Genomic DNA, 114,371 nt, shown 5'->3' with positions numbered 1-114,371 from the left:
CCAGGGCGATGGCCTGCGATACCCGCTGGGTGCCCGCCTCGAACCGCATGGGCGCGGGCAGGAAGGCGGACTCGGTGAGCCCGACCGTGGTGATCATCGAGCCGCCGGTGAGGAACGGGGGCAGCGCGTTCAGCAGCTCGGAGCGGCCGTAGAGCACGCCGACGCCGGTGGGCCCGAGCATCTTGTGGCCGGAGAACACGGCGAAGTCGACGTCCAGCTCGTGCAGGTTCAGCGGCATGTGCGGGGCCGACTGGCAGGCGTCGAGCACTACCAGGGCACCGTGCGCGTGTGCGAGCGCCACGAGTTCGGCCACCGGGTTCACGGCCCCGAGAACGTTGGAGACGTGCGCGAAGGCGACGACCTTCGTGCGCGGCCCGATCAGCTGAGCGGCCTCGTCGAGGCGGATGCGCCCGTCGTCGTCGAGGCCGATCACCTTCAGCGTGGCGCCCGTGCGCAGCGCGAGCTCCTGCCACGGCACGAGGTTCGCGTGGTGCTCGAGTTCGGTGACGACGATCTCGTCGCCCTCGCCCAGGCGGAACCGCTCGGCGGCCGCCCCACCTCGCCCCGCGGTGGCGTTCGACATCCCGTACGCGATCAGGTTGATGCCCTCGGTGGCGTTGGAGGTCCAGACGATCTCGTCGTCCTCCGCTCCCACGAAGCGGGCCACGGTGGCGCGGGCGTTCTCGAACAGCTCGGTGGCCTCGCCGGCCAGCGTGTGCGCGCCACGGTGCACGGCCGCGTTGCTCTCTTCGTAGTAGGCCCGCTCGACGTCGATCACGCTCTGCGGTTTCTGCGAGGTGGCGCCCGAGTCGAGATAGACCAGCGGATGCCCGTTCACCGACCGCGACAGGATCGGGAAGTCGGCGCGGATGCGTTCGACCTCCGCCTCCTCCAGTGTCGCCGAGCTCATCGGGTGGTTCAGGTCAATCGTCACAGCAGCCTCATACGTCGTTTTCGGTGTCCCTCCATTAGATCACCGTCGTCCGACCCCGATGTCGCCGCAGACGGGCGATCGAGCAGTTACGGAGAAGACCTGGGCGCGGGGCGATCGCTACATTGGAGCCAGAGCCGCACTCGCGGGTCGCGAAAGGACTGCTCACCATGTCGTACGCCGTGGACTTCGTCACCGTCTCCCCCATCGGGCTGGAGTCGTCGCCCGTCGTCGACGCCCTGGCCGGCCTCCGCGCGAACGAGGCGCGCTACTTCAAGAACAAGTACGACCACGTGTTCACGACCGAGCCCGCGAGTGAGGCCACAGCGATCGTCGACTGGGTGGCGGGCATCCTCAAAGACGAGCGCGACCTGGTGATCGCTTCACCGCCCCTGGAGGCGACCGAGTTCGAGGTCGAGGGCACCCGCTGGGCCTACGTCTTCTACGAGAGCGGCCTCTCGATCAACGTGCTGTACAGCCTCGAAGACGGCGGCAAGCGCGCGGTCGGCTTTAAGCTCTCCGACGGCATGGATGTTCCGGAGGAGCTGGCCGACAGGTTCAAGTTCGCGCGCCAGAAGTCCAAGCTGGCCGGCACCATCCGCGGCTCCTACTTCGTGATCAAGAGGGAGCACTGACCTCTCGGCCCACCAGGGCGGCCTTGAGGAACGGGGCCGTCCGGCTCGCCGAGTGGTCGGCGACCTCCTCCGGCGTGCCCGCCGCGATCACCTGTCCGCCTGCATCTCCGGCCCCGGGCCCCAGATCGATCACCCAGTCGGCTTCGGCGACGACGCGCATGTCGTGCTCGACCACGATGACGGTGTTGCCGCCATCGACGAGGCGTTGCAGGTGCCCGATCAGCCGATCGGAATCGGCGGGGTGCAGGCCGGAGGTCGGCTCGTCGAGCAGGTAGAGGGTGTCGCCGCGCTGGGCACGCCGCAGCTCGGAGGCCAGCTTGACGCGTTGCGCCTCACCGCCGGACAGCTCGGTGGCCGACTGGCCGAGCGAGATGTAGCCGAGACCGACGTCCAGGAGCGCGTCGAGGTGCTGCAGCACGTCGGCGTCGCCGTCGAAGAACTCTCGCGCGTCGCCCACACTCATCGCGAGCACGTCGGCGACGGTCTTGCCGCGCAGGCGGATCTCCAGCGTCTCGGCGTTGTAGCGCGTTCCCGCGCAGGCGGTGCACGGGGCGTGCACGGTGGGCAGGAACAGCAGCTCGACCTCGATCATGCCCTCGCCCTTGCAGACCGGGCACCGGCCGCTGGGGAGGTTGAACGAGAACCGGCCGGCGCCGTAGTGCCGCCGGCGCGCTTCGGGGGTCGCCGCGAAGCGGCTGCGGATCTGGTCGAAGACACCCGTGTAGGTGGCCACGTTCGACCTGGGCGTGCGCCCGATCGGCTTCTGCGTCACCTGCACGATGCGCCGAAGGCGATCCGCCGGACCTGTCGCGTGGCCGGATGTGGCGGCCGGCGACCCGGAGACCAGCGGATCCTCCGCGGCCGGCTCCGATTCGGCCTCGACCTCGTCGGCGACGCTGGAGAGGTCGGCGCGGAGCAGGTCGGGGATGCCGTGGTTGATCAGCGTCGATTTGCCGGATCCGGAGACACCCGTGACGGCGGTGAAGGCGCCCAAGGGGAAGCTCACCGAGACATCCGCCAGATTGTTCCGCGAGACTCCGCGGAGCACGAGGTGCGCGTCACCGCTGCGGCGCCGGGCCGCTCGATCCGGTGCCGGCGCCGCCTCCGGGCTGCCGAAGAGGTAGCGGCGGGTGACGGATGCCTCCACCTCGCGGAGCCCGTCGATCCGGCCGGAGTACACGACGGTGCCTCCGGCCGTGCCCGCCCCGGGACCGATGTCGACGATCCAGTCCGCCTCGCGGATGACGTCGAGGGAGTGTTCGACGTAGAAGACGGTGTTGCCCGAGTCCCGGAGGCTTCGCAGAATGCGCAGCAGCGCTTCGGTGTCGGCGGGGTGGAGCCCGGCGGACGGTTCGTCGAGCACGAACACGACGCCGAACAGCCGCGAGAGAACCTGGGTCGCCAGCCGCATGCGCTGGAGCTCCCCCGACGACAGCGTGGTCGTCGTACGGTCGAGGGTGAGATAGCCGAGCCCGAGGTCGATGATCGGCGACAGCCGGCCGAGCAGCTCGGAGGCCAGGCGCTGGGCGGCCAGACGCTTCTCCGGCGGGAGCTCTCCGTGCTCCGCCGATCCATGCGTCTGCGAGGGCGATCTCCAGTCCGGCTGCAGCACGGCCTCCATCAGCCGGGCGACCTCGTTCAACGGCATCGAGGAGATCTCGGTGATGTCGGCGCCCTCGAACGTGACGGCGAGGGCTTCCGGCTTGAGCCGCTTGCCGTGGCAGTCGGGGCACCGCACGCTGACCATGAACTCGGCGGCCTTCTGGCGCATCCGCGCACTCTTGGAGTTCGCGAAGGTGTCGAGCACGTAGCGCCTGACCCCGAGGAAGGTGCTCATGTACCTCGGGTCCTCCCCCGCCGCCACCGCCTTGCGCACCTCGCTGGGCGAGCGGTCGGTGAACACGGGCACCTGCGGTGATTCCTGGGTGAAGAGAACCCAGTCCCGCTTCTCGCGGGGGATCTCGGCCCAGGGCACGTCGATGTCGTAGCCGAGCGAGATCAGGCTGTCCTGCAGCTGCTTGCCGTGCCACGCGGTCGGCCAGGCCGCGAGGGCCCGATCGCGGATCGACAGCGAGTCGTCGGGAACCATCAGCTCCTCCGGCACGTCGTAGACCCGGCCGAGACCGTGGCAGGTGGGGCAGGCGCCCTGGACCGTGTTGGTCGAGAAGTCCTCGGCCAGCAGCATCGGCGCGCCGGCGGGGTACGTCCCCACACGCGAGAACAGCATCCGGACGACGTTCGCGACCGTGGTCGCACTCCCGACCGTCGAACGTGCGCTGCCGCCCGATCGGCGCTGCGGAAGAGCGACCGCCGGCGGCAGGCCCTCGATCGAATCCACGTCCGGCGCGCCCACCTGGTCGATGAGGCGCCTCGCATAGGGGGCCACGGATTCGAAGAAGCGCCGCTGCGCCTCGGCGTAGACGGTGCCGAAGGCGAGCGAGCTCTTCCCCGATCCCGACACGCCGGTGAAGGCCACGAGAGCGTCCCGCGGGATGTCGACGTCGATCTCACGGAGGTTGTGCTCGCGCGCGCCGCGCACGCTCACGCCGTCGAATCGTGTTGCGGTCGGGTGGCCGTGGTCGGTGTTCATTGACCCATGCTCTCATCGCGAGATGTGACGTCTGTTTGCCGGCTGTTCACCCACTCCGGCTATCGTGTGCGCCATGAGTGGTCTGCCCGAAACGCCTCGTCCGGTCGTGCTGTTCGTCTGCGTGCACAACGCCGGGCGCTCTCAGATGGCCGCCGGATTCCTCCAGCACCTCGCCGGAGACCGGATCGACGTGCGCTCGGCCGGCAGCGAACCAGCCGACACCATCAACGCGGTCGCCGTGGAGGCCATGCGCGAGGCCGGGATCGACATCGCCTCGCGCACCCCCGAGATCCTGCGCACGGATGACGTGCGCGCCGCCGACGTGGTCATCACGATGGGCTGCGGCGACGCCTGCCCGATCTTCCCGGGCAAGCGCTACGAGGACTGGGAGCTCGTCGACCCGGCGGGCAAGCCGCTCGAGCAGGTGCGCCCGATCCGCGACGACATCGAGGCCCGCGTGCGCGCGCTCGTCGACGAGCTCGCACCGACGCGGTGACCGAACCGACCGGCGGGGCGGGTGAGCCTCCGCGCGGATCGGTGCCGGAGGTGCTCGGCGCCTTCGCCAAGCTGGGGGTGACCTCGTTCGGGGGCCCGATCGCGCACCTCGGGTACTTCCGCGACGAACTCGTGCAGCGCCGGTCGTGGCTGCGCGACGACGAGTACGGCGATCTCGTCGCCCTGAGCCAGTTCCTGCCCGGGCCGGCCTCGAGCCAGGTCGGCTTCGGCCTCGGACTGCAGCGGGCGGGAGCGCTCGGTGCGATCACCGCCTTCCTCGCCTTCACCCTGCCCTCCGCAGCCCTGCTGGTGGCCTTCGCCTACGGCGCCCCGCTCTTCGACGGTGTGATCGGGTCGGGCGTGCTGGCCGGTCTAGGGATCGTGGCCGTGGCCATCGTGGCGCAGGCCGTCTGGGGCATGGCCCGCACCCTCGCACCCGATCGCACACGCGCCTCCATCGCCGTCGTCGCGGCGCTCAGCGCGCTGCTGCTCGCCGGATCGATCGGCCAGGTCGCGGCGATCGCCCTCGGCGCGGTACTCGGCCTGCTGCTGTGCCGGGCACCCGTGGCCGGCACAGCCCATCTGATCCGATTCCCGGTGTCGCGCACAGCCGGTGTGATCTGCCTGGGTTTGTTCGCGGTGCTTCTGGCCGGGCTCCCCGTCCTCGCCGCCGCAACCGGATCGGGCGCCATCCAGCTCTTCGATGCGTTCTACCGCGCCGGCGCCCTGGTCTTCGGGGGCGGCCACGTCGTGCTCCCCCTGCTGCAGGCGGGAGTCGTCGATCCCGGCTGGGTGACGCCGGAGCAGTTCGTGGCCGGCTACGGCGCCGCGCAAGCCGTTCCGGGCCCGCTGTTCACCTTCGCGGCCTACCTGGGCACGCTCTCGACGGTCGGTCCCGGCGGGATCGCCGGAGCCGCGATCGCGCTCGCCGGAGTGTTCCTCCCCGGCTTCCTGCTGCTGGTGGGGGTGCTGCCGTTCTGGAACACCTTCCGCTCGCGCGCCTGGGCTCAGGCGCTCATGCGCGGTGCCAATGCGGCCGTGGTGGGCATCCTGGCGGCGGCCCTGTACGACCCGGTCTTCATCACCGCGATCACGGGGCCCGGCCCGTTCGTGCTGGCACTGCTGTGCTTCGTGCTGCTGATCGCCTGGCGGCTGCCGGCCTGGGCGGTCGTGATCGTGGGCGCTCTGGGCGGGATCCTGCTGGGGATCGTGACCTGAGTCGGGTTCGCGTGCCGGACCCTAGTCGGCGGGTTTGGGATCGACCGAGCGCAGGGTCACGTACGAGTGACCGGAGGGAGCATCGCTCGTCTCCACATGGCGTTTGAATGCGGTGAGGGCCGCTGCCAGCGCGCGGTCGTCCGCCCCCAACGCCGCTCCCGCGCGTTCGGCCGCGGTGGAAGGGGTCCACGTGACCGTCACCGTGACGGATGTCTGCTGATCCGTCGTCGCCTCGAACACGGCCGAACCCTCGAACGCGATGTCCCCCGTGATCGCACGCCAGCGCACGCGCTCTTCGGGGAGCTGCTCGATGACCTCGGCGTCGAAGGAGCGCGTGATCCTTCCGATCGAGAGGGTCCAGTGACTGTAGAAGTCGGACGTGACCGTCACGTCGTGCACCGCGGGCATGTAGCTCGCGAACGATCCGACGTCGAGCCACTGCTGGTAGACGGCGGCGATCGGTGCGTCGATCGCCTCGCTGTGCTTCGCTTCGGTCATCGCCCGAACTCCTTCATCGGCTGAACCCTCTCATCGGGTGGTCTGTCTCGGTCGCGCGGGCGTCAGACGCGGCGGTTGCCGGTGAGCATGCGCACCAGGAACACGATGACGGCGAGCACCAGCAGGATGACGCCGACCCAGAGCAGGAAGTTCAGCGACGAGACGAAGCCGCCGGTGAACAACAGGACGATCGCGATGACGGCGATGACGATGAGCAGGATGTTCACGGTATTTCTCCTTTTGTCGGTGATGACGGCCTTCGGCCGCTGTCGCCGCCCGAGGGGCGGACGCTTATTCGTTCTTGCCTTTGTCTTTGTCTTTGTCTTTGTTGCCGTTGTTGCCGTTGCCGCTATTGCCGTCGCCGTTCCCGCTGTCCTCCGTGCCCGTCTCCGCGGGAACAGCGGTGTCGGCCGGAACGGTCTCGACCGGCGCCACGGTCTCGGCGGGTGCGGTCGTCTCCGCCGGCGCGGGAGCCGGCTGCAGGTCTGCTCGCACGAGGTCGAGGGACTCCTGGATGCGGGCCGCGCGCGCCGCCGACACCTCGCCCGATCCGATGGCCGTGTCCAGCTGCGTCTGGAGGGAGTCGAGGGTCGAGAGCGCTCCGGCGCTGTCTCCCGCGGCGGCGCGATCGGCGGCGGCCACGATCGTGGACTGCATGAGTTCGCTGGTGCCGACGGTGATGTCGGGGGCCGCTGCGGAGCATCCGCCCGCACCGAGGGCCGTGGCCAGCACGATCGCGCTCAGGATCAGGGGTGTGCGGCGCCTCATCGGGTCACCGAGTCCAGCAGCTGCTGCAGGTGGGTGCCCAGCGGCTCGGTCACCTGAGGGAGCTGCGGTGCGGGCGCGGGGCTCGAGGCTCTGAGGGCCCAGATGAGGATCCCGACGATGGTCGCGAGCACGATCAGCGCCACGACGATCGCTATCAGCTGCACCCGGCGTCGCCGAAGCGGTTCTCCGGCGGCAGCAGCGGACCGGCCGGTCCGTCTCGACGGCTCCCCCGTCGTCGCCGTCCCGCCCACGGTCTCGGCGGGGAGCACGGCGGTCTCGGCCCCGTATTCGGTGGTGTCGGCGGGCAGCACGGCGGTCTCGGCCCCGGTCGCGCCCGGCTGCGTCATGATCAGGGTGGCGGTCACGGCAGACAGCGCGTCTTCCGCCGCCATCTCGCCCACGGCCGTGATCGCGCCGGTGTCGGGTGCCGGATCGGCCCGGTCGAGAGCGCGCGCGGCCACGAGCACGTCGAGTGCGGATGGGCGTTCCCCGGGATCCCGGGCCGTCATCGCGGCGAGCAACGACCGCCACGGATACCCGAACTCCCCCGGGACGACCGGATCGCGGGAGAGCCGCGCGAGGGCGGCCTCGTGCGTGCCCGTCTGCGGAAAAGCGCGTTCGCCGGTGAGTGCCTCGAGCAGCACCAACCCTAGGGCGTAGATGTCGCTGGCCGGAGCCGGTTCGACGCCGCGCACCTGCTCCGGGCTGAGATAGGCGGCGGTGCCGACGAGCGTTCCCGGCGTGGTGAGGCGTGTCGAGTCGATGAGGTAGGCGATGCCGAAGTCGGCCAGTTTCGCCCGGAACTCCTCACCGGGCACGTGCGAGGGGCGCAGCAGCACGTTCGAGGGCTTGATGTCCCGGTGCACGATGCCGGCCTGGTGCACGATGTGCAGCGCGTCGGCCAGATCGCGGGCCATCGCAGCCACATCGTCCGGCCGCAGAGGCGCCTCGGCCAGGCGCTGTCGCAGCGTCGGCCCGTCGACGTATTCCATCACCAGGTAGTTCGGCCGGTCCGAGGCGGTCTGCGCGTCGAAGAGCGTCACCAGCGACGGGTGGTTGAGAGAGGCGAGCAGCCGGGTCTCCGAGGTGCTCCGGGCCGCGTCCGCGGCGGATTCCCGGAAGATCTTGACGGCCACCGTGCGGCCGAGCGACTCGTCCCGTGCACGGTAGACGATGCCCATGCCGCCGACGCCGACCTTCTCGTCGAGAAGGTAGCGGCCGTCGAGCAGCTCACCCGTCTCGGGCGAACTGGCGGGCTTGAGGTCGGACATCGTCACCGTGTTCAGACCAGCGGGTCGTTGCTGTCGCGCGTGCTGCGGGTGACCTGCTCGCCGCTGGCCGGATCCACCGCGGTGCGGGTCGTGGCGACCGTCTGGCGGCGGCGCAGGACGAAGATCAGACTGATCAGGAACACCACGACTCCGGCGCCCATCAGGATGTAGCCGATCAACGCGAGGTTCACCACACCGCCGAGGTCGATGTTGACAGCGAACGCCAGGATGGCTCCGATGACGAACAGCGCGATTCCTGTGCCGATACCCATGATCTCCTCCGATCCTCGCAGCGACATCTTCGCCACGACACGGCGCCCCGGGGATGATGATCTGGACTGAAAGTCACCTGATGATCGATCGGTCCGGGTCGCCGTCTGCAAACATGCCTACCATGATTGAGTCAATAGCGATTGAGTCACTATCGATGGGCAGACAGTCATGACCGATCTGAAACGCCGGGTCGGAGTCTTCGCTGCCCTGGCCGATCCGACTCGACTGCGCATCGTCGATCTGCTCACCCTCGGCGACCTCTCCTCCTCCGAGATCGAGCTGCTGCTCGAGCTCCGGTCGAACCTCGTGGCGCACCACCTGCGGGTTCTCGAGAGGGCCGGGATCGTCTCCCGCACCCGCTCCGAGTCCGACAAGCGCCGCAGCTACATCAGCCTGCGGCCCGAGGTCTTCGACACCCTCACTCCGGGCAGCGTCGAGGTGCCCGAGCGGGTGGTGTTCGTCTGCACCGCCAACTCCGCTCGATCGCAGCTCGCCGAGGCCATCTGGCGGGAGTCGAGCCCGATCCCCGCCGCCTCCGCCGGCGTGCAGCCCGGCTCGCGGGTGAACCCGGGAGCCGTGGAGGTGGCTGCCCGGCACGGTCTGCACATCGACGGCCGCCGGAGTCCCCAGCACATCGACACGGTGCTCGCCGACCACGATCTCGTGATCACCGTCTGCGACAGCGCCCACGAGCAGCTGCCCGGTCTCGACGACCTGCACTGGTCGATCCCCGACCCGGCCCCGATCGGCACCGCCGAGGCCTTCGACAACGCATTCGCGCTCATCACCCGGCGCATCCGGGCCCTCTCGCTGCGCCTGATGAACGGCGCGAGCTCCTAGCCGGAGGCGCCGAGCAGCTGTCGCGCCGTGCACAGGTTGCGGCCGAGACCGGGGTCTCGATTCGAACGATCCGGTATTACGAGGAGCCGGCCTCCTGACGCCGTCCCGCGATACCGGGGGCCGGCGGCTCTACGATGCGGATGCGATCAGTCAGCTCTATCGAGTGCGCTGCCTCCGAGCGCTCGGCACGCCGCTCGCCGAGGTGCGTGTCGAGCACGCCGATCTGCAGACGCTCACGAGGTCCCACCTCATCGACGTCGGTCGGCAGGTGGCCGACCTGCTCCGGCACCGTGAACGGGTGCGCGCGGTCGACGATCGACTCGTGGCGGGTGTCCCGCCGACAGATGCCGGGATCTGGTCTCGGCTCAGCGGTTCCTCGTCGGGACGTTCGGGCTGCGTGCCGGGCCCGTGACGGTCGATCCCGCGGGCAGGGTCGTTAACGCTGAGGTCTACGCAGGAGACGGGGTGATCTGGCTGCATCCGGAGTCCGACGATCTCGGCCTCGCGTCACCGCAGGCCCTCGGCGGCGCCGCGCATTGCATGGCCATCGATGTTCCCGATGTCGACGCGCACTTCGACTACGCGCGAGCGGCAGGCGCGGAGATCGTCTACGAACCGGAGCTGATGCCGTACGGGGTGCGCGAATACGGCGCCCGCGACAGCGAGGGCGGACTCTGGTCGTTCATGCAGGCCGTGGTCGCTGAGGAGTGACCCAGATCGACGAGGGCCCTGACTCGATCGGCTCAGCCACTCCGCGGGGCTCTTCCTCCGCAAACTAATCGAGCTTTCATCAGGTGTTTCTGATAGAATCTCAGTATGCAGACGGTAGCTCGACTCCAAGGGATCGCCGACGATGGTCGCGGTGTCGTGGGCGAGATCAGCACGCAGTGGGCGGGGCTTCGCGGTGACGAAGTGCTGGAGGTGATGGCTGCATTTGAGGCGGTGGGGCGGGTGGTTTCGGCGGGGCAGGTTCGGGTCGCCGGGGAGGTCGGTGTTCTGTCCCGCAGCGAGCTCGGTGACGAAGGGTTGAGCAGGTCGCAGAACTTCACCAGCCCGGTCAAGCTCGTCTCGACCGTCACGGGCACCTCGGTGCGGGAGAGCAAGTCGCGCCTCAGTCTCGGGCGCAAACTGCGCGGGGCCGTGCTGTTGGGTGGCAGTGAAGGGCCTGCCCCGTTCCCGATCGTCGACCGGGCTATGGATGAGGGTGTCCTCGCCGTCGAGACGGCGTCGATCATCGTGACCCGGTGCGCCGAGCTCACGGAACGCGGATGCTCCCCCGATGTGGTGGCTAGCGCCGAGCAGACCCTCGTCGACGAGACCCTCACGAAGCACCTGACTGCGGATCAGGCCTCCCGGCTCGCCATTCATCTTCGTGAGGTCATCGACCCGGATGGTGCTGAGCCTCGGGATGAGCGGCTCCAGCAGCAGCGCTCGCTTACCATCGGCCAGGCCAGTGACGGGATGATCCGCGGCCGGTTCGCGCTCACCCCCGAGCAAGGCGCGGTGTGGCTGGCCAGCATCCAAGCGATGCAGAGCCCCCGCGTCGCAGGTTCACCGGGCGGAGGGCCGCGGTTCCTCAGCGAAGAGGAGTTCATGGCGCACACCGCCACCGCTGATATCCGTTCGCAGGTGCAGAAGAACGCCGATACGATCACCGAACTCATCGCTCGCGCGGCCGGCGCCCCTGATATGCCCCGCCTCAACGGGGCTACCACCACCCTCAACGTGCACATCACCCTCGACAACATCGAGGCCGGCCATGGGGTCGGGTGGATTGACGGCATCGACGAGCCCGTTCCCGCTTCCACGATCGCGCAGCTGCGGTGCAGCTCCCCCACCGCCGTAACCCTGTTCAACGACCGGGGTGCGGTGCTCTACCACGGCAAGACGGAGCGCCTCTTCACTCCGGCCCAGAACCGGGCACTCGCAGCGCGAGACGGCGGATGTGTGTGGCCCGACTGCGACCGGCCACCGTCGTTTTGCGAAACACATCATGCAGATGAATGGGTTTCGGCCGATCATCCACCGGGTCGTACCGATATCGACAACGGCGTGTTGCTCTGTCACTTCCATCACTCGCATCTGCATAAGTCGTCGTGGAAGTTGATCATGCAGGAGGGTGTGCCCCACCTCATCCCACCGCGGTGGATCGACATCGCTCAGACGCCGATCCCGACCACCCGCCGACGCACCACCCACCGCCCAGCCGCCTGACCAAGCGCGCCCGCCTCCGCGAACCGGGCATAGTCATCGAGGGCAAGCGCGAAGCGCGCGGCAGACCCGTCGCCGAGCCAAGCATCCAGGCACCGAACCTCACCGGGCTGCCGCGCGCTCCGCGCTTGCCAACGATGACCATGGCCGGGACGACAAAAGCCTGCTCGTATCTGGGTCAGTTGAGATTCGCCAAAGTTCGATGAGGTCGGCTATTCGCGCAACGTCGTCGAACGGAACTTTGCCGTCGCGACGCCCTACGGCACACTCGACCACACCTACCGACGAGACGCCATCCTGGGAACCATCAGCAACTGGTCCCGCGCATTCGGAGACACGCCCTCGATGTAGTGGCCTAGACCGCGCCCGAGGCTCCGAGCAGGGTGCCGATGCCGTACGTCGCGGCGAGGGCCAGCGCACCGCCGATCACCACCCGGAGAGTCGCCCGCAGCCGGGAGCTGCCCCCGATCGTCGCCGACAGCATGCCCGTGATCGCCAGCGCGATCAGCACGGCGATGAACGTGACCGGGATCCGCCAGTCGGGCGGGGGCAACAGGATGGCGAGCATCGGCAGGATGGCACCGATCGTGAACGCCGCCGCCGAGGCCGCCGCCGCGTGCCAGGGGCTCACCACGTCGTCCTGGTCGATGTTCAGCTCGGCCGCGAGGTGCGCCGACAGGGCGTCGTGCTCGGTGAGCTCGACGGCCACCTGCCGGGCGGTGCTCTCGCTCAGACCCTTGGCCCGGTAAAGGGCGGTGAGCTCGTCGAGCTCCTCCTCGGGCATGTCGCGCAATTCGGCACGCTCCTTGGCGATCAGCGCTCGCTCGCTGTCGCTCTGGCTGCTCACCGACACGTACTCCCCCAGCGCCATCGAGATCGCGCCGCCGACCAGGCCCGCCACCCCGGCAGTGAGGATCGGGCCGGTCGCGCTGCTGGCTCCGGCGACGCCCACGACGATCGCGGCGACCGAGACGATGCCGTCGTTCGCGCCCAGCACGCCGGCGCGCAGCCAGTTCAGGCGCTGGGCGATGCCGCCCCGATGGGGCTCGTTAGCGTGCGGCTGGGGATCGGTGGTGGTGCCCTCGGTCGACATGCGCTCACTCAAGCACCGATCCCTCGGCGGTTCAACGTTGGTGAGCCTCAGCATGCCCGGTGTCAGGCGGCAGAACGGGCGGCGGCCGAGGGCGGGGGCTAAGAAAGCTGGAAGAATTCCGGACGATCGTAGGGAGCATAGACACCCGGCCACCCGAATCGAGCAGACGTTGACCCTCCGAACCGCTCCCTCGCCCGGCTCGCGCACCCGCCGCGCGCCCGGCCCCGTCGACCGCGCCCGGCGCATCCGCACCCGTCGGAGGCTGCGTGCCGCCGACCTGATGGTCGCGCTGGTGTGGGCCTCGGTGGCCGCCGCCGTCGCGCTCTGGCTCGCCTCCGGCGGGCTGAACGCGGTCACGGATGCGGCCTCGGCCCTGACCGCCGCCGGTATCGTGACCGGGCTGATCGGCACCGACTTGATCCTGGTGATGCTCGTGCTCGCCGCGCGGATCCCCGCGATCGACCGGGTGGTCGGCCAAGACCGTGCCATCGCCTTCCACCGGCAGCTGGGCAAACCGGCGCTTTACCTGATCCTCGCCCACGGCGCGCTCCTCACCGTGGGCTACGCGATGGCCGACGGGTCGAACGTCGTCACCGAGACGATCAGCCTGTTCCAGGGCCCGGACATGGCGCTCGCCTATCTCGGGCTCGGACTGCTGGTCGCCGTCGTGATCACCTCGGTCGTCGCCGTGCGCCGCCGCTTCTCCTACGAGGCCTGGCACCTCGTGCACCTCCTGAGCTACGCCGCGGTGCTCGTCGCACTGCCGCACCAGCTGAGCGCCGGTGGGGTGCTGGCCGACGGCACCCTGCAGCGGGTGTACTGGATCGGGCTGTACGTGCTCGCGTTCGGCGCCATCGCCGTCTTCCGCTTCGCGGTGCCGGCGCTCCGCAGCGCCCGTCACGGCATCCGCGTGGCCGGCGTCGAGCAGATCGCCCCCGGAGTGGTCTCGATCCATCTCGAGGGGCGGGAACTCAACAGGCTGGGCACCGCGGGCGGGCAGTACGCGATCTGGCGCTTCTGGACGGGCGTGACCTGGTGGCACGCGCATCCGATCTCCTTCTCGGCCGTTCCCACGGCCACCTCGGCCCGTATCACGGTGCGCGACCTCGGAACCGGCAGCGCGGCGATCGGCCGCGTGCGGCCCGGAACGCGGGTGTCGATCGAAGGACCGTACGGCGTCTTCACCGAGGCGCACCGCGTGGCCCCGAAGCTCGCCGTCGTCGCAGCCGGGATCGGCATCACCCCGATCCGCTCGCTGCTCGAGCACTCCGGGTTGCGGCCCGGCGAGGCCACGGTCATCCTGCGCGGCACCGACCCCACGCAGAGCTACCTCTGGAACGAGATCGGCGATCTGCCCGGCATGCGGGGCAACGCGGTCTACACGATGATGGGGGCACGGCCGCACGGTCTCGCCACCTGGATGTCGGCGGAGGCCTTGAGCCGGGGAGTCACCATCTCCACGGCGTTCCCCGACCTGCTGAACTCCGACCTGTACGTCTGCGGCCCGCAGAGCTGGACCGACCTGGTGATCCGCGACGCCCGGGCGGCCGGGCTGCCCGAGGCGCAGATCCACGTCGAGAGGTTCGACTGGTGAGAGCGCGCGCACTGGTTCTCGGCATCCTGTCGTCGACGGCCGTTCTCGCCGTCGGCTGGCAGCTCGGCACCCAGGGCGAGACGCAGCCGGCTCCGGATGCGGTCGCCGCGAGCACCGCCGGCACCTCGACGCCCGGCACCCCGACGGTGACGCCGGATGCGACATCGACACCCGCACCGAGCGCGAGCGCGAGCGCGGCAGCCACCGCAGCTCCCGCTGCCACCCCCACTCCTACGGTGGCCGGCGGCGTCTCGGGCACGTTCACCGGAACCTCGGTGCAGACCCGGTTCGGTCCGGTGCAGGTGCAGATCACCGTCGCGGACGGCACGATCACGGATGTCACGGCACTGCAGCTGACCGACAAGGATCAGCGCTCGGTGTCGATCAGCAACCGGGCCGCGCCGGTGCTGCGGCAGGAGGTTCTCACGGCGCAGTCGGCGAACGTGCAGGGCGTCTCGGGCGCCACCTACACGAGCGATGGCTACCTCTCCTCGCTGCAGTCCGCACTCGACCAGGCGGGGCTGTGACCGTGGGCGTGCACGTGTTCGACACGATGGGCACCACCGTCAGCCTGCGCTTCGCCGACGAGGTCGCCGCGGCATCCGTTCTCGACGGGATCGAGGCCGTGTTCCGCGAGTTCGACCACCGCTTCAGCCTGTACCGGGCCGACTCCGAACTCAGCCGGGTGGCGCGCGGCGACCTGTCGCTCACGAGGGCCGGCGCAGCCGTACGCAGCGCCTATGCCGACGCGCTGGACTGGGCCCGCAGCACCGGCGGCGCCTTCACGCCGCACCGCCCCGACGGCGTCGTCGACCTCTCGGGCATCGTGAAGGCGCAGGCGATGGATGCGGCCGCCCGGGTGCTCGAGAACGCCGGCGAGGCGCACTGGATGCTGGGCGTCGGCGGCGACATCCTCACCCGGGGCACCTTCCACGGCCAGCCCTGGGCGGCCGGTGTCGTCGACCCCGACGACCGCGGAGCACTCATCTGCACGATCGGCTTCACGGGCACCCGAAGGGCGCTGGCGACCTCGGGAACCGCCGAACGCGGTGAGCACATCTGGCGCACCGGCGGCCTGGCGCAGCCGCACTACCGCCAGGTGAGCGTCTGGGCCGGCGACATCGTCACGGCCGACGTGCTGGCAACCGCGCTCCTGGCCGGCGGGCCCGGCCGCTGCCAGGAGATGCTCGATCGCTTCGACATCGATGTCGTCGCGATCGACGATGACGGCAGCATCACCGCCACCCCCGGTCTGCAACGCGCACGGGGGCTGATGCCCGCATGAGCCCGGACACCGCGCCTGCTCCCTATACTTCGACCATGCCGGACCGCGCACGGATTCTGCTCGTCGAAGACGACGCGCGATTGGCGAGCATGCTCGAACAGCTGCTCGCCGACGAGGGGTACGTCACGGTTCTCGCGCGCGACGGGCAGCGCGCGCTGCACGAAGGGCTGACCCAGCCGTTCGACGCCCTGGTGCTGGACCGCGGTCTCCCGCTGCTCGAGGGGCTCGACGTGCTCGACCGCCTCCGGAGCCGCGGCATCCTGACGCCGGCTCTCATCCTCTCGGCCCTCGGCAACCCCGCCGACCGCGTCGAAGGCCTGGACCGGGGTGCGGAGGACTACCTCGCGAAGCCGTTCGACATCGACGAGCTGCTCGCCCGCATCCGCGCGCTGCTGCGCCGCCATCGCAGCGACGTGCCCGTGCTGGCTCTGCCCGGCGGGTCCCTCGACACGGCGAGCCGAACGGTCACGACCTCGGAGGGAGCGGCCGTGACCCTCTCCGAGCGCGAATCCCAGCTGCTCGAACGCCTCGCCCGCCGGCCGAGTCAGGTCTTCGAACGCGACGACCTCCTCTCCGTCGTGTTCCCGGATGCCGACGACCCCGGTGTCGTCGACACCTACGTGCACTACCTGCGCAAGAAGCTGGGGCGCGACACCGTGAAGACCGTGCGCGGCATCGGCTACCGGCTCGGGCCGCTTCGATGACGGCCCGGCGGGAGCGGGAGCGCGGGCCGCGGCTGCGCGGGGCACCGGCCGGCGGCGACCTGCGGCGCGCGGCGCTCCGCCTCACCGCGCAATTCACCGCGCTCGTGCTCGTCATCCTCGCGGTGGTGGGCGCCGTGGTCTACGGCCTCGTCAGCGCGAGCGTCGCCGAATCCGACCAGCGCGCGCTCGTCGCCGCCACCCAGCTGGATTCCCCTCAGGATGCGCCGAGCGGTACCTACCTCTCCCTGGTCGACGGGCGGTCGGGCGGCCAGCTCATCTCCTCCGACGGCCTGCCCGCGGGTCTGCTCGACACGGAGGCCATCGAGTCGGTCGCGGCCGGCGGAGCCGACGTGCAGGAGCGACGAACGATCGACGGGCACGACTACCTCCTGCTCACCACCTCGTCGACCGGTGACCGCAATCGCGATCGGGTCGTGCAGGTGGCACTCGACCTGCACGAGAGCGGCGAGGAGCTCGCGCGGCTCGCGACGGCGCTCGTGCTCGGCGGCGCGATCGCCGCGGTGCTCGCCTTCGCCGCGGCGTATCTGATGGCCCGTCGCGCCATCCGTCCCTTGGCCGACGCCCTGGCCCTGCAGCGCCGCTTCGTGGCGGACGCGAGCCACGAGCTCCGCACGCCGCTGACGCTGCTGAGCACCCGGGCCCAGATGCTCAAGCGCCGCAGCGGGCCTGGACTGCCCCCGGACGTCACGGCATCCGTCGACGACATCGTCACCGACACCCGCGCGCTCACCGACATCCTGGATGACCTGCTGATCGCCGCCGACCCGCGCAGCGTGCCGGATCCGGTGCCGGTCGACCTCGCAGCCGTCGCCGACGAGGCGGTCGGGCTGCTGCGGGACGCCGCCGTCGAGCGCGGCATCGACCTCACCCGGGCGGGCACCACGGGGCCGGCCGGCATCGTGGGCTCGAGGGCGGCGCTGCTGCGGCTGGTGATCGCCCTGGCGACCAATGCGATCGACCACGCCCGTTCCGCGGTGACGGTCACCGTCTCCGTGGCGAACGGCCGGGCGGTCGTGCGCGTCACCGACGACGGGCCGGGGTTCACTCCGGAGGTCGCCGCCACCGCGTTCGACCGATTCGCCGGCGGGCGGAGCGCCACGGGCACGGAGGGCAGCCGTCACTACGGCCTCGGACTCGCCCTGGTCGCCGAGATCGTGCACCGCCACCACGGCACCGTGCGGGTGGACCAGCCGCCCGCCGGAGCGGCCGTCGTCTGCACGTTCCCGCTCCCCGGCTGATAGCGTGGGAGGCATGGAGATCGAGGTCGACACAATCTAGCCACCGTCCACGGTGGCTCCGCCGGGCCAGGCGCGCATTCCGACGCGCCCATCCGCCCCGGCGAGGTCGACACTCCTCTTCCATCGCCCGATCTCGGGCAGAATCCGAGAACCTCCATGTCCGCTCCCTCAGCGATCACCCTGCACGACGTCTCCTTCGAGTGGCCGGACGGGACACCCGCCCTCCACCGTCTCAGCGGCACCTTCGGCACCGGCCGCACCGGCCTCGTCGGCCCGAACGGCGCCGGGAAGTCCACCCTGCTGAAACTCGTGGCCGGTATCCTGACCCCGACCACCGGCCGGATCGACACCGCCGGCGACGTCGGTCACCTGCCGCAGACCCTCACCCTCGGCCACGACACGACGGTGGCCGACCTGCTCGGCATCGGCGGCATCCTGGCCGCCTTGCATGCCATCGAGAACGGCGACGTCGACCAACGCCACTTCGACGCCGTCGGCGACGACTGGGACATCGAGTCGCGCGCCGACGAAGCCCTGCACGAGATCGGGTTCTCGGCGGCCGACCTCGGCCGTCGGGTCGGCGAGGTCTCCGGCGGCGAGGCGATGCTCATCGCGATCACGGGCCTGCGCATCCGCCGCCCGGCCATCACCCTGCTCGACGAGCCCACGAACAACCTCGATCGGCCCACCCGCGCGAGACTCGCCTCCTTCATCGACCGCTGGCCGGGCACCCTCGTGGTCGTCAGCCACGACCTCGAGCTGCTCGAGCACATGGAGGCCACGGCCGAGCTGCACGCGGGGCGGCTCGAGGTGTTCGGCGGGCCGTACAGCCTGTTCACCGAACACCTCCAGCAGGAGCAGGCCGCAGCCACGCAGGCGGCCCGCAGCGCGCAGCAGGCGCTCACTGCCGAGAAGAAGACGCGCGTCGAGGCCGAGACCAAGCTCGCCCGCCGCGAACGCACGGGCAAGAAGGCGCAGGCGAGCGGCGGCATCCCGAAGATCCTGGCCGGCAAGCGCGCGAACAACGCCCAGGTGTCGGCCGGAGTGATGCGCTCCACCCTCGACGACAGAGTGCAGTCGGCGCAGGCCGCCGTCGATGCCGCCGATGCCCGCGTGCGCGAGGAGGAGCATATCCATCTCGACCTGCCCGATCCGGATGTCGCACGCGGCCGGCGGCTCGCCGAACTGACCGCCGGAGGCCGCACCGTGGTCATCCAGGGCCCCGAGCGGGTCGCCCTGGTCGGCCCGAACGGCTCCGGCAAGTCGACCCTTCTCGACCAGCTCGTCGGCCGGGCGCCGGCTAAGCCGGGCACACCGTCCGGCACACTGCTGACCGAGCGCGTCGGTTACCTCCCGCAGCGACTCGACACGCTCGACGACGCCCGCTCGGCGGTGCAGAACGTTCGGGATGCGGCACCGGACTCGGCGCCGGGAGACATCCGCAACCAGCTCGCACGGCTCCTGATCCGGGGTACGGCGGCGGATCGCCCGGTCGGCACGCTCTCCGGCGGCGAACGGTTCCGGGTGAGCCTCGCCACGCTCCTGCTGGCCGACCCGCCCGTGCAACTGCTCGTGCTCGACGAGCCGACGAACAACCTCGACATCGCCAGTGTCGAACAGCTCGCGGAAGCCCTCGACTCCTATCGGGGCGCCCTGCTGATCGTGAGCCACGACCACGCGTTCCTCGCGCGCCTGGGCATCCAGACCCAACTCGAACTCGGCACGGCCGGCCGGCTCGACCCCGGGAGTCTCTGACGACCCGATTCCGAGAACGAGAAAGGGGCCCGGTCGATGACCGGGCCCCTTCACTTCGTGCTGTTCTTTCGTTGCGGGGACAGGATTTGAACCTGCGACCTCTGGGTTATGAGCCCAGCGAGCTACCGAACTGCTCCACCCCGCGATGCATCCCCAAGCCTACCCCATCCTGGGGGGAGGTCCGTCCCAGTCCGCTCCGCTAGCGTGAGAACACGAGCGGATGCGCGGGAGAAGGCGGGGGCCGATGGCAGCGAGAGTGGCGATCGTCGACGATCATCAGCTGGTGGCCCTGGCGGTGCAGAGCGTGGTCGACGGCGCCGAGGGATTGAGCTTCGCCCGGCATGCGGCGACGGTGGACGAATTGGTGCGGCGGATGCGTGACGCCGACCTGGTGCTGCTGGATCTGAGCCTGCGCGACGGCTCCGAGCCCGGCGAGAACGTGCGCCGCCTGCGCGCCTGGGGAGCCGACGTGCTCGTGCTCACCTCGGGCGAAGATCCGTTCCTGGTGCGCTCGGCGTCCCGCGCCGAGGTGCTCGGCATCGTGCGCAAGTCGGTGCCGCAGCAGGTGCTCGTGGCCGCCATCCAGGCCGCCGCCCGCGGCGAGCTCGTGCCGACCACCGAGTGGGCGTCCGCTCTGGATACCGACCCGCTGCTGAACGGCGCACCGCTCAGCGCCCGCGAGCGCGAGGTGCTCGGCCTGTACGCCTCCGGCCTCGTCGCCCGCGAGGTGGCGACCCGGCTGTTCATCTCCGAGAACACCGTGAACGACCACCTGCGCCGCATCCGCTCGCTCTACCACCGGCTCGGCCGCCCCGCGGCGACCAAGGTGGAGCTCTACCAGCGCGGCATCGAAGACGGCTACGTGCCCGCGCCCCGGCGTGGCTGAGCCCGCTCAGGACCGACCGCGGATCGGTGCCGGCGAACGGTCGGCGCGACAGATCCTCGCGGCCGCGGCGGCCCTCCTGATCGTCGTCGTGCTCGCCGTGCACATCGCGATGGTCACGCGACCCGACCAGCCCTCGTTCCCCCTCTGGGCGCTGGCGCTCGGCTGGCTCGCGGCCGTCTTCACCATCGCCACGGGAGTCGCGGCACGATGGCTGCCGGATGCCGCCCTCCGCACGGCGGCCCTGATCGCGGTGGCCGCCTACGGGCTCACCCTCATCACGTTCCCCTTCGCCGTGCCCGACCAGGGCATCGACCGCATCCCGTGGACCCTCACCGCGTCGGGCGCCGCCGCGGCCGCGGCACTGGTGGGCGGCGGCCGCCGGCTCGCCTGGCTGACCGTGCTGGCCGGCACGACGGCCGGCTTCGGGTTCCGGGCGGTCTACGGCGGCCTCGACCTCACCGGGGTGGTGAACGACCTGCAGGCGCTCCTGACCGGAGCCGTGATCTGCGTCATCGGCGGCCACATCATCTCGGTCGGGCGCGGGCTGGATGCCGCGGCCGCCTCGATCTCGGCCGCCGCGGCCCGCGAATCCGCCGAACGCGGCCGCCTCGCCGCACGAACCCGGGCGGCGGCACTGGTGCACGACGAGGTGCTGGCCACCCTGAATCTCGCGGCCTCCGACCTGCCGATCCCGCGCGACCGGCTCGCCGAGCAGGCCGGCCGGGCGGCATCCGCCCTCTCCCGGATGGTCGACGAACAGGCCGAGGAGCCGGTGCTGCTGCGCCGTGCCCTGGCCGAGGAGGCCCGACGGCACGGCGCCGCCTTCGCGGTGCTCGGCGGACCGGTGACGGTGCTGCCCGCCGCCACCCAGGAGGCCCTGCTCGGCGCCACCCGGCAGGCCCTGCTCAACAGCCGCCAGCACGCACCGGGTGCGAACGTCGAGGTGACCCTCGAAATCCGTCACCAGGAGGCCACCGGATCGGCGATCCTCGTGCGGATCGCCGACGACGGGCCGGGCTTCGACCTCGACGGGATCGCCGACGACCGCCTGGGCATCCGGCAGAGCATCGTGGGCCGGATGTCCCGCGTGAACGGCGGCGCCGCCGAGGTCTGCTCCCAGCCGGGCGGGGGTACCGAGGTGATGCTCCGCTGCGCCGCCGAGCTCGTGCGCGTGCTCGACTCCTCGGGCGACCGGCGTGCTCTGCGCTCCGGTCTCGGCGCGGTCGCAGTCGTGTACGTGCTCACCCAGACCGCGTGCGCCGTGCTCGCCTCTCTCGCCGTGGCCGGAACCTGGCCGCTGAATCTCGCGGTGCTCGCCACCGCGCTGCTGGCGGCCGAGATCCTGCGCCGCACCCCGTCGCGCCGGCCCGGTCCCGGCCGAACCGCGCCGGTGGTCGCGCTCGTACTCGGCGGGCTGGTCGCGGGGGCCCTGACCCTGCCCTTCGGCTACGGCACGACCTGGTTCTCGGTGGCCTTCGCCTTCGTGTTCGTGGCCTTCGCACTGCGCGGCCGGATCGGCGTGGCCGTGACGGGCGGCGCGATGATCGTGGCCGTGCTGGTGGTCACGGGCCTGGCTGCGGGGGTGAGCGCCGGCGAGCTGGTGCAGGTCACGGTACGGCCCGTGGTGCTGATCACCCTGGCCGCGGCCCTGCTGATGGTGGCCGAGCGGCTACACCGGCGGATCGCCGCGCTGCACCACGAGGCGGTCGACCAGGCCGAGCGGCGCAGCTGGACGCTCGCGGCCCGCTCCGAGCTCGCGATCCGCGTGGCCGAACTCGGGCGAACCGTCGTGCCGTTGCTCGAGCGGATCGCCGCCGGCGGTGACCCGACGCCCGCCGAGCGGCGCGAGTACGCCAGCTGGGAGGGCGAGCTGCGCGACAGTCTGCGGGCGGGATCGCTCGCGCGCGATCCGCTGGTCGGGGTGGTGGCCGCGGCCCGCGACCGCGGAGTCGACGTGGTGCTGCTCGACGACAGCGGCGGCAGCCTCGCCGACGCGCAGGTCGAGCCCGTGCTGCGTTGGATGGCCGACGCGATCGCCGGCGCCCGCGAACGGGCCGTCGGCCGCCTGCTGCCGGCGGGCCGCGAGGCCGTCGCCGGCGTGACGGTCGACGGGCAGCACACCGAGTTTCAGGGCGCGGCGAACATCGTGCAGGGCGAGTAGTCGCGGTCGAGCACCACCGAACGCGACCGCGAGCGCACCGTGTTCGGTGGTTCTGCGTTCGTCCGCGCCGCTGCGGAAGGGCCGCTCCGGCCGCTCCGCTATCGGCTCAGAGAGAACACCGGCGGCGCCCCGGCCCCCTCCGTCAGACCGGCGAGCAGCTCCCCCACCACGGGCGTGAACTTGAAGCCGTGGCCCGAGAAGCCGGCGCCCACGGCGACCGGGCCGACGCGGTCGATCACGAAGGCGCTGTCCACCGTCGTCGTGTACGTGCAGCTGATCTCGGTGAAGTCGTCGGGATCCGCCCCGGGCAGCCACTCCCGCACGTAGCGGCGCAGCGCCTCGAGCTGCCCGGCCTCGCTGACGAAGCTGCGGGCATCCGGATCGGTCACCGGCCCCACACCGTGCCAGCCGGCCTTGATGCCCTGACCGGGCGTCTGCATGCCGTAGACGGGCGACCGCCAGTAGCCGTAGCGGGAGTGCGCCGCATCCGGAGCATGGTTGAACCCCGGCCAGGGGCTCGCCGCCTCCGGCTCCCGCTCGGCGAAGTGCGCCGGCTGCTCCTGGGTGACGGTGAGCTGCGGCAGGGCGATCCGGCCGCCGAGCAGCTTCGCGGTCCAGGCACCGAGGGTCACCACCAGCCGGCGGCACTCGATCACCTCGCGATCGCCGCGCGGCTCCCCCGCCGCATCGGTGCGCTGCAGCTCGATGCGGGCCCGGTCGTCATCCAGGATCCGGATGTCGACGACCCGTGCGTGGTGGTTCACCGAGGCGCCGAGCGCCGCCGCCGCACTCTGGAAGGCGGCCACGGCGGCGTCGGCGTCGAGCCGGCCCGCCTGCGGAGTGTGCAGCACCTGCCCGTCGAACCGGATGCCCGGCCAGCGCCGGCCCGCTTCCTCGGCGGGCAGCAGCTCGGCCTCGAAACCGAACTCCGGCAGCAGGCCCGCGATCCGATCGAGATCGGGGATGCGACCGTGGTTCACGATGCCCACCTGGTCGAGCAGCCGGCGGCCGGTGACCGCCTCGAGCTCACGCCAGGCGGGAAGAGCCCGCTCGAGCATCCGCAGGTGCACCGCATCGCCGTAGGAGAGGTTGAAGTTGCGCGAGGCGCCGTGCGAGGCGCCCTGCACGTGGCCCGGGCCGAAGCGCTCGAACAGGGCCACCTCGGTGCCACGCCGGGCGAGGGCGTAGGCGGCGGCCGAACCCATCGCCCCGCCGCCGACCACGACGGTGTCGATGAAACCGGTCATGCCCGACGATCCCACCGGTACGGCTCGGCCGCGAACTCGAACCACAGCCGGTCGGAGAAACGGCCCGGTTCGGGCAGCCACTGCTCGCTCGCACGGCGCGACTCGTCGAGCTCGGCGAGGTGGGTGAGCAGGGCGCGCGCCACCCGGTCGTTCTCGCGGAACGAGACCGCGTTCGTGCGCGGCCGCGAGAAGGCGCCGACGAACGGCGAGTTCGTGTACGGCCCGACGGCGTAGCTGCGTCCGGATGCCTCGCCCGAGCCGTGCACCACGCGCCGGTCGTGCTGCCGCACGGTGAGCCGGCCGGTCGGCCCGCTGTACTGTTCGTCGCGCGCCACCTCTTCCAGGGCCGAGCCCGAGGCCAGCAGCACCCGCAGCAGCTCGTTGTCGCTGCGGGCGATGCTCGTGTCGGGCAGCCAGGCGTCGACGAGCGCCGTGGCGGTGACCTGCTCGTCGTGGTTCGCGCTGCCGGCGCGGAAGACGCCCTGCTGCTCGTCGGCCTCCAGCCACATCTCGCCGCCGAGAAAGCGCACGACGCCGGCCTCGGAGAGTGCGAGCAGCTCCTCGAGCCGGTGCGCGGGCGGCCCGCTGGCGATGAAGCTGAAGTAGCCCAGCCACCAGCCGTTGATGTCCTCCACCCGTGAGCGCGCGGTCCACTTGGGCGAGGCCACCAGGTCGGCGAAGGCGAACAGCGCGGTCAGCAGCGCGAAGAACAGGCCGAGCGTGGCACTGTGCTCGGGGAGCGTGCGCAGCCACAGGTCGCGCTGGATGTAGTCGCGCACGGCCGCCTGCAGGTCGTCGATCCCGGCGAAGCGGGCGCCCGCCAGTGGGCGGTCGAGGGCGGGCAGGAAGAGCCGATCGATCTCCTCGGGCACCGCGGATTCGATCAGCGCGGTGAGCAGACGGGCGTCGGCTTCGATCCGCTCCCGGTCGGCGGCGCTCCACTCCGGCAGCGCGTGACCCCGGGTGCGCGGGCCCTCGGGTGCGGACAGTGCTGCCGCGGCATCCGGTGTCGAATCGGCCACGATGCAGGCCCGCGGGTCGAGCGCGGCGAAACGCTCGGCGAACTCCTCCCAAGGCAGCGAGACGCGCTCCGGATGCCCCGTGAACAGTTCCCGGTAATAGCCCCAGAGCATCTCCTGCGCGATCAGCGGCCAGATGTCGGTGGCGAAGTCGAGGCTCTCCTTCTCTGCCTCCAATTGCGCCGCGATCGCGGCGGTGAAGAACCGTGGCGCGGGCGGCTCGCCCGCCAGCGTCGAGCCGATCTTGGAGTGGTAGGGCACCCCGCGGCGGGATCCGATCACGATCGTCGGCTCCTTGCCCGAAGCCTCGTAGCGCAACCGGCCGTCGACCCGGTCGAAGCGGCCGCCGCGCCCCTCGGTGAGCAGCACAACGAGGTCGACCGCCGCGAGACCGAAGCCGCGCACCAGCACCCGCTGCCCGGGCACGATGGCCCGGGTGTCGGCATCCGCGGTGAAAGCGGGCGGCAGGTAGTACAGCTCGCGGCGCTTCGCGAAGTCGATCAGGGCCGCGTGCCGCGGGTCGGGATCGGTGCCGGTGTGGCCGAGCGAATAGAGCACGAGGTCGACCTCGATCCGCTGGCCGGTGTCTAGTTCGACCCGTTGGCTGCCGTCGGGCAGGTCCGTCACGTTCTGGGCGCGCGCCGCGTGCTCGACCACCTGCACCCGGTCGCCGAGCAGGGCGAGCGCCTCCTCGTGGAACCAGCGCAGGTACAGGCTCTGCAGCCGCCGGGTCGGAAAACTCGCCGGGCCGAGCTGGCGCAGTTCGGCGCGGAGCGCGGCATCCAGCTTCGACTCGTCGATCCGGATGCGGCCCTCGTTCACCTGCCCCACCCAGTCGATCAGCGAGGGGCCGGGTCGCACGGGTCCGTCGATCGTCGAGCTCTCGTCGGTGAACATGGTCACGTCGGCCGCCATCGAGTTGAGCTTCAGCAGCGGCGACTGCTCGTGGCGCCAGATCCGGCCGGGCCCGGCGGGATGCGGGTCGATCAGGTGCACCACCAGCGGGGTGCGCTCAGGCCACAGCTCGTCGAGGTTGGCGGCGAGGCGCTCCAGCACACCGACGCCGCGCGGCCCGGCACCGATCACGGCGAGGGAGGGAACAGCAAGGGCGGCAGACATCCCCCCAGCGTCACCATCCCGACGGCAGCGCGCCCCTTTGTGACAGAGCGTGACGCGGATGACGAATTGTGAACCTCCCGCGTTGCCCGGCGCGGAACGTGCTGGTTACCGTCGCCCCATCGACCTCCCTCGGCCGCCGGCCTCATCCCGGTGGTCGCCGAACTCCCGGAAGGACTCATCCGTGCCCATCGAATTCCTCGGCATCGCCGCCACGAACGACGGCAGCGAGACCCGTGCACGCTCCGGGGCGAGCTTCGACAAGGACTACACGCTTCGGCTGGCCCGCGCTCACGAAGACAACGGCTGGGACCGCGTGCTCTTCGCCTACCATTCCGGCTCCCCCGATCCGGCGACCGTGGCGGCCTTCGTGGCCTCCAAGCTCGACCGGCTCAAGCTGCTGCTGGCACACCGCCCCAACGTCTCGGCGCCCACCTACGCCGCCAAGGTCGTGGCCACCCTCGACCAGATCAGCGACGGCCGCGTCAACGTGCACATCATCACGGGCGGCTCCACGGCCGATCAGGCGGCCGAGGGCGACCACCTCGGCAAAGACGAGCGCTACGCCCGCACGGGCGAGTACATCCGCATCCTGAAGCAGGCCTGGACCTCACGCGAGCGCTTCGACTTCGCCGGCGAGCACTACCGCTTCGAGGACTTCGTCAGCGACGTATGGCCCGTGCAGCAGCCCCGCCCGCAGGTGTCGTTCGGCGGATCGTCGGCGGCCGCCTACGCCATCGGCGCGGCGGAGAGCGACATCTACGCGCTCTGGGGTGAGCCTCTCGCGAACACGGCCGAGCAGATCGCCACGATCACGGATGCCGCCACCGCCGCCGGCCGCAGCGAGCGGCCGCGCATCCAGGTGGCCTTCCGGCCGATCCTCGGCGCCACCGAGGAGCTGGCCTGGCAGAAGGCGGAGCAGATCCTCGGCCGGGTGCGCGAGCGCACGGGCGCTCTGCCGGCCGCGGCGATCGACGACCTGAAGAATCCCGAGAACGCCGGATCGCAGCGACTGCTGTCGATCGCCGAGCAGGGCGACCGCTTCGACCGGGCGCTCTGGACCTCGGTGAGCGCCGCCTCGGGCGGGCGCGGCAACTCCAACGCCCTGGTGGGCACCCCGGAGACCGTGGCGGCCGCCCTGCTCGACTACGTCGACCTCGGCGTCGACATCATCTCAGCCCGTGGCTACGACTTCGTCGACGACACCATCGACTTCGGGCGGTACGTCATCCCGCTCGTGCGCGACGAGGTCGCCAAGCGGGATGCGGCCGCCGCGGCCCAGACGACCCTGAAAGGAGCAGCCCGTGTCGCTGCGTGAGAACTCCACCGCCGAGCGCCCGGGAAGCACAGGACGCCAGGGAAGCACCGGACACCAGGGAAGCACAGACGAGTTCGTGTACGTCTCTGCCGACGATCCGCGGGCGGCTCCGCTGCTCGACGACCTCACCCGCGAATACGACTCGCGCTACGGCGAGGCGTTCGGCGAGCCCGCCGCCGCCGAACTCAGCCGGTACCCGGTGGCCGACTTCGCGGCACCCCGCGGCGCCTTCGTGCTGCTGCTGCGAGATGGTGTGCCCATCGCCGGCGGGGCCTTCAAACCCTTCGGTGACGACGCCGTCGAGCTGAAGCGGATCTGGACCTCGTCGGAGCACCGCCGGCAGGGCCTGGCCGGCCGGGTCGTGGCCGAGCTCGAAGCCGAGGCACGCCGGCGCGGTATCGCCGTGGCATATCTCACCACCGGGCCGCGGCAGCCCGAAGCCCTGCGGCTCTACTTCTCCGCCGGCTACACCCCGCTGTTCGACCCGACCCTCGCCCCTGAGCAGGTGATCATCCACGGCTTCGCCAAGTCGCTGACCAGCGAGCCGCTGAACACGGCCGAGGTGCAGCGCCGGCACGACGAGTCGCTGGTCGACTTCTACCGATCCCACCCGGGTGCCGACGAAGGGCTCCGAGGATGACCGCCGTGACCCACCGTCCCGACCAGGCCCCGCCCGCCGACGGCACCGCCGTGACCGGGCTGCCCCCGGGCATCGACCTCAAGCAGCTCGCCGAGCGCAAGGTGCTGCCTCTGCGGCATCCGGTGCGCTGGGTCATCACGGCCCTCGTGCTCGTGCTGCTGGCGAACTTCGCGCAGACCCTCTTCACGAATCCCTCCTGGGAATGGGCGAAGGTCAGCCAGTGGTTCTTCAGCCCCGCCATCCTGAAGGGCCTGCAACTGACCCTGCTGGCCACGGCGATCAGCGCGGTCGTGAGCTTTCTCGGCGGCATCGTGGTGGCCCTCGCCCGGCTCTCCGGCAACCCGGTGCTCAGCACCCTGAGCTGGCTCTACATCTGGCTGTTCCGCTCGGTGCCGCTCATCCTGGTACTGATCTTCCTGTTCAACCTCGGCAACCTCTACCCCTCGGTCGGCATCGGGGTGCCGTTCGGCCCGCAGCTCGCGGTGCCCACCTTCACCCTGCTCTCGCCGCTGGTGCTGGGTGTGATCGGGCTCAGCCTGAGCGAGATCGCCTACTGCGCCGAGATCGTGCGGGCCGGCGTGCTCGCCGTCGACCAGGGCCAGCACGAGGCCGCCAAGGCGCTCGGCATCCCGCAGCGCCGCCAGTTCTTCCGGATCGTGCTGCCGCAGGCGCTGCGCTCCATCGTGCCGGCCTTCGTGAACCAGATCATCGGGCTGATCAAGGCCAGCTCGCTGCTGTTCTACGTGTCGCTGCTCGACCTGTTCGGCGTGGCGCAGAACCTCGGCAGCACCTACCCCACCGACATCATCCCGCTGCTGGTGGTGGCCACGCTCTGGTACCTCATCCTCACCAGCGCGATCTCGATCGTGCAGTTCTACATCGAGCGCTTCTACGCCCGCGGCTCGGTGCGGGAGCTGCCGCTCACGCCGCTGCAACGGATCCGCCGCACCGTGGCCGGCATCCGCAGCACCCCGCAGGGAAACACGATCGCATGAGCATCGCTATCGACATCCACAACGCCACCAAGAGCTACGGCGACAAGACCGTGCTGAAGGGCGTCGACCTCACCGTCGAGGCCGGCACCGTGACCGTCGTCCTCGGCCCCTCCGGCTCGGGCAAGTCGACCCTGCTGCGCGCGATCAACCACCTCGAGAAGCTCGACGAGGGCTACGTGGCCCTGAACGGCGAGCTGATCGGCGTGCGCGTACACGGCGAGCGGCTCAAGGAGCGGCGGGAGAAGGACATCCTGAAGCAGCGCTCGAAGATCGGCTTCGTGTTCCAGAACTTCAATCTCTTCCCACACCTCACGATCCTCGAGAACGTCACCGAGGCGCCGATCTCGCAGGGCGTCAAGCCGAAGGATGCCCGCGAGCACGCCCGCACGCTGCTCGCCCGGGTGGGCCTGGCCGACAAGGAGGGCGCCTACCCGCGCCAGCTCTCCGGCGGTCAGCAGCAGCGCGTGGCCATCGCCCGCGCGCTCGCGCTGGAGCCCGAGGTGATCCTGTTCGACGAGCCCACCTCGGCGCTCGACCCGGAGCTCGTCGGCGAGGTGCTGAGCGTCATCCGCACCCTCGCCGGCAGCGGCAAGACCCTCATCGTCGTCACCCACGAGATCGGCTTCGCCCGCGAGGTGGCCGACCGCGTGGTGTTCATCGACGAGGGTCTGATCGTCGAGGAGGGCACGCCCGCCGAGGTGCTGTCGAACCCGAAGAACCGTCGCACGCAGGACTTCTTGAGCAAGGTGCTCGCCTGAGCACCGCGCTCCTCCCCCACCCGCTCCACCCTTCCACCCATCACATCCACTCACACAGCTAGGAACCACCATGACCACTCCCACCGCCAAGCGGCTGCGCACGATCGGAGCCCTCGCCACCGCGGCGATCCTGACCGCGGGCCTCGCCGCCTGCACCACGAGTGCCGACGCCACCGACACCGCGGCCGCCTCCGGCACCGTCACGGTGGGCGCCTTCTCCAACGGCGCCGGCACCGAGACCCAGATCGAGGTCTCGACCGTCGACGAGATCCGCACCACGCTGCCCCAGGAGGTGCTGGACAGCGGTGAGCTCACCATCGGCATCGGCGCCCTGCCGGCCGGTTTCCCGCCGCTCGCCTTCACCGGTGACGACAACGAGACCCTCACCGGCTCCGAGCCCGACCTCGGCCGCCTCGTCGCCGCCGTCTTCGGCCTGAAGCCGGTCGTCAGCAACGCCACCTGGGACAACCTGTTCGTCGGCATCGACACCGGGGCCACGGATGTCGGCTTCTCGAACATCACCGACACCGAGAAGCGCAAGGAGAAGTACGACTTCGCCTCCTACCGCGGCGACAACCTGGCCTTCCAGGTGCTCGCCTCGAACGACTGGGAGTTCGACGACGACTACGAGAACCTCGCCGGCCTGACGGTGGCGACGAGCTCGGGAACCAACCAGGAGAAGATCCTGCTGGAGTGGAAGAGCAAGCTCGAGGCCGAGGGCAAGACGCTCGACGTGGTGTACTTCCCCGATGCGAACTCCATCACGCTGGCGCTGAACTCCGGCCAGATCGACGCGCAGTTCAATCCGAACCCCGGAATCGCCTACCAGAACAAGCAGTCCGAGGACGGCGCAAACCCCACCCGCACCGCGGGCATCTTCTCCGGCGCCGGCGAGACCCTCGACGGCCTGATCGCCGCGACGGTCAAGAAGGATTCCGGCCTGGCCGAGCCGGTCGCCGCCGCCATCAACTACCTGATCGAGAACGGTCAGTACGAGCAGTGGCTGGATGCCTGGGGCCTGCAGGACGAGGCCGTCGAGACTTCGCTGGTGAACCCGCCCGGACTGCCGCTGGACAACAGCTGAGGCCCTGAACGAGCTCAGTTCGTGAACAGACCCACCACCCCGTCGAAGGCACTGGCCACCGGCGGGGTGCGGTCGTTCAGGGAGGGGCGCGGTGCGACGCTCCGGTCGCGCGCCGGGTGCTGCTGCCGCTCCGGCCGGGACAGGCCGAGGTGCCCGCGCAGGGTCGTCGCCGTGTACTCCGCCCGGAACAGCCCGCGCTCCACCAGGATCGGCACGACCGTGCGGGTGAAGGCCTCGAACTGCTCGTGCAGGAAGGCGCTCTGCACCAGGAAGCCGTCAGCGGCACCGCGGGCGAACCAGGTCGCGAGATGATCGGCCACGTCGGCGGGCGACCCGACGATCACCGGCATCGTGAACAGGCGGGCGATCAGCAGGTGCCGGTAGGTGACCGGCCGGTGCCCGCCGGGAACCCGTCCCGAGCGCTGCCGCACGATCTCCAGGAGTCGCACTCCAGCAGCGGTGAACCGCCCGGCATCGCTCTCGCTGACGACGTCGTCGAGCCCTCGTACCAGCATGGGAACCCCGACGACGCGCCGGATCGCGGTGTCGGTGCGATCATCCGGAACCCCCGCCGGGGCGCCCGGACCGGACACGGGCACCAGCTCGACCAACCGGTCGTAGAGCGCCCAGGCCTCCTCGCGGGTCGGAGCGATGATCGGCAGCACGGGTACCAGCACTGCGAGGTCGGCGGGATCGCGCCCTCGGTCGCGCGCGGCGGCGCGCACCTCGGAGACGATCCGGATGCCGTCCTCCACCCCGGCCGGCGACACGAGGTGCACGTCGGCGTGCGTCGCCGAGAACCGCCGCGCCCTGGCCGAGACATCGGCGTGCACGATCGGGATCTGGCCCTGCACCGGGCGCGGAGTCAGCGCGGGGCCGGCCACCCGGAAGGCGCCCTCCGTCTGGTCGAGTGTGCGGATCAGCGTGTGATCCAGCAGCACGCCGCCGGCCGCGTCGGCGACGACGGCCTCGTCGTCCCAGCTGTCCCAGAGCCCTCGCAGCACCTCGAGGTACTCCTCGGCGACCTCGTGGCGGCCCAGCCCCGCTCCGTTGATGCGCTGATTGGCCTCGGCCCCCGGTTCGGAGCCCGCCACCAGGTTCAGGCCGAGACGTCCGGCGCTGAGCTGATCGATCGATGAGGCCGAGCGGGCGACGGCGAACGGATCGCTGTGGCTCGTGCTGACTGTGGCGATCAGCCCGATCCGCTCGGTGAGAGCCGCCAGGTAGGCGACGGCGGAGAGCGGATCGACGCGCGCCAGCAGGTACGGATCGGTGAACTCGAGCTCGGGCCCGGTGGCGAGCCAGTCGCCGAAGAACAGCAGGTGCAGGTGCGCCCGCTCGGCCTCCGCGGCCAGGCGGCGCAGGGCTGCCGGCTCGGCGAGCGGGTCGTGATGGGCTCCGTCGATGCGCCAGCCCGAAGGAAAGGCTCCGAGGGGCCGGACGGCCGCTCCGAGGAGCAGGCCGCGCGCGCGGGGAACGGAGTCGGTCATCGTGTGTCGAGCATGCGCGCGGCGAGGCGTCCGATGCCGGAATGTTTCACTCTGTGGCGTTGTGTTCCGTCTCGTTACGGCGCGGCTGTCCCGCCCGCGCCGCGGCGTGTTCGGCTGGTCGCATGACACGGAATCTGCATCTGGCGGTCGCTCTGGAAGGGACGGGCTGGCATCCGGCGTCCTGGCGCGAGCCCGCGGCCCGGCCGACCGAGATCTTCACTCCCGGTTATTGGCTCGACCTGGTGCGCGCCGCCGAAGCCGGCGGCGTCGACTTCGTCACGATCGAGGACTCCTTCGGGCTGCAGTCCTCGCGTTTCGGTGCCGCCGACGACCGCGTCGATCAGCTGCGCGGCCGGCTCGACGCGCTGCTGATCGCCTCCTACGTGGCCCCGCGAATTTCCCGGATCGGGCTCGTGCCCACGGTCACCACTACGCACACCGAACCCTTCCACGTGGCGACGGCGCTGCAGACCCTCGATCACGTGAGCGAGGGCCGTGCCGGCTGGCAGCCGCGCATCTCGGCCTCGCCCGACGACGCCGCATCGGTGGGCCGTCGCACCGTTCCGGCCCTCGACCTCGAGGCCTACCGCCGTGGCGAGGGCCAGGCGATCGTGCACGAGCTCTTCGACGAGGCCGGCGAGGTGGTGGATGCCGTCCGCCGGGTCTGGGACAGCTGGGAGGACGACGCCATCGTCCGCGACGTCGACTCCGGCCGGTTCCTGGACGGCGAGAAGGTGCACTACACGGAATTCGAGGGCCGGTACGTGCGGATCAAGGGCGCCTCCATCACGCCGCGCTCCCCGCAGGGCCAGCCGCCGGTGATCGCGCTGGCGCACGCCACCGTGCCGTTCGAGTTCGCGGCCGCGCATGCCGACGCCGTGTGCATCACCCCGCACACCCCCGAGCAGCTGCGCGAGATCCTGGCCGAAGTGCACGACGCCGAGGCCCGCCTGCGGCCGACCTCGCTGCCTCCGCTGCTCGTCTACGCCGACCTCGTGGTGCTGCTCGAGGACAACGCCGAGGATGCGGCGGCCGCCCTGGAGCGCCTCGACGATCAGGCCGGCGACACACTCGCATCCGATGCTCTCGTCGTGGCATCCACGCCGGCCGCGCTGGTCGAGCGCCTCCGCGAGGGTCAGCGCCTCGGCCTCGACGGCTTCCGGCTGCGCCCGGCTCGCCTGCCCGCCGATCTCGACACGATCACCCGTTCGGTCGTGCCCGCACTCGAGCAGGCCGGTCTGCGCGCGCCCGCCCCCGACGGTGTCGCCCCCGGAACCGCTCCCCGCACGCTCCGCGACACGCTCGGCCTGGAGCGCCCGGCGAACCTCTTCACCCACCAGCCGGCACTCCGCGATTCGGAGGTCTCCGCATGACCACTCCGTCCTCCCTCGACGCCCGACGCCAGGTGCACCTGGCCGCGCACTTCCCCGGGGTGAACAACACGACCCTCTGGAGCGATCCGCGTTCCGAGAGCCAGATCGCCTTCTCGTCGTTCCGGCACTTCGCGCAGAACGCCGAGCGCGGCTTCTTCGACTACCTCTTCCTGGCCGAGGGCCTCCGGGTGCGCGAGCACAAAGGCCGCATCTACGAGGCGGATGTGGCGGGCCGGCCGAACACGCTGGCCATCCTCGCCGCCGTGGCCGCCGTCACAGAGCACATCGGTCTCGTCGGCACCCTCAGCGCCACGTTCAACGAGCCCTACGAGCTCGCGCGCCAACTCGCCACCGCCGACCACCTGAGTGGCGGCCGGATCGGCTGGAACATCGTCACCACCTCCGACGCCTTCCACGGTGCGAACTTCCGCCGGGGTGCCTTCCTCGACCGCGATCAGCGCTATGTGCGCGCGGCCGAGTTCCTCGAGGTGGCTGACCGGTTCTGGAGCAGCTGGGCTCCGGATGCCGTGGTCGCCGACAAGGCGAGCGGCCGCTTCCTCGCCGACGGCGGTGTCGGTGAGGTCGAGCACCACGGACTGCACTTCGACGTGACCGGCCGCGCCACCCTGCCGGGAGGTCCGCAGGGGCGCCCGCTGATCGTGCAGGCCGGAGACTCGGCCGCGGGCCGGGACTTCGCCGCCGAGCACGCCGACGTGATCTTCTCGCTGCACAGCGAGTTCGCCGATGCCCAGAGGTTCTACGCCGATGTGAAGGGGCGACTCCCCGGGCACGGGCGCGACGAGGACTCACTCAAGGTGCTGCCGGCCATCGGCTTCGCGCTCGGCGACAGCCGGGCCGAGGCCGAGGAGAAGGCTCGCGAGATCGCTCTGGCGCAGACCTCGGGGGCCACCGCGATCGCCTTCCTGGAGCGGGTCTGGGGCCGAGACCTCACCGAGTACGATCCGGATGGGCCGCTCCCCCCGATCGACCCCGATCCGGCAGGGGCCGGCATCACGCAGGGCCGAGCGAACAACGCGGCCGATCCGAAGGCCACCGCCGACGCCTGGCGCGAGCGGGCCGAGGCCGAGAGGCTGAGCATCCGGGAGCTCGTCATCGCACTCACGGCCCGTCACGGTCTGGTCGGCACTCCCGCCCAGGTGGCGGCGGAGATCGACCGTTTCGTGCAAGAGCGCGCCTCCGACGGCTTCGTGATCGTGGGCCACACGAATCCCTACGGGCTCGACGAGTTCGTCGACACGGTCGTGCCCGAGTTGCAGGAGCGCGGGGTGTACCGGCGCTCCTATGACGAGGGCGCCACCCTCCGCGACCTCATCGGAGCGCAGGGACGGTCATCCGTCGGGTCATCGGCGGCGGTCAGGTAGTCGGCGGCGGCCTGATAGTCGGCGGCGGTCTGATCGGCACCCACCTGTCGATCAGCCGATCGCTCAGAGGCCGAGGTTCTGCCGGAGTGTCGTCGTCGGCCCGTCGTACTCCGTGCGGAACCGGCCGAGCTGCTGCAGGCGCGGAATGACCGTCTCGGCGAAGATCGGCACGTCGTGCCGGTAGTCGCCGAAGCTCAGCACGAACCCGTCGGCACCTCGTGCGTCGACCCAATCCAGCAATTGGTCGGCGATCTGCTCGCCGGCGCCCACGAGCACCCGGTGCGCGCCCAAGCCGTTGTGGGTGAGGATCTGACACACGGTCCAGCGGTTGCGGCGGGCCTCGTCCACGATCTGCTCCGGAAGGTCGGCGACGTGCGAGTCACCGACGACGGTCGCGAGCAGCTCGTACGGCAGTTCCGCGTCCAGCCGCAATGACTCCGGCGGCAGTCCGAGGCGGGCCGCGAGCAGGGGCAGGCCGAGATCGACGTTCACCCGTTCGTCGAGTTCGGCCTTGCGGGCGACGGCTTCGGCCTCGGTGGCCCCGGGGTAGATGAACACCCCCGGCAGCACCAGCGGCGGCCGGCGTGAGGCTGCTGCGCTTTTGGCGTGCACGTCGGCGTAGAACGTCTGCGAGCCCGCCAGGTCGCGGCGCGCGGTGAACAGGGCGTCCGCCTGGGTGACGCCGAAGTCGATGCTCGCCTCCGAGCTGCCGGCCTGGAAGACGAGTGGCTTGCCGTGCACGCTCACCGGAACCGGGAGCACGCCACTGGAGCGGAAGTGCTCCCCCTCGAAGTTCACCGGTCGCGTACGGGCGGCGTCGAGGTAGACCCCGCGTGACTCGTCGGCCACGATCGCCTCGCGCGGCAGCGAGTCCCAGTAGGCGTCGACCAGCGTCGCGAACTCCCCCGCCCGGCGGTAGCGCACCTCGTCGGAGAAGTGCTCGTCCACGCCGAAAACCGTCCGGGTGGTCTCGCCCTGACTGGTCACGATGTTCCAGGCGGCGCGGCCCCGCGACGCGTGGTCGAGGGTCGCGACTTTGCGGGCGACCTCCACCGGGTTGCCGAACAGTCCCGAGACGGTGGAGACCAGGCCGATGTTGCTCGTGCGGCTCGCGATGGCGGCGAGCAGCACGGTCGGATCCTGGCCACCCCAGAGGGCGCGGTGCGATCGCAGCTGCAGCCCGCCGATGGTGTCGGCCAAGAAGAGGGCGTCGAGCTTCGCGGCTTCGGCCGCCAGGGCCAGCCACACGAAGTAGTCGATGTCGGTCAGCAACGAGGCGGGATCGCCGGCACCGTGCCAGATGCCCTCGTGCCAGCCCGCAGGAAAGTAGTTCAGGGCCAGTCGGATGGCGGGTCGGTCCGCTCGAGCGCTCACGAGCCGCGAGCCAAACAGCGCGCGCCCACGGACCGGAGGCTCGCGTAAAGGACGGCAACATCAGCGTGTTGAGGTGCGGAAACCGAGCCGGGCACGCCGATCAGAGCAGCACCACGTCGAATCAGGACAGCACCACGTCGAATCAGAACAGCACCGGTTCGGATCAGAACAGCACTTCTTCGAATGGGCAGTGCGTCTCACTCACGGGCTGAAAGCTAGGGCGCTTCGGTCGTGATTCGAGGTCAGCTGGTGAGCGTTCCGGCCGGGTTGGTGGTGGTTCGCCTTCAGATTCTGGGCCGCATTCGGGCCAGGGTGGGTGTGCCGGGTTGGCGGGTTCGGTGATGTGAACCCTGCCGATCGGGGACGTCCACCGCAACTCCCGCCCGGGCAACGCCTTCACTGTCCAATCGGATTCGTGCTTCAAGTGGTGATGCTTCGAGCACAGGCTCGCGAGGTTCGCGTGGGAGGTTTCGCCACCGTCCGCCCAGGCGTGGACGTGGTCGAGTTCGCAGCGTTGTGCCCGGCGTCGGCAGCCGGGGAACCGGCACGTCTCATCCTCAATCGTGAGCGCCAACCGCAGGTCAGCGGGGATGCGGTAACTCTCCCGCCCCACGGACAGGGTGTGCCCGGTGACCGGGTCGGTCAACCAACGGGTCACGCTCGGTGCGTCTGCGGTCAGGCGGCGGGCCGTCACCGGGTCGATCGGACCATACCCGTGCAACTCGGCCGGCTCCTCCGTGTGGCCCAGGAGCGACAGGGCGGGAACAGTGAGGATCACCTGCGGGCGGATCCGCTGCGCAGCAGTAGCAAGGTCACCCTCGGGGTCGAGGAGCAGCGCGATAGCGGCATCGCAGCGGCGTTGGGCGTGGGTGCGGGGCTCGTCGGGGCCGCGCTGGGAGCGGGCGATCTGGTCGAGTTTCTCATCGATCGCGATCGCCTCCGCGGCCGGCAGCAGCACGCTCAGCTGCGCCATCCCATCCGCCGCGGGATCCACCCACACACCGCGATGAGCAAGAGCTTCCACATGTCGCTTGCGAGGCGTCTCCGGGTGGACTCGTTCCCGGTAGATGCGGGCGCGTTGGGTGAACTGCGCCACCGTCAACCGGGACGCCACCGGAAGCAACGCCGCCTCGAATTCCCCGTGCGCTTCCACCGGGACCGTTGAGCACTGCGCCACCATCACATGCGCGTGCCGACCCGTGATCTCCCCCGCTTGCAGGGCGGCCAACGTCAACGGGAGCGAGGTGACGAGGGTTTCCGCGTCCGTCACCATGCTGCCCACCGTGCACTCCGGCACCCGCAGTGTCGTGCCGATCTCGGCGACCAGCAGCCGCTTCTCTTCCTCCGTGTGGGCGAACCCACACACCGCGGATTCCTCCGCATCCAGCCCCAGGGTGCGCCCCCGAGCACGGCGGGACAACCGGGCGACCGCCACCATCTTGTCCGCCTCGAGCGACGCCTGCCGACGGGTGATGTCGTGGACGTAATCGAGATCAGCATCGAAGGCGGCGCGCGCGTCGAATTGACGCCGGGGCCCGGCATCCGTCGCATCCGTCATCTCTATCATGAGATTAATTCAATCAGCGACCACCGACATTGAGGCCTTGGAAGCCGTCGGGGCTGCCGCGCGCTCCGCGCTTGCCCTCGATGGACCGGCCAAGCCACGCGCATCCGTCACCATTCAAGGACGATGACGACAAGGCAACCGACCCCGACAACCCAGCCACACCCATCGAAGGCAAGCGCGAAGCGCGCGGCAGCCCCAGCGACAGCCCGAAGACTCCCCCGAGAACGCAAAAAGAAGGCCCGGTCGATGACCGGGCCTTCTCGTTTTCGTTGCGGGGACAGGATTTGAACCTGCGACCTCTGGGTTATGAGCCCAGCGAGCTACCGAACTGCTCCACCCCGCGGCACGAGAATCTACTCTAGCACGCCTATGAGCAGCCCACGCTCACAGCGACGGGAACTCCGAGCGGATGCGCTCCGCATCCTCCCCGGACAGCCCCGCCTGAGCGGCGAACTCGCCCCACCCGCTGAGAGCATCCTCCACCGCCGAGATCACCTCGAACCGTCCCGGTACCTGGAACCGGTCCGCCACCGCGAGCAGATCCGCCCGCGTGATGCCCGCGAACTCCCCGTTCACCGACATCAGGTGCTGGTACGTCCACTGCCCCTGCGGGTTGTAGGCGTACGTGATGTCGTACCCCGGCGCCAGCCGCCACCCACCGCCCTCCGGATCGAGCAGGAACGAGAAGTTCTTCGTGTGGTCGTCGCAGTTGCGCGCCAGCACGTTGAACACCATCCGGCGAAACGCCTCGGTGAGCGCCGCATCGCCGAGACCGAGCGCACCGATCACCTGGAAGTACTGGGCGTAGTCATGCGTGCCGCGCTGCTTGTAGTCGAGCTCGGCCACCGCGCAGAGCGTCTGCAGATGGATCTTTCGCCCGTCGGGCGCGCGGTCGAAGCGCTTGGTCATGAAGTGCGCCCGGCCGTTCTCCTCAAGGAGGCGCGACGGCGACATCTCGATGCCCGCGGCCGTGGCCATCAGGTAGTAGGCGTATTCGATCCGGCCGTAGCCGGCGCTGCTGCCGAGCTCGGCATCCCGCCCCACGCCGTCGAGCTTGATCATCCACTGCTCGAAACCCGCCTCGGAGGGCAGCTGACCCGACCGGATCTCGTCGGTCGACGGGTTCCACGCGATGATCGCCTTCGCCCGCGCCCCGCCGGCCGAGGTGCCGACCTGGATGAGGTTGGCCAGAGCGGCGGCCGACTCCCGGTCGCCCTCGATGCGGCCGGAGAGGGCGCTGCGGGCGCCGGTCACCAGTTCGGAGAGTTCGAGCGCCGTGGGCCGGCGGCGCTGCGGCCCGCGGGTCGGCCGGAACTCCAGCGCCCCCATCCCTCGGCTACCGAGGTAGCCGAGCCTGTCCAGCGCCGTGATGGCCGAGCGCTCCACACCCTGTGAGGCGAGGTACGCCGTCACCAGCGCGTTGCCGAAGTCGTCGGGCAGGGCATCCGCCACGAACGGCGGCAAGCGATGGTAGGTGGCCTCGGGCAACCCCGGATACACCCGCACCCGCTCCCCCAAAGGGGTGCTGAGCGGCGAGAGCTCGATGCCGGACGCGATCCATCCGGGGTCGTATTCGAAGGCGTACGACCCGGATGCCGGATCGGCGACGAGCGCGCCGACCGTGCGGTCCCAGGCCCTCACCTCGATCACCGCGACCGGCGTGTAGACCATCAGCTCCCCGTTCCACGGGGCTTGGAGGCGCGGCGCGGAACCGCTTCGCGGCGATCCTGCGCCAGCATCCGCAGCGGACTCACGGCCACAGGAGGATCGAGTTGCTCGAACCAGTCCAGGCGCCCGAGCGCCCTCACCACGGCCGCGAGCGTGGAGACACTCGATCCTCGTCCGTGTTCGAGGTTCTTCACGGTACGAAGGCTCACACCGGCGCGAGAGGCCACGGTGGCCTGATCGAGGTTCTTCGACAGGCGGAGGGAGCGGAGGCGATCACCCAAGCGCTGCTCGAGCTCCTCGGTGGTGATCGCCTCCGTTCCAGCCTCGTCGTCGTGCCGGATAATGAAGTCCATACGTGCATTATCCTGCACCTTAGACGGGGAATGCAATGCTAAGGGCAACAATCTACCCTTTATGCGGTACTCCTAGTTGGATGCGGCGATCGCCCGATCCACGGCGTCCTTCAGACGCTGGTCAGCCTCGCCGTACGCCGTCCAGTCACCGGCCTTGAGCGCGGCCTCCTTGTCGGCCAGCGCCTGCTGGGCGTCAGCCAGGGCCTGCGTCAGCGTCGGGTCACCGGTGGGCGCGGTCGTCGGGGCCGGCGTACTGCCCGAGCCATCCGTCGTCCCGGAACCATCCGTGGTGCCGGTGCCCGAGCCGTCGACCGGGTCGGTGGTGCTCGTGCCCCCGGTGCCGTCGGTGGGCAGGTCGCCGTCTCCGGCCACCGCTCCCGAGTCGCCGCCGAACAGCGAGTCGAGCGCTCCGTCGAGCGTGCTCTCGAAGGCGATCTTGTTGCCGAACGACACCAGCACCTTCTGCAGCAGCGGGAAGCTGGTCTCACCACGGGACTGCACGTAGACCGGCTGCACGTACAGCAGGCCGCCGCCCACCGGCAGTGTCAGCAGGTTTCCGCTGATCACCTGGCTCTCACCCTGCCGCAGCAGGTTCAGCGCCGACGAGACGGCTGGATCGGACGAGAAGCTGTTCTGCACCTGACCGGGGCCGGGCACGGTGTCGTCCTTCGGCAGCGTGAGCAGCCTCAGCTTGCCGTAGTCGGCGGACTTCTCCCCCGCGCCCGATCCTGCGTTCGCGTCCACGGCGAGGTATCCGGTGAGCACGCTCCGCGACGACTCCCCCTGCTGCGAGAGCGGGATGAACGTCGAGTACAGCGAGTACGACGGATCGTCTTGCGTGGGCATCTGCAGCGTCAGGTAGTACGGCGGCTGCAGGGTGGGGCTGGTCGACGAGGAGGTAGGGTCGTTCGGCGTCGTCCAGGCGTCTTCCTGCGAGTAGAAGGAACCCGCATCCGTCACGTGGTACTGACCCAGGATCGAGCGCTGCACCTTGAACATGTCGGCCGGGTAGCGCACGTGGCTCATCAGCTCGCCGCTCATCTCGCTGATCGGCTTGACCGTAGCCGGGTAGATCTTCTCCCAGGTCTGCAGCAGCGGGTCTTCGGCATCCCAGGCGTAGAGCGTGACCTTGCCGTCGTACGCGTTGACGGTGGCCTTCACCGAGTTGCGGATGTAGTTGATGTCGTCGACCGGATACGCCGGCGTGGGCGTGTAGGTGTCGGCGATCGACGAACTCAGGGACTGCACCTTCGAGTACGGGTAGTTCGCCGACGTGGTGTAGCCGTCGACGATCCAGACGACCTGGCCGTCGACCACCGAGGGATACGGATCCGAGTCGATCGTGAGGTAGGGCGCGACCTTCGACACGCGCTCGGCCGGATCGCGGTCGTAGAGGATCTGCGAGTCGTCGTTCACCGCATCCGACAGGAAGATCTGCTCGGACTGGAACTTCAGCGCGTAGACGAGCCGCTTGAAGATGTTGTCGAGCTTGGGCCCGCCGTCGCCCTCGAAGGTCGTGTAGGTCTGCGAGGCGCCGTCTTCGCCCGAGGGGTAGTCGAGCTCGATCTTCGAGCTGCCCTCGGGGCCGCCGACGATCGAGTAGGCCGGTGAGTTCTCACCGAAGTAGATGCGCGGCTCGAAGTCGCCGAGCGAGCCCACCGAAGGGATGCCCGACTCGATGAACACAGGCTGTCCGTCGGCCGAGCGCTGGTTGCCGTAAGCCGCCACCACGCCGTACCCGTGGGTGTAGACGACGGTCTGGTTGTACCAGGTGGCCGAGGAACCGAGCTGGTCGATGTTGATGTCGCGCACGGTGACCACGGCATCCTGAACCTGGCCGTCGATCGTGTACCGGTCGACGTCGAGGTGGTCGGGGAACTGGTAGTACTGGCGGAACTGCTGCAGCTGCTGGAACGACTTCGTCACCAGAGCGGGGTCGAGGATGCGGATGTTGGCCGTGGTGGCCGCATCGTTGCGCAGCGCTCCCTGCTCGGCCGTTGTGGTGGCGTCGTAGGGCGTCTCCTCCACGTCGGAGACCCCGTAGGCGTCGCGCGTCATGTCGATGTTGCGCTGGATGTACTCCTGTTCGAGCGTTCGCTCGCTCGGGTCGACCTGGAAACGCTGCACCACCCAGGGGGCGAGCGAGCCGAGGATGAGGGCGCTGACCACCAGCAGGGCCGTACCGATGATGGGCAGGCGCCAGCGGCCGATGACGGCGGCGACGAGGAACAGGATGGCGACGATGGCCGCGATGCCGGCCAGGATCTGCAGACCGGGGATCGTGGCGTTCACGTCGGCGTAGGAGGCACCCGTGATGATGCCCGAACTGTCGGCGAGGGTGGCGAACTGGTCGAGCCAGATGCTGACCGCCTGCAGCAGCAGGTAGACGGCGGCCGTGATGGCCATCTGGATGCGCGCGGTCTTGGAGATCCGCACCTCGCGCTGGCTGAAACGGATGGCGCCGTACAGGTAGCTCGTGGCGATGGCGGCGAGGCCCGAGACGATGACCACGGCCGAGGCGAAGCCCACGACTCCGCGCCAGAACGGCAGGTCGTAGATGTAGAACGAGATGTCCATGCCGAACTGTGGGTCGGTCTGGCCGAACGCGGTGCGGTTGAGGTACTGCAGGGTGAGCTGCCAGCGCGAAGCGGTGGCGACACCGGCGAAGAGGCCGAGCACGGCGGGAACGCCGAAGGTGGCGAGACGGCGCAGCGGTTCGATGACCTGCTGGTAGCGGTCGAGCTGCGAGTTGAGCTTGGCGTAGACGGGGCGCCAGCGGAACGCGACCTCGATCGAGGCCCACACGGGGATGCCCATGGCCAGGAACCCGACGACGAACATCACGCCGCCCGCCAGCCACTGCGTGGTGAGCACATTGAGGAAGCCGAGCTGGTCGTACCAGAGGATCTCGGTGTAGAGGGTCGAGAACACGAAGAACAGGATCGCCAGCACCACCACGATCGCTATGGCGATCGCGAGAGTCACTCTCGAACGTCGTGCGGGCTTCTCTGCTGTTTGGGAAGTCACTTATGCCTCTGCGCTAATGGGTGCTGTGCTAGCTGCCGATGTCCGTCAATCTTAGACAACAGAATCTTAGGCAAGGCCGTCTGGGAGCCTTCAGGGAGTCACGTCACGGTGCGGTCACAGCACCGCGCCGGCGGTCACGGCGCAGCGGTCACCGTGTCGCAGCTCGGCAGCGCAGAGGTGTCGCCGCCGTCGGCGATCGTCTCCAGCGCGGTCATCGACTCGGAGAGGGTCGACACCGCGAACACCTGGATGCCGTCGGGCACATGACCCACGACCTCGTCGCAGTTGCTGGCCGGGGCCAGGAAGTAGGTGGCGCCCGCGTTCACGGCGCCGACCATCTTCTGGCGGATGCCGCCGATCGGTCCCACGGTGCCGGCCGGGTCGATCGTGCCTGTGCCGGCCACGTTCTGGCCGCCGTTCAGTTCGCCCGGGGTGAGCATGTCGATGATGCCGAGGGCGAACATCATGCCGGCGCTCGGGCCTCCGACGTCGTTCAGCTGGATCTCCACGTCGAAGGGGAAGGTGTAGCTGTAGCCGGCGCTGATGCCGAGGGCCGGCGCATCCGTCTGCGCCGAGATCACCGGCGTGATGGCGATCGTCTCCTGGGTACCGTCGGCGTGCTGCACCAGAACCTGGGCGGGGGTGTCGGTGCCGTTGGCCGCGAGCGCCGCCCGCAGCTGCTCGACCGTGGCCGATTCGGTGCCGTTCACGGAGAGCACGAGATCGCCGGTCACGAGGCTGTCGGCGGCGGGCCCGTCGGGGTCGACGGCCGCCACCGACACCACGGTGTCGAAGGCGATGCCCTGTTCGGTGAGGGCGGCGGCGATGGCCTCCTGCTGGCTGTCGACCATCAGGGCGGCGTTCTGCTCGTTGCGCTGATCGGTGGTGACGGATGGCGGGTACACGGCGTCGATGGGCAGCACGGCCTTGCTGGAGTCCAGCCACGCACCGATGATCTCAGCCCACGAGGGCCGCTGCTCGGGGGTGCCGCGCACCGAGACGGTGAGCATGTCGAGGGTTCCGGCGGTGGGGTAGGTCTGGGCCCCGGAGATGGCGATCAGCGGCACGTCTTCGCCGTCCTGCTCCTGGGAGCCCAGCGTGTTGTAGACGGGGCCGGGCTGTTCGATCACGTAGGGAGCGGGGAGGAAGCTCATCACGAGGGCGAGCACCAGCGCGATCAGCAGCACCGTCCAGCCGGCGCGCACGCGTCTCGGGACGGGGCCGCGAGCATCCTCGGGTTCGAACAGGCTCACGGGATCCTCTCGCCGCACACCGGTGCGGGCTGTGGTGGTCGTGCCGGTCAGTAGGAAACGTTGCGGGCCATCGCGGCGCTGATGTTCGCCACGGGCGCACGGCACGGTGCTCAAGCTTATGGGAAAACCCAGCCTGGGCGGCGGGGCAGCAGTTAGCGTAGAAGCACAATCTGACAGCCCGCATGGAGATTCTGGAGAGCTTCCGGCGGCTGTCTGCTGAGAGAGAAGGACGCACCGTGAGCGACGAGCCCCGCGACGAACCCGAGGACGAGTTCCGTGACATGCTGCGCCAGTTCCTCGCCGGCAACTCCGACATCGACCCCTCGAAGCTGGCGAGTGCGGCCGGTCTGCCGTCTGATCCGGCCGCCGTGCAGCAGCTGATGGCGCAGTTGCAGAACGCCATGCAGTCCAGCACCGAGGGCGTGAACTGGGATGCGGCGCGCACGCAGGCGCAGGAGATCGCCGGCAAGGCGAACCTCTCCATCACCGATCAGAGCCGCGCCTCGCTCGAGCAGGCTCTGCACGTGGCCACCCTGTGGCTGGACGAGGTGACCGCGCTGTCGGATTCGGCGGTCGCCCCGCGCCTGATCACCCGCACCGAGTGGGCCACGGCCACCGTGCCGGTGTGGACGCAGCTCGCCGAGCCGGTCGCCGTGAGCATCTCGGATGCCCTCACCGAGGTGCTGCGCGATCAGGCGCCGGAGGAGATGGCCGGCATGATCGCCGGCGCCTCGCAGCTGATGCGCAACCTCGGCGGCACGCTGTTCGCGATGCAGCTCGGCCAGATCGTGGGCCAGCTCTCGCAAGAGGTGGTGTCCGGCGGCGACGTCGGCATCCCGTTGCTCGAAGAGGGGCAGGCGGCCCTCGTGCCGCAGAACATCGCCGACTTCGGCGAGGGGCTCGACATCCCGCTCGACGAGGTGCAGCTGTACCTGGCCATCCGCGAGCTCGCCCATGCCCGGCTGTTCCGGCACGCCCGGTGGCTGCGGCTGCACGTCATCTCGTCGATCACCGAGTTCGCCCGCGGCATCTCGATCGACACCAGCCGGCTCGAGGAGCTGGCCTCGAGCTTCGACCCGTCCAACCCCGAAGAGCTTCGCAACGCGATGGCCAGCGGTGCGCTGATTCCGCCGAAGACCGAGCAGCAGCTGCATGCGCTCGCCCGTCTGGAGACCACGCTCGCGCTGATCGAGGGCTGGGTCGACGTGGTCACCGCGCAGGCCTCGTCGCGCCTGCCGCGCTGGAACGCGATCGCCGAGACGGTGCGCCGTCGCCGCGCGACCGGCGGCCCGGCGGAGTCGGCGTTCGGCGCCCTGATCGGCCTGGAGCTTCGGCCCCGGCGCCTCCGTGACGCCGCCGCCCTGTGGCAGGCGGTGACGGATGCGGTGGGCCAGGAGCAGAGAGACGCCCTCTGGTCGCACCCCGACCTGGTACCCACCTCCGCCGACCTCGACGACCCGGCGGCATTCGTGGCACGCCTGCTCGCCGGTGACCCGGAGCCCGACGAGATGGATCAGGCGCTGGAAGATCTTCTCCGTGAAGAGCAGACCAAAGATGGGGACGACCAGCCTCCCGTGCCGTGAGCTGTGGATAACCCGTCCGGGCGGTGACCCGTCGGGCAGGATGCCCGCATGGTTCTGCATCTCGATTCCGACCGCCCGCTGATCTGGCGCACGCCGCACTGCGTGCAGTTCGGCGTGGAACCGCCCGTGGCGGTGCTCGAAGGGGTGGATGCGGCACGCGAGCTGCTGCTGGGCGTGCTCGCCCGGGGCTCGTCGCGGGGCGTGCTCGACGCGGTCGCGGCGAGCGTCGGTGCCGGGCCGGAGGCGGTCGACCGCCTGCTCGGTGAAGTGGCGGGAGTGCTCGCGGTTCAGCCCCGCGATGCCGACGGTGGCGCGGAGAGTCATGCCTCTCCGCTGGCCGGAGCGGTCATCGCCGTCGACGGAGTCGGGTCGGCGGCCGGCGTGATGCACGAGCTGCTGCACCGGCTGGGCGCGCGCGTCGTGTCGCGTCCTTCGCCCGACACCGTGGCCGCGGTGGTGATCGCCCATTACGCGGTGGCGCCGCGGCGGGCGGGCGAGTGGCTGCGGGCAGACCTGCCGCATCTCCTGGTGGAGTTCGGCGACCGCTCGGTGCGGGTCGGGCCGGTGGTGCGGCCGGGCGGCGGCCCGTGCGCGCAGTGCATCGAGATGCATCGGGTCGATGCCGATCCGGCGTGGCCGGCTCTGGCCTCCCAGTTGTTCCTGCGCCGTGCGCCGAGTGCCGACACCCTGGGCATCAGCACGGCCGCCACGGTGGCGGCACGCCTCCTGGGCGAGTTCCTCAGCGGTGGGGCGGGGCTGCGATGGGCTCAGGAGGCCGTGCGCATCCGGCGGCCCGAGTACGGCAACGCGAACGGGGCCAGGCCGCCGGGGCTGCCGTCGCTCGATCCCCGTCCGCTGGATCGGCTGCGGTTCAGCGTGCACCCTGACTGCGGATGCCGGTCTCTTCCAGAAAACGAGACGGCTGACGCTCGGTGTTCCGGCGGGAGCCGACCGCCGCCCAAGAGAGGGCCAGTCGATCGCGGGCGCGGGTGATGCCCACGTAGAGCAGCCTGCGCTCTTCGTCGACGCCCGCCAGTCCCTCGGCGTGACTGATCGGGAGCAGGCCTTCGGCGACTCCGAGGATGAACACGGCCGGCCACTCCAGACCCTTCGAGGAGTGCAGGGTGGCCAAGGTCACGGCGCGCACCGTGGGTTCGTGCTGCGACGACTGGCGCTCCATCAGCTCGTCGGTGAACTGACGGAAGGTCGTGCCCGGGGGCATCCCCTCGGCCAGGCCCATCAGGGCGTTCAGCGCTTCCCAGCGATCCCGCACAGCGCCGGTGCCCTCGGGCGCCTCCTGCGCCCAGCCGCGCGAGCGCAGCACGTCGCTGACCGATTTGAACAGGGGTTCGTCGCTGATCGACACCGAGGCGGCGCGCAGCTCCATCACGGCGCGCTTGATGTCGGGTTGGTCGAAGAACCGGGTGGCGCCGCGCAGCTGGTAGACCACGCCCGCGTCGGCGAGCGCGCGTTCCAGCGGAGCCGACTGGGCGTTGAGGCGGTAGAGCACCGCGATGTCCTGCGGAGGCGTGCCCTCGGCGATCAGCCGGGCGATCGCTGCGGCGACGCCCTCCGCCTCGGCGAAGTCGTTCGGGTAGGCGGTGACCGTGGGCTCCAGCGCGGGAACGGAGGTCGTGGCATCCGGAGCCCCTTGGTCGACCGCGGCGGCGGTCGTGACCTCCGGAGCCGCCTGCTCGACCGCGTGCAGGGTCAGCGCGCCCGCGCGGCCGCGCATCAGGCGGTTGGCCGCTGCGACGATCGGAGGCCGGGAGCGGTAGTTCTGCTCGAGGGTCACCACGGTGCTGTTCGGATGCCGGCTGCCGAACTCCAGCAGGTAGCCCGCACTCGCCCCGGCGAAGGAGTAGATGGTCTGGCTGGCGTCACCCACCACGCAGAGGTCGCGCCGGTCGCCCAGCCACTGGTCGAGCAGATGCTGCTGCAGCGGCGAGACGTCCTGGTATTCGTCCACCACGAAGAAGCGGTACTGCTCGCGCACCTGGAACGCGACCGAGGCCTCGGTCTCGATCATGCCGGCGGTCACCAGCAGCACGTCTTCGAAGTCGAGCTGCCGGCGCTCGTCCTTCAGGGCCTCGTACCGCTCCTGCAGCTCGATCATCTGGTCGACCGAGAGCGAGGGCGGCAGCACCCGCGACGAGCGCGCCGCCACCGCGTAGTCGGCGATGCTCATGTTCGAGACCTTGCGCCACTCGATCTCGCCGGCCACGTCGCGCAGCGTCGCCGTGTCCAGTCGCAGCTTCAACAACTCGGCGGCGTGCGCGATGGCCTTCGCCTTGTTGTCGACGATGCGGGGTGCCTCTCCCCCGATCACCTGCGGCCAGAAGTAGTTCAGCTGAGCGAGGGCCGCCGAGTGGAAGGTGCGCGCCGCCACCCCGCCGGCGCCGAGCGGCCGCAGGCGCGTGCGCAGCTCGGCCGCCGCCCGCGAGGTGAAGGTGAGCGCCATCACCCGGTTCGGCGAGTACACCCCGGTCGCCACTCCGTACGCGATGCGGTGCGTGATGGCCCGGGTCTTGCCGGTTCCGGCGCCGGCGAGGATGCAGACCGGGCCGAGCAGCGAGCGGGCCGCGACCCGCTGCTGCGGGTCGAGGGCGTCGAGCAGGTCGTCGGAGGTGCCGTCGCTCACGCCTGCGCGCGCTCCGGCAGCGGCCCGCCGTACCAGTGCTCGATGATGGCGCGGGCGATGGAGGACGATCCGGGCAGCAGCACGTCGCTGGCCGGATCGGCGATCTGGGCGCGGGTGAACCAGCGCAGGTCGAGGATCTCGTCGCCGTCCGGGCGCAGCACGGCCGGATGCTCGGCCGACACGGTCGCCATGAAGCCGACCATGAGAGAGGCCGGGAACGGCCACGGCTGCGATCCGAGGTAGACGGGCTCGTCGATCACGACGCCGGACTCCTCCGCGATCTCGCGCACCGCGGCGGCCTCGAGCGACTCGCCGGGCTCCACGAAGCCGGCCAGCAGCGAGTAGCGGTTGTTCTCCCAGAGGGCGTTGGAGCCGAGCAGCAGGCGGTCGTCGTGATCGACGATCCCCACGATCACGGCGGCGTCGGTGCGGGGGAAGAGCTCGATGTCCTGCACCGGGCACCAGCGCACCCAGCCGCCGCTCTCCACCACGGTGGCCGCCCCGCAGCGCGGGCAGTGCGTGTGCGTGGCGTGCCAGTTGGCGATGGCCACGGCCTCGGTGAAGATGCCGGCCATCGTGTCGTCGAGGTCGGCGGCGACCAGGCGCAGGTTCACCCAGGTCGCGCCGTCCGTCGCCAGCTGCTCGGCCTCGGAGTCGCCCACCGCGATCGCGAACACGGGAGCTCCGGCGGCGAGCGCGGGGGAATCATCCAGAGCCACACCGAGATAGATGCGCACGAGGTCGCCCTGACCGATCGCCGCGAGGATGCCCTCCGGCAGCTCGGCGGACGCCCGCAGGGCCAGCACCGCCTGCTGCTCGATCGCCACATCGGGACGCGGGCCGAAACCGTCGTAGCCGGCGGGGAGACCGCCCCCGGTCGCGAGCGCCTGACCACGGTGCAGCAGGAGCACGCGGGCGTCGGCGCGGGCGAAGTACTCCTCGAGCAGGGCGTCGTCGCGACGGGACTCGTGATCGCGATCCACCCGGTGACGGGAGAGCGGCAGAGTGGACGAGAAAGCGCGTGACATGGTTGCCCAATCGTGCGTGGCGAAAGCCGTGGCCGGACGGAGCCGCCCTACCCTAGGGGTATGGTCAGATCCCCACTCACTCTAGCCGCGCTCGCGACCTCCGCCGTCGCCGGGGCGGACATCGTGACGACCCGCGCGCTCACCGGTCCGGGCGTCGCCCGCTTCGATTCCGCGGTCGTCACGTTGCGGTCGGGCGAAGAATACGTGGTGCGGGTTCCGGTGAATTCGGATGCTGAGTCGGAGCAGTCCCGCGACCTCGTGGCCCTGAACGCGCTCACCTCGGGCGTGCGCTCGCGGCTGCCCTTCCACATCCCCTCGTTCGTCGGCCAGGCGCCGATCGGCGAGACCCGCGCCGTGGTCTACGACTACATCCAGGGCACCCCGGGCACCCTGCACGACGTCGGGGGCGAGCAGAGCGCCTCCGACTCGATCGGCCGGGCCATCGCCGCGGTTCATTCGCTGCCCACCTCCGTGGTGTCGGATGCGGGGCTCACCGCCCACACGGCCACCCAGATCGCCGCCACCTCGCGCAAGCTCGCCGACCGCGCCGCCGCCTCGGGCAAGGTGCCCACCGAGCTGCTGACCCGCTGGTCACTGGCGCTGGAGGACAGCGCGCTCTGGCAGTTCCAGCCCACGGTCGTGAACGGCGCGCTGGCCCCGGAGTCGTTCCTGCTCGTGAACTCGCAGGTCACCGGCATCATCGGCTGGCAGAACCTGCGGGTCGGCGATCCGGCCCTCGACCTGTTCTGGCTGAACTCGGCCTCGAGCGCGTCCAGCGCCGATCGGGTGTACGAGGGCTACGAGCACGCGCTCACCAAGCCCGCCGACCGGCAGTTGCGCAAGCGCGCGCGGCTCTACGCCGAACTCGAGATCGCCCGCTGGCTGCTGCACGGCGTCGACAGCCGTGACGCGTCGATCGTGGCCGACGCCGAGGCCATGCTCGGCAGCCTCCGCAGCACGGTCGAGCACGACCTGCTCAATCCGCTCTCCACCGACACCGGGCAGGTGATGGCCGTCGAAGACGTCGAGGCCATGCTCGACCGCACCCCCCTCCCGGGCGTGCGCGCCGGCGCCTCGGAGCACGCGAACCGCATCTCCGAAGACTGACCGGGCGACCTCAGAGCATCGAGGTGCGGATGAGGTGCTCGAGTTCGGCCTCGGTGTGCAGGCGCTCGGGGCGGATGACGCGGTCCTCGGCCACGAAGTAGAACGAGGCGCCCACGCGGTCGACGTCGATGCCCTTCCACCGGGCGTAGGCCAGGCGGTAGAGCGCCAGCTGCAGCTGCTTCAGCTCGAGGTCGGCGGCGTCGGCCGGCGCCTTGCCCGTCTTCCAGTCGACCACCTCCACCCGGTCGCCGTCGACGAAGATCGCGTCGATCTTGCAGATCACGATCCGCCCGGCCAGCACGAGGTGGATCTCGAGTTCGACCTCGGCGGGCTGCCGGTCGCCGAACTCCGAGGCTTCGAAAGCGGAGATCAGCCCCGCGATCTCGGCCAGGTCGTCGTTCTCGGCCGCAGCATCCGGATCCAGCCCCGCGTCGTCCGGCAGCGTTCCCGACGGCGTCAGCTCATCGGGCTCGATCGCCTCGAACTCGTCGTCGAACACGTCGATCGAGTCGCCGAAGCCGGCCCCTACCGGCTCGCCGAGCAACTCGGTGCGGCCACCCTGCCGGAACCGTTCCTCGACCCAGGTGTGGAACCGGGTGCCGAGCCGGGTCTGCCGGAACGGCCGCTCGGGCATCGGACGCTGCAGCCCGCGCACCACGGCCTGCGGGTCGGCCACGTAGTCTTTGAAGCGCGAGGCCGGGATGCGCACGGGCAGTTCGAGCATCCGCTCGCCGTTCTTGGCGGCCCGCTCGGCCAGCAGCAGCTCGACCTCGTGGTCCCAGGGCGTGGTCGCTCCCGGATCGGCGGCGATGACGAGTTCGGCCGCCGCTGCGACCCGGGGCCGCCGCGCGCCGAGCGGATCGCGCGGCCAGACCGTCCAGTTCTCCGACTCGGCGAGCGGGTTCTCGTCGAAGGTCGACGCCTCGGGCAGCAGACCCTCGGCGATGACGCCCTCCTCGGCCAGCTCACGCAGGTACAGGCCGGGGGCGCGCAGCTTCTTGACGCCGGTGGTCCAGTACGAGCCCGACAACAGGAGCTGCGAGCGCGCCCGGGTGACGGCCACGTAGATCAGCCGGCGCTGCTCGGCCGCGTAGTGCGCGGCGTTCGCCCGCTTGAAGTCGTCGAGAACGCCCTTGAACTCGTTCTGCTTCTCGATGCCGCGCCAGGCCAGCTGCGGCAACTCGGCCGCATCGCCGCGGAACTCGAACGGCAGTTCGCCGAAGGCCAGCCAGCCGAGGTTGGAGCGCGGGTCGCCCGGCAGCTCGCCGTCGACCATCCGCGGGATCGCCACCACGTCCCACTCCAGGCCCTTCGCACCGTGGATGGTGAGGATCTGCACGGTGCCGGGCTCGGGCGCCTCGGTGCGCGGCTCCAGGCGGTCGCGCTTCTCGGCCTCTTCGAGCCAGGAGAGGAACTCGCCGAGGCCCGCGGCCGGATCCAGCGCCAGGAAGGAGACCAGCTGCTCGGAGAACGCCTCCAGACTCGCGCGGCCGGAGGCGGCGTGCGGGCTCGCCAGCACCTCGATGTCGAGCAGCAGCTCCTGCTGCACGAGGTCGACGTAGTCGACCAGGCCCAGGCCCGCTCGCCGGCGCAGGTCGGAGAACTGGCGGGCGGCGTCGCGCAGGCGCGCGAGCCCGACCTCGGTGAAACCGGCGAGCGTGCTGTGGTCGGCCGGCGCCGTGGCCACGAAGTCGAGCGCGTCGATGATGGAGCGGTCTTCGTCGGCCACCACCGAGCCGCGCACCTGGGCGGCCACCGCGGGATCGAGCTTCTGGAACCGGTGGTCGCGCTGCGAGATCCACGAGGCGACCGAGCGCAGGGCCATCAGGTCTTTCGTGCCGATCCGCCATCGGGCGCCCGCCAGGATGCGCACCAGGTCGGGCCCGGCGGTGGGGTGATAGAGCACCCGCAGCATCGAGACGAGGTCGGCGACGGCCGGCTGCCCGAGCAGACCGCCGATGCCGAGCACGTGGTACGGGATGCCCCGCTCGTCCAAGGCCGCGGTGAACGGCTCGATCTTCTTCACCGAGCGGCACAGCAGGGCGGCCGACGGATGCTCGCCGTCGGCATCCCGCTCGGCCAGACGGGCCTTCAACCAGTCCGCGACCTCGCGGGCCTCATCGTGCACGGTCTCGCCGAACGCCACGTCGAGCCGCCCGGCCGGCACCTGCGGCCGGGGACCGAGCTCCTGCACCGGCACGTCCGACTCCGCCGACAGCGGCCGCACGAGGGCGTTCGCCGCCCGCAGCACCGACTGAGGATTGCGCCAGCTGGTCGAGAGCGCGTAGGGCACGCCGGAATCAGGATCGGGGCCGGGGCCGGGATCAGGGCCGGATGCAGCACCCTCCGAAGCGAAGTCGGCCGCGAACCGGGCCAGGTTCGCCGCACTGGCGCCGCGCCAGCCATAGATCGACTGGTGCGGATCCCCCACCGCCATCACCGGCGTGCCGGCGAACAGCGCCGAGAGCAGGCGCGTCTGCACCACGCTGGTGTCTTGGTATTCGTCGAGCAGCACCACCCGATACCGCTCGCGGTACTCGCCCACCACCCGCGGTGAGCTCTGCACGATCGCGAGCGCCAGCGCGATCTGGTCGGAGTACTCCACGTACCCCCGGCGCACCTTCTCGGCCGAGTAGGCGTCGGCCAGGTCCAGCAGCAGCGGGAGGGTCGCCACCGCGCCCACGGCCTTCTCGAGATCGCGCTGCACGCCTTTGATCCGCGCCGACCCGGTGGGCAGGTCGACCAGCGAGGCGAACCGCTCGGCGTAGGAGTGCACGGTCGACGAGGCGACCACGTTCTCGGCCAACGCGCGACTGAGGGCGAGCACGGCCGAGGTGGCCACGTCGACCGACTTGTCCAGCTGCAGCAGGCGCTCGTCGCCGGAGCCGACCACCACCGTGCGCGCCAGCTGCCAGGCCGAGGCCTCGCTCAGCACGGCGGCCTCGCCTTCGCGGCCGATCGTCACGGCGTTCTCGCGGAAGATGCTGTTCGCGAAGGCGTTGTAGGTGGCGATCGTGGGGGTGTCGAAGGCGTCGACGTCGATCGACGCGAGCCCGGCATCGGCCAGCTGCTCCAGTCGCTTGCGGATGCGCTCCGCCAGCTCACCGGCCGCCTTGCGGGTGAAGGTGAGGCCGAGCACCTCCGGCACACCGACGAGCCCGTTCGCGATCAGCCAGACCACGCGATTCGCCATCGTCTCGGTCTTGCCGCTGCCGGCGCCCGCCACCACGATCCGCGGCGCGAGCGGCGCCTCGATCACGGCGCGCTGCTGAGCCGTCGGGCTCGGCAGCCCGAGTCGCTCGGCGATCTCGGCGGCGCCGATCCGCGGGCGGCCGCCCGCCTCGCCACCGTATGACGCCGTTCCGGTCGGGCGTCCGGGAGTGGCCGCAGCTGCAGCCGCCTCGGCGCGGCGCGCGAACGCCTCCGGATCCTCCAGATCGGCCAGGTCGAACAGGGCGTCGCTCATTCGGACACCGCCTTGATCAGCTGGATGCGGTAGTCGTAGCGGTTCTGCAGGTCGCGTTCCTCGGGGTCGGCGACGCCCGGGAACCGTGCCGCCGCCATCCCCTCCGCGACCTTCTCGATCCGTTCGGTGATCTGCTGCAGGGCGTCGTCGTCGAGCGGCTCCTGCGAACGCAGCGTGAACCGCACCCCGGCTTCCCCCTTCGCCACGTACAGCAGCGCGGCGCCGCCTTGCACGACGGCTGGATCGTCGCCGTCCACGGGCACCGCGAGCCCGTCGACCGCGCCCGACCGCACGGCCAGCTGATAGGCGGCCAGCTGGGCGTTGCCCGGCAGGTCGGCCTTCGAGAGCGGGTACTTGCCCGTCTTCAGGTCGATCACGAGAACCCGGCCGTCGTGCCGGCGCTCGACGCGGTCGATCGAGCCGGCCAGCTGGGCACGCCCGATCCGCAGTTCGAAGCCGGCCTCGGCGCCGAGCAGCTCGTCGCCCGCGGCGGAGAAGTCGCGCAGGTAGTCGGAGAGCCCATCGAGTTTCGTGCCGAGCGCCCGCTTCTCGCGCTGCTCGATCCACGGCGCCTCGAAGCGCAACTCGCGCCAGCGCTGCTCCGACTCCCGCATCAGCTCCTCGGGGCTCAGGTCGGCGTCGGGATCGGCCGCGACCTTCTCCATCACCGCGTGCACGATGGTACCGATCCCGGCGGCGAGGCTCTTCGACCCGCCCGCGACCTGGTCGATGAACCACATCAGCGGCGACTGCTCGAAGGCTTCGATGCGCGACGGCGACACCCTCACCAGGGCATCCGGATCGGCGGGATCGAGCACCGGCTCCTCGGTGGAGGACTGCTTCAGCCCGTACCAGTCGGACGGGTGCGCCCCCGGAACCCGCTCGGTCGCGAGGCGTGCCAGCACCGAGGCCGCCCGTCGATCGCCGTCGACCGCGACCCGGCGGCGCAGCGAGCCCGTGAGCCCGCGCAGGGAGAGCGGGTGACGCGGCGCCGAGTACTCCCCCGCATCCGGTGCGAAGCCGAAGAACGGCGAGGGCTGCTCGTCGTCGTTCGCCACGCAGCTGAGCACCGTGGTGCGGCTGGATCGCGACACGGCGAGCGCGAACATCCGCAGCTCGTCGGCCAGCACGTCGGCGCGGGTGTCGTCGGCCTGGTCCAGATCGGCGGCCGCTCCGGATGCCACGGCGCTCAGCCGCGGAGCGTGCAGCAGCGAGCCGCGCAGGCGGAGGTTCGGCCAGACCGACTCCTGCAGGCCCGCCACCACGACGATCTCGACCGACGCGCCCACGGCGCCCGAGGGTGTGGTGACGAGCACCGACTCACTGCGCGAGCGCGGTGACAGCGTGTCTTCGGGAACCTCGGCGGTGAGGAACTCGTCGATGAAGAGCTCGGCCGCCCGCTCGGGCTCGCGCTCGACCGAGCGCTTCGCGGCGGTGAACAGGGCGACCGCGCCGTCGAGGTTGCGGTTGGCCTCGTCGGCCACGATCCCGGAACCGGCCGCCAGGTCGCCCCAGCGCTTCGCGAGCCCGGTGCGCTGCCAGAGCTGCCAGAGCAGCTCCTCCACGGTCGCGCCCTCCCGGTGGCTCTCGGCGAGCAACTTGAGGGTGGTGCCGAGCGCCGCCACCCGCCGGGCGGGCGAGGAGTCGATCGCCACCAGTGCACCCGGCATGAAGAGCGCCTCGCGCAGCAGCTCGTCGGCGTGCCGCGTGCCTCCGATCGCCAGCTCGTCGTGCCGCAGGGCGAGCCGCAGCCGGCGCAGCCCCACCGGGTCGACTCCGCAGAGCGGGCCCAGGATGATCGAGTCCACCGCCGCGGGCGTCGGCTCGAGCCGCCCCATCGCCAGCGCCAGCCCTTCGGCGAGGTGTCGGGCCGCATAGTCGTCGCGCAGCGCCTGCACGGCCGAGAGGGTGCGCGTGGGCACCTCGGCCAGCGCGAGCCCGCGGGCCACGGCGGGAACGAGCGATCCCGACCGCACGATCACCGCCATCTTCGCCCAGCCCACCCCGTGCAGCAGGAACCGCTCACGCAGCAGCCGCGCGATGCTCGCGATCTCGCCGGCGCGCGAATCCGCCTGGATGCGCAGCACCTCGCTGCGCCCGGCGGAGTCGCGACCCGAGGCGGAGTCGCGACCCGCGGCGCCATCCGCGCCACGACCATATCCGGGCGCCACGATCGCGCTACCGTCCCCGGTCTCGTCCCGTTCCCCGTCCGCCGGCGTCGCCGCATCCGCGGCCATCGCATCCGTCGTCGCCCGCTGCGAGCCGGCCGCGGCCGCACCGATGCGCTCGGTGACCCGCCGGGTGAGCTCGCGCACCGCGCCGCGCTGCCGGTAGGAGGTGCGCAGCACCACGGGAGGCCCGGCTGGCACGCCGAGCGCGCGGGACAGCTGCCCCAGCGCCCGCACGTCCGAGCCGCGGAACCCCGCGGTCGCCGCATCCGGATCGCCGAACGCCACCACGGCCGCACCCGCCCGGGCGAGCTCGCGCACGAGGTTAAGCGCTCCCACCGGGAACTCCTGCAGCTCGTCGACCGCGATCAGCCGGATGTGCCCGAGCACCCCGCCCTCGCGCACCAGCCGCCGCGCCTCGGCCAGGAGCTCAGCCGAGTCGAGGTGCGCCGACTCGAAACCCTCGAGGGCCGCCACGTAGTCGCGCAGGAAGGCGGCGGCCGCCACCCACTCCGGCAGCTCGAACCGTTCGCCGAGCTGCGCCAGCCGGCCCGCGGAGACGCCGTTCTCGGTGGCCCGCATCATCAGCTCGCGCAGCTCGGTACGGAACGCCCGCAGCCGCCGCACCTCGGGCGTCAGCGAATCCGGCCACGGCACCGCGGAGAGCCCGTCTTCGGCATCCTGGATGCCGCCCTCCAGCAGCTCGGCCAGGATGCGGTCCTGCTCGGCCCCGGTGAGCAGCACCACCGGCCGCGCGCGCTCGCCCGCGCTGCGCACCGCGGTGGCCGCACCGGCCGCCCGCACGATCTCGAACGCCGCCGAACTCGCCGTGCGCGCCAGCGGCCCGTTCGACACCAGCCCCAGCCGCAGCGCCACGGTGTCGCGCAGCCGCGTGGCCGCCTGCCTCGACGCCGCGAGAACCAGGATGCTCTCGGGCGCGAACCCGCAGCGCAGCACCCGGTCGGCCACGAGCTCGATCAAGGTGCTGGTCTTCCCCGTGCCTGGAGCACCGATCACCGCGAACGTGTCGCCGACCGGCCGTTCGAGCACACTCCGCTGCTGCTCATCGAGGGCGTGCGCCATCGAGCGGGCCTCCCCGGCGTCGATCTCGCCCGAGGTGCCCGAGCCAGGAGAGCCGGTTTCGTTCACGGCCCCCACGCTATCGGCCGGCACCGACATCCGGATCCCGACCCGGGGTGTTCGCTGTCAGCTGGTGCCGGGGCCCGCCAGAACGCGCCGGTGGCCCCGAGCGGTGCCGTAATCTGGGCTGGTGGTCACTCCTGGATCACGTGACGTGAAAGGCACCAAGATGGACATTCGAATCGGTATCGCCAACTCGCCCCGTGAGCTCAACTTCGAGTCGAGCCAGTCCCCCGCCGAGATCGAGGCGGTCGTCGCGGCGGCGCTCTCCGACGGCGGCACCCACGTCTCGCTCAACGACAACAAGGGCAAGTTGTACGTCGTGCCCGTGGCCTCGCTCTCCTACGTCGAGATCGGCAGCGAAGAGTCGCGCCGCGTCGGCTTCGTCGGCTAACCTCCCCAGCATGGAACTGCTCTTCATCGCCCTCGGCGGTGCGATCCTCGGCCTGCTCGCCCGGTATCTGCTGCCCGACCGCGATCGACACGGCGTCGTCTTGATCCCCGCGATCGGCGTCGCCGTGTCGGCGGTGCTCTGGCTCGCCCTCACCTGGGCCGGCTGGCCGTGGGACGGCGGCTGGATCTGGGTGGTCACCCTCGTCGTCACCGCGGTCGCCGTGGTGGCCGCCGACATCCTGATCGGCCGCAGCCGCAAGGCGCACGACGACCAGCGCCTCACCGAGCTGCTCTCGGGCAAGGTCCCGGTCGCATAGAGGGTCCGACGCTCAGGCGGTGAGGCCGAGACGGTCCATCCGCCGGGTGTGCGAGGCGATCATCTCGGTGAACACCGGCTCGATGCGCTGCTCGTCCGACTCGGGGTTGCCCGTGAGGTGGATCGCGGATCGCGCCACCAGCAGGGTGTCGCCCACCACGCGGCGGCCCCAGAGCGCGAGCCGCGATCCGAGCATCGGATCGGCCGTGATGGCCTCGCTGAGGATGTCGGCGATCGCGATCCGCCCGGTCTCGGCGTCGAGCACGGCGGCGCAGCGCGGCCCCACGTCGCCCGGGAGGCCGGCGGCCAGCAGTGTGAAGAAGTCGTCCAGGATGCCACCGGTGAGGTAGACGCTCGCCAGCTGCTCGTACCAGTCCGAGCCTTTGACCAGGCGGCGGTAGCGGTCGATGCCCGCCGTGAACGGCGCGATCACCTCGGCCGGGGTGTCGACCCGGCGGCGGATCTCGGCGACCAGTCGCTCGTGCTTGTCCAGCGCCTGCCGGGCGGCCGGGGCCAGCGCCTGCTTGGCGGCCACCGTGGGAGCCGCCGCGATCGCATCCGACACCTCTTCGAACAGGGCCAGCTGCACGTAGGCGACCTGACCCAGATACGGGAGCACCTCGGGCGTCAGCTCGGCGAGGTTCACTTTCGGGTAGCTGGCGACATTCTCCCGGGGCCGCAGCCGCGGGATGTCGATGCGCACCTTCGGGCGGCGGAGGAATCCGAACACGACGCCAATCCTATCCGGGCCGCCGAGCCCGCCCCGACGCGCCTGCGACGCCTTGTGAGCCCTCGTCGACTAAACTCGACCCGGGCCCTGACGAAACTCGGGGCAATCGCCGCCGTCCGGCGCCATCGCCGGTCATTGCTTCGCTGCCATCGCAGCACCGTTCTCACCACGGCGGCCTCGCACTCACGACAGGTATCCCAAGTGACTTTCTCAGATCTCAACATCGACCAAGACATGGTCGACGCCCTTGCCGCCAAGGGCATCCTCGAGCCGTTCCCGATCCAGGAGCAGACCATCCCGCTCGCGCTCGACGGGCAGGACATCATCGGTCAGGCCAAGACCGGTACCGGCAAGACCTTCGGATTCGGCCTCCCGCTGATCCAGCGTCTGGGGCTCGACCCCGAGCCGGGCGTCAAGGCGCTGGTCGTCGTGCCCACCCGCGAGCTCTGCGTGCAGGTCACCGAAGACCTCGAGATCGCGGCGGGCAACCGCCCCACCAAGATCGTGTCGATCTACGGCGGCAAGGCCTACGAGGGTCAGATCGAGCAGATCAAGGCCGGCGCGCAGATCGTCGTCGGCACCCCGGGCCGCCTCCTCGACCTCGCCGGTCAGCGACTGCTGAACCTCGGCAAGGTGCAGGAGATGGTGCTCGACGAGGCCGACAAGATGCTCGACCTCGGCTTCCTCGCCGACATCGAGAAGCTCTTCGCGCAGACCCCGCCCGAGCGTCACACCATGCTCTTCTCGGCCACGATGCCCGGCCCGATCGTCGCGCTCGCGCGCCGCTTCATGAACCGGCCCATCCACATCCGCGCCACCGATCCCGACGAGGGTCTGACGCAGGCCAACATCAAGCACCTCATCTACCGTGCCCACAACATGGACAAGGACGAGGTCATCGCCCGCATCCTGCAGGCCGAGGGCCGCGGCAAGACCGTGGTCTTCACCCGCACCAAGCGGGCCGCCGCGAAGCTCGTCGAAGAGCTCAACGACCGCGGCTTCAACGCCGCCGCCGTGCACGGCGACCTCAACCAGGAGCAGCGCGAGCGCGCCATGGCCGCCTTCAAGGCCGGGAAGAAGGACATCCTGATCGCCACGGATGTCGCGGCCCGCGGCATCGACGTCGACGACGTCACCCACGTGATCAACCACACCATCCCGGATGACGACAAGACCTACCTGCACCGCGCCGGCCGCACGGGCCGTGCGGGCAAGACCGGCATCGCCGTGACCTTCGTGGACTGGGACGACCTGCACAAGTGGGCGCTGATCAACCGCGCGCTCGAGTTCGGCCAGCCCGAGCCCACCGAGACCTACTCCTCGTCGCCGCACCTGTTCACCGACCTCGACATCCCCGAGGGCACGCGCGGCCGCCTCAAGGCGAGCACCCGTTCCGAAGAGGTGCGCCCGTCATCGTCGGGCGACCGCGGTGGCCGCGGCGGCCCGCGCTCCGGCGGCCGTGACGGTGGCAGCCGTGACGGTGGCGGCCGCGACGGTGGCTCCGGCCGCTCGGGCGGATCGCGGGAGAGCGCAGCTGCCTCCGGCGACGGCGGCAGCCGTCCGCCCCGCAGCCGCAGCCGTTCCCGCTCGGGTGGCGCGTCAGGATCCGAGGATGCTCCGCGCAGCTTCAACGAGATCTTCTCGTCGGCCCCCGCCGGCGACACCGGTTCCGCCGCATCCGCACCCGCCGCCACGGCCGGCGCCACCGAGTCGACCTCCACCGGGGCCGGCTCGGAGCACCACGACGGCAACAGCGCCCCGCGCCGCCGCAGCCGCACCCGCCGCCGCGCACCGCGCCCCACCGAGTAGCCGTTCGAAACTGCAGAAATACCGAGGACCGGGGCCGTATATGGCCTCGGTCTTCGATATTTCTGCATATCTGAACCGCCACGAGCCTGGCGGTGCACTGCTCGCGAGCTACCGCGCCGCAGGGTAGACGGGCGCAGAGCCCGTCCCGCGCTCGATCAGCGCGTCGAGCACCTCGGGCGCGGTGGTGTTCTCGCCCAGCCGGTTCGGCTTGCCCGCGCCGTGGTAGTCGCTCGACCCGGTGAGCCGCAGCCCGTACCGCTCCGCGACGCGTCGCAGACGCTCCTTGCCCTCGTCGGTGTTCTCGCGGTGGTCGATCTCGAGCCCGAAGAGCCCGGCGTCGGCGTACGCCGCCATCCGGCTCTCCAGCTCCACATCGGTGCGGCTGCGGGTCGCCGGATGCGCGATCACGGGCACTCCCCCGGCGGCGACGACGAGCTGGATCCCGAGCAGCGGGTCGGGCGCGTAGTGCGGCTGGTAGTAGCCGGCCTTCCAGTGCAGGATGCCGGCGAACGCCGCGCTACGGTCGAGCGCGTGCCCGCGGGCCACCAGCGCGTCGGCGATGTGCGGCCGGCCGACCGTGGCGCCCGGATTCGTCTGGCCCAGCACGTCGTCCCAGTCGAGGGCGTAGTCGTGGCCGATCCGCTCCACCATCTCCTCGGCCCGGAGCAGACGCGCCACCCGGATGCGCTCGGTCTCGGCGAGGAGCGCCGCATCCGCCGGATCGAACAGGTAGGCGAGCAGGTGCACGCTGGCCCAGCCCACACGCGTGCTGAGTTCCATCCCGGGGATGAGCGTGATGCCGTTCTCGACGGCGGCGACACCGGCCTCGGCCCAGCCGGCGGTCGAGTCGTGGTCGGTGAGAGCGACCGTTCCGAGGCCCGCCACGGCCGCAGCCGTCACGAGCTCGGACGGCGATTCTGTGCCGTCGGAGACCCGGCTGTGCGTGTGCAGGTCGATCGGGCCGCGGAAGCGCCGATCGGAGGACATCTCCTAATCGTAGTCGTCGTCGCGGGGCCGTCCGTCCGCCGCCCCATCCTGCTGTCAGCGGCAGGGTGGAGAATGGAGGCATGGCAGAGACAACCGACCACGCCGTCACCGAAGCCCCCGAACCGCGCGCCACGAGCAACCGGTCCACGACTCCGGGATCGGATGCGTTCCGCGACTACATCGGCAGCGCCTGGGCCGAGCGCACCGACACCGTGCCGCCCGCCCGTGAGCAGGCGTCCTTCGCCGCCGAGCGCCGCGCCCGCCTCTCGGCCGCCTTCCCCGGCAAGCGGATCGTGCTGCCCTCGGGTGCCGCCAAGCAGCGCTCCAACGACACCGACTACCCCTATCGTGCGCACTCCGCCTTCGCCTACTTCAGCGCCTGGGGCTCCGACTCCGAGCCCGGTGCCTTCTTGGTGCTCGAGCCCCGCGGGGCCGGCGACGCGGGCACAGACGGCCACGACGCCACCCTGTACTTCCGCGAGCGCGCCGGCCGCGATTCCGACGAGTTCTACGCCAACCCCGAGATCGGCGAGTTCTGGATCGGCGCGCGGCCCTCCCTGGCCCAGGTGGCCGGCGACCTCGGTCTCGCCACCCGTGCGATCGCGGAGTTCGAGGGCGTCGACTTCGACGAGAACACGCTCGTGCTGCGCGAGGCGGACGGCGAGCTCCCGGGCGGCGCCGGTGCGGAGGCCGACGACGAGCTGCACCGCGTGGCATCCGAGATGCGGCTGATCAAAGACGCCTACGAGATCGCTCAGATGCGCGAGGCCGTGAACGCCACGGCCCGCGGCTTCGACGACGTGATCGCCGACTTCGCGCGCAGCTCGCAGCACGAGCGCGGTGAGCGGCTGGTCGAGGGCGTCTTCAACACCCGCGCCCGGCTGGACGGCAACACGGTGGGCTACGACACGATCGCGGCGAGCGGACCGCACGCCTGCATCCTGCACTGGACCCGTAACGACGGGCCGGTGCACCCCGGCGAGATGATCCTGCTCGACGCGGGGGTGGAACTCGACAGCTATTACACCGCCGACATCACCCGCACCCTGCCGATCGACGGTCGCTTCACGCCGGTGCAGCGAAAGGTCTACGAGGCGGTTCGCGAGGCCGCGGATGCCGCCTTCGCGATCGTGCGGCCGGGCATCCGGTTCCGGGAGATCCACCAGACGGCCATGAAGGTCATCGCCGAGCGCACGGCCGAGTGGGGCCTGCTGCCGGTGACGGCGGAGCAGGCGCTCGAGGCCGACAACCAGCAGCACCGCCGCTACATGGTGCACGGCACGAGCCACCACCTCGGCATCGACGTGCACGACTGCGCCAAGGCACGGCGAGAGCTCTACCTCGACGGGGTGCTCGAAGAGGGCATGGTGTTCACGATCGAACCCGGGCTCTACTTCCAGCCCGACGACCTGACGGTGCCGGCGGAGATGCGCGGCATCGGCGTGCGGATCGAGGACGACATCCTCGTCACGGCCGACGGCGCCGAGAACCTCTCGATCGGCATCCCGCGCACCGCCGACGACGTAGAGGCCTGGTACGCCCGCCTGAACGGCTGAGGCGGCGTCAGGCGCCGCGCGTCGAGCTGGTCGTCGGCCGGAGCGTCAGGCGCCGGGGCCGGCGGCCGGATGCTCCGTGCCGTCGAGCAGGTTGCGCGCGCGGTTCGCGAGCTCCGGCGACACCACGATCGTGTAGGTGGTGGCCACCACCTGCATCACCGAGGTGTACCCACGGCGACGGCGCGTGACGCTGAACACCGCGATGTTGAAGAACAGCCCGAACCCCGCGCCGATCAGTGCGGCCGATCCGATGAACAGCGGTGTCGTCGTGCTGGGCGACAGCAGCACGAACAGGAGCCCGAAGAACAGCCCCACCCACAGCCCCGACAGCGCGCCCGCGAGGGCGGCTCGACCGTAGCTCATCACGCCCGTCACCTGTTCCACCGAGCGCAGGTCGCTGCCGAGGATCGACAGCTCCTTCACGGGGAATTCGGCCCTGGCCAGCCGGGCCACGGCATCCTGAGCCTCCTGGTAGCCGTCGAAGATCGCCACGGTCTCACCGCGCGGGATGCTGGGCAGGCGGGCGGATCCGCGGCGGGCACCGTTCGCTCGTTCACTCACGTGCCCCATTGTCCCACGCGAGCCTCCACGGGTCTGCCCAGGCCGACGGTCTAAGTTAGTAGTCGTGAGTGCCACCCGAGTCTTCGTCGCCCGTCTTGCGGGGTGCACCGTCTTCGACCCCGCCGGCGACCGGCTGGGCAAGGTGCGCGATGTGCTGGTGGTCTACCGCAAGAGCGATCCGCCGCGCGTGGTCGGCCTGATCGTCGAGATCCCGGGCCGCCGCCGTGTGTTCGTGTCGATCGGGCGCGTCACCAGCATCTCCAGCGGTCAGATCATCACTACGGGCCTGATCAATGTGCGCCGCTTCGAGCAGCGCGGCGGCGAGGTGCGCGTCATCGCCGAGCTGCTCGGCCGCGAGGTCGTGTTCGCCGACGGCTCAGGCCAGGCCACGATCGAAGACGTCTCGATCGAGGAGTTCGGCCCGGGCGAGTGGGCCGTGGCGCAGCTCTTCGTGCGCCGCCCCCGAACGAGCGCCTCCCCGTTCGCCAAGGGCGCCACGGTGTTCGCGAGCTGGGCCGACGTGCGCGAGAAGACCTCGGCCGGCCAGGCGCAGTCCGCCGAGCAGTTGATCGCCACCTACAGCGACCTCAAGCCCGCCGACCTGGCCAACACCCTGCTCGACCTCCCCCAGGCGCGCATGCTCGAGGTGGCGGAGGAGCTGCCCGACGACCGTCTCGCCGACGTGCTCGAAGAGATGCCCGAGAGCGAGCAGGTCGAGATCCTCTCCCAGCTCGACGACGACCGCGCCGCCGATGTTCTCGACCAGATGCAGCCGGACGACGCGGCCGACCTGATCGCCCAGCTCTCCGAAGAGCGCGGCGAGCACCTGCTCGAGCTGATGCAGCCCGAAGAGGCCGACGACGTGCGGATGCTGCTCGCCTACGCCCCCGACACCGCCGGCGGCCTGATGACCACCGAGCCCATCATCGTCAGCGCCGACGCCACGGTGGCCGAGGGCCTGGCCCTCATCCGCCGGCACGAGCTCGCACCCGCTCTCGGCGCCGCCATCTGCGTCACGCTCCCCCCGTACGAGCCGCCCACCGGCCGGTTCCTTGGCATGGTGCACTTCCAGCGGATGCTGCGCTACCCGCCGCACGAGCGTCTCGGCACCCTGCTCGACCAGGGTCTCGAGCCGGTCACCGCCGACGCGAGCGCGGCCGAGGTCTCCCGCATCCTGGCCAGCTACAACCTGGTCTCCGTGCCGGTCGTCGACGACAACCACCGACTGGTCGGGGTGGTGACCATTGACGATGTCCTCGACTATCTCCTGCCGGATGACTGGCGAAGTAGCGACAGCGATGACGACGCGCCCCCGCCGGCGCCGCATCGCACGCCCACGCGCACGCCCGCTGCGGCGGCGCGACTGACAGCCCGCGGAAGGAGGACGATCGATGGCACGCACTGACAGCCGACCACAGCGCACCCTGGAGTCCCCTAAGGGGCGACGCACGAGCGTTCTGCCGCGCCGTCCGGTCGCCGGTCGCGACCGCTTCGGCCGCGCCACCGAGGCGATCGCGCGCGCGATGGGCACACCGTTCTTCCTGATCGGGCTCACCCTGTTCTGCGTAGTGTGGATCGCCTTCAACACCTACGGCCCCGAGTCGCTGCGGTTCGACTCGGCCGCCATCGGCTTCACGGCACTCACGCTCATCCTGTCGCTGCAGGCCTCGTACGCCGCCCCGCTCATCCTGCTCGCGCAGAACCGGCAGGACGACCGCGACCGCGTGCAGTTCGAGCAAGACCGGCAGCGGGCCGAGCGCAACCTCGCCGACACCGAGTACCTCGCCCGCGAGGTCGTCGCGCTGCGGCTCGCGCTGCAAGACATGGCGAGCAAGGAGTTCATCCGGGCCGAACTGCGGTCACTGCTCGACGAGCTCGATCGCGATCGCGATCGCGTGAGCACGGCGACCTCGTCGATCCCGGTGGTCTCGTCCAAGGGCGACCGCCCGACCCCGCGATGACGCTCTCACCGGGCGGCGGCATGCTGGCCGAGGCCGTACGTGGTGCACTCGGCACGGTCATCGATCCCGAGATCCGCCGTCCCATCACCGAGCTCGACATGGTCGGCGAGGTGGCGGTGTCCTCCGAAGGCCACGCGCAGGTCGATCTCAAGCTGACGATCGTCGGATGCCCCGCCGCGGCCACCATCGAGCGTGACGTGCGCGAGGCCGCCGGCCGGGTCCAGGGCGTGACCGCCGTCACGGTCGACGTCTCGGTGATGAGCCGCGAGGAGCGCACCGCCCTCACCACCAGACTCCGAGGTCCCGGCCGGCGCACCATGCCGTTCGGCCCCGGCACCCTCACCCGCGTGTACGCGATCACGAGCGGCAAGGGCGGCGTCGGCAAGTCGACGCTCACCGCGAACCTCGCCGTCGCCCTGGCGGCCCGCGGCCTCTCGGTGGGCCTGATCGACGCCGACGTGCACGGCTTCTCGATCCCCGGCATCCTGGGCCTCACCGACGAGAACGGCACCGCGGTGCGCCCCACGCGCCTCGGCGAGATGATCCTGCCCCCCGTCGCGCACGGCGTGAAGGTGATCTCGATCGGCATGTTCATCGATCCGGAGCAGGCGTCCGCCACCGGCGGTGCCGTGGCCTGGCGCGGGCCGATGCTGCACCGCACCATCAACCAGTTCCTCACCGACGTGTTCTTCGGCGACCTCGACGTGCTGCTGCTGGACCTGCCGCCCGGCACGGGCGACGTCGCCATCTCGATCGGCCAGCTGCTGCCCAACGCCGAGGTCGTGGTGCTCACCACACCGCAGGCCGCCGCGGCCGACGTGGCCGAGCGCTCCGGGCTCGTGGCGATGCAGACCGGGCAGCACGTCTACGGAGTGATCGAGAACATGGCCGGGTTCGTGGCGCCCGACGGCAGCCTGCACGAGATCTTCGGATCGGGCGGAGGCCTCGACGTGGCCGGCCGCCTGAGCGCCCGTCAGGGCTCCGACGTGCCCCTGCTGGCCTCGGTGCCGATCAGCCTCGCGCTGCGCTCGGGCGGCGACACCGGGGCGCCGGTCGTGATCGCAGATCCCACCGACCCGGCGAGCGTCGCGATCGCGCAGGTCGCCGAGCGGATGGCGCGGCGCGGCCGCGACCTGGCCGGCCGGAAGCTCGGGCTCTCGCCGGTATGAGCGAGGCGGGGCGGGGCCGGAGGAGCAGGTCTCCGCTGAGCACTGCCGTGTCGGTCGCGGTCTCGCTCCCGCTCGCCGTGTCCTTGCTGATCCTGTCGGGCTGCGCAGCGCAGCCGCAACCGGCTTCGTCGACAGCCGCCACCTCAACGGCGACCGGCGCGACGACGGCTCCGGAGGCCTCGCCCGTCGTCATCGACGGCGTCGGTCTCGCGATCCTGCAGAACCGGCCCGACTACGGCAACCGCGTGCTGCAGCTCGCGGTCACGAACGAGGGCGCCGATCCGCTCACCGTCACCGCCGCCCGCTTCAGCTCGCCGCAGTTCGAGTCGGTCGCGGAGTGGACGAAGCCCACCGAAGTGCCGCCGGGCTTGATCCGCCAGCTGCCGGTGCAGCTCGGCACGGCGATCTGCCCGGCCCCCTCGACCACCTCGACACTGACCGTCACCGTCACGGACGCCGCCGGAACGTCGCGCGAGATCTCCGGCCGCCCGAGCGACCCGTTCGGCGTGCTCGAGCGGATCGCCGGCGAAGACTGCCTCGACGACGCCGTCGCGGCCGTCGCGACGCTCATCGTGCACGACGATTTCGACGTGACCGGCAGCGGAGCCGATGCGGTCGCGCACCTGCGCCTGACCGCCGACCCGGGCCGCGGATCGGGTTCGCTCCGGCTGATCGAGGCGGGCTCGACGATCCTGCTCGAACCGGCGGACGGATCCACGTGGCCGCTCGACGCGACCGTCGAGGGCGGCGACGAGCCTCGGCAGTTCGTGCTGGATGCGGTTCCGGCCCGCTGCGACCCGCACGCGATCGCGGAGGACAAGCGCGGCACCTACCTGCCGGTCACGGTGGAGGTCGGCGGCGACGCAGATGCCCCCTCGTCGGGCACGGTGTACCTGCGGTCGAGCGACACGCTGCGGCTCGCTCTCTATGACTTCATCGCGGGCAGCTGCGGCCTCGCCACAGGCTGATCGGCGCCGGGCGAATGCGGAGCGGCGTCAGGTCGCTTCGGAGTCGTAGACCGCGAGCGGCGGGGTGACCACGGTCGGCGAAGCGGAGGCCGCATTCTCGACGCCCGCATCGGTCTCGCCCTCGGTGAGCCCCGCATCCGTGCCGCCCGCTACGGCACCCGCGGCAGCTGCCGCGCCGGCACCGATACCGGCCGCCCCGGCCGCGCCCCCGGCGATCGACTCGGGCCCGCCCGCCGACTTCGCCTTGTGCTGCAGGTAAGCCGGATCCGGCCGGTTCGTGGAGCGCGTCACGGGCCGCACCACGGTGGGGCCGGCGGGTGCGTCGTCCTCCAGCAGGGCCTCGCGGATGATGCGGCGGGGGTCGTACTGGCGCGGGTCGAGCTTCTTCCAGTCGACGTCTTCGAAGTCGTCGCCCATCTCGTCCTTCATCCGCGTCTTGGCACCGTTGGCCATGTCGCGCACGGTGCGCACCAGCTGAGCCAGCTTGGCGGCATACGTGGGGAGCCGCTCCGGCCCCAGCACGAAGACGGCGATGATCCCGATCAGCAGGAGCTTCTCGAAGGTCAACCCGAACATCCTGAAAGCATACCGTCACGAGCAGGCGCTCTCCGCGGCGATCCGGAGCCCAAGGCGAACTCCGAGCTTGCGCGTGGCACCCGGGCTCGACCGGCCGCGTTCCCTAAGCTGGCTGCGGAGGCCCATCACCGTGTCAAGCAAAGAGTCCAGCTGGAAGTACGCCGACGACATCGTCGCCGAATCACCGCAGATCGTCGCGGCGCGCTCGCACGCCACCGAGCTCGGAGTGGAGTCGGTCTCCCCCGCCATCGGCAGCCAGCTCGCCGTCATCGCGGCGGCGGCGGATGCGCGGTCGATCGTCGAGATCGGCACCGGCCTCGGCGTCTCGGCCCTGTGGATGCTGAAGGGCGCCCCCGAGGCCACGATCACCTCGATCGACACCGAGCTGGAGCACCAGCAGGTCGCCCGTGCGGCGCTGCTGGAGGCGAAGGTGCCGGCCAACCGCATCCGTCTGATCACGGGCCGCGCCGCGGAGGTGCTGCCGCGCCTGAACGAGAACTCCTACGACATCGTGCTCGTCGACGGCGATCCCGCCTCGGTGATCGAATACGTCGAGCACGCCCTGCGGCTCGTGCGCCGGGGCGGAACCGTTCTGGTGCCGCACGCGCTCTGGAAGGACAAGGTCGCCGATCCCGCCCAGCGCGGCGAGACGGTGGGCGACTTCCGCACCCTGGTGACCGAGCTCTCCTCCTCCGAGGTGGTGCTCGTGGCCCTCTCGCCCGCCGGCGACGGACTGCTGCAGGTCACCAAGCTCGTCAGCTGAGGCCGCATCCGGACGACCGCTCCAGTCGTCGGAACCAAACGACGACGACCCCGGCGCGGAGGCACCGAGGTCGTCGTCACTGGTTCTGTTACGCGGGGCTGACGACTCCCGCGAGTGCGTCGTGAAGCTCTTTCGCCTCCGCGTCGTTGACGGAGACGACGAGGCGACCCCCGCCCTCCAGCGGTACGCGCACGATGATGAGGCGTCCTTCTTTCACTGCCTCCATCGGTCCGTCTCCGGTCCTGGGTTTCATGGCGGCCATTCGGCTCCCCTTTCGTGGTGTCCTGTCCATTATCCCCGATGCAAAAGATGAGGTGATACACATCCGTCGATCGCGGGTGTCGCGTCGGAGGCGCGCACGCGTCACGGGGGTGTCCAGTCGCGTCCGTCGACGCCCCAGGCGATCGTCATCCAGCCCACCTGCCCGGCGACGGCCACGATCACCAGCACGACGCGGTAGATGCGGGATCGTGGCACGGCGAGCGCGCCGAGAGCGGGGAACAACGGCATCAGCAGCCGGAACGTGCTCGACTGCGGAAAGAACACCGCCAGCAGGTACAGGGCGTAGCTGGCGAGCCAGAGCCGCAGGTCGACGCCGAGCCGCTTGGCGATCCGGCTGACCAGGAACGCGGCGAATCCGACGATCAGCAGGGCGACCACGATGTAGCCCCACGGCGATCCGAGCCACCATTCGCCGCCCTGGAACCAGGCGGTGAACGGGATCAGCTCGCCGTACCCGATGTACGAGGCGCGCCAGGCCAGCTCCGTGTCGGTGTAGGCCGACATCGAGCCCGTGACGCCCCAGGCGATCAGGAGCCACGCGATTCCCATCAGACCGCTGAAGACCGCGAGCGATGCCACAACCGCCCGCTGGCGCAGCGGGAAAGGATCGGTGCGCCGCACCAGGTACCGGTGAACGAGGTGCAGCACGAGGAAGAGCGCGAAGGCGAGCCCGGTCGGCCTCGTGAGCGCCATCACCGCCACGATCGGGAAGACCCACGGATACCGCCGGGTCACCACCAGGTAGAGCGCGCTCACCAGCAGCAGCATCGACATCGACTCGGCGTACGCGAACTGCAGCAGCGGCGAGAGCGGCGCCACACAGAACAGCACCACGCTGAACAGGGCCGATCCCTCGTCTTTCAGAACGTGTCGCATGAGCTTGTAGAACACCAGGGCGGTGCCGAGCGCACAGGCGATCGAGATCACGACGGCGATCAGCTCCCAGCGGCCGCCGGTGAGCCAGCGCAGCAGGCTGATCAGAAAGGGGTACGCGGGCATGAACGCCCACGCACTCTCCCCCACATGCCCGTCGGCGGTGACGGGCAGCACCGAGGGGTAGCCGTAGAACGAGATGATCTTGTACCAGTTGCCGTCCCAGATCGCCGCGTAGCTGAGGTAGGGCGGGTTCGCGCCGGTCCACGGGTTCGCGCCCTGCGCGCGCGCGAACAGCAGCACGATGACGGTGGTGACCACGCGGGAGAGCGCGAACACCACGATCACGCGCAGCCACCACGGCGTCATCCGGTAACGCAGCAGCAGACGCGAAGGCGCCGTCGTCGCGGAGCCCTTGGCCCCCTCGGGGTGCGCATCCGCTCCCTCGCCGGACTCGGTCAGAACGCTCACCGGCGGCCGTTCAGCTGCCGCTGGTGAGCCAGGCGCGCAGACCGTCCTCACACGCGGTGATCTGGCTGAGGCGCACGCGCTCGTCGTCGGCGTGGGCCTTCAGCGGGTCGCCGGGGCCGTAGTTGACGGCGGGCACGCCCATCGCCGAGAAGCGGGCCACATCCGTCCAGCCGTACTTGGGCTTGGCCTCGCCGCCGACCGCCTTCAGGAAGCGCTGCGCCAGCGGGGCGTCCAGGCCGGGGCGGGCACCCTCGGCCAGGTCGACGATCCGGATGTCGATGCCGTCGCCGCCGAACACCTCGTGGATGTGCGCCACGGCCTCCTCGCCCGAACGGCTGGGTGCGAAGCGGTAGTTCACGTGCACCATCACCTCGTCGGGGATGACGTTGCCGGCCACGCCGCCGCTGATGCCCACGGCGTTCAGGCCCTCGCGGTACACCAGCCCGTCGACCTCCACCTGGCGCGCTTCGTAGCCGGCCAGGATGTCGAGGATCGGCGCCGCCTTGTGGATCGCGTTCTCACCCACCCAGCCGCGGGCGGAATGCGCTCGCAATCCGTAGGCCCGGATCTCGGCACGCAGGTTGCCGTTGCAGCCACCCTCGACGTCGCTGTTGGAGGGCTCACCCAAGATGGCGAAATCGCCCTCGAACAGATCGGGCCGGTTGGCAGCCAGCCGGGTGAGGCCGTTGAGGTCGTTCGACACCTCTTCGTGGTCGTACCACATCCAGGTGATGTCGACGGCCGGATCGACGAGCTCGGCCGCGAGCTTCAGCTGCACGGCGACCCCCGCCTTCATGTCCACCGTGCCGCGACCCCAGAGGTACTCCTCGCCCTCGTGGGTCTCGAAGCGGGTAGGCAGGTTCTCGTTCAGCGGCACCGTGTCGATGTGGCCGGCGATCACGACCCGCTCGGCGCGGCCCAGGTTCGTGCGGGCCACGATGGTGTCGCCGTCACGGATGATCTCGAGGTGTGCCGCATCCGCGAGGCTGGCCACGATCGCATCCGCCAGCAGCGTCTCGTTCCCCGAGACCGACTCCACGTCGCAGATCTGCCGGGTCAGGTCGATCGAGGTGGCTCCGAGGTCGAGTACAGGATGCGCGGGGTCGAAAGCAGACATCCCCCAAGTTTAGGGTTCGCCACCGCCCGGCAGCTGGGTGACACGTCTGGGATTCCGGCGCGAGACGCCCCGCCCCGGGGCAATACGCTTGGAGTCATGCCTGAAGACGTTCTCGACACCCCGCCGCTCGCCTCCGCTCCCAGCCACGCCTGGGGCCACGGCCTGGTCACCACCTCCGCCGACGGCACCGAGCTCGACGCCTGGTTCCCCGCACCGGCGCTCGGCACCGTGCCCGCCGGCGCCGCATCCGCTCACCCCGGCGAGCTCACCGCGTATGCCCTGCCGGATGCCCGTCGCGCGGTGACCGTCGAGGTGGCCACCGTCGAGATCGAGCTCGCCGCCGCTCCCGCCTCGACCCCGGATGCCTACCTCCGCCTGCACCTGCTCTCGCACCTGCTCGTCGCGCCCAACACCATCAACCTCGACGGCATCTTCGGGTACCTCCCGATCGTGGCCTGGACGAACGCCGGCCCCGTGCACCCCGACGACTTCGCTCGCCTGCGCCCCTCCCTGCAGCGCGCCGGCATCCAGAGCTACGGCATCGACAAGTTCCCGCGGATGCTCGACTACGTCACTCCCGCCAAGGTGCGCATCGCGGACGCCTCGCGCGTGCGTCTCGGTGCGCACCTCGCGCCCGGCACCACCGTCATGCACGAGGGCTTCGTGAACTTCAACGCCGGAACCCTCGGCTCCTCGATGGTGGAGGGACGCATCTCGCAGGGCGTCGTAGTGGGCGACGGCTCCGACATCGGCGGCGGCGCCTCGATCATGGGCACGCTCTCCGGGGGCGGCACGCAGCGCGTCTCGATCGGCCGCCGTGCGCTCCTCGGCGCCAACGCCGGCATCGGCATCTCGATCGGCGACGACACCGTCGTGGAGGCGGGCCTCTACGTCACCGCCGGCACCAAGGTCGTCTTGATCGACGGCTCCGGTGCCGACGACGAGAACCGCATCGTCAAGGCCGTCGCCCTCTCCGGCGTCCCCAACCTCCTCTTCCGCCGCAACTCCCTCACGGGCGCCGTCGAGGCCGTGGCCCGCTCCGGCTCGGGAGTAACCCTCAACCCCACCCTCCACGCGTAGCCCCCCTCCCCGTTCCCATCTCCCACCCACTCGAGAAGTCGCAAATGGCCCCTCTGAGGCGTGTTTAAGGGCCATTTGCGACTTCTCGACTCAGAGGCGGGCGCCTCGGGAGAGGAGGGCGTGGCGCGTGCGCGCGCACGTGGAGCGGGGGCCCGTGAGCGGGGTCTCCTTGGACTCGCGGATGAGGATCCACTGGGCGCGGGCGAGCCGTTCGTGGCGCTCGATGTCGCGGTAGAACTGGGTCGAGTCCGTACGATGCTGCTCGCCCTCGTACTCCACCAGCACCTTGTGCGAGGAGTACACCAGATCGCCGAAGCCGATCCGCAGTCCCCGTTCATCCTTGATCTCGACGTTGAGCTCGGGCTCGGGCAGCCCGTTCCGCACGAGTCGAAGGCGCAGCCGGGTCTCGCGCGGGGATTCGGCACCGTCACGAATCAACTGGAGCGCCTCGACGGCGTTACGCTTGCCGCGCCCCCGGAAAGCCCGCAGCCGTGACTCGAGCTCCGCCCGGGAGGTGTACGGCCGCGGATCCTGCCGCTTCTGGCGGCGCGGTGTCAGAACGAGGTAGTCCCCCATGGCCACGAGATCGTCGAGCCCGATCAGCGGCGCGAGCTGCAGCCACGCGCTGACCGGGTCCACGACGGGGAGGGAGTGGCGCGACCGGACCCGGATGGCCCGGTCGCCCGCGGTGTGACCGGACACTCCGGCCGAGCGCGGGCGGGTGGCGCCGTCAATCGCCATGACATGCAGCGTCGCATCCGCCTCGAGCCGCATGGGCAGCGGAGCGCCCCAGAGCAGCGCCGCCGTCGCATGGCTGAACACGTCGCCGGCGCGTAGGAGCGGCGCATACGCCCGGCAGCGCTCGAGGACATCACCGTCGTCGCACCCCCACCGACGCACGCCGAAGTACGGTCTCTGGAGGTCGGCGGCGCGCATCCGCTTCCTGGTCAGCCCGCCGGCCTCCCCCTCCCGCACCGAGAACGCGGCACTCTGAAGCGCGACAGGCAGTTCCTCAGGACGATGCATCCCCCCACCATGCCCACCACACCCCCGCCCAAGTCCCCCCACCCCGCACTTTGTGCATAACTCCCCCTTCCACAGCCCGATCGAGAAGTCGCAAATGGCCCCTATCCACGTGGGATAGGGGCCATTTGCGACTTCTCGAGGGACGAGCGCTAGCGCGGGGGGAGGTCGCGGGCGGGGGCTCCGATGTAGAGCTGCTGGGGGCGGCCGATCTTGGTCTGGGGGTCGGTGGCCATCTCGCGCCAGTGCGCGATCCAGCCGGGGAGGCGGCCGATGGCGAAGAGCACCGTGAACATGCGCGTGGGGAAGCCCATCGCCTTGTAGATGACGCCGGTGTAGAAGTCGACGTTCGGGTACAGGCGGCGCGAGATGAAGTAGTCGTCCGAGAGGGCGACCTGCTCGAGCTCTTTGGCAATGTCGAGCAGCGGATCCTGAACACCCAGCGCGGCCAGCACCTCGTCGGCGCTCTCCTTCACGAGCTTCGCGCGCGGGTCGTAGTTCTTGTAGACGCGGTGGCCGAAGCCCATGAGACGGATGCCCGCCTCCTTGTTCTTCACCCGCTCGACGAACTTCGCCACGCCCTCACCCGAGTCGCGGATCTGCGCGAGCATGGTGAGCACGGCCTCGTTCGCGCCGCCGTGCAACGGCCCGAACAGCGCGTTGATGCCGGCCGAGATCGACGCGAACATGTTCGCCTCGGTGGAGCCCACCAGCCGCACGGTCGACGTCGACGCGTTCTGCTCGTGGTCTTCGTGCAGGATGAGCAGGCGCTCGAGCGCCTTCGAGAGCACCGGGTTGATCTCGTACGGCTCGGCCAGGTTGCCGAAATTCAGGCGCAGGAAGTTGTCGACGAACGACAGCGAGTTGTCGGGGTACAGGAACGCCTGCCCGAGGCTCTTCTTGTGCGCGTAGGCCGCCATCACCGGCAGCTTCGCCAGCAGACGGATGGTCGAGATCTCGACGTCTTCGGGGTTGTGCGGGTTCATCGAGTCTTGGTAGTACGTCGACAGCGCCGAGACGCCCGACGACAGCACCGACATCGGGTGCGCGTTGTGCGGCAGCGCGTCGAAGAAGCGCTTGAGGTCTTCGTGCAGCAGCGTGTGGTGGCGGATCTTGTCGTCGAACTCCGACAGCTCGGAGGCCGAGGGCAGCTCGCCGTAGATCAGCAGCCAGGCGGTCTCGAGGTAGGTCAGCGACGTCGCGACCTGCTCGATCGGATACCCGCGATAGCGCAGGATGCCCTGGTCGCCGTCGATGTAGGTGATCGCCGACTTGGTGGCGGCCGTGTTCACGAAGCCGTAGTCCAGCGTGGTGAAGCCGGTCTGCTTGGTGAGGGTGGCCAGGTCGATCGACGACGCTCCGTCGACGCTCGGCAGCAGCGGGAACTCCGCCGTTCCTCCCGGGTAGGTCAGGGTGGCCTTCTGGCCATCGATGTCACGGGACCGAGCGATGTGATCGACGTCCGTCACGGCGCCTCCTTGGAAATCCTGCCGGCAGTGTGGTCAGCGGGACGCGACCGGTGCCGGTTGAGGCGGTGACCGCGTTGACCCTCATACACTCTAATGTCCCCGCGACCCCACTGTTGCATTCACCTACAGTTGCCGATCGGGCTTGGAGGAATGCTCCTAAGCCGCTCTCAGGCCGGGGTGAGCGGCCCGTGCTCGCGCAGCCGGGCGGCGGCTGCGCCGATCCGCTCGTCGCTCGCGGTGAGCGAGAACCGCACGTGATCAGGGAAGTGATCGCCGTAGAACGGACCCGGCCCCGCCAGGATCCCCAGCTCCGCGAGCGCCGAGATCGACGCCCAGGCATCGCGCCCCTCGGTCGCCCAGAGATACAGCCCGGCCTCGCTCGCGTCGATCCGCAGCCCGGCCGCTTCGAGCGCCGGCTTCAGGATGGCGCGCCGAGCGCGGTACAGCGTCTTCTGCGCCTCGACGTGCGCGTCGTCGCCGAGCGCGACGACCATGGCGGCCTGCACGGGTGCGGGCGGCATCATGCCGGCGTGCTTGCGCACCGTCAGCAATCGCGCGATCAGAGCCGCATCACCGGCCGCGAACGCCGCGCGGTACCCGGCCAGGTTGGACTGCTTGCTCAGCGAATAGGCGGCCAGCACACCGGTGACGTCTCCCCCGGTGACCCGAGGGTCGAGGATGCTCGGCACCGGTTCGGTAACCCAGCGCCCGTCCCAGCCGAGTTCGGCGTAGCACTCGTCGCCGGCGATGACCGCGCCGAGTGAACGCGCCCGCGCGACGGCCGCCGCCAGGGCGGGCACGTCGAGCACCCGGCCATCCGGATTCCCCGGGCTGTTCAGCCACACCAGCCGCGTGTTCGCAGGCCACTCGGCGGGGTCGTCGGAAGCGAAGGAGGCGGCGCCCGCGATCTGCGCCCCCATCGCGTAGGTGGGGTACGCGGCCCGCGGATGCACGACCACGTCGCCCTCGCCGAGCCCGAGCATGAACGGCAGCCAGGCCACGAACTCTTTGGAGCCGATGGTGGGCAGCACATTCTCCGGGGTGAGCCCGGGCACGCCGCGCCGACGCGAGAACCACTCGGCGATCGCCTCGCGCAGAGCCGGTGTGCCGGCCGCCGTCGGGTAGGAGTGCGCATCCGTCGCCGCGGCGAGCGCCTCGCGGATCAGCGGCGGCGTCGGATCGACCGGCGATCCGATCGACAGGTCGACGATGCCGTCCGCGTGCTCCCTGGCCCGGGAGGCGTACGGGACCATCTGGTCCCAGGGGTAGTCAGGGAGCGCGCCGAGTGCCACCGGGGCGCCCGATCAGTGCTCGCCCTGCGGAGGCAGCGCGGCGATGACGGCGTGGTCGTGCTTGATCACGCCCACCTTCGCGGCTCCGCCGGGCGACCCGATCTCGTCGAAGAACTCGACGTTCGCCTTGTAGTAGTCGGCCCACTCTTCGGGCAGGTCGTCTTCGTAGTAGATGGCCTCGACGGGGCACACGGGCTCGCAGGCGCCGCAGTCGACGCACTCGTCGGGGTGGATGTAGAGCGAGCGCTCGCCTTCGTAGATGCAGTCGACAGGGCACTCGTCGATGCATGCGCGGTCTTTGACGTCCACGCAGGGGAGAGCGATGACATAGGTCACAGTGGTTCAGGTCCCTTCGATAACCCAGAGGGTCAAGTCTACTTCGTCGCCGAGGGTGCTTGCGGTTCGGTGGGGCGTCGAGCGGATCGGCGAGCATCAGCCTGGCTGCCGAGCCTCGGCCAGCACAGCACCACGACCGCGACCAGCGTCGAACCGACCAGCCACACCATCCCGGCCGTGCTGTCGGGAATCAGCACCGACCCACCCGGGCTCGGCAGGGCGAGCAGCGCGACCACGCCCACGAGCGCGATGGCGGCCAGCAGCGCGGCGAGCCGGTTGGGGGCGATCAGCCGCAGCCCCACCAGCAGCAGCGCCGTGGCGGGAAGGGCCACGATCAGCCCGACCGGCAGGTCGAACAGCCCGAACACGCTCACGCTGATCTGGTGCACGATCGTGCCCAGGATGCCGAACAGGCCACCGAGGGCGAAGGCCAGCACGTAGGCGATGATCCGCGTGGTGAGCGAGGTGCCGACGGGGGCGGATGCGGCGACGCCCGCACGCCCGGGCTCGTCGAAGCCGGCCGGCAGGAAGCCCGGTTGCTGCGCGGGAAGGGCACTGCGCCCATCGGGCGTGCGCTCCCCGTACCGCGGTTCGTCAGTCACGCTCCCACCCTACGGCGTGCAGCCTGGGAGTCCGCGACCCGCAGGACGGGTGCGCCCGTGTCAGCGGCGGCGGCGCGTGCCGAAGATGCCGTCGAGCACGCCCTTGAGGATGGTCTGCGTGGTCTTCGAGCCCAGCACGTCGTTCAGGATGTTCGGGTCGGGCTTCGTGGTGCGGCTACGGGGCCGGGACGACGAAGTCGTGGTGCTGCGCGACTCGCGCGCCTCGCGCTGTGCCTGTGCCTTGGCCTCCTTCTCGGCCTGCTTGCGGAACTCCTCCGCCTGGCGCGTGTACTCCTCCTGCGCCTCCACGGCGGCGGCCGCCGCCGCTGCCGCGTTCATCTTCACCGTCAGCATCTCCCGCGCCGATTCCCGGTCGATCGGCGTGCCGTACTGCGGAGTGAGCGGCGAGGCGGCGACCGCGGCGTCGATGGCGGCATCCGGAGTCGGCGACATGGATCCCTGCGGCGCGCGAACCCGCGTCCAGGCCACGGGCGACGGCGCGCCCTTCTCGTTCATCACCGTCACCACGGCCTCACCCGTCCCGAGCCCCTGCAGCACCTGCTCGAGGTCGTAGGCCGACCGAGGGTAGGTCGAGACGGTCGCCCGCAGCGCCTTGGCGTCATCCGGAGTGAAGGCGCGCAGCGCGTGCTGCACCCGCGAGCCCAGCTGGGCGAGCACATCGCCCGGAACATCCTTCGGTGTCTGCGTCACGAAGAAGATGCCCACACCCTTCGAGCGGATCAGCCGCACGGTCTGCGTGATCGACTGCAGGAAGTCCTTCGAGGCACCGTTGAACAGCAGGTGCGCCTCGTCGAAGAAGAACACCAGCTTGGGCTTGTCGAGGTCGCCGACCTCGGGCAGGTCGTTGTAGAGATCCGCCAGCAGCCACATCAGGAAGGTGGAGAACAGCGCCGGCTTGTCGGCCACCCGGGGCAGCTCGAGCAGGCTGATCACGCCGGTGCCGTCGGCGGCCTGGCGCAGGAACAGCGAGGTGTCGATCTCGGGCTCCCCGAAGAACGCGTCGGCGCCCTCGGCCGCGAAGGTGATCAGCTCGCGCAGGATGACGCCGACCGTCTGACTCGACAGCCCGCCCATGTTCTTCAGCTCGCCCTTGCCTTCGTCGCTCGTGAGGTAGGTGAGCACGGCGCGCAGGTCGCTGAGGTCCAGCAGCGGCAGGCCGGCCTGCTCGGCGTAGTGGAAGACGAGGCCGAGGCTCGACTCCTGGGTGTCGTTGAGGCCCAGCACCTTGCTCAGCAGCAGCGGCCCGAAGCCCGAGAGGGTGGCCCGGATCGGCACTCCCTTGCCGATGCCGCCGAGGCTGAAGTACTCGACCGTCGAAGCCCGCGGCTCCCACGACTGCCCGATGCCCTCGGTGCGCGCCAACAGCTTCGGGCTCGACTCGCCGGGGGTGGCGACGCCCGAGAGGTCGCCCTTCATGTCGGCGGCGAACACGGGAACGCCGGCGGCCGCGAGCTGCTCGGCGAGGGTCTGCAGGGTGCGGGTCTTGCCGGTGCCGGTCGCGCCGGCGACCAGGCCGTGCCGGTTGGTCATGGCCAGCGGGATGCGCACCGGCACGCCGGCGAGCGCCTCGCCGTTCACGAGGGCGCCGATCTCGAGCGCGGCCTCCTCGAAGGCGTAGCCGGCGCGGATGACGTCGACCTGCTCGTCGGTGAGGGGGCCGGATGCCGCGGCGGGGGCGTCGACGATAGGCGCAGCCTCCGCATGAGCCACCGCCGCTGCCGCCGCCTCCTGCGCCCGCAGCACGGCGGCCTCCGCCGCTGCCTGCGCCTGCCGTGCCGCCTCGACGGCTGCGGCCGCCTCCGCCTGGGCCTTCACAACCGCGTCATCGCTCATGGCCACAGCTTAGGACGGGCGCTCTGCGGCCCGGCAGGACAGAGATGGACAAATCGGCCCGCCAGCGATTACGCTACGAGACTGGTAAGGCTAGGCTTACCCAAGTAAGGCAGTCCACACCTCCGGGCGCACTGCATCCTTCTTTCTTCCCCGTGAAGAGGTTCCCGTGCTCGCGAACTACCTGATCGGCCTGCGCGAAGGCCTCGAAGCCGCGCTCGTGGTCGGCATCCTCATCGCCTACGTGCGCCGCATCGGCCGCAAAGACGTGCTGGCCCGGCTCTGGATCGGCGTCGGCCTCGCCGTGCTGGTGGCTCTCACCCTCGGCGCCGTGCTCACCTTCGGCACCTACGGGCTCACCTTCGAGGCCCAGGAGGCCATCGGCGGCTCGCTCTCGATCATCGCCACCGGCTTCGTCACCTGGATGGTGTTCTGGATGCTGAAGACCTCCCGAGACCTGAAAGGCACGTTGCAGAGCGACATCGACAAGGCGCTGGTGGGCGCCGGCTGGGGTCTCGTGCTCGTCGCCTTCCTCTCGGTGGGCCGCGAGGGCATCGAGACCGCGCTGTTCATCTGGGCCGCCGTGCAGGCCACCGGCGAGACGACGCTCCCCCTCATCGGAGCGGCCCTCGGCATCGTGACCGCGGTCGTGCTCGGCTGGCTGATCTACCGCGGGATGCTGCGCATCAACCTGTCGAAGTTCTTCGCCTGGTCGGGCGGCTTCCTCATCCTGGTCGCGGCCGGCGTGCTGTCCTACGGCGTGCACGACCTGCAGGAGGCCGGCATCCTGCCCGGCCTCAACAGCCTCGCGTTCGACGTGAGCGCGATCGTGCCGCCCGACAGCTGGTACGGCACCCTGCTGAAGGGCACCGTCAACTTCTCCCCCGCCACCACGTGGCTGGAGATGACGGTGTGGCTGGCCTACTTCATCCCCACCATGACCCTCTTCATCCTCGCCGTCCGGCGAGGTCCCTCGAAGCCGGCGCGCACCCCTGCACCCGCCGCCGTCACCACCCCTGCCCACAGCTAGGAGCACTCGTGAAGACCAAGCCCCTCCTGATCACCGCCTCCGCGGCGATCTCCCTGCTCGCCCTCACTGGCTGCGTCGCGAACAGCAGCGCCGACAGCGCCGGCGCGATCACCGTCGACAGCTCGGCCGACGACTGCTCGGTGAGCGCCAGCACCGCCACCAGCGGCACGCTCACCTTCTCGGTCACCAACTCCGGCGACCAGGTGACCGAGTTCTACCTGCTGGCCGACGACGGCCTGCGGATCGTCGGCGAGGTCGAGAACGTCGGCCCCGGCATCTCCCGCGACCTCGTGGTGCAGGCCCAGCCGGGCGACTACTTCACCGTGTGCAAGCCCGGCATGGTGGGCGACGGCATCGGCAAGTCGGCCTTCACCGTCTCCGGCGACAAGGTGGAACTGGCCGGCGACCTGCAGGAGCAGGTCGACTCCGCCGCGCTCAACTACGTGGCGTACATCAAAGACCAGGTCGCCCAGCTGGTCACCGGCACCCAGACGTTCGTCGACGCCTACGAGGCCGGCGACGACGCGACGGCACGCGATCTCTACGCCACCACCCGCGCCAACTACGAGCGGATCGAGCCCGTGGCCGAGTCGTTCGGCGACCTCGACCCCGCCATCGACTTCCGGGAGGCGGATGTCGCCCCCGAAGACGAGTGGACCGGCTGGCACCGCATCGAGAAAGACCTCTTCCCGCCGACCGCGGCCGACAACGGCGGCACCGAGTACGTGCCGCTGACCGCCGAGGAGCGCAGCTACTACGCCGACAAGCTCGTCGCCGACACCCAGCTGCTCTACGACGCCGTGAACGACCCCGACTACACCGTCACCATCGACGCCATCTCCAACGGCGCCATCGGCCTGATGGAGGAGGTCGCCTCCGGCAAGATCACCGGCGAAGAGGAGATCTGGTCGCACACCGACCTCTGGGACTTCCAGGCCAACCTCGAGGGCGCCAAGGTGGCCTACGAGGGCGTTCGCGACATCGTCGAGGCCAAGGACCCCGAGCTGGTGACCACGCTGGACGAGCGCTTCGCGACCCTGCAGGACACCCTCAGCGCCTACGGCACGCTCGACAGCGGCTTCACCTACTACAACGAGCTGACCCCCGAGCAGGTCAAGGAGCTCGCCGACGGCGTCAGCGCGCTCGGCGAACCGCTCAGCCAGCTCACCGCCACGCTCGTCGGCTGACGCCCAGCCGGTGCGTCCTAGGGTTGAGTCATGACCGAATCCGATCCCTCCGAGGCCCCGGCCTCGCAGGCCGGCGACGCCTCCACCGACCCAGCCGCCGACTCGGCGGACGCCCGCTCGACCGACCCCGCCCCGGCGCGGTCCGGCATCTCCCGCAGGGGGTTGTTCGGGCTCGCCGGGGCGGGCGTCGTGGGAGCAGGACTCGGCGCGGCGCTGGACAGGTTCGTGCTGCCCGCCTCGGCGTCGGCCCAGGAGAACGCGGCGGTCTACCCGTTCTACGGCGCGCACCAGTCGGGCATCACCTCGCCGGCTCAGGATCGCCTGCACTTCGCCAGCTACGACGTCGCCGCCGGTCTCACCCGTGACGAGCTGATCGGGCTGCTGCAGGACTGGAGCGACGCCTCCGCCCTGATGACCGCCGGTGATCCGGTGGGCGTCTACGGCGCGGTCAACGGCCCCTACGACGCTCCCCCGGACGACACCGGCGAGGCGCTCGGCCTCCCGGCATCCGGACTCACCATCACCATCGGGTTCGGCCCGACTCTGTTCACCGACAGCTCCGGTGCCGACCGTTTCGGCATCGCCGCCCAGCGCCCCGAGGCGCTCGTCGACCTGCCGCACTTTCCCGCCGACGCGCTCTCCGAGGCCCTCACCGGCGGCGACCTCTGCATCCAGGCCTGCAGCGACGACCCGCAGGTGGCGGTGCACGCCATCCGCAATCTGTCCCGGATCGCCTTCGGCCGCGCGAGCATCCGCTGGTCGCAGCTCGGTTTCGGCCGCACCAGCTCCACCACCACGGCGCAGGCCACACCCCGCAACCTGTTCGGCTTCAAGGACGGTACCGCCAACATCAAATCCGAGCAGACGGATGTCGTCGACGAGCAGGTCTGGGCCTCCGCCGCCGACGGAGCCGCCTGGATGGCCGGCGGCTCGTACCTGGTGGCGCGCAAGATCCGGATGACGATCGAGACCTGGGATCGCACCTCGCTCCGCGAGCAGGAGAAGATCGTCGGCCGCACCAAAGGCGAGGGGGCTCCCTTCTCGGGCGGCACCGAGTTCAGCGAGCCCGACTTCGCCGCTACCGGACAGGGCGGGGCTCCCCTGATCGCCGCGGACTCGCACGTGCGGCTCGCGCACCCCGACCAGAACGCGGGCGCCCAGCTGCTGCGCCGCGGCTACAACTTCGTCGACGGCAACGACGACCTCGGGCGGCTGAACGCGGGCCTGTTCTTCATCGCCTACCAGCGCGACCCGCGCACCCAGTTCATCCCTATCCAGATGAACCTGGCCAAGAACGACGCCATGAACGAATACCTCCGCCACGTCGGCTCCGGCATCTTCGCGGTGCCGCCCGCCCCCGCCGCCAAGGGCGGCTTCGTCGGCGAGACCCTCTTCGCCTGACGTCGATGGCGCCCGAATTGACCTGAACCGGGGTCGAGGTTCTACGGTCGAAGGTGTGAGCACCTCCCCCACCCTCCCCACGGCCGCCGCCGAGACGCCCCTCAGCCCGCGCTTCCGGCTGATCACGATCGGCTCGATCGTGCTGGTGTTCGTGGCCGCGTTCGAGAACCTCGCGGTCACCACGGTGATGCCCGTGATCAGCGCCGAGCTCGGCGGCGAGGCGCTGTACGCGGTCGCCTTCGCGGCTCCGCTGGCGGCATCCGTGCTGGGCATGGTGATCGCGGGCAACTGGTGCGACAGCCGCGGGCCGCGCACGCCGCTCGCGGTCTCGGTCGCGTTCTTCCTGGCGGGACTGATCGTGGCCGGCAGCTCGTTCTCGATGGAGCAGATCGTGATCGGGCGACTGGTGCAGGGTCTCGGATCGGGTGGCACCACGGTGGCCCTCTACGTGATCGTCGCCCGGGTGTACCCGCCGTCGCTTCGTCCGAAGGTGTTCGGCCTGTTCTCCGCCGCCTGGGTCGTTCCCGCCCTGGTCGGCCCGCTGATCGCCGGAGTGCTCGGGCAGACCGTCGGCTGGCGCTGGGTGTTCCTCGGCGTCGCCGCGCTGATCGTGCCGGCCACCGTGATGGTGGCGCCCGCCATGCGGCACCTGGCGAGCACGGGAACGGATGCCGCCTCGCGCGTGCCGTGGAGCGTGCGCCGCATCCTCTGGGCCCTGCTGCTGGCGCTGGCCATCCTCACGCTCAGCGTCTCGGCCGAGTTCCCGGGAGCGCTCGCGCTCGTGGTCGCGGCCGTCGCGTTCGTCGTGGCGATCGTGGCGCTGCGCCCGCTGATGCCCGCCGGCACCCTGCGGGCGGTGCGCGGCCTGCCGAGCACCCTGCTCACGAAGATCGCCCTGGCCGGCGGCTACTTCTCGGCCGAGGTGTACCTGCCGTACCTGCTCACCAGCGAGCACGGGCTGAGTCCGGCCGCCGCGGGCCTCGCGCTCACGGCCAGCGGGGTGTTCTGGGGTGCCGCCTCGCTCGTGCAGGGCCGGCTCGGCGAGCGGCTGACCAGTCGCACGAGCGTGCGGATCGGCATCGCAGGCGTGGTGCTGGCCATCGCGATCGTGCTGCTGGCCACCGCCCTCGACCTGCCCGCCTGGGTGTCGATCGCCGGCTGGGCGATCTCGGGCACCGGCATGGGCTTCGCCTATCCGCGACTCTCCGTACTCGTGCTCGGGCAGTCGCGCCCCGAGCAGCAGGGCTTCAACAGCGCCGCTCTCAACATCGCGGATGCCGGAGGCCCGGCGGTGTCGCTGGCGATCGCCGGCATCCTGTTCCAGGGCATCGGCCACGGCGCGGCGACCGCCGGCGCCTTCACGGCGGTGTTCGTGCTGAGTGCTGTGCTCGCCGTGGCCTCGGGGCTGATCGGCGGGCGACTGCCGAAGGGCTGAACGCCCGGCCTACTCGGTGGCGGTGGTGCCGCCCACGATGTAGGTGGCCGTCTTCTGGCCCGATCCGTCGTCGGTCACGGCCACGAGAACCGAGAAGTTCGCGTTGCTGTAGGCGCCCGAACCGGCCCCGTCGGCGAAGCCCGAGAAGCTCGACTCGAAGCCGGCCGCGATGAGCTGGTCGTTGATGGCCTTGAAGTCGGCCTCGACATCGTTCACCTTGATGCTCACGGTCCAGCCTCCGCCGTCGGCCACGTTTCCGGCACTGAGACCGCTGACCACCTCGCCGTCGTAGAGCGGCACTTCGCTGGGGAAGCCGTCAGGCAGACCGCCGTCGGAGTTGAGGTCGACCTCGCCGCCTCCCGCCTGCTCGACGGCGCCTTCGACGACCGATTCGACCGGGTTCCCGATGCAGCCGGTGAGCGCCGGGCCGAGCAGGGCCGCCAGGGAGACTGCGAGAACGAGGGACAGCTTCTTCGTCGTCATACGTCGAGTATGGCAAAGGCCCCGCATCCGGTGACAGATGCGGGGCCTGTGCGTCATCGACTCGTTACCGAGTCGACAGCGGCGCGATGCTACTGGTTGGCGCGCTTGAGGTTCGCGGTGCGGCGGGCACGCGCGTTGGCGTCGAGCTCCACCTTGCGGATGCGGGCGATCTCGGGGGTGACCTCCACGCACTCGTCCTCGCGGGCGAACTCGAGGCACTCCTCGAGCGAGAGCTGACGCGACGGCGTCATCGACTCGAAGGTGTCGGAGGTGGACTGACGCATGTTGGTCAGCTTCTTCTCCTTGGTGATGTTCACGTCCATGTCGTCGGCGCGCGAGTTCTCGCCGATCACCATGCCCTCGTAGACCTCTTCGGTGGGGTTCACGAAGAAGGTCATCCGCTCCTGCAGGGCGATGATGGCGAACGGGGTGACCACGCCGGAGCGGTCGGCCACGATCGAGCCGTTGTTCCGCGTGACGATGGAGCCGGCCCACGGCTCGTAGCCGTGCGAGATCGCGTTCGCGATACCGGTACCGCGCGTGATGGTGAGGAACTCGGTGCGGAAGCCGATCAGACCGCGCGAGGGGACGATGAACTCCATGCGAACCCAGCCGGTGCCGTGGTTGGACATGCCGTCCATCCGGCCCTTGCGTGCGGCGAGCAGCTGCGTGATGGCGCCGAGGTGCTCTTCGGGGGCATCGATCGTGAGGTGCTCGAAGGGCTCGTAGGTCTTGCCGTCGACCTGCTTGGTGACCACCTGCGGCTTGCCGACGGTGAGCTCGAAGCCCTCGCGGCGCATGTTCTCGACCAGGATGGCGAGCGCGAGCTCTCCACGGCCCTGAACCTCCCAGGCGGCGGGGTTTCCGATGTCGACGACGCGCAGCGAGACGTTACCGATCAGCTCGCGGTCGAGGCGGTCCTTCACCATGCGGGCGGTGAGCTTGTGGCCCTTGACCTTGCCGACCAGCGGCGAGGTGTTGGTGCCGATGGTCATCGAGATGGCGGGCTCGTCGACGGTGATCGCGGGCAGCGGCCGCACGTCGTTCGGGTCGGCGATGGTCTCGCCGATGGTGATGTCCTCGATACCGGCGATGGCGACGATGTCGCCGGGGCCGGCCGACTCGGTCGGGAAGCGGGTGAGCGCCACGGTCTTCAGCAGCTCGCTGATGCGCTGCGTGGTGACGGTGCCGTCGTGCTTGACCCAGGCGACCTGCTGGCCCTTCTTGATGGTGCCGTTGAAGACACGCAGCAGGGCGAGACGGCCCAGGAACGGCGAGGAGTCGAGGTTGGTGACGTGGGCCTGGAGGGGCGCCTCGTCGTCGTAGGTCGGAGCGGGGACGTGCTCGAGGATGGCGCCGAACAGCGGCTCGAGGTCGTCGTTGTCGGGCAGCGTGCCGTTCTCGGGCTTGTTCAGGCTCGCGGCGCCGTTGCGGCCGGAGGCGTACACGACCGGCACGTCGAGGATGGCGTCGAGGTCGAGATCCGGAACGTCGTCGGCCATGTCCGAGGCGAGACCGAGCAGCAGGTCCTGCGACTCGCCCACGACCTCGTCGATGCGCGCATCCGGACGGTCGGTCTTGTTGACCAGCAGGATGACCGGCAGCTTGGCCTCGAGGGCCTTGCGCAGTACGAAGCGGGTCTGCGGCAGCGGGCCCTCGGAGGCGTCGACCAGCAGCACCACGCCGTCGACCATCGACAGGCCGCGCTCGACCTCGCCGCCGAAGTCGGCGTGACCGGGCGTGTCGATCACGTTGATCGTGATCGGCTTGTCGCCGGCGTGCTTGCCGGTGTACGAGATCGCCGTGTTCTTGGCGAGGATCGTGATGCCCTTCTCACGCTCGAGGTCGTTCGAGTCCATCATCCGGTCGTCGGCGTCGAAGTGCGCGTCGAAGGAGTTGGTCTGCGTGAGCATGGCGTCGACCAGGGTGGTCTTGCCGTGGTCGACGTGGGCGACGATTGCGACGTTGCGCAGGTCATCGCGGGTGGCTTGTGCCATGGGGAAAGTCCTCAGGTTCGTGAACCCGGAACTGGTGGCGCAGCCACCCACGCGGGCTCTGAATAGCGAATTGATGGGCGACGAGGCCCGGAACTGCTAAACGCCCAGGGTGATTCCAGCGCCCGGAATGGCGTTCAGCAACTCCTTAGTATATTGCTCCTGCGGGCTGTCGAAGACCTGATCGGTCGTAGCGGCCTCCACGATGCGTCCCTTCTGCATCACACAGACGTTGTCGGCGATGACCCGAACCACCGCCAGGTCGTGCGTGATGAAGAGATACGTGAGCTCCAATTCGCTCTGCAGATCGGCCAGCAGCTTCAGGATCTGGGCCTGCACGAGCACGTCCAGAGCCGACACGGCCTCGTCCAGAACCACGATGTCGGGCTTCAACGCCAGGGCTCGCGCGATGGCGACGCGCTGGCGCTGGCCGCCGGAGAGCTCGTTCGGGTAGCGCGTGATCAGCGACTGCGGCAGCGCCACCTGGTCGAGCAGCTCGAGCACGCGGTCGCGCCGCTCGGTGCGGTCACCGACCTTGTGCACCTGCAGCGGCTCGGCGATCGTGTTGCCGATGTTGCGCAGCGGATCCAGCGAACCGTACGGGTCTTGGAACACCGGCTGCATGCGCCGGCGCAGGCTCAGCAGGGCGCGACCCTTGAGGGGAGCGACATCCTCGCCGTCGATCAGGATGGAGCCGCTGGTCGGGTCTTCCAGGCGCAGGATCATCTTCGCCACGGTCGACTTGCCGGATCCGGACTCCCCCACGAGCGCCGTGGTGGTGCCCTTCTCCACGGCGAACGACACCTTGTCGGAGGCGATCAGCTCGCCCGAGGATCCCTTGCCCTGGCCACGGATCTTGTAGACCTTGGTCAGATCCTTCACCACGATCGCGTCGGGGCGCTTGACGGCCGGCTGGTGCTCGATCCGTTCCTCGGCGGCGGCGATGAGGTCGAGCCCATCGGTCACGGTCGTGGGCGCGTAGGCGAGGTCGCCCAGCGAGTGCGTCGCCGACTGCTGCGTGGCACTGATGATGCGGCGTGAGGCGAGGCTCGGGGCCGCGGCCACCAGCCGCTGGGTGTACGGGTGCACCGGGTTCTGCAGGATGTCCTTCGACGGACCGGCCTCCACGATCTTGCCCTTGTACATCACCACGAGCTGCTCGGCGCGCTCGGCGGCGAGGCCGAGGTCGTGCGTGATGAACAGCACCGCGGTGCCGATGTCGCGGGTGAGCGTCTCCAGGTGGTCCAGGATGCGGCGCTGCACGGTCACGTCCAGCGCCGAGGTGGGCTCGTCGGCGATGAGCAGCTTCGGTCGGCTGGACAGGCCGATGCCGATCAGCACCCGCTGGCGCATGCCGCCGGAGAACTGGTGCGGGAACTGCTTCAGCCGCTTGTCGGCATCCGCGAGGCCCGCCTCCTTCAGCACCTGGATGGCGTGGGCGCGAACCTCCTTGCGGCCGGAGGCGATGCCGTTCGCACGGATCGTCTCCTCGACCTGGAAGCCGACCGACCACACCGGGTTGAGGTTGGACATCGGGTCCTGGGGCACGAAGCCGATCTGGCGGCCGCGCACCTCCTCCATCTTCTTCGGGGAGTACTTGGTGAGGTCCTCGCCGTCGAAGAGGATCGATCCGCCCGTGATCCGGCCGGGGCCGGGGAGCAGATTGATGATGGCGTGCGCCGTGGTCGACTTGCCGGAGCCCGACTCCCCCACGATGGCGAGGGTCTGGCCGGGCATCAGGGTGAGGTCGACGCCCCGAACGGCCGGCACGATGCCGTCGGTGGTCTGGAAGCCGACCTCGAGGTTCTTGATCTCCAGCAGCGGGCGGACCGCCCCTGCGGTGGTGGTGGGGTCGCTCATCGCTGGGCCCTCGCCTTCGGGTCGAGTGCGTCTCGGATGACTTCGCCCATCATGATGAAGGCGAGGACGGTGATCGAGAGCGCGAGTGAGGGGTAGATGAGCGTCTGCGGCGCGGTGCGCAGGTCGACCTGCGCCGCCGAGATGTCGTTACCCCACGACATGGTGGAGTTGGGCAGCCCGACGCCGAGGAAGGACAGCGTGGCCTCGGCGACGATCGCCGCACCGAGCGAGATGGTGGTCACGACGATCACCGGGGCGATGGCGTTCGGCAGCACGTGACGCAGCAGGATGCGGAAGTTCGACACTCCCGTCGCCCGCGCCGCCATCACGTAGTCGGCGTTCTTCACCCGGAGGATCTCGGCTCTCAGCACGCGCGCCGTCGCCGGCCAGGCGAAGATGCCGATCGCCAGCGAGATCACGAACACGTTCCGGTAGGCCGAGAACACTGACATGATGACCACGGCGGCCAGGATGTAGGGGATCGAGAAGAAGATGTCGCCCGCGCGGGAGAGGATCGCGTCGAGCCAGCCGCCGTAGAACCCGGCGAAGGCACCGAACAGGATGCCGAGCACCGTGGTGAGGATCGTGACGATGATGCCCACCGTCAGCGAGGTCGACGTGCCGTGGATGAGACGCGAGAACACGTCGCAGCCCTGCTTGGTGAAGCCGAGCAGGTGCTCGCCACTCGGACCGCCGTTGCTGTTGGAGAGCTGGCAGTCGTCGTTCGGCGGAACCGAGGTGAACAGGGTCGGGAACAGGGCCACGATGATCACCAGGATGATGATGACGGCCGAGATCCAGAACATCGGCCGGCGGCGCATGTCGCGCCAGGCGTCGATCCAGAGGTTGCTCTTGCGTTCGCCGACGTTCACGGCGTCGACGGCGACGAGAGGGGTCTCCTCCAGCGGCGCGACGTAGTGCGTCGGGGCGGGCTGATTACTTGACATAGCGGATCCTCGGGTCGAGAAGGCCGTACAGGAGGTCGACGACGAGGTTGACCACCAGGTAGATGAGCACCATCACGGTCACGAAGGAGACAACTGTGGGTCCTTCGCCACGGATGATGGCCTGATAGAGCGTGCGGCCGACACCGGGCACGTTGAAGATGCCCTCTGTGACGGTCGCGCCGACCAGCAGCACGCCGAAGTCGGTCGCCGCGTAGGTGACCACCGGAATCAGCGAGTTGCGCAGGATGTGCACCGGGATGATCCGGCGCCGGCTGAGGCCCTTGCTGTAGGCGGTGCGCACGAAATCGAGGCTCTGGGTCTCGATCACGGAGGCTCGGGTGAGCCGGATGAGTTGCGCGAACGTGATCGACGCCAAGACGAACGCGGGCAGGATCAGGTCTTGGATCGGAGCACCGGTGGACACCGTCGTCCTGGCCCAGCCGAGTTGGATCCCGAAGATGAACTGCGCCACGAAGGCGATCACGAAGATCGGCAGCGAGATGAAGATCAGGCTGACCACGAGCGCCGAGGCGTCGAACAGCTTGCCCTTGCGCAGACCCGAGACGAGGCCGATCAGCACGCCGCCGACGAACTCGATGATGAGCGCCATGATGGCCAGCCGGATGGTGACCGGGAAGGTGCGGGCGAGGATGTCGGCGACGGGCTCTCCCGAGAAGGAGGTGCCGAAGTCGCCGCGGAAGATCCCACCGAGGTACAGGAAGTACTGCACGATGAACGGCTGGTCGAGGTGATACTGCTGGCGCAGCTGTTCGAGCAGCGCCGGGTTGGGGGTCTTGTCACCGAAGAGGGCGAGAAGAGGGTCTCCGGGCATCGCGAAGACCATGAAGTAGATGAGGAACGTCGTTCCGAGCAATACGGGGATCGCTTGGAGAAGACGCCTGAGGATGTATCCGGCCACGAATCAGACCGTACCAATCGAACTAGGGGGCGGGAAGCGCCGGTGCGGGTCGAGAACATGAATCGGGGGCGGCAGCGCATGGCTGCCGCCCCCGATCGAGCGGGAACTAGCTCTTGGTGATCTCGTAGTAGAGCGGCACCGAGTTCCAGCCGAACTGCACGTTCGACGCGGTCTCGCTGTAGCCACCGGTGACGTTGGCGTACCACAGCGGGATGGCCGGGAGGTCCTTCAGCAGGATCTCCTGGGCCTTCTGGAAGTCGTCGTTCGCTTCGGCGGAGTCAGCGGTCGACGAGCCCTCCTGCAGCAGTGCATCGAACTCGGGGTTCGAGTAGTCACCGTCGTTGGAGGAGGCGTTGGTCGCGTACAGCGGGCCGAGGAAGTTGAACAGACCCGGGTAGTCGGCCTGCCATCCGGTGCGGAACGCGGTCTGGATGGTGCGGTCGGTGATCGCGGTGCGCGACTCGGCGAAGGTCGGGTACGGAGCGCCCGACGCGTCGATGCCCAGCGTGTTCTTGATGCTGTTCGCGGTCGCGTCGACCCACTCGGCGTGGCCGCCGTCGGCGTTGTAGGCGATCTGGAAGGTACCGGACCAGGGCGAGATGGCGTCGGCCTGGGCCCACAGCTTCTTCGCCTCGTCGGGGTTGAACTTCAGCACGTCGGCGCCCTCGAGCGAGTCGCTCCAGCCGTCGATCACCGGGGAGGTGAAGTCGGAGGCGGGGGTGCGGGTGCCGGTGAAGATCACGTCGGTGATCTCGTCGCGGTTGATCGCCATCGACAGAGCGGCGCGGCGCAGCTTGCCCTCTTCGTCGTTGCCGAAGTGCGCGAGGCGCTCCGGGATGGTGAACGACTGGAAGATCGCGGCCGGCTGGTTGACCGCACGGTCACCCAGGTCGGACTCGTAGGTGCTGTAGGCGCTGGCCGGGATGTTGTCGAGAACATCGAGGTTGCCACCGAGCAGGTCGGCGTACGCGGCGTCTTCGCTTGCGTAGAAGACGATCGTGAGACCGCCGTTCTGGGCCTTGCGACCACCGGTGTACTCGTCGTTCACGACGAGGTCGATCTTCTCGTTGTGCTGCCAGGCGGTGTCGCTGGCGAGCTTGTACGGGCCGTTGCCGATCGGGTTCTGGCCGTAGGCGTCCATGTCCTCGAACGCCGTCTTCGGCAGCGGGTAGAACGCCGAGTAGCCGAGGCGCAGCGGGAAGTCCGAGCGCGCTTCGTTCAGCGTGACGGTGAAGGTCAGGTCGTCGACGACGTTGAGACCCGTCAGGGGGCTGTCGGCTTCATAGCTGAAGCCCTCGATGTCCTCGAAGAAGTAGCTGTTCAGCTGCTTGTTGGAGAACAGCGCGCCGTACTGCCAGGCGTCCACGAAGCTGTTCGCGTCGACCGGGTCACCGTTGGTGAACGTCAGGTCGGGCTTGATCTTGATGGTGAAGGTCTTGGAGTCGTCGGTCTCGATCGACTCGGCGACGTCGAGCTGCGGCGCGCCCTTGGCGTCGTAGTACTCCAGGCCCGCGAAGATCGAGTCGAGGATCTTTCCGCCACCGGTCTCGTTCGTGTTGGTGGGGATCAGCGGGTTCTGGGGCTCGGAGCCGTTCGCCGTGATGATCGAGGCGGTGCTGGCGGTGGAGTCGGTCGACCCGCCGCCGCTCGCGCACCCGGTCAGCGCCAGAGCGCTGGCGGCGATCAGCGCGATGGCACCGATGCCGTATCTGTTGATCTTCAATTTTCCTCCTGGTGTAGGGATAGAGGTTCGGTACAGAGTCCCCCTGATTAGGGGCGCAGACCTAAGGAAGTACCCTAAGTGGGGGTCAGGGGTGTCGCAAAACTCTGGGAAAAAAAGTTACAGACACGAAACTATCTCCAGGGATTCCTTGTGCGTTTCCCACAGAAGGTGTGAAAAAGTGGCGCTCTACGCAAGAAAGTGGAGCGATGCCTGAAGCCCTCGAATGGACCCGGATCCGGCGTCGCCGCCTCTGGTCGGAGATCGCGATCGTGCTCGGGGTCTCGCTCGGCGCATCCGCCGTCTATTCGATCGTCAACATCATCTCGCGGCTCACCGCCGAGACGGCCCTGGCCGACCAGACGGCGACGATCAACGGATCGCTCAGCTCACGGGAATGGCTGGATCTGACGTACCAGCTGCTCGCCCTGCTCTTCGACCTGGTGCCCGTGGCGCTGGTGTTCTACCTGCTGGCGATCTCGGGCGGAAACCCGTTCCGGCGGATGGGCTTCGATCTGCGGCGGCCCGCCTCGGACGTCGGGCGCGGCTGGCTGCTGGTGCTCGTGATCGGTGTTCCGGGCATCGCCCTGTACTTCGTGGGCCGGGCGCTCGGCATCACCGTGGACGTGCAGCCCGCGCCCCTGGACACCTATTGGTGGACCACGCCGATCCTCATCCTCTCGGCCCTCCGCGCGGCCCTGCAGGAGGAGCTGATCGTCGTCGCCTACCTGTTCACCCGGCTGCGCCAGCTCGGCTGGCACAAGTGGCAGATCATCCTCTCGGCCGCCGTGCTGCGCGGCAGCTATCACCTCTACCAGGGCATCGGGCCGTTCGTCGGCAACGTGGTGATGGGCGTCGTCTTCGGCTGGTGCTACTGGCGCTGGGGCCGCGTGATGCCCCTCGTGATCGCCCACTGGATCATCGACATCGCCAGCTTCGTCGGTTATGCCTGGGCGCTGGCGAGCTTCCCGCAGTTGTTCGGCTAGGCGCGGCCTCGGCGGTTCGAGATGACCAGGGCGGTTATGCCCGCGGCCAGCACCAAGATGCCGCCGACGAAACCGCCGATCATGAGGTAGTTCGGGGTCTGGGACGCGCCATCGGCCGACGCGGCGGGTTCGTCGGTGAAGAGCGGCGCCTGGGCCGTCGGGGTCGCGGTGGTCGACGCGGTGACCGTGATGGTGAGGCGGGCCGTGGCGGTGCTCGTACCCGCCCCGTCGAACGAGGTGGAGAGCGTGCAGAGCACGTTCGAGGTGCCGATCGGGAAGACCTGGCCCGACTCGACCGGAGTGTCGACGATGGCGCAGCCGTCGACGGTGATGCCCGCGGGCGGCGCGGGCGTGAAGGTGACCGGCGCGGAGCCGGAGGCGTCGGCCTCCGCCGAGAGCTGCCCGGGCAGGATGCTCGAGTTCGTGAAGTCGGCGCTGACGATGCGTGCGCCCGTGAAGTCGGCGCCGGTGAGGTCGGCCCCGTCGAAGACGGCGCCCTGCACGTCGCCGTCGACGAATGAGGCGCCCTGCAGGTTCGCACCCCGGAAATCGCCCTCGCCGAACCGCGTACCGCTCAGGTCGACGCCCGCGCACTGCGAGCCGCCCGGTCCCGCGTCGCTCGTGCGGTACACCACGCAGTCCCCCTCGGCGAACACCGGGTCGGCGGCCACCGCCGGCGTCGCCACCGCGACCGCGAGCAGCGCGCCGGCGAGAACCCCCGCCCCCATCCGGAAGCGGCTTACACGGATGCGGGCGACGTCAGCGGGCATGCCCCGAACCCTACCAAACCGCCACGCCGCGGGGCGGCATCCGGGCGCTACTCGAATGCCTCCGGAGGCGGGCAGGCGCAGACGAGGTTGCGGTCGCCGTAGGCCTGGTCGATGCGCCGCACCGGGGGCCAGTACTTGCCGCGGATGAGCGAGTGAACCGGGTACACGGCCCGCTCGCGGTCGTACGGATGCGACCACTCGCCGGAGACGACCGCCTGTGCGGTGTGCGGAGCGTTCCGCAACGGGTTGTCGTCGGCCGGCCACTCCCCCTCCGCCACGGCGTCGATCTCGGCCTTGATGCCGATCATCGCCTCGATGAAGCGGTCGATCTCGACGAGATCCTCGCTCTCGGTCGGTTCGACCATCAGCGTGCCCGCCACCGGGAAGCTCATCGTCGGCGCGTGGAAGCCGTAGTCGACGAGTCGCTTGGCCACGTCGTCGACCGAGACACCCGAGGACTGCGTGATGCCGCGCAGGTCGAGGATGCACTCGTGCGCCACGAGACCGTTCTCGCCCGTGTAGAGCACGGGATAGTGCGGCGCCAGCCGCGCGGCCACGTAGTTGGCCGCGAGCACGGCGGCGGCCGTGGCATCCGCGAGCCCCGCGAGTCCCATCATCCGCACGTAGGCCCAGCTGATGGGCAGGATGCTCGGGCTGCCGTAGGGCGCGGCCGAGATCTGAGGGCCGGCGTGCACGACGGCCGTGCCGTCCAGCAGCAGGTGCGAGGGCTCCTGCGCGAACGTATGCCCCGGAAGGAATGGAGCCAGGTGCGCCTTCGCGGCTACCGGGCCCACGCCGGGGCCACCGCCGCCGTGCGGGATGCAGAACGTCTTGTGCAGGTTGAGGTGCGACACGTCGCCCCCGAAGTCGCCGAAGCGGGCGAACCCGAGCAGGGCGTTGAGGTTCGCGCCGTCGACGTACACCTGTCCACCGGCCTCGTGCACGAGCGCGCAGATCGAGGCGACCTCGTGCTCGTATACGCCGTGCGTGGACGGGTACGTGATCATCAGCGCCGCCAGCGACTCGGCGTGCATCTCGATCTTGGCCCGCAGGTCGTCGAGGTCGACGTTGCCGAGCTCGTCGCAGGCCACCACGACGACCTTCATGCCGGCCAGCACCGCGGATGCCGCGTTGGTGCCGTGAGCGCTCGACGGGATCAGGCAGACCGTGCGCGCCTCGTCCCCGCGCGAACGGTGGTAGCCGCGGATGGCCAGCAGGCCCGCCAGCTCACCCTGACTGCCGGCGTTCGGCTGCAGCGACACGGAGTCGTAGCCCGTGACATCGACCAGCCAGCGCTCCAGCTGCGCGATCAGCTCGAGGTAACCGCCCACGTCGGCTTTGGGCGCGAAGGGGTGGATGCCGGCGAACTCCCGCCAGGTCACCGCCTCCATCTCCGAGGCCGCGTTGAGCTTCATCGTGCACGAGCCCAGCGGGATCATCCCGCGGTCCAGCGCGTAGTCGGCGTCGGCGAGGCGCTTGAGGTAGCGCATCATGCTCGTCTCCGAGCGGTGCGTGTTGAACACCGGATGCGTGAGGAACTCGCTCGTGCGCACGAGCGAATCCGGGATGCTGGGCTCGCGCTCGGCGTCGGCATCGACGTGCGCAGCAGGGCCGGAGTCCGTCGAGCCCGAGGGACGGGACTCCGCGTCGAACACCCGCGCGAGCTCGAGCAGGGCGGCATCCGTCGTCGTCTCGTCGACTGCGATGCCCACGGTGTCGTCGTCGACCGGCTGCAGCAGGATGCCGCGGCTGTGCGCATGCTCGACGAGACCCCGGGCGCGACCCGGAACGCGCACCTGGATCGTGTCGAAGAACGTCGGATGCACGATCGCGTACCCGGAGGCGCGCAACTGCGCCGCGAGCGAGCGAGCGCTGCGGTTGACCTCGCCCGCTATCCGCCGGAGACCCTCGGGGCCGTGGTACACCGCGTACATGCCGGCCATCACGGCCAGCAGCACCTGCGCGGTGCAGATGTTCGACGTCGCCTTCTCGCGCCGGATGTGCTGCTCGCGCGCCTGCAGGCTGAGCCGGTACGCGGGGTGCCCCGCGGCGTCCACGCTCACGCCCACCAGCCTGCCGGGCAGCTGCCGCTCGAGCCCGGCGCGCACGGCGAGGTACCCCGCGTGCGGTCCCCCGAAGCCCATCGGCACGCCGAAGCGCTGCGACGTGCCGACGGCCACGTCCGCCCCGAGTTCACCCGGTGAGGTGATCAGGGCGAGAGCCAGCAGATCGGCGGCGACCACGGCTATGCCTCCTGCGGCATGCACCTCGTCGATGACGGACGACGGGTTCCAGACCCGCCCCGACGCACCGGGATACTGCACGAAGACGCCGAACGCTCCATCGGCTCCGTCGGCTGCGAGCAGCGGATGCGCGTGCCCGGCCGGGTGGTCGACCGAGTCGAGCACGACCTCCACGATCTCGATCCCGACCGCGCCGGCACGGTCGCGCAGCAGCGCTTTGGTCTGCGGGAAGGCGTCCGCGTCGACCAGGAAGCGGGCGGACGCCGACTTCGACGCCCGGCGGGCCAGCAGCATCCCCTCGACCGCCGCCGTCGATTCGTCGAGCATCGAGGCGTTCGCCGTGGCGAGGCCGGTCAGGTCGGCGACCATGGTCTGGAAGTTGATCAGCGCCTCGAGCCGCCCCTGCGAGATCTCGGGCTGATAGGGCGTGTAGGCGGTGTACCAGCTCGGGTTCTCCAGCACGTTCCGCTTGATCACGGCCGGCGTGAGCGTGCCGTAGTAGCCGAGGCCGATGTAGGAGGTCGACACGCGATTCGCCGAGGCGAGCGCGCGCAGCTCATCGAGCGCCTCGCGCTCGGTGGCGGCGGGCGGCACGAGCGAGTCGGCGAGCGAGCGGTCGAACTGGATCGCCTGCGGCACGGCGGCCGCCATCAGCGCGTCGAGCGAGCCGTAGCCCACCGCCTCGAGCATGCGGGACTGCGCTGCGGCATCGGTGCCGATGTGCCGGGCGGAAAAGAGGTCGGTCATCGGATGCGTCACTCCCCTGTCAGGGTGCGGTATTCGTCGGCCGTGAGCAGCGCCGGCAGTGCGCTGAACTCGACCTTGATCAGCCAGCCCTCGCCCAGCGGATCGCTGTTCACGAGCTCCGGCGCATCCTGAACGGCCTGGTTGGCCTCGACGACGGTGCCGTCGACGGGCGCGAACAGCTCGCCGACCGATTTGGTCGACTCGATCTCACCCACGACGGTGCCGCCGGAGATCTCGGTTCCGGCGGCCGGCAGGTCGAGGTACACGATGTCGCCGAGCGCGGCGGCGGCATAGGCGGTGATGCCGATGGTGGCCACCGATCCGTCGACCAGCACCCACTCGTGCTCGGCGGTGTAGCGGATCTCTTCGGTCATGTCAGTCCTTCTTCCGGCGGTAGAACGGCAGCGGGGTGGTGCGGTAGGTGAGGCGGGTGCCCCGGATGTCGACGCTCACCGGGGTGCCCGCCTCGGCGAAGCGCGGATCGACATAGGCCAGGGCGATCGGATGCCCGAGCGTGGGCGAGAGGGCGCCGCTCGTGATCGTGCCGATGGGGGCGTCTGCGGTGCCGTCGTCGGTGTCGTCGCCATCGGCGGCGAACACCGTGTACCCGGCGCGGGCGGCGCGTCGCCCCTCGCCGACGAGGCCAACCAGCACCGGCGCATCCGCTGCCGGCCCGGCGACGACGGCGTCGCGCCCCACGAACTCCGGCTTGGTGAGGGCGGGAACGCGGCCGAGCCCGGCCTGCTGCGGGAAGGTGTCCAGGCCCAGCTCGTGGCCGTAGAGGGGCATGCCCGCCTCGAGCCGCAGCGTGTCGCGGCTGGCCAGCCCGGCAGGCACGATGTCGTGCGACGCGCCCGCCTCGGCGAGAGCCTCCCACAGGTCGCTCGCTTTCGACGGGTGGAGGTAGAGCTCGAAGCCGTCTTCGCCGGTGTAGCCGGTGCGCGCGAGCAGCACGGGAGCACCCCGGAAGTCGGCGGGAATCGAGCGGTAGTACCGGAGGTCGGCGAGCCCCGGCGCGCTCAGGCCGGCCGACGCCTCGAGGATGGCACGCGAACGCGGCCCCTGCACCGCCACCAGCGCGGTCTCGTCGCTGACGTCGCTCAGGTCGAACGTCGCCCCGGCGCCACGCGCATCCGCAGCCCGCTCCGTCAGGGCCGCCGCGACCGGCTCCCGGTTCGAGGCGTTGGCCACCACGAGGAACTCCTCGTCGCCCGTGCGGTACACCACGACGTCGTCGACGATGCCACCTTCGGCCGTCAGCAGCAGCGAGTACTTCGCCTGGCCGAGCTCGATCGCCGAGAGCGCGCCCGCGAAGGCGTGGTCGAGAAAAGCGCCGGCGCCGGATCCGCTCACGCGGAACTCGGCCATGTGCGAGAGGTCGAACAACCCGGCGGCGGAGCGCACCGCGTGGTGCTCGGCCAGATCGCTGGAGTAGCGCACCGGCATCTGCCAGCCGGCGAAGTCGGTGAAGCTCGCCCCCGCAGCGACGTGAACGTCGTGCAGAGGGGAGAAGCGATGGTCAGAGGTCATGAGTTCTCCGGTCTCGTCGCGAGGGCCGGGGCCCTGCGATGGTCACCGGGCGCGGTCGCACCCGAGAGAACTCCCCCTCTGTCATCGTGCCTGAGAGTTTCACGTCGCGCGAAGGCGACGCTTTCACCATGGGCGAACCGCTGTCGAAGCCGCGGCTGCTTTCCAGAGTGGCCAGTTCGATGCGGTACGAGGACCTGAGAGATTATCGGGGAGGATTGCTCCTTCGGTGCCGGCCGGATGCACGCATCCGCTCGGCTCTCCCGCATCGACCTAGTGGCCGGTGGTATTCAGTTGAAGTCAAGCTACTGGCACCGAGTGTAGCGCGGCTCGCGCTGCAGCGCGGCTCAGCCCTGCTTGAAGCCCCCGCTCCGCCCGCGGCGGATGACGAGCAGCACGATCGCCGCGAGAGCGCCGAGCCCCGCCACCACGATCAGCACCACGATCGGCCAGGGCAGTGACGAAGCGTTGTCGGTCACCGGCACGGCGGTCTGCGTGGCCGCGACCGGGGAGTCGGCGCCGCCCGAGGCATCCGCGGTGGCGGTCGGGAGGGGCGCCGGAGCGGTGGAGGTCGCCGAGGGCGAGGCGGCCGGCGTCGGAGACGCCCCGTCGGGAGCGCCGGCCCAGGCCTCGCCGCACACGGGCGCGTCGGTGAGCCCGTCGGCCGCCCCGTCGAGCGAGGTGGGTTCGTAGTCGAACTGGTACTGCCCCGAGGTCGGATGGCCGTCGGAGGACACGACCTGCCAGAGCACCACGTAGCCGCCGGCATCGCCGAGCGCGATCGGGGCCGACACCTGCGCACCCGCGATGCTCACGCATCCGGATTCGTGGTGCAGGCCTTCGGGATCGACCACCTGGATGGCGAATCCGTCGGTCGACGATCCCAGCGAGATCAGATCTTCACTGAACCCGAGGGTGACCGCGCCGGGATCCGCGGTGATCGACGAGTCGGCCGCCGGAGCGGAACTGTCCAGGGCATCGTGCGCCGACACGGAGAGCATCGGACCGGCGACGACGAGCGCTCCGGCGGCGATCAGGGAGCCGAGGACGAGGCGAAAGGCAGGGAATCTCACCCTGCCCACGATAACGGCTCCGGAGCGCGCGAGCGCCCGGAGCCGGATCGGGGAACAGCGGGAGAGGATCAGCCGCGGCGAACGCGGTACTGGTTCACCAACGGGCAGTCGAAGGGATCCGGAGCGGCGAGCCCGACCTTGTTCATGTACGCGATGACCTGCTTGTGCGCTTCCAGCAGCGAGGTCTGCGTGTAGGGGATCTTGTGGGTCGCACAGTACTCCTCGACGATCGGGCGCACCTTCACCAGGTGCGGCCTCGGCATCGACGGGAAGAGGTGGTGCTCGGTCTGCAGGTCGAGGCCGCCCATGAAGATGGTCATGCCCCAGCCGCCCTTGATGTTGCGCGAGGAGAGCACCTGCTTGGAGAGGAAGTCGACGCGCGAGCCGGCGGGGAAGATGGTCATGCCCACGTGGTTGGGGGCGAAGGATGCTCCCATGTAGAGCCCGAAGACGGCCAGCTGAACGCCGAGGAAGGCGAAGGCCATACCGAGAGGCAGGAAGTAGAAGATGATCCCGACGTAGGCGACCAGCCGAACACCGATGAACCAGAGTTCGAACTTGCGGCCCTGAACCGGGCCGGGAGCGAGCAGCGTCTTGAACGACAGGTAGTGCAGGTTGATGCCTTCGAGCAGCAGCAGCGGGTAGAGCGCCCAGCCCTGGCGGCGCACCAGCCAGGCACTGATTCCGCGCGTCTTGGCGGCATCCTCTTCGAGGAGGACCACGGTGTCGGGGTCGATGTCGGGGTCTTTGCCCACGGTGTTCGGGTTGCCGTGGTGGCGGGTGTGCTTGGTCATCCACCAGGTGTAGCTCATGCCCACGAACGCGGTGGCGAGCGTGCGACCGGCCCGGTCGTTGGCCTTGCCGGACTCGAAGACCTGGCGGTGCGAGGCCTCGTGCGCCAGGAAGGCGAACTGGGTGAAGATGATGCCGAGCGCGCCGGCGATCAGCAGCTGGTACCAGGTGTCACCCAGCAGCACGAAGCCGACTCCGGCCCCCACGAGCGCGAGCACGAGCACCGAGAACATCACGATGTAGAAGGTGCGGCGCTTGCGCAGCAGTCCCATGTCTTTCACCGTGGCCAGCAGCTCGGAATAGGCGGCCGTCGGATGCGCGGCGCCGGTCTTACGAGGGGAGGTGGCGCGAGGGGTGCTGCTGTTCGTGATGCTCACGTGGCCTGCTCACTGGAGTCGTGTTCGACTTCACAGCCGCGGTGCGAGCAATTGCCCTTTAGATGTTCTCAACCTACGGGGTGAACCTGCGGATTGCCCCGGGACACGGTGAACAAGCAGGGTGAATCCGCGATCGAGGGCGGGTGATCCGGGCACGAAAAAACCCGCGCCGCCGAAGCGGACGCGGGTTCTTCGAAGGGGAGAATTACGCGAGGGGCGTGATGTTCTCGGCCTGCAGGCCCTTGCGGCCCTGGGTGACGTCGAACTCGACGCGCTGGTTCTCTTCGAGGTTCTTGTAGCCGTTGCCGGTGATGCCGGAGTGGTGGGCGAACACGTCTTCTCCACCGTCATCGGGGGAGATGAAGCCGAAGCCCTTTTCGGAGTTGAACCATTTCACGGTGCCTTGAGGCATTGTTTTCTCTTTTCGAGGTAAGCGGCCCCGCTTGTCGGGGCCTACCGTCGCGGTGTACTTTGTTCCGCTCCTCAGAAAAACAAGCCCCTGAGGCATATTTCTGCGACAGGGGCGCAGAAATCATGAGCAGGAACCCTATTCAAGATTCATGGGTAACACAACAACTAGAACCAGCTTAGCTTGGAGATCGGCTCAGGGCTACAAGTTCGGCAATGAAGCTTTAGAATTCAACCTGGCCCGTCCGCCGGAGCACCCCGTTCCCGCCGCCTGAAAGGTGTCGATCATCGCCCCCCTGAGTATTCCCAGCCCCGATCCGGTCTTCCAGACCTTCAACATCGGACCGTTCTTCGGCATCGGACCCCTCACGATCCACATCTACGCGCTGTTCATCCTCGCGGGCATCATCGCGGCGATGTTCATCGTGAACCACCGTCTTACCAAACGGGGCGGTGAGTCGGGCGTCGTGATCGACATCGTGCTCTGGGCCGTGCCGCTCGGCATCATCGGTGCGCGGTTCTACCACGTGCTCACGCACGTGGGCGATTACTTCTACTCCGGAGCGAACCTTCTGAACGTCTTCGCGATCTGGGACGGCGGCAACGCTCTCTACGGCTCGCTGATCGGCGGCGCGATCGGTGCGCTGATCGGATGCCGGTTCGCCGGTGTGCGCCTGTGGTCGTTCGCCGACGCCCTCGCGCCGGCCATGCTGGTGGCGCAGGCCGTCGGGCGGCTCGGCAACTACTTCAACCACGAGCTGTACGGGCTGCCGACCACCCTCCCCTGGGGCCTGGAGATCGAGTCGACGAACACGGCGTTCCCCGCCGGCCTCGCCGAGGGCACGCTGTTCCACCCGCTGTTCCTCTACGAGATCATCTGGAACCTCGTGGGCGTCGCGCTCCTGCTGCTGATCGAACGCCGCTTCCAGCTGCGCTGGGGCAAGCTGTTCGCGCTCTACCTCGTCTGGTACGGCCTCGGCCGCAGCTGGCTCGAGGCGATCCGCATCGACCCCACGAGCGACACGTTCCTCGGCATCCCCGCCAACGTGTGGGCCTCGTTCGTGGCGGTCGCCCTTGGCATCGTGCTGTTCATCGTGCAGTCGCGCCGGCACCCGGGCCTCGAGCCCTCGATCTACCTGCCGGGCCGCGGTCCCAAGCCCGCTCTCACTCCCGAGGAAGAGGCCGCCGAGGCCGACGCCCGCTGGAGCGACGACGAGCTCTCGAAGCCGGCCCCGGCCGAGCTCGAAGCCGACGCGGACAAAGAAGGCGTCCCCGCGAAGTCCTAGCCGGCGATTCCGCCAGCCACGCCGTCGAACGGATGGAGTCCGCGCCCACATTCGGGTGCCGACTCCATCCGTTCGGTCGATGAGCGCGAAGTTCCATCCGATGGATACCGAGCACGCCTACGCGGTCGGCGCCCTCAGGCCCATCGGGCAGGCGTGGGTGCTGGGCGGGTTCAGGCCACCTGTGCACGCACGTGCTCGGGCAGGTGCTCCAGGCGGCGGCGGTCGCGGATGGCGACGAAGCCGACGCAGACCACCCAGACCAGCCACGGGAAGGTGGCGAGCATCGCGGTGGCCGCTCCCCCGGCGGCGAAGAACGAGTCGGGGCTCGTGCCGCCGAACATCGTGGGCACCGAGAGCAGGTTCGAGCCGGCGACCGCATAGGCGATGTAGCCCGTCCAGCGGGGTAGAGCATCCGAAGCCAGCGTCAGGTAGGCGGCCGATCCGGCGACCAGGGCGTTGAGCGTGCAGCCGATCGATCCGAACATCAGGGTGTGGCCCACGGTCAGAGCACGCAGGGACGAGGCATCCGGAGTCAAGCCCATGGTGTCCAGCGCCGTGCCGCCCTCCATGGCGTCGCCCACGAGGGTGACGGCGATGAACAGCAGACCCGAGCCGTACATGATGTTCGCCACCCACTGCAGGTCGGGCCGGGTGTGCGTGATGAGCTGCCGGAAGCCCGAGATGAACACGATCAGCGCCGCCATCAGGAAGGTGTCGATCAGGATCGTGAAGAGCGTCTGGTTCGCGGTCGCGGCCATGAACTCCTTCAGGGCCTCGCTGTCGTCCAGTGCCGGGCGCGCGCCGACGAGGAACACCTGAACCAGGAACTCCGCTCCCATCAGCGCACCCACGGCGATGGCGGAGACGCCCGTCCAGAGCCGCACGTCGGGGTTGAGGCGCCCGTTCTTGACGACCGTGATCATGTTCAAGGCGGCACCCCGTTCTCGCTGTGTCGATGCCGGCCGCTCACCCCGCGGCCGATGCTTCGAGGCTACCGTTCCGGCGGTCGGGCCGTGGGGAAGCCGTGGAACAGGCCGGCCGGGTCGTAGCGGTGCGTGAGCTGCTGGATGCGCGACCAGTCGACGGCACGGAAGCATCCCTGCACCCGTTCCGGGTGCGCACGGATGTCGGCCTCGCTGAGGAAGTGACCGGTGCTGGTGGGGAGCAGGGCCTCCGCCACCTCGTCGAGCCAGGCGCGGTTGGCGGCGTCGTCGGCCGGGTCGTCCCACACCACGTAGACGATGAAGAGCGTGGTGTCGTGCATCCCGTAGGCGGCTTCGCCGGGGATCAGCAGCTGAGCCCCGGCGCCGTTCGCGGGCATGCCGGAGAGAACGTAGCTGCGGCCACTCGGGGCCGTCCGCATCAGCGCGGCGAGGGGTTTTGTGGCCTCCGCGAGATCGCCGGCGAACCAGAAGGTGTCGGCGAGGTAGCGGGCACCGCGGGGGTAGGTGGCGTCGACCGGCACGTGCAGTTCGCTGAGGCGCGCGAAGGTGGGCGGCAGGTGATCCAGCACGGTGACGGCTCCGGATGCCCGGGGCAGGGCCCCGCCGGACGTCGCGGACGGGCCGTCGCCGAGCGGCGCGAGGGCGGCCCGGGCCTCGTCCTCGTCGGCGGCGAACACGGTGGCGGCCACGCCGACGACGAGCGGATGCGGGTCGTCGTCGCCCAGCCCGCCAGGCCTCTGGGAGCCTGCCGTCACCAGCGACACCTCGACGTTCGCGGGAAGCCGGGGCGAAGCCGCGACGATCCACGCGCTGACGGTCGGGAGGTCGTCGATCGGGAACCGCCACGTGGTCACCTGGATGGCGCCCGGCAGCGGGCGCAGCTCGAGCTCGATGCTCGTCACGATTCCCGCGAAGCCCGGTCCGCTCCCCCGCGCCAGCCAGAACAGGTCGGGGTTCTCGGTGGCGGATGCGGTGAGCGCCTCGCCATCGGCGGTCACGATGCGAAGGCTCCTGATGGAGAACGCGGAGGGCTTCCAGCCGCCCCAGTTCACGCCGAGCCCGCCGCCGAGCAGGAACCCGCCGATGCCCGGGTCGCCGCAGTGGCCGACCGGGAAGGCGAGACCCGCCGCCTCGAGCAGCGGCGAGATCTGCGCGCCGCGAGCGGCCGGCCCGACCACCGCGGTCATGCTCTCGGGGTGCAGTCGGATGCCGTCGAGCTCGCCCAGATCGATCAGGATGCCGCCGTCGCGCACGCTGCTGGCCACCCAGCTGTGCCCGCCGGATCGCACGGCGATCCGCTGCCCGGCCGCGGCGGCCTGCCGAACCGCGGCGACGACTCCGGCCTCGGTGCGCGGCCGCACCACGGCATCCGGCCGCACCCCAGGATCGACGGCGTTGAACGCGCCCTCGAGGACGGCGGCCTCGAAGCCCTCGTCATGGAGGTGCGTGATGATCGCGGAACCCGGTGGCGTCGACATGGCGCCAGCCTAGAGGCGGCCGCCGTCACCGTCGCGACCCCGTTCGGGGCCGGGGTCGTCAGCGGCGGGCACCACCATTGCCGGCGGACGGCGCGCTGATTGTGTGGCGCCCCGGTGGGCAAGATCATCCGTCATCGCGCTCCGGTCGAGCCGCGGTTCAGTCGGCGTCGGAACGGCGCAGCACGGTGCCGGCGAGCACGAAGAAGGCGCCGAGTCCGGCCGCGAAGGCGCTCACGCCGTAGGCGAGCACGGAGGTCATGAGAGAGGTGCGCAGGGAGGCCGCGGTCGAGAGGGCGGCGCTCTGCTTGCGCAGCTCGGCGGCCTCGTCGCTGTTCGCGTCGACGCCGCGGAGAGCCGTGCTGATGTCGGCGAAGGTGCGCCCGCCCGCGCCGCGCTCGGCGTTGCCCTTGATCACGAGCGCCTCGACATAGGCCGTGGCCGGGCCCTGCACGGTCTTGCCGGCGAACGCCGGAGCGTTCCCGGGAACCTCGATCTTCTCGGCGCGCAACTGCTTCGTCACCGTGAACCACGCGCCGGCCCCCGCGGCCACGAACAACGACCCCACGGCGATCGAGAGGCCGCCGAGGGTCCGCAGAGCGGAGGTGCTGGATGATTTCGACATGGAAGATCCTTTCGGCGATGCGCGAGCCCTACGCGCTCGGCTCAGTTGTTGAAGCGGAACTCGACCACGAGTTCCTCTACTCCTCTGGAAGTTTCCCACGACGCCGGACTACAGCCAACGCGACATCCGCCGAGAGCCGCATGTCTGCCCACGATGAGAGTCCGCCGACATCCGCGACGCTCGGATAGTTCTTGAACGGTGGTCGACGCCTCACTCGGCGGACCAGAGCTCCTCGGCCTCGAGGGTCAGATCGATCATCTGGCGCAGGAGACCCCCCAGCGATGTCGACCTCAACAGGGTGTACCTGTCGTACTCGCCCAGCGGGGCGATCGCCGCCAGTTGCCACACGGCTGCGACGGGATCGTCCGACAACTCGATGCCGGCGTCCGAGTCCGGCTCCGCCACGCGGGCCATCACGCGGCGGACGACCGCTTCGGCCTCGGCCCGTAGGGGTGCGAGCGCTTCAGACCACTCCAGATCCGGCAGCATCGAGAGCTCGGCCCGGGGATACGGGTCTTCGTCAACCCAGCGCTCGACCGTGAACCGCCGGGTCCCCACGCCGACGATCAGCAGGTCTTCGGCGCCCGCGGCGGCACTCACAAGACGCGCCATCGTCCCGACCGAGGCGCGCTGGTCGCCACCCCCGGCTTCGGGTCCGCGCTCGATGAGGACGACGCCGAACTCGAACCCTGGTTCGTCCTCGTCGAGGAGCCGCCCGACCATCGTGAGATACCGCGGCTCGAACACCCGGAGCGGGATCGGCACAGAGGGGAACAGAACCGATCCGAGCGGGAACATCGGTGAGGTGGGCATACCCCAGTGAAGCACCGCAGACGTAAGGTGAACAGGTGCCCCGACCGCGCCCGGAGACCCCAGGACCAGGACAGGAGTCTGTCTGGGACTACCCGAGGCCGCCGCGCATCGAGCGCGTCACCGCGCCGATCACGATGCGTCTGGGCGGGCAGCTCATCGTCGAGACCAGAGACGCCTTCCGGGTGCTCGAGACCAGCCATCCGCCGGTCTACTACCTTCCGATAGCGGACTTCGCGCCCGGCTCGCTGGTCGATGCCGACGGCTCGTCGTTCTGCGAGTTCAAGGGCACCGCACGATATCTCGACGTGCGCGGCGGAGGCGAGGTACGGTCTGCTTGCGCGTGGAACTACCCGCATCCGTCGCCGGGGTTCGAACCGCTCCGAGACCGCGTCGCCGTTTACGCGCAGCAGATGGACGAGTGCACAGTCGACGGCGAGGTCGTCACGCCGCAGCCCGGAGGCTTCTACGGCGGCTGGATCACCGGGTCGGTCGTCGGGCCCTTCAAGGGCATACCCGGCTCACAGGGCTGGTGAACGCCGGGGGACCCGCACCGTAAAGCACAACCCCGCCACGTCGCTCAAGATGCCTAGTTGTTGAAGCAGAACTCGACCACTAACCGCATCAGCCAGCAGGTGGTCTGCTGGGACGCGCTATGTCTCTCCGAGGGTGACCAGCGGCTCGACGCCGCGTACTTCGACGGCTCGACCCCAGGCGATGAGACCTACGCCTATGAGTGGACCGGCGACCCCGGCCTCTCTTCCTCCCAGCGGGTACCCCTGATCGAGCGCACCCCGGAGCTCCTCCGCTGGATGCCCGGTGTCTCCGCTTGGGACTTCATCCAGGATGTCTTCCAAGCCGCAGGCACCCGGCTCTACTGCGACGAGCAGCGCCGCTGGTACCTCGTCGATGACTCGCACCTCGCCCCCGGCTACACGACCATTGCCGAGGGTCTCAATCTCACCGCGGGAACCGAGAAGATCTGCCTTGACTCGAAGCTCTGGGCCGACGCCGTCTTCGTCACCTTGGCCTGGACCGACGCCGATGGCGATCACACCGCCTATGAATGGGCCGCTCTCAGCGACCGCCCCGTCCGCACCCTCATCTACGAGCTGCAGCGCCGCTTCCGGGGCGATGGTTTTGCCGCCTACGCCCTCAAGCGCGCTCAGGCACGGGACGCTCTCAGGAGGCCTCAGCGGCCTTTGAGTACGGCGCTCAGCCCGCACAGCCCCTCAGCATCCAGTTCCCGAACACGGCCCTCCTGACCGGTCTCATCGCCTCCCTGTCGTGGGACTTCCTCCGCGACGAGATGACCGTCCAGAGCCGCGACCTCACCGACACCCCCACCTTCGCATGGAGGGCGCTCCCGGCTGGGGTGAGCTCGCTCGACTCACCGACCGGCGCGAGCTGGACCGACGAATAGGAATCAAGAAATGGCAACAGGAGACGTAGCGGCAGCTCAGGGGCTTCCCGTGCTCGACGGCACCGAAGACCGCCGCGAGGGATACGACGAGATCAACCTCACCCGCGACCTCATCGCCGGTCGCACCGCCCCCACCGACGACCGCAGCTCCGCCCCTGGACGCCGGTCTGGGCCAACGTGACCTTCGGGGCAGGCTCGACCGTATACGCCCGCTACCGGGTCCGTGGAGGGATCTGCGAGGGCTTCGTGTTCGCACAGTTCGCACCAGGCTTTACAGCCGGGAGCGACTGGTACATGTCACTCCCCCTCGACCCCGCCGCAGGCTTCCAGGACAGCGAAGCTAACATCGCCGTCGTCAAGCTTCGCGACTCGTCGGCGTCGGGTTTCGGCCACGTGGCAGCCGTTGGTCACCTCACCGACGACAAGCGCATCCGGCTCGGCTACCTCGTGAGCGATGGAACGTACGCCCGCTGGGGTGTGATCGACTCCACCACCCCGTTCACCTGGGCCGCGGGCGACAAACTGTCGCTGTCATTCGCCTGCCCGGTGGGCTAGCGACCAAGGAGCCGATCGAGATCTTCTCGCGAGACCGCGCGAACCTCGAAGGTCTTCATGGGGGCCTCGACGATGGCGCGCGTCGCCGGGTTTGCCATCATCTCCCGGTGACGCGCAGCACTCTCGGCCTCGACCTTCTCGTGCGTGACGAAGCGGACACGGTACGACTTGAAGTTCTCGCTCACTGTGGGTCTCTCTACTTGATGAGTAGCCCCTCCGTGCGGCGGGGAGGGATGGACCAAGCCACGTGCAAGCCGCGTGTAAGACCATTGTCTCACACTCTCAACGATTGCTCATTTCTCGAAATAGCTCCGCTGTCGGAGCTGGTCAGTACGATCGACACATGATGAAGCTAGCTACCGCCCACCAGCTCGACTCAACCTCCCTCGGGAAAAAGATCACGTTCAAGTTCAAGCCAGACTCACTGCAAGCCGAGGTCACGATCCACGCTGTCGTCGAGGCAATTGTTCAGGGACCGACCTACACGAACATCTATATGGCCGGGTCTCGGAAGGCATACACAAGCGTCCAAGTGCCGAAGGATCACGGGGTCGCAGTAGATAGCTAGCCATACGCTTTTCGAACGTATGTTCTAGTGTTTGAGGATGGGAACGAATCGGAGATACGGCGACGAGATGGATCGTCGGATGAACCGCATAATCGAGGAATCAGACCTTCGCCCTCGCTTCGAGTCGCTTCCCCTCGCCGTGACCGGTGCCGATCTCGACAAGCCCGTCCAGCCTCGCGAACCTGTCGAAGTCGACGCCTGGGTGAACATGACCGCTGGCAAGGTGCGGGTGCAGGCCAAGGCCGTTGAGTGGAACCGCAAGGCCGTGCGGATCGAGTGGCAGAACCTCGACGGCTCAACGAACTCGTGCAAGATCTTCCTGGGCGCGATAAGCCGCCGCTAAGCTTCGACCCGAGCGTCCATAGCTTTCCTCATCACGGCAGCTTTGGGCGCTCACTAAAGGTTGTCGAGATCAGAAATAATGTCCTCCACGACGCGCCCTTTCATGTGGACGAACCTTCTGGCGGCTTTCATCAGCATCTCCAATTCACGCGCGACCTTGTAGAGGTCAGGGTCTCGGCGTGCGGTATCTGACCGGATAGCGTCTGTGACCTGAGCAGGTCCACTTCGCGTCACTTCGAGAAAATACGGCTCCCGGTCGTCGAGGTCCGCGGAGCCGAGCCTGAAATGGTTATTGCCAACGGTCGCCGACATGACCCCCTGTTGGCGATCCATCATCATCAAAGTAATCTTCGATCCCCTTGTAGATTCTGGCGACTCGGTCCAGTTGATCTTGCCCGCTTCCGTCTGCATACGAAGCACCCGCATGAGATTTCCCCAGTCCGTCGAAGTGAACATCTACTTCCTCCAAAATGCTTTCTTTTTCGCAAGCGCGGAACCGTACATGGGAACAGTGAAGATGAGTTCGAGGTTCATCTTCGATGCTCCGGTGGAGATTGCTGACATCTCTCCGTAGATAGGAATGAGTGCAACTCTGGGAGCGGTTCGATTGACGACGATGTCCTCTTTTACCTGAGAGGCATTTCGCGATGACTCGTCGAGTTGATCTGCAAAATCAAGATCGGAAGTATCCAGTTTCCTCATCAGACCGGCACATCCGGAACAGAGATTCGCGTACCTGACCAAAGTACGTTCCGCCAGATCCTTATTACCCAGGCTCACTGCCGTGCCAAGATCCTTGATAACGGACTCGATCTCAGCAATTGCCATCTTGATCTGATTCTGGATCAAAGTGGTTCGAACGCTGTCCTCGGTTTGGATCGACGCGTTCACGGCATTCTGCGTACGTCTCAGTTGGCAGAACGCGATGACGAACCCGAGGATCGTCAGCCCCATCGCAACCCAGTCGAACACACTCGGGTAGGACGAAAAGTCGATCTGCCACCACTCCATTGTGTGTACGCCAGACATCGCTCCCCCAAGCCCGCTACTTCTCTATTTAGATTTGTCCGTTTGGAAGCGGAACTCGACCACGTCGCCGTCTTGCATGACGTAGTCCTTGCCCTCGATGCGGGCCTTGCCCTTGGCGCGGGCCTCGGCGATCGAACCGGTCTCCACCAGGTCGTCGAACGAGATGATCTCGGCCTTGATGAAGCCCTTCTGGAAGTCGGTGTGGATCACACCGGCCGCCTGCGGGGCCGTCCAGCCCTTGCCGATCGTCCAGGCACGCGACTCCTTGGGGCCCGCCGTGAGGTAGGTCTGGAGGCCCAGGGTGTCGAAACCGATGCGGGCGAGCTGGTCGAGACCGCTCTCCTCCTGACCGGTCGAGGCCAGGAGCTCCGCCGCGTCCTCGGCATCGAGGTCGATCAGCTCCGACTCGAGCTTGGCGTCGAGGAAGATCGCCTGGGCGGGCGCCACCAGGGCGGCCAGAGCATCCTTGCGGGCGGCGTCGTTCAGGATCTCCTCGTCGACGTTGAAGACGTAGATGAACGGCTTCGAGGTGAGCAGACCCAGTTCGCGGATGGGCTCGAGATCGATCGACGAGCTCGACAGCGGCTTGCCGGTGTCGAGGTACTCGCGGGCCTCCTTGGCGGTGGCCAGCACGATCGGCTCGAGCTTCTTGCCCTTGACCTCCTTCTCGTAGCGGGCTTCCGCCTTCTCGAGGGTCTGCAGGTCGGCGAGCACGAGCTCGGTGTTGATGGTCTCCATGTCGCTCGCCGCATCGACCTTGCCGTCGACGTGCACGACATCCGCGTCGGTGAAGCCGCGGATGACCTGAGCGATCGCATCCGCCTCCCGGATGTTCGCGAGGAACTTGTTGCCGAGCCCCTCGCCCTCGCTCGCCCCGCGCACGATGCCCGCGATGTCGACGAAGGAGACCGGCGCCGGCAGGATCTTCTCGCTGCCGAAGATCTCGGCGAGCTTCGTCAGCCGCGGATCGGGCAGGTTCACCACACCCACGTTCGGCTCGATGGTGGCGAACGGATAGTTCGCCGCCAAAACCTGGTTCTTGGTGAGGGCGTTGAACAGGGTGGACTTGCCCACATTGGGGAGTCCGACGATCGCGATAGTAAGAGCCACGGTCGTCCATCCTAGCTTCCGGAGCGCCGGCCCCCGGATGCCGCGACCGTGCCGCCCCGCGTCAGGGCAGTGTGTGGCCGGCGGCGGTGAACAGGCGGTACCACTGCTCGCGGGTGAGCACGACGTCGGAGCCTGCTGCAGCCTCCGCGACCCGGCGGGGTGTGGTGGTTCCCAGCACGACCTGCATGCGCGCCGGATGCCGCGTGATCCAGGCCACGGCGATCCCGGTGGGCGTGACCCCGTACTCCGCCGCCAGCTCGTCGATCGCATCGTTCAACTCGGCGTAGTGCTCCCGATCGCCCAGGAACACCCCGTCGAAGAAGCCCTTCTGGAACGGCGACCAGGTCTGCAGCGTGATGTCGTTCAGGCGGGCGTAGTCGAGGATGCCGTTGTCGCGGTCGATCGACTGGTCCAGCGCCGCCATGTTGGCCGCCACACCCTGCGCGATCAGCGGCGCGTGCGTGATGCTCAGCTGCACCTGGTTCACCACGAGCGGCTGCTGCACATCCTTCTTCAGCAGCTCGATCTGTCCGGGCGTGTGGTTCGACACTCCGAAGTGCCGTACCTTGCCGGATGCCTGCAGCGCGTCGAAGGCTGCGGCCACCTCCTCGGGTTCCACGAGCGTGTCGGGGCGGTGCAGGAGGAGCAGGTCGAGGTACTCGGTGCGTAGGGCGGCCAGCGATTCGTCGACGGTACGCAGGATGTGCTCCTTCGAGAAGTCGAAGTAGCCCTCGCGGATGCCGACCTTGCTCTGGATGATCACCTGCTCCCGCTCGGCGGCGCTGAACTGCACCGCATCGCCGAAGCGCTGCTCGCAGCCGTGCCGGCCCTCGCCGTAGATGTCGGCGTGGTCGAATACGGTGACACCCGCATCCCGGGCCGTGCCGACCAGGGTACGGATCTCCTCGTCGGAGAGCGGGGTGATGCGCATCAGGCCGAGCACCACGGAAGATGCGGACAGACCGGTGCCGTGCAGGGTGACGTTCTTCATGGGGTGCCGATCAGTTCTGCGGGAAGCCGAGGTTGATGCCGCCGTGCGACGGGTCGAGCCAGCGCGAGGTGACCGCCTTCTCCTGCGTGAAGAAGCGGAAGCCCGCGAGGCCGTACGCCTTCGAGTCGCCGAAGATCGAGTCCTTCACCCCGCCGAACGAGTGGTACGCGACCGGCACCGGAATGGGCACGTTGATGCCGATCATCCCGACCTCGACCTCGTTCTGGAAGCGGCGGGCCGCTCCCCCGTCGTTGGTGAAGATCGCCGTGCCGTTGCCGTAGGCGCCGTTGTTGATGAGGTCGACGCCCTCCTCGTACGACTGCACGCGCACCACCGAGAGCACCGGGCCGAAGATCTCGTCGAGGTAGGCCTTGGAGGTGATGGGCACCTGGTCGAGCAGCGTCGGGCCGAGCCAGAAGCCTTCGGCCGCACCATCCACCTCGATGCCGCGCCCGTCGACCACGACGGTGGCGCCGTCGGATGCGGCGACGTCGATGTAGGAGGCCACCTTGTCGCGGTGCACCTCGGTGATCAGCGGGCCCATGTCGCAGCTGCGGCGCCCGTCACCGGTCTTCAGGCCCGCCATCCGCTGCTGGATCTTCGCCACCAGCTCGTCGGCGATCGGCTCGACCGCGACCAGCACCGAGATGGCCATGCAGCGTTCGCCGGCCGATCCGAAGCCCGCGTTGATGGCGGCGTCGGCGGCCAGGTCGAGGTCGGCATCCGGAAGCACCAGCATGTGGTTCTTCGCGCCGCCGAGTGCTTGAACGCGCTTGCCGTTGCGGGCAGCGGTCTCGTAGATGTACTGGGCGATCGGGGTCGAACCGACGAACGAGATGCTCTTCACGTCGCGGTGGTTCAGCAGGCCGTCGACGGCCTCCTTGTCGCCGTGCAGCACGTTGAAGACGCCGTCGGGCAGTCCGGCCTCCTTGAACAGGGCGGCCAGCCAGTTGGCGGCGCTCGGGTCTTTCTCGCTCGGCTTCAGCACCACCGTGTTGCCCGCCGCGATGGCGATCGGGAAGAACCACATCGGCACCATGGCCGGGAAGTTGAAGGGGCTGATGATGCCCACCACGCCGAGCGGCTGCTTGAGCGAGTAGACGTCGACGCCGGTCGAGACGTTCTCGGAGTACTCGCCCTTCAGCAGGTGCGGGAACCCGGTGGCGAGCTCGACGACCTCGAGCCCGCGGGTGATCTCGCCCGCGGCATCCGACAGCACCTTGCCGTGCTCGCTGGTGAGGATCTCGGCCAGCTCGCCCTTGCGGGAGTTCAGCAGCTCGCGGAAGGAGAACAGCACCTGCTGCCGTTTCGTGATGCTGGTGTCGCGCCACGCGGGGAACGCGGCCTTGGCGGCGGCGACGGCGGCATCGATCTCGGCGCCGTTCGCGAGCGCCACGCTCTTGGACTGCGTGCCGAGCGCGGGATCGAACACGGGAGCGGTGCGGCCGCTGGTGCTGACGGATTCGGCTCCGGCGATCCAGTGGTTCACGACGGGAAGGGCTTCTGACATGGTTCCTGACCTCTTCGTACGGGATGCAGTGGTTCAGCCAGCCTAGATCGTCAGGGGCGGGCGCGCCGAGCGACTTGGGGCCGGTGTCGGTGGCGGATGACACACTGTTCGCATGGATGCTCTGCTCCCCCTTCTGATCGGTCTCGTGCTCGGCCTCGCCCTCGGCGTGGCCGGCGGTGTGCTGCTCGTCCGCGCCCGGAGCGGTGCGTCCGGCGGGGCGGGCGCTGCGGATGCCGGCGCCTCCGCGTCTGCCCTGGAGGCGGCGCTGGCCGAACGCACGGCCGACCTCGGCGTGGTGCGCGCCCGGGTCGAGTCGCTCGTCGACGAGCGGGCCACCCTGCAGTCCCAGCTCGCT

General features: G+C 69.7%; 102 protein-coding genes, 2 tRNA genes, 2 pseudogenes and 1 riboswitch (1 of these 107 running past the window's edge). Of the genes and pseudogenes, 47 read left to right on the top strand and 59 right to left on the bottom strand.

Annotated features, from left to right (window positions below; all coding sequences use genetic code 11):
• Positions 1 to 910, bottom strand: partial view of a cysteine desulfurase gene (locus Q0D75_RS03650; protein ID WP_291049561.1) — the 5' portion only. It extends 392 nt beyond the left edge of the window; only the first 910 of its 1,302 coding nucleotides appear in the window; it begins with the start codon at positions 908 to 910; its stop codon lies off the left edge, out of view.
• Between the two features lie 191 nt (positions 911 to 1,101).
• On the opposite strand from Q0D75_RS03650, the gene Q0D75_RS03645 reads away from it, so the two are divergent.
• Entirely contained in the window at positions 1,102 to 1,566 is a 465-nt protein-coding gene (locus Q0D75_RS03645) for a phage tail protein (protein ID WP_291049482.1), read from the top strand.
• Here the strand turns inward: Q0D75_RS03645 and Q0D75_RS03640 are convergent.
• Positions 1,550 to 4,156: an excinuclease ABC subunit UvrA gene (locus Q0D75_RS03640; protein WP_291049478.1), complete on the bottom strand. Its 2,607-nt coding sequence runs from the start codon at positions 4,154 to 4,156 to the stop codon at positions 1,550 to 1,552. The genes Q0D75_RS03645 and Q0D75_RS03640 overlap by 17 nt on opposite strands.
• Positions 4,157 to 4,229: 73 nt before the next feature.
• On the opposite strand from Q0D75_RS03640, the gene Q0D75_RS03635 reads away from it, so the two are divergent.
• Positions 4,230 to 4,652, top strand: a complete 423-nt coding sequence (locus Q0D75_RS03635; RefSeq protein ID WP_291049475.1) for an arsenate reductase ArsC — start codon at positions 4,230 to 4,232, stop codon at positions 4,650 to 4,652.
• Positions 4,649 to 5,869 (top strand): chromate efflux transporter, encoded by a 1,221-nt coding sequence (gene chrA / locus Q0D75_RS03630; protein ID WP_366513402.1) that lies wholly within the window; start codon positions 4,649 to 4,651, stop codon positions 5,867 to 5,869. Before Q0D75_RS03635 ends, chrA begins: the two co-directional genes overlap by 4 nt.
• Before the next feature lie 21 nt (positions 5,870 to 5,890).
• Here chrA and Q0D75_RS03625 read toward each other — a convergent pair whose 3' ends face one another.
• The 5 genes from Q0D75_RS03625 to Q0D75_RS03605 all read right to left on the bottom strand — a co-directional run bounded on the left by Q0D75_RS03625 (position 5,891) and on the right by Q0D75_RS03605 (position 8,678).
• A complete protein-coding gene (locus tag Q0D75_RS03625) occupies positions 5,891 to 6,367 on the bottom strand; it encodes an SRPBCC family protein (RefSeq protein WP_291049472.1) in 477 nt (158 codons plus the stop codon).
• A gap of 62 nt (positions 6,368 to 6,429) precedes the next feature.
• A complete protein-coding gene (locus Q0D75_RS03620; protein ID WP_291049469.1) occupies positions 6,430 to 6,594 on the bottom strand; it encodes a hypothetical protein in 165 nt (54 codons plus the stop codon).
• Positions 6,595 to 6,658: 64 nt separating this feature from the next.
• The gene (locus Q0D75_RS03615; protein WP_291049467.1) at positions 6,659 to 7,135 is read right to left on the bottom strand and encodes a hypothetical protein; all 477 of its coding nucleotides are present in this window, start codon (positions 7,133 to 7,135) and stop codon (positions 6,659 to 6,661) included.
• A complete protein-coding gene (locus Q0D75_RS03610) occupies positions 7,132 to 8,406 on the bottom strand; it encodes a serine/threonine-protein kinase (RefSeq protein WP_291049464.1) in 1,275 nt (424 codons plus the stop codon). The genes Q0D75_RS03615 and Q0D75_RS03610 overlap by 4 nt, the downstream gene beginning before the upstream one ends.
• An 11-nt stretch (positions 8,407 to 8,417) precedes the next feature.
• Positions 8,418 to 8,678, bottom strand: a complete 261-nt coding sequence (locus Q0D75_RS03605; RefSeq protein WP_291049462.1) for a DUF6458 family protein — start codon at positions 8,676 to 8,678, stop codon at positions 8,418 to 8,420.
• 169 nt (positions 8,679 to 8,847) lie between these two features.
• Here Q0D75_RS03605 and Q0D75_RS03600 point away from each other — a divergent pair, with 169 nt between their 5' ends.
• The 4 genes from Q0D75_RS03600 (at position 8,848) to Q0D75_RS03590 (ending at position 11,733) form a co-directional block, all read left to right on the top strand.
• Entirely contained in the window at positions 8,848 to 9,519 is a 672-nt protein-coding gene (locus Q0D75_RS03600; protein ID WP_291049460.1) for an ArsR family transcriptional regulator, read from the top strand.
• A gap of 94 nt (positions 9,520 to 9,613) precedes the next feature.
• A complete protein-coding gene (locus Q0D75_RS20990; protein WP_366513403.1) occupies positions 9,614 to 9,931 on the top strand; it encodes a MerR family transcriptional regulator in 318 nt (105 codons plus the stop codon).
• On the top strand, positions 9,874 to 10,230 hold the full coding sequence (locus tag Q0D75_RS03595; RefSeq protein WP_291049556.1) for a VOC family protein: 357 nt from the start codon (positions 9,874 to 9,876) through the stop codon (positions 10,228 to 10,230). The genes Q0D75_RS20990 and Q0D75_RS03595 overlap by 58 nt, the downstream gene beginning before the upstream one ends.
• Before the next feature lie 105 nt (positions 10,231 to 10,335).
• Complete coding sequence (locus Q0D75_RS03590) at positions 10,336 to 11,733, top strand: HNH endonuclease signature motif containing protein (protein WP_291049458.1); 1,398 nt, start codon at positions 10,336 to 10,338, stop codon at positions 11,731 to 11,733.
• Positions 11,734 to 12,085: 352 nt separating this feature from the next.
• On the opposite strand, the gene Q0D75_RS03585 is transcribed toward Q0D75_RS03590, so the two are convergent.
• Positions 12,086 to 12,823 (bottom strand): VIT family protein, encoded by a 738-nt coding sequence (locus Q0D75_RS03585; RefSeq protein WP_291049554.1) that lies wholly within the window; start codon positions 12,821 to 12,823, stop codon positions 12,086 to 12,088.
• 169 nt (positions 12,824 to 12,992) lie between these two features.
• On the opposite strand from Q0D75_RS03585, the gene Q0D75_RS03580 reads away from it, so the two are divergent.
• The 6 genes from Q0D75_RS03580 (at position 12,993) to Q0D75_RS03555 (ending at position 19,420) form a co-directional block, all read left to right on the top strand.
• Positions 12,993 to 14,417: a ferredoxin reductase family protein gene (locus Q0D75_RS03580; RefSeq protein WP_291049456.1), complete on the top strand. Its 1,425-nt coding sequence runs from the start codon at positions 12,993 to 12,995 to the stop codon at positions 14,415 to 14,417.
• Complete coding sequence (locus tag Q0D75_RS03575; RefSeq protein WP_291049453.1) at positions 14,414 to 14,944, top strand: FMN-binding protein; 531 nt, start codon at positions 14,414 to 14,416, stop codon at positions 14,942 to 14,944. Before Q0D75_RS03580 ends, Q0D75_RS03575 begins: the two co-directional genes overlap by 4 nt.
• The gene (locus Q0D75_RS03570; RefSeq protein ID WP_291049450.1) at positions 14,941 to 15,702 is read left to right on the top strand and encodes an FAD:protein FMN transferase; all 762 of its coding nucleotides are present in this window, start codon (positions 14,941 to 14,943) and stop codon (positions 15,700 to 15,702) included. Before Q0D75_RS03575 ends, Q0D75_RS03570 begins: the two co-directional genes overlap by 4 nt.
• Positions 15,703 to 15,737: 35 nt before the next feature.
• Positions 15,738 to 16,406, top strand: a complete 669-nt coding sequence (locus tag Q0D75_RS03565) for a response regulator transcription factor (RefSeq protein ID WP_291049447.1) — start codon at positions 15,738 to 15,740, stop codon at positions 16,404 to 16,406.
• Positions 16,403 to 17,665, top strand: a complete 1,263-nt coding sequence (locus tag Q0D75_RS03560; RefSeq protein WP_291049444.1) for a HAMP domain-containing sensor histidine kinase — start codon at positions 16,403 to 16,405, stop codon at positions 17,663 to 17,665. Before Q0D75_RS03565 ends, Q0D75_RS03560 begins: the two co-directional genes overlap by 4 nt.
• Positions 17,666 to 17,821: 156 nt before the next feature.
• Complete coding sequence (locus Q0D75_RS03555; protein ID WP_291049441.1) at positions 17,822 to 19,420, top strand: ABC-F family ATP-binding cassette domain-containing protein; 1,599 nt, start codon at positions 17,822 to 17,824, stop codon at positions 19,418 to 19,420.
• Positions 19,421 to 19,491: 71 nt separating this feature from the next.
• Here the strand turns inward: Q0D75_RS03555 and Q0D75_RS03550 are convergent.
• Positions 19,492 to 19,565 (bottom strand) — tRNA-Met (locus tag Q0D75_RS03550).
• A 99-nt stretch (positions 19,566 to 19,664) separates the two neighbouring features.
• Between Q0D75_RS03550 and Q0D75_RS03545 the strand changes: the two genes are divergently transcribed.
• Positions 19,665 to 20,306 carry a response regulator transcription factor gene (locus tag Q0D75_RS03545; protein WP_291049438.1) on the top strand — a complete coding sequence of 214 codons (642 nt, stop codon included), beginning with the start codon at positions 19,665 to 19,667 and terminating at the stop codon, positions 20,304 to 20,306.
• The gene (locus Q0D75_RS03540) at positions 20,299 to 22,467 is read left to right on the top strand and encodes a hypothetical protein (RefSeq protein ID WP_291049434.1); all 2,169 of its coding nucleotides are present in this window, start codon (positions 20,299 to 20,301) and stop codon (positions 22,465 to 22,467) included. The genes Q0D75_RS03545 and Q0D75_RS03540 overlap by 8 nt, the downstream gene beginning before the upstream one ends.
• 98 nt (positions 22,468 to 22,565) lie before the next feature.
• On the opposite strand, the gene Q0D75_RS03535 is transcribed toward Q0D75_RS03540, so the two are convergent.
• Together Q0D75_RS03535 and Q0D75_RS03530 are read right to left on the bottom strand one after the other, a co-directional pair.
• Entirely contained in the window at positions 22,566 to 23,714 is a 1,149-nt protein-coding gene (locus tag Q0D75_RS03535; RefSeq protein ID WP_291049428.1) for an FAD-dependent oxidoreductase, read from the bottom strand.
• The gene (locus Q0D75_RS03530) at positions 23,711 to 25,852 is read right to left on the bottom strand and encodes an FAD/NAD(P)-binding protein (RefSeq protein ID WP_291049425.1); all 2,142 of its coding nucleotides are present in this window, start codon (positions 25,850 to 25,852) and stop codon (positions 23,711 to 23,713) included. Before Q0D75_RS03530 ends, Q0D75_RS03535 begins: the two co-directional genes overlap by 4 nt.
• A gap of 181 nt (positions 25,853 to 26,033) precedes the next feature.
• Between Q0D75_RS03530 and Q0D75_RS03525 the strand changes: the two genes are divergently transcribed.
• From Q0D75_RS03525 to Q0D75_RS03505, 5 genes are all read left to right on the top strand, one after another.
• Complete coding sequence (locus Q0D75_RS03525) at positions 26,034 to 27,167, top strand: LLM class flavin-dependent oxidoreductase (RefSeq protein ID WP_291049422.1); 1,134 nt, start codon at positions 26,034 to 26,036, stop codon at positions 27,165 to 27,167.
• The gene (locus tag Q0D75_RS03520; RefSeq protein ID WP_291049419.1) at positions 27,154 to 27,807 is read left to right on the top strand and encodes a GNAT family N-acetyltransferase; all 654 of its coding nucleotides are present in this window, start codon (positions 27,154 to 27,156) and stop codon (positions 27,805 to 27,807) included. The genes Q0D75_RS03525 and Q0D75_RS03520 overlap by 14 nt, the downstream gene beginning before the upstream one ends.
• A 5-nt stretch (positions 27,808 to 27,812) precedes the next feature.
• A complete protein-coding gene (locus Q0D75_RS03515; protein ID WP_291049417.1) occupies positions 27,813 to 28,802 on the top strand; it encodes an amino acid ABC transporter permease in 990 nt (329 codons plus the stop codon).
• Entirely contained in the window at positions 28,799 to 29,560 is a 762-nt protein-coding gene (locus tag Q0D75_RS03510; protein ID WP_291049415.1) for an amino acid ABC transporter ATP-binding protein, read from the top strand. The genes Q0D75_RS03515 and Q0D75_RS03510 overlap by 4 nt, the downstream gene beginning before the upstream one ends.
• Before the next feature lie 70 nt (positions 29,561 to 29,630).
• Positions 29,631 to 30,644, top strand: coding sequence for a transporter substrate-binding domain-containing protein (locus tag Q0D75_RS03505; RefSeq protein ID WP_291049413.1), 1,014 nt, complete (start codon positions 29,631 to 29,633; stop codon positions 30,642 to 30,644).
• A 14-nt stretch (positions 30,645 to 30,658) separates the two neighbouring features.
• Here the strand turns inward: Q0D75_RS03505 and Q0D75_RS03500 are convergent, their stop codons facing one another.
• Positions 30,659 to 32,134: an NtaA/DmoA family FMN-dependent monooxygenase gene (locus tag Q0D75_RS03500; RefSeq protein ID WP_291049410.1), complete on the bottom strand. Its 1,476-nt coding sequence runs from the start codon at positions 32,132 to 32,134 to the stop codon at positions 30,659 to 30,661.
• 122 nt (positions 32,135 to 32,256) lie between these two features.
• Between Q0D75_RS03500 and Q0D75_RS03495 the strand changes: the two genes are divergently transcribed.
• Positions 32,257 to 33,507, top strand: coding sequence for an LLM class flavin-dependent oxidoreductase (locus tag Q0D75_RS03495; RefSeq protein ID WP_291049408.1), 1,251 nt, complete (start codon positions 32,257 to 32,259; stop codon positions 33,505 to 33,507).
• A complete protein-coding gene (locus Q0D75_RS03490) occupies positions 33,504 to 34,889 on the top strand; it encodes an NtaA/DmoA family FMN-dependent monooxygenase (RefSeq protein ID WP_291049405.1) in 1,386 nt (461 codons plus the stop codon). The genes Q0D75_RS03495 and Q0D75_RS03490 overlap by 4 nt, the downstream gene beginning before the upstream one ends.
• 63 nt (positions 34,890 to 34,952) lie before the next feature.
• Here the strand turns inward: Q0D75_RS03490 and Q0D75_RS03485 are convergent, their stop codons facing one another.
• The 7 genes from Q0D75_RS03485 to Q0D75_RS03455 all read right to left on the bottom strand — a co-directional run bounded on the left by Q0D75_RS03485 (position 34,953) and on the right by Q0D75_RS03455 (position 44,131).
• Entirely contained in the window at positions 34,953 to 36,263 is a 1,311-nt protein-coding gene (locus Q0D75_RS03485; protein WP_291049403.1) for an NtaA/DmoA family FMN-dependent monooxygenase, read from the bottom strand.
• A 163-nt stretch (positions 36,264 to 36,426) separates the two neighbouring features.
• Positions 36,427 to 37,830 carry an HNH endonuclease signature motif containing protein gene (locus Q0D75_RS03480; protein ID WP_291049399.1) on the bottom strand — a complete coding sequence of 468 codons (1,404 nt, stop codon included), beginning with the start codon at positions 37,828 to 37,830 and terminating at the stop codon, positions 36,427 to 36,429.
• A gap of 269 nt (positions 37,831 to 38,099) precedes the next feature.
• Positions 38,100 to 38,173: transfer RNA gene (locus Q0D75_RS03475), tRNA-Met, on the bottom strand.
• A 41-nt stretch (positions 38,174 to 38,214) separates the two neighbouring features.
• Entirely contained in the window at positions 38,215 to 39,501 is a 1,287-nt protein-coding gene (locus Q0D75_RS03470) for a type II toxin-antitoxin system HipA family toxin (protein ID WP_291049397.1), read from the bottom strand.
• Positions 39,501 to 39,851, bottom strand: coding sequence for a helix-turn-helix transcriptional regulator (locus Q0D75_RS03465; protein WP_291049395.1), 351 nt, complete (start codon positions 39,849 to 39,851; stop codon positions 39,501 to 39,503). The genes Q0D75_RS03470 and Q0D75_RS03465 overlap by 1 nt, the downstream gene beginning before the upstream one ends.
• Positions 39,852 to 39,923: 72 nt before the next feature.
• A complete protein-coding gene (locus Q0D75_RS03460) occupies positions 39,924 to 42,836 on the bottom strand; it encodes a UPF0182 family protein (protein WP_291049393.1) in 2,913 nt (970 codons plus the stop codon).
• 176 nt (positions 42,837 to 43,012) lie between these two features.
• Positions 43,013 to 44,131 carry a S16 family serine protease gene (locus Q0D75_RS03455; protein WP_291049391.1) on the bottom strand — a complete coding sequence of 373 codons (1,119 nt, stop codon included), beginning with the start codon at positions 44,129 to 44,131 and terminating at the stop codon, positions 43,013 to 43,015.
• 236 nt (positions 44,132 to 44,367) lie between these two features.
• On the opposite strand from Q0D75_RS03455, the gene Q0D75_RS03450 reads away from it, so the two are divergent.
• Positions 44,368 to 45,714, top strand: coding sequence for a zinc-dependent metalloprotease (locus Q0D75_RS03450; protein ID WP_291049388.1), 1,347 nt, complete (start codon positions 44,368 to 44,370; stop codon positions 45,712 to 45,714).
• Between the two features lie 871 nt (positions 45,715 to 46,585).
• On the opposite strand, the gene Q0D75_RS03445 is transcribed toward Q0D75_RS03450, so the two are convergent.
• On the bottom strand, positions 46,586 to 48,355 hold the full coding sequence (locus Q0D75_RS03445) for an ATP-dependent helicase (RefSeq protein ID WP_291049386.1): 1,770 nt from the start codon (positions 48,353 to 48,355) through the stop codon (positions 46,586 to 46,588).
• Positions 48,352 to 49,383, bottom strand: a complete 1,032-nt coding sequence (gene nudC / locus Q0D75_RS03440; protein WP_291049384.1) for an NAD(+) diphosphatase — start codon at positions 49,381 to 49,383, stop codon at positions 48,352 to 48,354. The genes Q0D75_RS03445 and nudC overlap by 4 nt, the downstream gene beginning before the upstream one ends.
• Before the next feature lie 60 nt (positions 49,384 to 49,443).
• On the opposite strand from nudC, the gene Q0D75_RS03435 reads away from it, so the two are divergent.
• Entirely contained in the window at positions 49,444 to 50,490 is a 1,047-nt protein-coding gene (locus Q0D75_RS03435) for a phosphotransferase (protein WP_291049382.1), read from the top strand.
• 10 nt (positions 50,491 to 50,500) lie between these two features.
• Here Q0D75_RS03435 and Q0D75_RS03430 read toward each other — a convergent pair whose 3' ends face one another.
• Together Q0D75_RS03430 and Q0D75_RS03425 are read right to left on the bottom strand one after the other, a co-directional pair.
• Entirely contained in the window at positions 50,501 to 53,956 is a 3,456-nt protein-coding gene (locus Q0D75_RS03430) for an ATP-dependent DNA helicase (protein WP_291049380.1), read from the bottom strand.
• Positions 53,953 to 57,273 carry a UrvD/REP family ATP-dependent DNA helicase gene (locus tag Q0D75_RS03425; protein ID WP_291049378.1) on the bottom strand — a complete coding sequence of 1,107 codons (3,321 nt, stop codon included), beginning with the start codon at positions 57,271 to 57,273 and terminating at the stop codon, positions 53,953 to 53,955. The genes Q0D75_RS03430 and Q0D75_RS03425 overlap by 4 nt, the downstream gene beginning before the upstream one ends.
• 160 nt (positions 57,274 to 57,433) lie before the next feature.
• Between Q0D75_RS03425 and Q0D75_RS03420 the strand changes: the two genes are divergently transcribed.
• A complete protein-coding gene (locus Q0D75_RS03420; RefSeq protein WP_291049376.1) occupies positions 57,434 to 57,658 on the top strand; it encodes a DUF3107 domain-containing protein in 225 nt (74 codons plus the stop codon).
• Between the two features lie 10 nt (positions 57,659 to 57,668).
• Positions 57,669 to 57,974: a hypothetical protein gene (locus tag Q0D75_RS03415; protein WP_291049374.1), complete on the top strand. Its 306-nt coding sequence runs from the start codon at positions 57,669 to 57,671 to the stop codon at positions 57,972 to 57,974.
• Between the two features lie 12 nt (positions 57,975 to 57,986).
• On the opposite strand, the gene Q0D75_RS03410 is transcribed toward Q0D75_RS03415, so the two are convergent.
• Entirely contained in the window at positions 57,987 to 58,703 is a 717-nt protein-coding gene (locus tag Q0D75_RS03410) for a ferritin-like fold-containing protein (RefSeq protein WP_291049372.1), read from the bottom strand.
• A gap of 201 nt (positions 58,704 to 58,904) precedes the next feature.
• Here Q0D75_RS03410 and Q0D75_RS03405 point away from each other — a divergent pair, with 201 nt between their 5' ends.
• Positions 58,905 to 60,512: a DEAD/DEAH box helicase gene (locus Q0D75_RS03405; RefSeq protein ID WP_291049370.1), complete on the top strand. Its 1,608-nt coding sequence runs from the start codon at positions 58,905 to 58,907 to the stop codon at positions 60,510 to 60,512.
• A gap of 108 nt (positions 60,513 to 60,620) precedes the next feature.
• On the opposite strand, the gene Q0D75_RS03400 is transcribed toward Q0D75_RS03405, so the two are convergent.
• The gene (locus Q0D75_RS03400) at positions 60,621 to 61,499 is read right to left on the bottom strand and encodes a PHP domain-containing protein (protein WP_291049368.1); all 879 of its coding nucleotides are present in this window, start codon (positions 61,497 to 61,499) and stop codon (positions 60,621 to 60,623) included.
• An 80-nt stretch (positions 61,500 to 61,579) separates the two neighbouring features.
• Between Q0D75_RS03400 and Q0D75_RS03395 the strand changes: the two genes are divergently transcribed.
• On the top strand, positions 61,580 to 63,055 hold the full coding sequence (locus Q0D75_RS03395) for an aminopeptidase P family protein (protein WP_291049366.1): 1,476 nt from the start codon (positions 61,580 to 61,582) through the stop codon (positions 63,053 to 63,055).
• Positions 63,056 to 63,100: 45 nt separating this feature from the next.
• Here the strand turns inward: Q0D75_RS03395 and Q0D75_RS03390 are convergent, their stop codons facing one another.
• The gene (locus Q0D75_RS03390; RefSeq protein ID WP_291049364.1) at positions 63,101 to 63,616 is read right to left on the bottom strand and encodes a general stress protein; all 516 of its coding nucleotides are present in this window, start codon (positions 63,614 to 63,616) and stop codon (positions 63,101 to 63,103) included.
• A gap of 64 nt (positions 63,617 to 63,680) precedes the next feature.
• On the opposite strand from Q0D75_RS03390, the gene Q0D75_RS03385 reads away from it, so the two are divergent.
• The 4 genes from Q0D75_RS03385 to Q0D75_RS03370 are packed head-to-tail and all read left to right on the top strand — an operon-like array spanning position 63,681 to position 67,714.
• Positions 63,681 to 65,021, top strand: a complete 1,341-nt coding sequence (locus Q0D75_RS03385) for a CBS domain-containing protein (protein WP_291049362.1) — start codon at positions 63,681 to 63,683, stop codon at positions 65,019 to 65,021.
• Positions 65,008 to 65,577 (top strand): DUF1003 domain-containing protein, encoded by a 570-nt coding sequence (locus tag Q0D75_RS03380; RefSeq protein WP_291049360.1) that lies wholly within the window; start codon positions 65,008 to 65,010, stop codon positions 65,575 to 65,577. The genes Q0D75_RS03385 and Q0D75_RS03380 overlap by 14 nt, the downstream gene beginning before the upstream one ends.
• A complete protein-coding gene (locus tag Q0D75_RS03375; RefSeq protein ID WP_291049358.1) occupies positions 65,574 to 66,746 on the top strand; it encodes a P-loop NTPase in 1,173 nt (390 codons plus the stop codon). The genes Q0D75_RS03380 and Q0D75_RS03375 overlap by 4 nt, the downstream gene beginning before the upstream one ends.
• A 47-nt stretch (positions 66,747 to 66,793) precedes the next feature.
• Positions 66,794 to 67,714, top strand: coding sequence for a hypothetical protein (locus Q0D75_RS03370; RefSeq protein ID WP_291049356.1), 921 nt, complete (start codon positions 66,794 to 66,796; stop codon positions 67,712 to 67,714).
• 315 nt (positions 67,715 to 68,029) lie between these two features.
• Here the strand turns inward: Q0D75_RS03370 and Q0D75_RS03365 are convergent.
• A pseudogene (locus Q0D75_RS03365) lies at positions 68,030 to 68,290 on the bottom strand (Sec-independent protein translocase TatB); the annotation flags it as partial.
• Between the two features lie 130 nt (positions 68,291 to 68,420).
• Between Q0D75_RS03365 and Q0D75_RS03360 the strand changes: the two are divergent.
• Entirely contained in the window at positions 68,421 to 69,053 is a 633-nt protein-coding gene (locus Q0D75_RS03360) for a class I SAM-dependent methyltransferase (protein WP_291049354.1), read from the top strand.
• An 88-nt stretch (positions 69,054 to 69,141) separates the two neighbouring features.
• Here Q0D75_RS03360 and Q0D75_RS03355 read toward each other — a convergent pair whose 3' ends face one another.
• From Q0D75_RS03355 to dapE, 3 genes are all read right to left on the bottom strand, one after another.
• The gene (locus tag Q0D75_RS03355) at positions 69,142 to 69,315 is read right to left on the bottom strand and encodes a DUF3117 domain-containing protein (RefSeq protein WP_084361480.1); all 174 of its coding nucleotides are present in this window, start codon (positions 69,313 to 69,315) and stop codon (positions 69,142 to 69,144) included.
• Between the two features lie 101 nt (positions 69,316 to 69,416).
• Positions 69,417 to 70,679 (bottom strand): mannosyltransferase family protein, encoded by a 1,263-nt coding sequence (locus Q0D75_RS03350; protein WP_291049351.1) that lies wholly within the window; start codon positions 70,677 to 70,679, stop codon positions 69,417 to 69,419.
• Between the two features lie 10 nt (positions 70,680 to 70,689).
• Entirely contained in the window at positions 70,690 to 71,796 is a 1,107-nt protein-coding gene (gene dapE / locus Q0D75_RS03345; protein WP_291049349.1) for a succinyl-diaminopimelate desuccinylase, read from the bottom strand.
• A 96-nt stretch (positions 71,797 to 71,892) separates the two neighbouring features.
• Between dapE and dapD the strand changes: the two genes are divergently transcribed.
• Positions 71,893 to 72,876 carry a 2,3,4,5-tetrahydropyridine-2,6-dicarboxylate N-succinyltransferase gene (gene dapD / locus Q0D75_RS03340; protein ID WP_291049347.1) on the top strand — a complete coding sequence of 328 codons (984 nt, stop codon included), beginning with the start codon at positions 71,893 to 71,895 and terminating at the stop codon, positions 72,874 to 72,876.
• Between the two features lie 90 nt (positions 72,877 to 72,966).
• On the opposite strand, the gene Q0D75_RS03335 is transcribed toward dapD, so the two are convergent.
• The 6 genes from Q0D75_RS03335 to Q0D75_RS03310 form a co-directional block, all read right to left on the bottom strand.
• A complete protein-coding gene (locus Q0D75_RS03335; RefSeq protein WP_291049345.1) occupies positions 72,967 to 73,902 on the bottom strand; it encodes a hypothetical protein in 936 nt (311 codons plus the stop codon).
• 149 nt (positions 73,903 to 74,051) lie between these two features.
• Positions 74,052 to 75,368 carry a citrate synthase gene (locus Q0D75_RS03330; RefSeq protein ID WP_291049343.1) on the bottom strand — a complete coding sequence of 439 codons (1,317 nt, stop codon included), beginning with the start codon at positions 75,366 to 75,368 and terminating at the stop codon, positions 74,052 to 74,054.
• A gap of 167 nt (positions 75,369 to 75,535) precedes the next feature.
• Positions 75,536 to 76,660: a succinyldiaminopimelate transaminase gene (dapC, locus tag Q0D75_RS03325; protein ID WP_291049341.1), complete on the bottom strand. Its 1,125-nt coding sequence runs from the start codon at positions 76,658 to 76,660 to the stop codon at positions 75,536 to 75,538.
• Between the two features lie 12 nt (positions 76,661 to 76,672).
• On the bottom strand, positions 76,673 to 76,996 hold the full coding sequence (gene fdxA / locus Q0D75_RS03320) for a ferredoxin (RefSeq protein WP_291049339.1): 324 nt from the start codon (positions 76,994 to 76,996) through the stop codon (positions 76,673 to 76,675).
• A 38-nt stretch (positions 76,997 to 77,034) separates the two neighbouring features.
• Positions 77,035 to 77,598 carry a hypothetical protein gene (locus Q0D75_RS03315; RefSeq protein WP_291049337.1) on the bottom strand — a complete coding sequence of 188 codons (564 nt, stop codon included), beginning with the start codon at positions 77,596 to 77,598 and terminating at the stop codon, positions 77,035 to 77,037.
• Between the two features lie 60 nt (positions 77,599 to 77,658).
• Positions 77,659 to 79,452 carry a helicase HerA-like domain-containing protein gene (locus tag Q0D75_RS03310; protein WP_291049336.1) on the bottom strand — a complete coding sequence of 598 codons (1,794 nt, stop codon included), beginning with the start codon at positions 79,450 to 79,452 and terminating at the stop codon, positions 77,659 to 77,661.
• A gap of 166 nt (positions 79,453 to 79,618) precedes the next feature.
• Between Q0D75_RS03310 and efeU the strand changes: the two genes are divergently transcribed.
• The 4 genes from efeU to Q0D75_RS03290 are packed head-to-tail and all read left to right on the top strand — an operon-like array spanning position 79,619 to position 84,502.
• A complete protein-coding gene (gene efeU / locus Q0D75_RS03305; RefSeq protein ID WP_291049335.1) occupies positions 79,619 to 80,479 on the top strand; it encodes an iron uptake transporter permease EfeU in 861 nt (286 codons plus the stop codon).
• A gap of 8 nt (positions 80,480 to 80,487) precedes the next feature.
• Complete coding sequence (gene efeO, locus Q0D75_RS03300) at positions 80,488 to 81,666, top strand: iron uptake system protein EfeO (protein WP_291049334.1); 1,179 nt, start codon at positions 80,488 to 80,490, stop codon at positions 81,664 to 81,666.
• A 30-nt stretch (positions 81,667 to 81,696) separates the two neighbouring features.
• Positions 81,697 to 83,067 carry an iron uptake transporter deferrochelatase/peroxidase subunit gene (gene efeB, locus Q0D75_RS03295; RefSeq protein WP_291049333.1) on the top strand — a complete coding sequence of 457 codons (1,371 nt, stop codon included), beginning with the start codon at positions 81,697 to 81,699 and terminating at the stop codon, positions 83,065 to 83,067.
• Between the two features lie 55 nt (positions 83,068 to 83,122).
• Positions 83,123 to 84,502, top strand: coding sequence for an MFS transporter (locus Q0D75_RS03290; RefSeq protein WP_291049332.1), 1,380 nt, complete (start codon positions 83,123 to 83,125; stop codon positions 84,500 to 84,502).
• 9 nt (positions 84,503 to 84,511) lie between these two features.
• Here Q0D75_RS03290 and Q0D75_RS03285 read toward each other — a convergent pair whose 3' ends face one another.
• From Q0D75_RS03285 to Q0D75_RS03260, 6 genes are all read right to left on the bottom strand, one after another.
• Complete coding sequence (locus Q0D75_RS03285) at positions 84,512 to 84,985, bottom strand: hypothetical protein (RefSeq protein ID WP_291049331.1); 474 nt, start codon at positions 84,983 to 84,985, stop codon at positions 84,512 to 84,514.
• 89 nt (positions 84,986 to 85,074) lie between these two features.
• Positions 85,075 to 86,982: a translational GTPase TypA gene (gene typA, locus Q0D75_RS03280; protein ID WP_291049330.1), complete on the bottom strand. Its 1,908-nt coding sequence runs from the start codon at positions 86,980 to 86,982 to the stop codon at positions 85,075 to 85,077.
• A gap of 96 nt (positions 86,983 to 87,078) precedes the next feature.
• On the bottom strand, positions 87,079 to 88,839 hold the full coding sequence (locus Q0D75_RS03275) for an ABC transporter ATP-binding protein (RefSeq protein ID WP_291049329.1): 1,761 nt from the start codon (positions 88,837 to 88,839) through the stop codon (positions 87,079 to 87,081).
• Positions 88,836 to 89,786 (bottom strand): ABC transporter permease, encoded by a 951-nt coding sequence (locus Q0D75_RS03270; protein WP_291049328.1) that lies wholly within the window; start codon positions 89,784 to 89,786, stop codon positions 88,836 to 88,838. The genes Q0D75_RS03275 and Q0D75_RS03270 overlap by 4 nt, the downstream gene beginning before the upstream one ends.
• The gene (locus tag Q0D75_RS03265; protein ID WP_291049327.1) at positions 89,776 to 90,705 is read right to left on the bottom strand and encodes an ABC transporter permease; all 930 of its coding nucleotides are present in this window, start codon (positions 90,703 to 90,705) and stop codon (positions 89,776 to 89,778) included. The genes Q0D75_RS03270 and Q0D75_RS03265 overlap by 11 nt, the downstream gene beginning before the upstream one ends.
• A gap of 106 nt (positions 90,706 to 90,811) precedes the next feature.
• Positions 90,812 to 92,428, bottom strand: coding sequence for an ABC transporter substrate-binding protein (locus tag Q0D75_RS03260; RefSeq protein ID WP_291049325.1), 1,617 nt, complete (start codon positions 92,426 to 92,428; stop codon positions 90,812 to 90,814).
• A gap of 206 nt (positions 92,429 to 92,634) precedes the next feature.
• Here Q0D75_RS03260 and Q0D75_RS03255 point away from each other — a divergent pair, with 206 nt between their 5' ends.
• Positions 92,635 to 93,411 (top strand): CPBP family intramembrane glutamic endopeptidase, encoded by a 777-nt coding sequence (locus Q0D75_RS03255; RefSeq protein WP_291049322.1) that lies wholly within the window; start codon positions 92,635 to 92,637, stop codon positions 93,409 to 93,411.
• On the opposite strand, the gene Q0D75_RS03250 is transcribed toward Q0D75_RS03255, so the two are convergent.
• The 7 genes from Q0D75_RS03250 to Q0D75_RS03220 all read right to left on the bottom strand — a co-directional run bounded on the left by Q0D75_RS03250 (position 93,408) and on the right by Q0D75_RS03220 (position 101,352).
• Positions 93,408 to 94,181 (bottom strand): pentapeptide repeat-containing protein, encoded by a 774-nt coding sequence (locus tag Q0D75_RS03250; protein ID WP_291049319.1) that lies wholly within the window; start codon positions 94,179 to 94,181, stop codon positions 93,408 to 93,410. The genes Q0D75_RS03255 and Q0D75_RS03250 overlap by 4 nt on opposite strands.
• Positions 94,182 to 94,228: 47 nt before the next feature.
• On the bottom strand, positions 94,229 to 97,171 hold the full coding sequence (gcvP, locus tag Q0D75_RS03245; RefSeq protein ID WP_291049317.1) for an aminomethyl-transferring glycine dehydrogenase: 2,943 nt from the start codon (positions 97,169 to 97,171) through the stop codon (positions 94,229 to 94,231).
• A gap of 8 nt (positions 97,172 to 97,179) precedes the next feature.
• Complete coding sequence (gene gcvH / locus Q0D75_RS03240; RefSeq protein ID WP_291049315.1) at positions 97,180 to 97,545, bottom strand: glycine cleavage system protein GcvH; 366 nt, start codon at positions 97,543 to 97,545, stop codon at positions 97,180 to 97,182.
• Between the two features lies 1 nt (position 97,546).
• Positions 97,547 to 98,701: a glycine cleavage system aminomethyltransferase GcvT gene (gene gcvT, locus Q0D75_RS03235; RefSeq protein WP_291049313.1), complete on the bottom strand. Its 1,155-nt coding sequence runs from the start codon at positions 98,699 to 98,701 to the stop codon at positions 97,547 to 97,549.
• Positions 98,702 to 98,873: 172 nt separating this feature from the next.
• Positions 98,874 to 98,974, bottom strand: a riboswitch (glycine riboswitch).
• Between the two features lie 71 nt (positions 98,975 to 99,045).
• Complete coding sequence (locus tag Q0D75_RS03230; protein ID WP_291049311.1) at positions 99,046 to 99,771, bottom strand: copper resistance protein CopC; 726 nt, start codon at positions 99,769 to 99,771, stop codon at positions 99,046 to 99,048.
• 68 nt (positions 99,772 to 99,839) lie between these two features.
• Positions 99,840 to 100,934 (bottom strand): fatty acid desaturase, encoded by a 1,095-nt coding sequence (locus Q0D75_RS03225; RefSeq protein ID WP_291049551.1) that lies wholly within the window; start codon positions 100,932 to 100,934, stop codon positions 99,840 to 99,842.
• A gap of 211 nt (positions 100,935 to 101,145) precedes the next feature.
• The gene (locus Q0D75_RS03220) at positions 101,146 to 101,352 is read right to left on the bottom strand and encodes a cold-shock protein (RefSeq protein ID WP_291049309.1); all 207 of its coding nucleotides are present in this window, start codon (positions 101,350 to 101,352) and stop codon (positions 101,146 to 101,148) included.
• Between the two features lie 274 nt (positions 101,353 to 101,626).
• Here Q0D75_RS03220 and lgt point away from each other — a divergent pair, with 274 nt between their 5' ends.
• The gene (gene lgt, locus Q0D75_RS03215; protein WP_291049307.1) at positions 101,627 to 102,634 is read left to right on the top strand and encodes a prolipoprotein diacylglyceryl transferase; all 1,008 of its coding nucleotides are present in this window, start codon (positions 101,627 to 101,629) and stop codon (positions 102,632 to 102,634) included.
• Between the two features lie 170 nt (positions 102,635 to 102,804).
• Here lgt and Q0D75_RS03210 read toward each other — a convergent pair whose 3' ends face one another.
• From Q0D75_RS03210 to Q0D75_RS03195, 4 genes are all read right to left on the bottom strand, one after another.
• Positions 102,805 to 103,563: a hypothetical protein gene (locus tag Q0D75_RS03210; RefSeq protein WP_291049305.1), complete on the bottom strand. Its 759-nt coding sequence runs from the start codon at positions 103,561 to 103,563 to the stop codon at positions 102,805 to 102,807.
• Positions 103,564 to 103,625: 62 nt separating this feature from the next.
• Positions 103,626 to 105,056, bottom strand: a complete 1,431-nt coding sequence (locus tag Q0D75_RS03205; RefSeq protein WP_291049303.1) for an FAD-binding protein — start codon at positions 105,054 to 105,056, stop codon at positions 103,626 to 103,628.
• Positions 105,057 to 105,213: 157 nt separating this feature from the next.
• Positions 105,214 to 105,678 carry an aromatic ring-opening dioxygenase LigA gene (locus tag Q0D75_RS03200; protein WP_291049302.1) on the bottom strand — a complete coding sequence of 155 codons (465 nt, stop codon included), beginning with the start codon at positions 105,676 to 105,678 and terminating at the stop codon, positions 105,214 to 105,216.
• A gap of 210 nt (positions 105,679 to 105,888) precedes the next feature.
• Positions 105,889 to 106,491, bottom strand: coding sequence for an LON peptidase substrate-binding domain-containing protein (locus tag Q0D75_RS03195; protein ID WP_291049300.1), 603 nt, complete (start codon positions 106,489 to 106,491; stop codon positions 105,889 to 105,891).
• Positions 106,492 to 106,526: 35 nt separating this feature from the next.
• On the opposite strand from Q0D75_RS03195, the gene Q0D75_RS03190 reads away from it, so the two are divergent.
• The 4 genes from Q0D75_RS03190 (at position 106,527) to Q0D75_RS03175 (ending at position 108,466) form a co-directional block, all read left to right on the top strand.
• Positions 106,527 to 107,024: a DUF427 domain-containing protein gene (locus tag Q0D75_RS03190; RefSeq protein WP_291049299.1), complete on the top strand. Its 498-nt coding sequence runs from the start codon at positions 106,527 to 106,529 to the stop codon at positions 107,022 to 107,024.
• Between the two features lie 57 nt (positions 107,025 to 107,081).
• Positions 107,082 to 107,753, top strand: coding sequence for a hypothetical protein (locus tag Q0D75_RS03185; RefSeq protein ID WP_291049296.1), 672 nt, complete (start codon positions 107,082 to 107,084; stop codon positions 107,751 to 107,753).
• Positions 107,754 to 107,921: 168 nt separating this feature from the next.
• Entirely contained in the window at positions 107,922 to 108,092 is a 171-nt protein-coding gene (locus tag Q0D75_RS03180; RefSeq protein ID WP_291049295.1) for a hypothetical protein, read from the top strand.
• Between the two features lie 113 nt (positions 108,093 to 108,205).
• A complete protein-coding gene (locus tag Q0D75_RS03175) occupies positions 108,206 to 108,466 on the top strand; it encodes a hypothetical protein (protein ID WP_291049294.1) in 261 nt (86 codons plus the stop codon).
• On the opposite strand, the gene Q0D75_RS03170 is transcribed toward Q0D75_RS03175, so the two are convergent.
• Positions 108,463 to 108,651 (bottom strand): hypothetical protein, encoded by a 189-nt coding sequence (locus Q0D75_RS03170; protein ID WP_291049291.1) that lies wholly within the window; start codon positions 108,649 to 108,651, stop codon positions 108,463 to 108,465. The genes Q0D75_RS03175 and Q0D75_RS03170 overlap by 4 nt on opposite strands.
• A 158-nt stretch (positions 108,652 to 108,809) precedes the next feature.
• On the opposite strand from Q0D75_RS03170, the gene Q0D75_RS03165 reads away from it, so the two are divergent.
• Both Q0D75_RS03165 and Q0D75_RS03160 read left to right on the top strand, forming a co-directional pair.
• Entirely contained in the window at positions 108,810 to 109,034 is a 225-nt protein-coding gene (locus Q0D75_RS03165; protein ID WP_291049290.1) for a hypothetical protein, read from the top strand.
• Positions 109,035 to 109,071: 37 nt separating this feature from the next.
• Positions 109,072 to 109,377 (top strand): hypothetical protein, encoded by a 306-nt coding sequence (locus Q0D75_RS03160; protein WP_291049289.1) that lies wholly within the window; start codon positions 109,072 to 109,074, stop codon positions 109,375 to 109,377.
• A 53-nt stretch (positions 109,378 to 109,430) separates the two neighbouring features.
• Here the strand turns inward: Q0D75_RS03160 and Q0D75_RS03155 are convergent, their stop codons facing one another.
• From Q0D75_RS03155 to Q0D75_RS03135, 5 genes are all read right to left on the bottom strand, one after another.
• The gene (locus tag Q0D75_RS03155; protein ID WP_291049287.1) at positions 109,431 to 109,832 is read right to left on the bottom strand and encodes a hypothetical protein; all 402 of its coding nucleotides are present in this window, start codon (positions 109,830 to 109,832) and stop codon (positions 109,431 to 109,433) included.
• Positions 109,833 to 110,387: a hypothetical protein gene (locus Q0D75_RS03150; protein WP_291049284.1), complete on the bottom strand. Its 555-nt coding sequence runs from the start codon at positions 110,385 to 110,387 to the stop codon at positions 109,833 to 109,835.
• A gap of 42 nt (positions 110,388 to 110,429) precedes the next feature.
• The gene (ychF, locus tag Q0D75_RS03145) at positions 110,430 to 111,515 is read right to left on the bottom strand and encodes a redox-regulated ATPase YchF (protein ID WP_291049282.1); all 1,086 of its coding nucleotides are present in this window, start codon (positions 111,513 to 111,515) and stop codon (positions 110,430 to 110,432) included.
• A gap of 61 nt (positions 111,516 to 111,576) precedes the next feature.
• Positions 111,577 to 112,506, bottom strand: a complete 930-nt coding sequence (locus tag Q0D75_RS03140; protein ID WP_291049281.1) for an aldo/keto reductase — start codon at positions 112,504 to 112,506, stop codon at positions 111,577 to 111,579.
• Positions 112,507 to 112,516: 10 nt separating this feature from the next.
• Positions 112,517 to 114,016 (bottom strand): CoA-acylating methylmalonate-semialdehyde dehydrogenase, encoded by a 1,500-nt coding sequence (locus Q0D75_RS03135; protein ID WP_291049280.1) that lies wholly within the window; start codon positions 114,014 to 114,016, stop codon positions 112,517 to 112,519.
• A gap of 112 nt (positions 114,017 to 114,128) precedes the next feature.
• Between Q0D75_RS03135 and Q0D75_RS03130 the strand changes: the two are divergent.
• Positions 114,129 to 114,371, top strand: a pseudogene (locus Q0D75_RS03130) (DNA recombination protein RmuC); the annotation flags it as partial.

It is taken from the genome of Herbiconiux sp. (genome assembly GCF_023264855.1).
Lineage (GTDB): Bacteria > Actinomycetota > Actinomycetes > Actinomycetales > Microbacteriaceae > Herbiconiux.
The sequence above is the reverse complement of the archived record's forward strand: the minus strand, read 5'-3'. Positions and strand labels throughout refer to the sequence as shown.

Excerpts from the sequence above, each read along its gene's own strand:
- Q0D75_RS03585 (WP_291049554.1), bottom strand. The coding sequence starts at position 12,823 with ATGTCGACCGAGGGCACCACCACCGATCCCCAGCCGCACGCTAACGAG.
- Q0D75_RS03275 (WP_291049329.1), bottom strand. The coding sequence starts at position 88,839 with ATGAGCGACCCCACCACCACCGCAGGGGCGGTCCGCCCGCTGCTGGAG.
- Q0D75_RS03495 (WP_291049408.1), top strand. The coding sequence starts at position 32,257 with ATGACACGGAATCTGCATCTGGCGGTCGCTCTGGAAGGGACGGGCTGG.
- Q0D75_RS03610 (WP_291049464.1), bottom strand. The coding sequence starts at position 8,406 with ATGTCCGACCTCAAGCCCGCCAGTTCGCCCGAGACGGGTGAGCTGCTC.
- Q0D75_RS03470 (WP_291049397.1), bottom strand. The coding sequence starts at position 39,501 with ATGGTCTACACGCCGGTCGCGGTGATCGAGGTGAGGGCCTGGGACCGC.
- Q0D75_RS03600 (WP_291049460.1), top strand. The coding sequence starts at position 8,848 with ATGACCGATCTGAAACGCCGGGTCGGAGTCTTCGCTGCCCTGGCCGAT.
- typA (WP_291049330.1), bottom strand. The coding sequence starts at position 86,982 with ATGGCACAAGCCACCCGCGATGACCTGCGCAACGTCGCAATCGTCGCC.
- Q0D75_RS03155 (WP_291049287.1), bottom strand. The coding sequence starts at position 109,832 with ATGTTCACTTCGACGGACTGGGGAAATCTCATGCGGGTGCTTCGTATG.
- Q0D75_RS03400 (WP_291049368.1), bottom strand. The coding sequence starts at position 61,499 with ATGTCCTCCGATCGGCGCTTCCGCGGCCCGATCGACCTGCACACGCAC.
- Q0D75_RS03500 (WP_291049410.1), bottom strand. The coding sequence starts at position 32,134 with ATGACCGACTCCGTTCCCCGCGCGCGCGGCCTGCTCCTCGGAGCGGCC.
- Q0D75_RS03465 (WP_291049395.1), bottom strand. The coding sequence starts at position 39,851 with ATGGACTTCATTATCCGGCACGACGACGAGGCTGGAACGGAGGCGATC.
- Q0D75_RS03200 (WP_291049302.1), bottom strand. The coding sequence starts at position 105,678 with ATGTCGAAATCATCCAGCACCTCCGCTCTGCGGACCCTCGGCGGCCTC.
- Q0D75_RS03615 (WP_291049467.1), bottom strand. The coding sequence starts at position 7,135 with ATGAGGCGCCGCACACCCCTGATCCTGAGCGCGATCGTGCTGGCCACG.
- Q0D75_RS03605 (WP_291049462.1), bottom strand. The coding sequence starts at position 8,678 with ATGGGTATCGGCACAGGAATCGCGCTGTTCGTCATCGGAGCCATCCTG.
- Q0D75_RS03505 (WP_291049413.1), top strand. The coding sequence starts at position 29,631 with ATGACCACTCCCACCGCCAAGCGGCTGCGCACGATCGGAGCCCTCGCC.
- Q0D75_RS03545 (WP_291049438.1), top strand. The coding sequence starts at position 19,665 with ATGGCAGCGAGAGTGGCGATCGTCGACGATCATCAGCTGGTGGCCCTG.
- Q0D75_RS03590 (WP_291049458.1), top strand. The coding sequence starts at position 10,336 with ATGCAGACGGTAGCTCGACTCCAAGGGATCGCCGACGATGGTCGCGGT.
- Q0D75_RS03415 (WP_291049374.1), top strand. The coding sequence starts at position 57,669 with ATGGAACTGCTCTTCATCGCCCTCGGCGGTGCGATCCTCGGCCTGCTC.
- Q0D75_RS03175 (WP_291049294.1), top strand. The coding sequence starts at position 108,206 with ATGTCACTCCCCCTCGACCCCGCCGCAGGCTTCCAGGACAGCGAAGCT.
- Q0D75_RS03480 (WP_291049399.1), bottom strand. The coding sequence starts at position 37,830 with ATGATAGAGATGACGGATGCGACGGATGCCGGGCCCCGGCGTCAATTC.
- gcvT (WP_291049313.1), bottom strand. The coding sequence starts at position 98,701 with ATGACCTCTGACCATCGCTTCTCCCCTCTGCACGACGTTCACGTCGCT.
- Q0D75_RS03270 (WP_291049328.1), bottom strand. The coding sequence starts at position 89,786 with ATGTCAAGTAATCAGCCCGCCCCGACGCACTACGTCGCGCCGCTGGAG.
- Q0D75_RS03195 (WP_291049300.1), bottom strand. The coding sequence starts at position 106,491 with ATGCCCACCTCACCGATGTTCCCGCTCGGATCGGTTCTGTTCCCCTCT.
- Q0D75_RS03420 (WP_291049376.1), top strand. The coding sequence starts at position 57,434 with ATGGACATTCGAATCGGTATCGCCAACTCGCCCCGTGAGCTCAACTTC.
- Q0D75_RS03430 (WP_291049380.1), bottom strand. The coding sequence starts at position 53,956 with ATGAGCGACGCCCTGTTCGACCTGGCCGATCTGGAGGATCCGGAGGCG.
- Q0D75_RS03395 (WP_291049366.1), top strand. The coding sequence starts at position 61,580 with ATGGCAGAGACAACCGACCACGCCGTCACCGAAGCCCCCGAACCGCGC.
- Q0D75_RS03565 (WP_291049447.1), top strand. The coding sequence starts at position 15,738 with ATGCCGGACCGCGCACGGATTCTGCTCGTCGAAGACGACGCGCGATTG.
- Q0D75_RS03535 (WP_291049428.1), bottom strand. The coding sequence starts at position 23,714 with ATGACCGGTTTCATCGACACCGTCGTGGTCGGCGGCGGGGCGATGGGT.
- Q0D75_RS03205 (WP_291049303.1), bottom strand. The coding sequence starts at position 105,056 with ATGTCGACGCCACCGGGTTCCGCGATCATCACGCACCTCCATGACGAG.
- Q0D75_RS03510 (WP_291049415.1), top strand. The coding sequence starts at position 28,799 with ATGAGCATCGCTATCGACATCCACAACGCCACCAAGAGCTACGGCGAC.
- Q0D75_RS03625 (WP_291049472.1), bottom strand. The coding sequence starts at position 6,367 with ATGACCGAAGCGAAGCACAGCGAGGCGATCGACGCACCGATCGCCGCC.
- Q0D75_RS03150 (WP_291049284.1), bottom strand. The coding sequence starts at position 110,387 with ATGGAGTGGTGGCAGATCGACTTTTCGTCCTACCCGAGTGTGTTCGAC.
- Q0D75_RS03160 (WP_291049289.1), top strand. The coding sequence starts at position 109,072 with ATGGGAACGAATCGGAGATACGGCGACGAGATGGATCGTCGGATGAAC.
- Q0D75_RS03640 (WP_291049478.1), bottom strand. The coding sequence starts at position 4,156 with ATGAACACCGACCACGGCCACCCGACCGCAACACGATTCGACGGCGTG.
- Q0D75_RS03180 (WP_291049295.1), top strand. The coding sequence starts at position 107,922 with ATGGCAACAGGAGACGTAGCGGCAGCTCAGGGGCTTCCCGTGCTCGAC.
- Q0D75_RS03255 (WP_291049322.1), top strand. The coding sequence starts at position 92,635 with ATGCCTGAAGCCCTCGAATGGACCCGGATCCGGCGTCGCCGCCTCTGG.
- Q0D75_RS03490 (WP_291049405.1), top strand. The coding sequence starts at position 33,504 with ATGACCACTCCGTCCTCCCTCGACGCCCGACGCCAGGTGCACCTGGCC.
- Q0D75_RS03380 (WP_291049360.1), top strand. The coding sequence starts at position 65,008 with ATGGCACGCACTGACAGCCGACCACAGCGCACCCTGGAGTCCCCTAAG.
- Q0D75_RS03220 (WP_291049309.1), bottom strand. The coding sequence starts at position 101,352 with ATGCCTCAAGGCACCGTGAAATGGTTCAACTCCGAAAAGGGCTTCGGC.
- gcvH (WP_291049315.1), bottom strand. The coding sequence starts at position 97,545 with ATGACCGAAGAGATCCGCTACACCGCCGAGCACGAGTGGGTGCTGGTC.
- Q0D75_RS03250 (WP_291049319.1), bottom strand. The coding sequence starts at position 94,181 with ATGCCCGCTGACGTCGCCCGCATCCGTGTAAGCCGCTTCCGGATGGGG.
- dapE (WP_291049349.1), bottom strand. The coding sequence starts at position 71,796 with ATGTCTGCTTTCGACCCCGCGCATCCTGTACTCGACCTCGGAGCCACC.
- Q0D75_RS03310 (WP_291049336.1), bottom strand. The coding sequence starts at position 79,452 with ATGAGCGATGACGCGGTTGTGAAGGCCCAGGCGGAGGCGGCCGCAGCC.
- efeB (WP_291049333.1), top strand. The coding sequence starts at position 81,697 with ATGACCGAATCCGATCCCTCCGAGGCCCCGGCCTCGCAGGCCGGCGAC.
- Q0D75_RS03645 (WP_291049482.1), top strand. The coding sequence starts at position 1,102 with ATGTCGTACGCCGTGGACTTCGTCACCGTCTCCCCCATCGGGCTGGAG.
- Q0D75_RS03530 (WP_291049425.1), bottom strand. The coding sequence starts at position 25,852 with ATGTCTGCCGCCCTTGCTGTTCCCTCCCTCGCCGTGATCGGTGCCGGG.
- Q0D75_RS03335 (WP_291049345.1), bottom strand. The coding sequence starts at position 73,902 with ATGCATCGTCCTGAGGAACTGCCTGTCGCGCTTCAGAGTGCCGCGTTC.
- Q0D75_RS03165 (WP_291049290.1), top strand. The coding sequence starts at position 108,810 with ATGATGAAGCTAGCTACCGCCCACCAGCTCGACTCAACCTCCCTCGGG.
- Q0D75_RS03140 (WP_291049281.1), bottom strand. The coding sequence starts at position 112,506 with ATGAAGAACGTCACCCTGCACGGCACCGGTCTGTCCGCATCTTCCGTG.
- Q0D75_RS03285 (WP_291049331.1), bottom strand. The coding sequence starts at position 84,985 with ATGACGACGAAGAAGCTGTCCCTCGTTCTCGCAGTCTCCCTGGCGGCC.
- Q0D75_RS03355 (WP_084361480.1), bottom strand. The coding sequence starts at position 69,315 with ATGGCCGCCATGAAACCCAGGACCGGAGACGGACCGATGGAGGCAGTG.
- Q0D75_RS03135 (WP_291049280.1), bottom strand. The coding sequence starts at position 114,016 with ATGTCAGAAGCCCTTCCCGTCGTGAACCACTGGATCGCCGGAGCCGAA.
- Q0D75_RS03435 (WP_291049382.1), top strand. The coding sequence starts at position 49,444 with ATGGTCAGATCCCCACTCACTCTAGCCGCGCTCGCGACCTCCGCCGTC.
- Q0D75_RS03555 (WP_291049441.1), top strand. The coding sequence starts at position 17,822 with ATGTCCGCTCCCTCAGCGATCACCCTGCACGACGTCTCCTTCGAGTGG.
- Q0D75_RS03635 (WP_291049475.1), top strand. The coding sequence starts at position 4,230 with ATGAGTGGTCTGCCCGAAACGCCTCGTCCGGTCGTGCTGTTCGTCTGC.
- Q0D75_RS03560 (WP_291049444.1), top strand. The coding sequence starts at position 16,403 with ATGACGGCCCGGCGGGAGCGGGAGCGCGGGCCGCGGCTGCGCGGGGCA.
- dapD (WP_291049347.1), top strand. The coding sequence starts at position 71,893 with ATGCCTGAAGACGTTCTCGACACCCCGCCGCTCGCCTCCGCTCCCAGC.
- gcvP (WP_291049317.1), bottom strand. The coding sequence starts at position 97,171 with ATGACCGACCTCTTTTCCGCCCGGCACATCGGCACCGATGCCGCAGCG.
- Q0D75_RS03375 (WP_291049358.1), top strand. The coding sequence starts at position 65,574 with ATGACGCTCTCACCGGGCGGCGGCATGCTGGCCGAGGCCGTACGTGGT.
- nudC (WP_291049384.1), bottom strand. The coding sequence starts at position 49,383 with ATGTCACGCGCTTTCTCGTCCACTCTGCCGCTCTCCCGTCACCGGGTG.